The sequence below is a fragment of the Roseivivax sp. CAU 1753 genome (assembly GCF_054482575.1).
Genome location: NZ_JBTLRF010000004.1, coordinates 238560 through 350033, shown reverse-complemented (window position 1 = coordinate 350033; position 111474 = coordinate 238560). Strand labels below are relative to the sequence as shown.

Here is a 111474-nt window from a genome sequence, read left to right as displayed (position 1 = left end):
GCTGAACCAGTTGTTCCGGTTTACCCCGATGCAGACCTATTTCGGCTGCAACATGCTGGCGTTGAACGGCGGCAAGCCGGAACAGCTGACCCTGCGCAAGTTCCTGACATCCTTCATCGATTTCCGCGAGGAAGTGGTGGCGCGGCGCACTGCCTACCTGCTGCGCAAGGCGCGCGAGCGCAGCCACATCCTGTGCGGCCTGGCGGTGGCGGTGTCCAATGTCGACGAGGTGGTGGCGACGATCCGGGCCTCGGCGGATGCGGCGGAGGCACGCGAAAAGCTGATGACGCGGCGCTGGCCCGCGGGCGAGATCGCGCCTTTCATCCGGCTGATCGACGACCCGACGCACACCATGAACGACGACGGCACCTACAACCTGTCCGAAGCGCAGGCCCGCGCCATTCTGGAGCTGCGGTTGCAGCGCCTGACGCAGCTGGGCGTCAAGGAAGTGACCGACGAGCTGGAAGAGCTGGCCGGCAAGATCAAGGAATACCTCGAGATCCTGTCGTCGCGCGATCGGATCATGGGCATCATCTCGGACGAGTTGAAAGAGGTGAGGGACCTGTTCGCGGTGCCGCGCCGCACCGAGATCGTCGACTGGTCGGGCGACATGGAGGACGAGGACCTCATCGAGCGGCAGGACATGGTCGTGACGGTTACCGCGGGCGGCTATATCAAGCGCACGCCGCTGGCGGACTTCCGGTCGCAGAAGCGCGGCGGCAAGGGGCTGGCGGGCGGCACGCTGAAGGATGACGACGCGGTCACCACGCTGTTTGTGGCCAACACCCATACGCAGCTTTTGTTCTTCACCACCGACGGGATGGTCTACAAGCTGAAGACCTGGCGGCTGCCGCTGGGGGGGCGCACCTCGAAGGGCAAGGCCATCGTCAATATCCTGCCGATCCCGACGGGCGTTTCGATCGCGGCGATCATGCCGGTCGACCGCGAGGAAGAAGACTGGGACGACCTGCAGATCGTCTTTGCCACCTCGGCGGGTGATGTGCGGCGCAACGCGCTGTCGGATTTCACCAACGTCAAGCGCAACGGCAAGATCGCGATGGAGCTGTCCGAGGGCGTCAGTCTGGTGAATGCCCGCATCGCGTCCGAGGATGACGACGTCATGCTGATCACCGACAGCGGGCGCGCGATCCGGTTCCGCACGACCGATGTGCGGGTCTTCAAGGGGCGCAAGTCGACCGGCGTGCGCGGCATCCGTCTGACCGGCGACGACCATGTGGTGTCGATGGCGGTGATCCGGCATTCGCGCTACACGCCCGAGGAACGCACCGCCTACCTGAAGATGCGCCGCGCCATGGCGGGCCTGTCGGACGAGGCCGAAGCCGGGGACGACGATGCCGCGGTGGCCGATCCCAACTTCTCGACCGAGCAATATGCCGAGATGTCGGCTGCCGAGAACCTGATCCTGACGATCACGCGGGAAGGGTCCGGCAAGCTCAGCTCGAGCCACGATTACCCGATCCGGGGCCGGGGCGGCATGGGTGTGCAGGCGATGGACAAGGCGATGCGGGGCGGGCCGGTGGTGGCCTGCTTCCCGGTCGAACTGGACGACCAGATCATGCTTGCCACCTCGAAGGGGCAGTCGATTCGGGTGCCTGTGGAGGGCATTTCGTTCCGGTCGAGATCGGCAGGTGGCGTGCGGGTCTTCAACACCGCAAAAGGTGAAGAAGTGGTGTCCGTGGCCTGGATCGCGGAGCAACCGGATGTGGATGGCGGCGAGGATGCCGACATACCGGCCCCCGGGGACGCCGAGGACTGAGAAACAGCGCTGAAACGCGCTGGCTTTGTTGCGCTCGCGCAATGATGGCTTTACGTTTATGGGCGTGCCCACCCCCTCCGCATTCGGATCGGGTGGGCACGCCCTGTTTTGGTCGTGCCCGGGTTTGCGCGGTGGCTTGCGACAGTGACGATGTGGAGATCCCTGCCGGATGGACAATTGGGACGATCTGAGATTCCTCGTGGCGCTGTCACGCACCGGCACGATGACGGCTGCGGCGAAGTTGCTGGGCACTAATACCGCGACGGTTTCGCGCCGGATCGAGCGTTTGTCGGACAGCCTTGGGGAAGCGGCCTTCGTCAAGACCGCAGGCGGGTGGCGGCCGTCGTCGTCGGTGACCAAGCTGATCGACCTGGCGCAGACCTTCGACGGCGAATTGCAAAGCACCCTGAACGCCCGCGACCGCAGCGGCACAGGCGAATGCGTGTCGATCAACATCGGCGCGCCGCCCGTGGTCTCGGCGCAGGTGCTGATGCCAAGCCTGCGCGATCCGGACCTGTACCTGGACGGCATCACCGTCACCTTTACCGACCGGCTTTTGCGCGAAGGGCTGGGCGAACATGACGTCGTGTTGCAGATGGGCGCGCCCGAGGTCGGTCGTATCGTCACCCGCAAGGCCGGGACGATGCATTTCAACCTGTTTGGCCCGGTGACGGATGGTACGAACAGGAAGGGTTGGATCGGCCTGTCGGAAACCTATGAAAGCACGCCGGTGCAACGGATGGGGTACGACTATTTCGATCAACCGCCGCGGCTGCGGGTCGAGAATTTCGCGTCGATGCACAAGCTGATCCACGTCACCCGGCTGCCCGGATCGCTGCCTGACGTCATCGGCATGCAAGATCCCGAACTGACCTATGTGGACAAGACGCGGGCGTCGTATCCGGCGGAGTTCTGGCTGATGTATCACGAAACGCGCCGCTCTGATCCGGTGATGCGGCGGGTGGTCGACTGGATCATGGACTGCTTCGCGCGGCTTGAAACCGAGCAGCGCCCGAAAGCGCGCGAAGCCACCTGACCGGAGCAGACCGCTAAAAATGCAATTGCGCATTATCGCGCAACTTGCTTGTCGAATGACAGACGATGTGACTAACTTATCTCCGTAAGGTTGCATTTTGGTCGCATGATCAATCCTCCTCCAAAGCGAAGGGCCATCCGTCTCTGACTCCCTCAAGCACATTGGGTGGCCTCCCCAGACTTCGCCGGACCCCCTGATCCGGTTCCCGATCCGATGCACGCGCATCAAAACGAGCACACCGTAGACTGCGCGGCCTTCGGGCCGCGCTTTTTTCGTGCGGATCGGGTCATGCGAAACCGTGCGGGGCGCGATCTTGCGGGACCGTCCCTGCCCTAGGCGTAGAGCGACAGGAACTTGTCTTCGAGGTAGCTGAGCAACGCCGCCTCGTCCGGGCTGTGTCCGGTGGCGCGGGTAATCACGTCGCGCGGCTCGTAAAGGCCCCCGTAGCGCTGTACATTCTCGCGCAGCCAGTCGGTGGCACCGGTCAGATCGCCCGCCTCGAGCTCTGCATCGAGGCCGGGACGGGCCGCGCGCAGCGCCTCGTGCAGGCACCCTGCATAGACGTTGCCCAACGTGTAGGTCGGGAAGTAGCCGAACAGCCCGACCGACCAGTGCACATCCTGCAATACGCCGTTCGAGGCCCGGTCGACCGGGTATCCGAAATCCGCCGCGAACCGGTCGTTCCAGGCCGCCTCGAGGTCATCGACCTCGAGATCGCGGGCAATCAGCGCGCGTTCGAGATCGAATCGCAACAGCACGTGGAGGTTGTACTGCACCTCGTCCGCCTCGGTCCGGATGAAGCCGCCATGGACCCGGTTGACGGCGGCATAGAACGCCTCGGCGTCGGGCAGCCCGATATCGCCGAAGGTGTCGCGCATCTGGCCATAGAGATAGCGGCAGAAGGCGCGGCTGCGGCCCAGCTGGTTCTCGTAGATGCGGCTCTGGCTTTCGTGCACGCCCATCGACACGCCCTGCCCCACCGGGGTCAGCAGGTGGTCGGCGTCGATGTTCTGCTCGTAGCTGGCATGGCCGACCTCGTGGATGGTCGAGTAGAGGCAGTTGAACGGATCGCCCAGCGCCGTGCGGGTGGTGATGCGCACATCGTTGCCCGACCCGGACGAGAACGGATGCACCGCCTTGTCGACGCGCCCGCGGCTCATGTCGTAGCCGAAGGTCTTGGCGATGTGACGCGCCAGTTTCATCTGCGCGGCTTCGTCGAAATTGCCCGTCAGCGCCGCGGGCGCGGGGCGGGACAGTACCTGTTCGCGCAGCGCCACCAGACGCGGGCGCAGGGCGCCGAACATGGCCTCGAGGCTTTCGGCGGTGGCCCCCGGTTCGTAATCCTCGAGCAGGGCGTCATAGACGTTGCCGCCATCGGCAAGCGCCGCACCCTCTTCGCGCTTCAGCGACAGGACCTCGCGCAGGGTCGGCGCAAAGGCGGAGAAATCGTCGTCGGCGCGGGCTTCGGCCCAGACGCCCTGCGCCATCGAGGTCAGGCGGGCCAGCGCCGAGGCCAGATTGCCGGGCACCTTCATCGTGCGGCTGTAGCTGCGCCGGATGTGGCGCAGGTTGGCGCGGCCCACGTCGTCGAGGTTGGCATCGTCGATCGCCGCCAGCCAGTCGCCGACGCGCGGGTCGATGCGACGCGCGTGCAGCACCCCCTCGATCGCGGCCATTTCGTCGGAACGCTGGGTCGTGGCCCCGCGCGGCATCACCGTTTCCTGGTCCCAGGACAGCCGCCCCGCGACCTGGCCCAGCGCCTGGGTCTCGCGCTGAAACGCCATCAGGTCGGTATATGCATCGCTCATGTGGTGCCTCGCAGGGATTGCGGTTTGGGAAAGCCCGCACCGAAGCGCGCGCGAAGTGTCAGCACCCAGAGCAGAACGGCGCCCAACTGGTGCACGATGGCGATCTCGAGCGCGGCTGCGTAAAGCACCGTGACGATGCCGAGGATCATCTGGACCGTCATCATGGCCAGCATCGCGTTGAACCGGAAGCGGGTATCGGCATTGCCGGATTTCCGGGCGCGCAGCCAGACGACGATGGCCATGGCAAAAAGCAGGTAGCCCGCGACACGGTGCATGAATTGCACGGTGCCCGCGTTCTCGAAGAAATTTCGCCAGAGCGGCGTGATCTCGAACGGGGTGGGCGGGAAGATGCCGCCGGCCATCAGCGGCCAGTCGGTATAGTTGCGGCCCGCATCGATGCCCGCCACCAGCGCCCCCAGCAGGATCTGCAGGAACAGCAGGCAGACCAGTGCCGTGGACAGCGAAAAGAGTCTGGCTTCCCGCGCGCGGCGGTGCTGCATCAGGTCACGCTCGGCCCGGCCAAGCTGGAACACGTACCACGAGATGATCCCAAGGATGACAAAGGCCAGCCCCAGATGGGTGGCGAGCCGGTAGCTGGCCACGTCGACCCGGTCGCCGGACAGGCCCGAGGCCACCATCCACCAGCCGATCGCGCCCTGAAGCCCGCCCAGCGCGCCCAGCAGCAGCAGACGCCCGGTCCAGCCCGGCGGGATCTGCCGCGCCACCAGGAAGCCGACAAAGCCCAGCGCCCAGACCAGCCCGACAAAGCGCCCGAGCTGGCGATGGCCCCATTCCCACCAGTAGATGAACTTGAACTCGGTCAGCGACATGCCGACATTCTGCAACTGGTATTCCGGAATCGCGCGGTACTTGTCGAACTCCGTGGCCCAGGCGGCGGCGTCCATCGGCGGCAGCGCGCCCGCGACCGGGGCCCATTCGGTGATCGACAGGCCGCTGTCGGTCAGGCGGGTCAGCCCGCCCACCACGATCATCGCCATGACGAGCACGAAGAGGATCATCAGCCAGATGCGGATCGCGCCGCGCGCACCGCGGCGGCCCTTGTCGATCAGGCCGGTTTCACGCGGGGCCCCGGCAGAGGTCCCGGTGCCCACCTCCTCGAAGAGTTTGCGGGGTTTGCTCATGCGTCTCATACGCCTTTATTGGTGTCGGGGCAGACATTAGGGCTGGCATGGGGCGGCTTCAAGTCAGCCTCCCCGGTCTTTCCACCGCACCATTTGACGCAGGATGCCGTGAAAGGTCTGCACGTCCGACCGGGTCAGCGGCATGCGCGACCACAGGTTGCGCAGGTTGCGCTTCATGGTGTCTGCCTTGTGATCGGGAAAGAACAGCCCCGCGGTTTCCATGCGCTCTTCGTAATGGCGCGCGAGGGCGGCGACCTCGGCCTGGTTGGCCCAGTCCGTTCCGGCCATCTCGACGCTGCGCCCGGCGATCTCGGTGCTGGCGCGGCGCCACTCATAGGCCGTCAGCAGCACGCATTGCGCCAGATTGAGCGACGCAAACGCAGGGTTCACCGGTACCGATATGATGCCGTTGGCCATGGCGATGTCGGCGTTTTCCAGACCCGCCCGCTCGGGTCCGAACAGGATCGCGGTCTTCTGGCCCCGGGCGATGCGCGCCGCGATCTCGGCCAGGGCCGCCTCGGGGGCATAGACGGGCTTGGTCAGGCCGCGGTGCCGCGCCGTGGTGGCCAGCACAAAATCGGCATCCGCGATGGCGTCTTCGGTCGTCTGGAACAGCTGCGCATCATCCAGCAGCCGCCCCGCCCCCGAGGCCATCGCGACCGCCTTGGGATTGGGCCAGCCGTCGCGGGGGGCCACGAGCCGCATGCGGTCCAGCCCGAAATTCCACATCGCGCGCGCGGCGGCCCCGATATTCTCTCCCATCTGCGGATTGACGAGGACAAAGGCGGGCTGCGGCGCGGACATGAAGGCTCGTCTCCTGAAGGGTTGCGCGCTCTGGTATTGCCTCGGAGCGGCAGGGGCAAGCCGCGCGCCCCTCCAGACACCTCCTCGCCGCGCCCCGGGTCCGGCCCGGGACACTCCGATTGCGTCCATTTCATCTTTCCAAAAAAACGCAAACGCGACACGGCCACCGGCGCGCCGCACCCGGGCATGCGCGCCGCTGCGCCACACGCCCGGCTGGCGTCTGCCCGGGCACTTCGCTAAGAGGGGCAAAACCCCCGCAAGGAGCGCGCCATGTCCGCCGATGACCGCCCCCAGATCACCCTAGTCACCCCGCCCGAGCTTGACCTCATGGCGTTTCCCGACCAGCTTTCGGCGCTGCTCGATGCGCATGCGGTTGCCTGCCTGCGCCTGAGCCTTGCGACCCGGGACGAGGATACGCTGCTGCGGGGCGCCGATGTCATTCGCGAACTGGCGCATCGGCATGACATCGCGCTGGTGATCGACACGCATGTCGTGCTGGCCCAGCGGCTTGGTCTTGACGGGGTGCATTTCCCCGACGGCGGCCGGGCGGTGCGCGGCGCGCGCAAGGAACTGGGCCCGGATGCCATCATCGGCGCGTTCTGCGGCACCTCGCGCCATGACGGCATCAACGCGGGCGAGGCCGGGGCCGATTACATCAGCTTCGGGCCGGTATCGGGCAGCGCGCTGGGCGATGGCAGCATCGCCGACCGCGCCCTGTTCGAGTGGTGGTCGGACATGATCGAATTGCCGGTGATCGCCGAGGGCGGCCTGACCGAGACCATCGTGCGCGATCTGGCACCGGTGGTGGATTTCTTCTCGATCGGCGAGGAGATCTGGCGCACCGAAGACCCCACGGCGGCCCTCGGTGCGTTGATCGCGGCGATGGATCAGGGGTAGCAGGCCGCCAGCATCAGCCCCGTGGTCTCGTCGAGACCGAGCATCAGGTTGGCGTTCTGAAGCGCCTGACCCGAGGATCCCTTGGTCAGGTTGTCGAGCGCGGCCACGACAATGGCACGGCCGTCGATGCGGTCGCCGACCACCCCGATGTGACAGAAGTTCGAGCCCCGGACGTGGTGCGTCGAGGGCGTCTCGCCCAGCGGCAGGACCACGACGAAGGGCTCGGATACATAGGCCGCCGCAAGTGCGTCATGCACCGCGCCTGCGTCGCCAGAGACATAGCCCGTGGCCAGGATGCCCCGGTTCATCGGCACAAGGTGCGGGGTGAACTGGATTTTCACCGGGCGACCCGCGAGGGCCGAGAATTCCTGGTCGAACTCGCCCAGATGGCGGTGCGTGCCGCCGACCGAATAGGCGTTGCTGCCCTCTGACAACTCGGCGTGCAGCAGGTTTTCCTTCAGCGACCGCCCTGCCCCCGAGACCCCACATTTGAGGTCGAGGATGATGTCGTCGAGGCCGATCACGCCCGCAGCGATCAGGGGCCGCAGCATGTATTGCCCGGTGGCCGCGTTGCAGCCGGTGCCCGCGACCAGCCGCGCGGCGGCGATCTCAAAGCGGTAGAACTCGGTCAGGCCATAGACCGCCTCGGCCTGCATATCGGGGGCGGCATGGGCATTGCCGTACCAGCGTTCGTAAGCGGCGGGATCGCGCAGCCGGAAATCCGCCGACAGGTCGACGATCCTGAGATCGGCGGGCAGCTTGGCGATGACCTCCTGGCTGGTCTTGTGCGGCAGGGCGCAGAAGCACAGGTCGATGCCGGAAAAGTCGATCTCTTCCCAGGTCACGAGGGGCGGCAGATCGAGGTGACGCAGGTGCGGAAACACCTGGGCCATGGTCTGACCGGCCTTGGAATTGGCCGCCAGCGCGGCGATGCGCAGGTCGGGATGGGTGGCGATCAGGCGGACGAGTTCGGCGCCGGTGTATCCGGACGCGCCGATGATGGCGATGTTATGGGGCATATCCTGCCTCTGTATTGATGGGTCAAGGTCTTGAAATCAGGCGCGGAAGGCGCGGCGCTCAGGCCGCCTCGAAGGCGATCTGTCGTCGCAGGAAGGTGGTGGCCTGGGCCGAAACACGGGCGGGATCGCCGGTGGTCAGGAAGCGGGCCCGGGTGCCGGTGCCGGCCATTTCGGGTCGGCGCGACAGGTAATCGGCCAGGCTTTCGGCAACCACCGAGGGCTGCGAATAGACCGAGACGTCCGGACCCAGCGCCGCGCGGAACGCCGCCTCCATCAGCGGGTAATGCGTGCAGCCGAGGATCGCGGCGTCAGGTTCGGGCATCTTGCGTTTCAGCGCGTCCACGTGGCTGCGCACCAGCGCCTCGGCAAGGATCATGTCGCCGTCCTCGATGGCATCGACCAACCCGCCGCAGGCCTGCGCCTCGACATCGACGCCGACGGCACGGAAGCTGAGTTCGCGCTGGAACGCGCGGCTGCGCACCGTGGCGGGGGTCGCGAAAAGGGCCACGGAATTCACCGCGACCTCGCGCGGAGGGGAGTTGTCGCCCCATTGCCGTTCGGTCAGCGCCTCGATCAGCGGCACGAAGACGCCAAGCACGCGCTTGTCGGTGGGCACCCAGGCCTCCTGCATGCGGCGCAGGGCCGCCGCCGAGGCGGTGTTGCAGGCCAGGATCACCAGATCGCAGCCTTCCTGCCACAGCCGTTCGACCCCCCGGGTGGTCAGATTGTAGATATCGTCGGCCTCGCGCACCCCGTAGGGCGTATGCGCATTGTCGCCGTAATAGACCAGCGGCGTGTCGGGCAGACGCTTTACGATCGCGTCGAGAACGGTGAGTCCGCCCAGCCCCGAATCGAAGACGCCAATCGCCATGGAGTATCCCTTTCGCCTTGCGCATCAGGGACTTCGCCCGCGCGCTGTTGTTCACGTCCCGTCACACACGACCCCGCGCGCAAAGACGGCCCACGGTGTTCGAGACTGCTCATAGGTCGGATTGCGCCGGAAATCCATCGCCCTGCGCGGGTCGTCCGCGAGGGGTCCACCCCAGGCCGGAACGGACAAGGCCGTCACGGCCCTGCCCGGCCCTGCCTGCCCCCGACCGGCCCTGCCCGATCCTGCCAGCCCCCGGTCCGGGAATGTGGCGTGATCACTCGGCGGCCTTGCGCATCCCGGCGGGGCCGGATTTCAGCGCCGCGAGGATTTCTTCGCGCCGCTTTTCTGCGCGGGCCAGGTTGGCCAACTTCACCGGGCCGAAGCCCCGCACCGACAGGGGCAGTTCGGCCAGCGCGACAAGGGCGTCCAGCCGGTCGGATGTGGCTTTGGGCAGCCATTCGGCCATGTCGGCCTCGTATTGGCGGATCAGCGCGCGTTCCATGCGCCGCTCCGCGGCGTAGCCGAAGGGGTCGAACGGCGTGCCGCGCAGGGATTTGAGCCGCGCCAGCAGCTTGAAATTGCGCAACATGCCTTCGCCATAGGTCTTTTTCTTCGGACGCCCGTCAGAGCCTTCGCGCGACAGCAGCGGCGGTGCGAGGTGGAACGACATCCTGAAATCGCCGCCGAACTGTTCCGCGGCCTTTTGGCGGGTGTCGAGATGCAGGCGGGCGACCTCGTATTCGTCCTTGTAGGACAGCACCTTGTGATAGCCTTTCGCGACCGCTTCGCGCAGCCGCGGCTCGGTCACGCCATCGACCAGCTTGCGATAGCGCCGGGCCAGCCGTTTGGACTGGTAGGCTTCGAGGTGGGTCGCGCGCACCTCGATCCGCTCTTCGAGCGTCCTCGGTTTGTCGACCACGTTGTCGGGTGTGATCATTGCCGCCGCCTCGACCGGGTGCAACGCGGCCCAGCGCCCGATGGCGAAGGCGCGCAGGTTGCGCTCGACCGCGGCACCGTTGAGGCGGAACGCCGCTTCGATGGCCGAGAGCGGCAGCGGAATCAGCCCGCGCTGCCAGGCCGCCCCGAGGATCATGGTGTTCGAGAAGATCGAATCGCCCATCACCACGCGCGCCAGCTCTGTCGCGTCGAACAGGATCACGTCGTCCTTCATCCGCCGTTCGAGCGCCATGCGCAACCGGTCGGTGGGCAGCGAGAACTCGGTGTTGCGGGTGAAGTCGCCGGTGATGATCTCGTGGCTGTTGACCACCGCCCCGGTGCGGCCCGTCGCGGTCAGGCCCAGCGTCTTGGCCCCGGCAGAGACCACCAGATCGCCGCCGATGAGCGCATCGGCCTCGCCGGTGGCGACGCGGATGGCGCTGATATCGTCCGGCGCGTTGGCCAGACGCAGGTGGATATGCACCGCGCCGCCCTTCTGGGCGAGGCCGGCCATTTCCATCATGCCCGCCCCCTTGCCGTCGATCTGCGCCGCCTGCGCCAGGATCGCGCCGACGGTGACGACGCCGGTGCCGCCCACCCCGGTGATGACGATGTTCCAGGTCTTGTCGATGGCGGGCACGGCCGGTTCGGGCAGATGCGGCAGGTCGATCCCGGTGCCGCTGTCTTTCTTCATCTCCGCGCCCTCGATGGTCACGAAGGACGGGCAGAAGCCCTTGAGGCAGGAATAGTCCTTGTTGCAGGACGACTGGTCGATGGCGCGCTTGCGGCCGAACTCGGTCTCGACCGGCACGATCGAGACGCAGTTCGACTGCACGCCGCAATCGCCGCAGCCCTCGCAGACATCGGTGTTGATGAAGACGCGGGTGTCGGGGTCGGGAAACTGGCCCCGCTTGCGGCGGCGGCGCTTTTCGGCGGCGCAGGTCTGGATGTAGATGATGGCTGTGACGCCCTCGACGTCGCGCAATTCGGTCTGCACGGCCTCCATATCGGCGCGGGGGTGCCAGCCGACGGATTTCGGGAAGTCCTCGCGGCGGGGCTCTTCCTTTTCGTCGTAGACCACCTCGATGCGGCCGACGCCCATGGCGTCCAGCTCGCGGGCGATGCGGTCGGGCGTCAGGCCGCCTTCATTCTTCTGGCCGCCGGTCATGGCGACGGCGTCGTTGTAGAGGATCTTGTAGGTGATGTTGGTGCCCGCGGCGAGCGCCGCGCGGATCGCCTGCACGCCCGAGTGATTGTAGGTGCCGTCGCCAAGGTTCTGGTAGACATGCGGGGTCTTCGAGAAAGGTGCCTCGCCGACCCAGTTGACGCCTTCGCCGCCCATGTGGGTGAAGCCCGTGGTCGCACGGTCCATCCACTGCACCATGTAGTGACAGCCGATCCCGGCATAGGCGCGGGAGCCCTCGGGCACCTTGGTCGAGGTGTTGTGCGGGCAGCCCGAGCAATAATAGGGCAGACGCGCCGCGATTTCCTCGGCGTTGTCGGCGCGGCGGGCATCCGAGAGACGCGACAGCCCCGCCTTGACGCCATCGGTGCCGCGGCCCTCCTCGATGAGGATCTCGCCCAGCTTCTCGGCGATCCAGACCGGATCGAGCGCGCCGCGCGTCGGGAACAGCTCTTCGCGGTGCATGCCGCCTGCCCCGCCCTTGTACCAGCCATAGACGCGGCGGCCCTGGCGGTCGTCGAAGATCGCCTCCTTGACCTGCACCTCGATCAGCTTGCGCTTTTCCTCGACGATGACGATCAGGTCGAGATCCTCGGCCCAGTCGTGGAACCCCTGCATGTCGAGCGGGAAGGTCTGGCCGACCTTGTAGGTGGTGATGCCAAGGCGGTCGGCCTCGGCCTCGTCGATGTTCAAGAGGCTCAGCGCGTGCACGAGGTCGAGCCAGTTCTTGCCCGCCGCGACAAAGCCGATCCTGGCACCGGGCGTGCCCCAGACGCGCTTGTCCATCCGGTTGGCGTGGGAGAACGCTTCGGCGGCGAAGCGCTTGTAGTCGATCATGCGCGCCTCCTGCGCATGCGGCGTGTCGCCGAGCCGGATGTTGAGCCCGCCTTCGGGCATGGCAAAATCGGCGGGTTCGATCAGCTGCATGCGCCCGACGCGGCCATCGACAACCGAGGTGGCCTCGACCGTGTCCTTCATGGTCTTCAAGCCCACCCAGAGGCCGGAATAGCGCGACAGGGCATAGCCGTAGATGCCGTAGTCGAGGATTTCCTGCACACCCGCGGGGGAGACGACGGGCATATAGGCATCGACAAGCGCCCATTCGGACTGGTGCAGCACGGTCGAGCTTTCGCCGGTGTGATCGTCGCCCATGGCCATCAGCACGCCGCCATGGCGCGAGGTGCCGGCCATGTTGGCGTGGCGCATCACGTCGCCGGTGCGGTCGACGCCGGGCCCCTTGCCGTACCAGAGCCCGAAGACGCCGTCATACTTGCCCTCGCCGCGCAGCTCTGCCTGCTGGCTGCCCCAGAGGGCGGTGGCCGCGAGGTCTTCGTTCAGGCCTTCCTTGAACAGCACGTTGGCCGCGGTCAGGTGCTTGGTCGCGCGGGCCATCTGCAGGTCCACCGCACCCAGCGGCGAGCCGCGATAGCCGGTCACGTACCCGGCGGTGTTCAGCCCCGCCGCGCGGTCGCGCGCGGCCTGGGTCAGCATCAGGCGCACCAGCGCCTGGGTGCCGTTCAAGAGCACCTGTTCGGTCGCAAGATCGAACCGGTCATCGAGTGAAATCTGTTGCTTCGACATCTAGCGTCTCCCGTCGCTCAATGTGTGTGGCTATGGTCGAATTTTAGGTCAAAAGATCTGACCTGTATAGGAATTTCGCAGGCAATTGCGCGATTTCGTGAACTCCGCAGTTTAAAATTTGCAAAGTTTTAAGTAAGCACCGCTAGGTAACCCGAAAGAGTATTTCATGGACTGGGATAAACTCAGAATCTTTCATGCGGTGGCAGACGCCGGCAGCCTCACCCATGCGGGTGATGCCCTGCACCTGTCCCAGTCCGCGGTCTCGCGGCAGATCCGGTCGCTGGAAACGGCGCTGGATACAACGCTGTTCCACCGGCATGCGCGGGGGCTGATTCTGACCGAACAGGGCGAATTGCTGTTCGACGCGACCGTCGCCATGAACAAGCGTATCGATGCCGCCACCGCGCGCATCCGCGACAGCGAAGAGGAAGTGTTCGGCGAGTTGCGGGTGACCACGACCACGGGGTTCGGCTCTCTCTGGCTGGCGCCGCGTCTGTCGAAGCTGTACGACAAGTACCCCGAACTGAACATCGACCTGATGCTGGAAGAGCGCGTGCTCGATCTGCCGATGCGCGAGGCGGATGTGGCGATTCGGATGAAGGAACCGTCGCAGGCCGATCTGATCCGCAAGCGGCTGATGCATATCCGGATGCGCCTTTACGCGTCGCCCGACTATCTGGAAAAGAACGGCACGCCGCAGTCGCTTGAGGATATGGCCGCGCATCGGCTGATCTGCCAGAACACCCGCACGCCGCAGGTTTCCGCCGGTCTGAGCCTTGTGCAGGAACTGCTGACCTACGACATCAAGGCGACCCTGACGGTCAACAACTACTTCGGGGTGTTGCAGGCGGTCATCTCGAACCTGGGGATCGGCGTGTTGCCCGATTACATCATCGAGGATTTCCCCTCGGTGGTGCGGGTCCTGCCGGATGTGGAAAGCGTCGAGGTGCCGGTCTTTCTTGCCTATCCGGAAGAGTTGCGACATTCCAAAAGGATAGAAGCGTTCCGCGACTTCGTTCAGGACGAAATCATCGCGCATCGCAAGACCCGGAAGGCGATGGAATCGTCCTGACGGTGGAGCCATGACGCCACAACATGACGGTCATGATGCGCCTGCGGCGTGATCAGGGTTGATCGACTCGGTTCTGCTCATTAGGTCGAATGCATGGCGATGAACGCGCAGCAGCGGTCATCTTCATACCTCCCTGTTGGACTTGGCCGAGCTTTGCGCTCGGCCTTTTTTTTGCGCGGTGCCGCGGGTGTCCTTGCGGACCGGCCGGGTCCGGCGGTCAAGGTACGTCGGGCCATGTCGGGGCACGTCCGGGCATGTCGGGGCATGTCAGGGCATGTCGGGGCGGCTAGGATGCGGCGGGCCGGGGCGGGACGGAATAGGTCAGGTTGGCGCGTGCCACAGGGGCCGGATCGCCTTCGGAGAACAGCAGCACGTCGCAGACCGACAGCACCCTGCCCAGCTTGAGCACCCGGCATTCGGCCAGCACATCCGCCCCGGCGGCAGGCTTGCGCATGAAGTCGATCGAACAGTTCGTGGTCACGGCCAGCGCCTCGCGGCCGATCCGGGCCATGGTCGCCACATAGGCCGCCACATCGGCCAGCCCGAACATCGCGGGCCCCGAAACGGTGCCGCCGGGGCGCAGGTGCTGGTCCTCCACATGCAGGCGCATCACCAGCAGGTCCGCATCCAGCCGGTCGATGCTGAACATGCCTTTGACCTGGGGGAACACCTCGTCGAGGTAGGCTGCCATTTCGTCTGCGGGAACCTTGATGACCATGCGGCTGCTTTCCTTGCGTAATGCGCCCCGCTAGGCTGCATTTGTCGAAAGAGGAGAGCAAGATGGCGCATCTGTTACGTAACGACACCGGCGCCGTGGCGCACCTGACGCTGAACCGGCCAGAGGCGCTGAACCCGCTGTCGGACGCCATGCTGGCGGCGCTCGGCGACGAGATCGCGCGGCTGGCCCGGGACCGCACGATCCGGGTGGTCGTCATCAAGGGTGCCGGGCGGGCGTTCTGTGCCGGGCACGACCTGAAGGAAATGACCGCGGCGCGGGCAACCGACGATGGTGGGCGCGCGGCCTTCCGCGATCTGTTCGACCGCTGCTCGGCGATGATGCAGGGCCTCCAGCACCTGCCCCAGCCGGTGATCGCGCAGGTCCACGGCCTGGCCACCGCAGCCGGATGCCAGCTTGTCGCCAGCTGCGATATGGCCGTCGCCGCCGATACCGCGCGGTTTGGCGTCAACGGCGTGAATATCGGGCTGTTCTGTTCGACGCCAATGGTGGCCTTGTCGCGCAACGTGCCGCGCAAGCAGGCCTTCGAGATGCTGACCACCGGCGCGTTCATCGCGGCGGATCGGGCGCAATCGCTGGGTCTGGTGAACCGGGTCGTGCCCGAGGACCAGCTGTCGGTCGAAACCGACGCGCTGGCGCAGACCGTGGCGGGCAAGCTTGGATCGGCGGTGCGGATCGGCAAGCAGGCCTTCTATGCCCAGCTCGAACTGGGTCTTGCGGATGCCTACGCCCTGACCCGCGACGTGATGGTGGAAAACGCGCTCGATCGCGACACCGAAGAAGGCATCAACGCCTTCCTCGAAAAGCGCGCCCCGACCTGGTCGCAGGCCAAGGACCCGTGACAAGCGCCCCCGGAATGACTATCTGGCCCGCATGACAGAGACATTGCATATCGTCGGCGGCGGCATGGCCGGATCCGAGGCCGCGTGGCAGGCCGCCAACCTTGGCGTGCGCGTGGTGATCCACGAAATGCGCCCCAAGGTCGAGACCTTCGCCCACAAGACCGGCAAGCTGGGCGAGATGGTGTGTTCCAATTCCTTCCGCTCGGACGACCATGAGCAGAACGCCGTGGGGCTTCTGCACTGGGAGATGAAGGCTGCTGGCGGTCTTGTGATTTCAACGGCTTACGAGAACAAACTGCCAGCAGGCGGCGCGCTGGCCGTCGACCGGGAGGCGTTTTCCGAGCAGATCACCGCCGCCATCCGGGCCCACCCGGACATCGAGGTGAGCCACGAGGAAGTGACCGAGCTGCCGGATCGGGGCCAGTGGATCATCGCCACCGGGCCGCTGACATCCGAAGGTCTTGGCGCGGCCATCGCGGCGGCCACCGGGGCCGAAAGCCTGGCGTTTTTCGACGCCATCGCGCCTATCGTCCATGCGGACAGCATCGACATGTCGAAGGCGTGGATGCAGTCACGCTATGACAAGGGCGAGACCGAAGAAGAGCAGCGCGCCTATCTGAACTGCCCCATGGACAAGGCCACCTACGAGGCGTTCATCGACGCGTTGATCGCCGCCGACAAGACCGAGTTTCACGCGGGCGAGGCCGAGTCCTCTCCGAACGCGACGCCCTATTTCGACGGCTGCCTGCCGATCGAGGTGATGGCAGAGCGGGGCCGCGAAACCCTGCGCCACGGCCCGATGAAGCCGGTCGGCCTGACGAACCCGCACATGCCCGAGGTCAAGGCCCATGCGGTGGTGCAGTTGCGGCGCGATAACGCGTTGGGAACGCTGTACAATATCGTCGGCTTCCAGACCAAGATGAAATACGGCGCGCAAAAAGAGGTGCTGCGCATGATCCCCGGGCTGGAATCGGCCCGCTTTGCCCGGCTGGGCGGTATTCACCGCAACACGTTCCTCAATTCGCCGACCTTGCTGGACAACCAGATGCGACTGAAATCGCAGCCGAATATCCGCTTTGCCGGTCAGATCACCGGGGTTGAGGGCTATGTCGAAAGCGCGGCCATGGGACTGCTGGCGGGGCGCATGGCGGCGGCAGAGATGCTTGGCCGCGACCTGGCAGTGGTGCCGCAGGATACGGCCCATGGCGCGCTTGTTCACCACATCACCGGCGGTGCCGATGCCAAGACCTTCCAGCCGATGAACGTCAATTTCGGTCTGTTCCGACCGCTCGAGGGCGTCAAGGGTGGCCGTCGCGGTCGGCGTGACCGCTACAAGGCCTATACCGACCGCGCCAAGGCGGCATGGGACGGTTGGTTGTCTGATCAGGCGGCACGGCACGCCGCCGCTGCGGAGTGACATCATGAACTACGTTCTCGCGCTTTTTCTGCCACCGCTGTCGATCCTGCTGACCGGTCGGATCATCACGTCGCTGGTGGTCTTCATCATCTGGGTGCCCGCGATCGTCTTCAGTGGCGGCCTGACCCATCCGATGTTCATCCTGCTCGCCTGGATCCTGATCTATCAAAGCCGCGAGGATCGCCGCGCCCGTCGCCGCGACGATTGACCCCGGTGCGCACCCGCTTTGCGCCGTCGCCCACCGGCCCGCTGCACCTCGGCCATGCCTATTCCGCGATTCTGGCCCATGACCTTGCGCGCGCTGCGGGCGGCAACTTCGTACTGCGCTTTGAGGACATTGACCGCAGCCGTGCCCGGCCCGAATGGGAAGCCCTGATCCTCGAGGATTTGCGCTGGCTCGGACTGGATTGGGAACCGGATCCGTGGCGCCAGTCCGACCGCTTGCCCGCCTATCGTGAAGCGCTTGAAAGACTTTGGAACCAAGGTCTTATCTACCCGTGTTCATGCAGCAGGCGCGACATCCAGGACGCCGTATCGGCGCCGCAGGAAGGGGCCGCGCCGACCATCGGACCGGATGGCGTTGTCTACCCGGGCACCTGTCGGCCCAGCCATCCGCCGCAGGGCAGGATGCCGCTGGACACACCGCTGCGCCTTGATGTCGCGCGGGCGGTGTCGGTCGTGAAGGCACCCCTGTCCTTCGTTGAAGACGGTCGCGGCCCCGGCGGGGAAACCGGGGCGCTGAAGGTTGCGGGCGACACGCTGATCGGTGGCGTCGGCGACGTGGTTCTGGCGCGCCGGGACATGGGCACATCGTATCATCTGGCGGTGGTGGTGGACGATGCGGCACAACAGATCAGCCATGTGGTGCGCGGCGAGGACCTGTTCGAAGCGACGCCCATTCACGTGCTGTTGCAAGGGCTTTTGGGGCTTGCGACGCCGCGCTATCACCATCACCGGCTGATCCGCGACGAAAACGGGAAACGGTTGGCAAAACGCGACGATGCCCGGGCCCTCAGAACCTATCGCGACGATGGCGTGAGTGCTGCGGATATCCGCCGCAAGATCGGCCTGTAACCTTCTGATTTCAGTCGGATATCGGCGTCATAAGTTCAACCTCGCGACCGCATTCCACGCCGGTGTAGAAACAGCTGCGCCGATTGGTGTGGCAGGCCGGGCCGGTTTGTCGCACCCGAAGCAGCAGGCAATCCCGGTCGCAATCCACCCGCATCTCGACCAGCTCCTGCAGGTGACCAGAGGTCTCGCCCTTGATCCAGAATTGCTTTCTTGATCTTGACCAATAGGTTACGCGACGTGTTTCAAGCGTTTTGGCAACAGCGTCCGCGTTCATCCACGCCAGCATCAAGACCTCGCCGGTTGCCGCATCCTGTGCAATCGCGGGCAACAGCCCGTTCTGATCATAGACCAAAGTCGCGGGATCGAAGCTCATGGCGAGAAACCTTTTTGCACCGGGCGTCAGAGCGCCTATTTATGAAGCCGAGACAGAAAGGGAAAGCCATGTCGGCCGAACAGGACCTGATCAAGTTGTATTCCGACCGCATTCTGGCGCTGGCGGCGGATATTCCGCGCACGGCGCGGCTCGATGCACCGGACGCGACGGTTCGCAAACGCTCGCCTTTGTGTGGCTCGACGGTGACGGTCGACATCGCGGTCAAGGATGGCCGGGTCGCGGATTACGGCCAGGATGTGAAGGCCTGCGCGCTTGGCCAGGCCGCGGCCTCGATTGTCGGGGGCGCCATCGTCGGCTGCGACGGAGCCGAGATTGCCGCCGCGCGCGACGCGCTGCGCGAGATGCTGAAGGCGGACGGGCCGACGCCGCGGGCGCCCTTCGACGGTCTTGAGGTGCTGCGTCCCGCCGCGGCCTACAAGAACCGGCATGCCTCTATCCTCTTGGCGCTTGATGCAGCCGTCGAGGCGATGGAAATCGCGCGGGCCCAGCAGACCGCTTAACCGAATCTTTCCACATCGCGCGCAAGATCGTCCGGCAGAGGTTGGCCGGAGGATCGAATGCGTCACGAAATCTTGCAATCCGACAGCGCGGATGTGGCAGCGCGCCTGGCCCGGATTGTGGAAGATGCCACCGAACTGGGGCGCCGCAATGTGGAGGTCGAGGGCTTTCTGCAAGCGTTGACCGATGAATGTGTCGCACAAGGGTCGGCGCTGAACGATCTCAAGCGCGGCAGCGACCGGATGAACAGCGCCGTGCGCGCGGCCATCGAAACGACCACGCAAACCCGCGAGATGGCCGACACGGCGCTTGGCAGGGTGCAGGGCTCGATCAAGATGGTGACGGATTCCGGGCAGTTGTCACATGGCTTGGCGACCTGGGTCCGCGACGTTCATTCCGGCAGCGAAGATGTGGACGGCATGCTGATCGCGGTTCGCAAATCCAACGGCGAGATCGCCTCCATCGCATCGCAGGTCAACATCCTTGCGATGAACGCCAAGATCGAAGCCGCACGGGCGGGCGATGCCGGGAAAGGCTTTGCCATCGTGGCCGAAGCGATCAACGATCTCAGCCACAAGACCCGCGCGGCTGCCCAACAGATATCGACGACCATCCAGCAGATGTCGGACTGGATCGCGCACTTGCAGGACGGCGCGCGCGCAACCGCGTCAAAGGCCGAAATGCTGCTCGATCAGGTCGAGGACAGCGATGCCGCCCTGACCGAAATCGGGGATCGCGTAAGACAGTTGCGCGATGAGACGCACAAGACCCAAGGTGAAGTCGCATCCGCGAAATCCACCACCGAGGATCTGCTGCCGGCCATCTCGAACGTGGCACGCTTCATGCAAAACGTCAGCGGCGGCGTGCTGGAGGCGCGCAATCGTACGGAGTGTCTGATCGATACTTCCGAAACCATCCTTCAGGATGTCGTGTGCCTTGGCGGCAGTGGCGCGGATTCCCCGATGATCCTCATGGTTCAGGATCTTGCCGGCCGCATCTCGCAAGTGTTCGATGCCGCGGTGACGGACGGGCAGATTGCGCTGGGCGATCTGTTCGATGAAACCTACGAACCGATTGCCGGGTCATCGCCGGTGCAGGTGATGACCCGGTTCACAGCCTTCACCGACAGGGTCCTGCCGCCGTTGCAGGAACCCGTGCTGGAAAACGATTCCCGCATCGTTTTCTGCGCCGCCGTCGATCGCAACGGATATTTGCCGACCCACAACCACAAGTTTGCCAAACCGCAAGGCGCAGACCCGGTCTGGAATGCGGCACATTGCCGAAACCGGCGGGTGTTCGACGACCGCGTCGGCCTGAAAGCGGGGCAAAGCACGGAACCGTTCCTTCTGCAGATCTATCGCCGGGACATGGGCGGTGGCGACTTCCGGATGATGAAAGACCTGTCGGCGCCGATCTTTGTCCAGGGACGCCATTGGGGTGGTGTTCGTCTGGCCTATGAACTCACAACATGATGCTTGCAGACCCCGTTTTCCCTGATTCTGTCATCGCGGAAAAACAGCGCTGGCCCTTGTCGCGCGGTCAGCGTTGGAAACGCTCTTGGCGGACCGCACGCATTCGCGCACCGGGTCGAAAAAAAACCGCCATGCCTTGGGGAGGCATGGCGGCAAGTGGCGTGTCTTGTGCATGTCCGGGCGCGCCAATCTCGCTCACAATGGGGACAGGCAGTGTCAGTCGCGATGCATCAAAGGGAACAGGCGATGCAGATCGAGCGGCGTCCGGCACAAGCTACGCAGGCAGAAACAGAAATCAGGATCCCAGGTGAAGCCCGGCCACGAGCAATACGATCAAACCCATCGCGCCAAGCGCATCCGCCCACAAGGTTTCCTGCGAGCGGTGTATCGTGGTCTTGATCTGGTTGAACATGATGCGTTTTCTCCTGAGTGTTGTCCTTTTGTTCTCATATCTGGAGGGGTGTGTAAAGAACTTTTTAAGAACATTCGTGAACACGTCGGAACGAAAGGCCTTATCCGACCTGGATCAGCCTGATTGCCTGATCCTGTCGCATGAGCCAAAGCAAGATCCGGGCGGCATTTCCGCGCGCGGATTTCAGCCCCGGATCATCCTGCAACAGCCGCCGGGCATCACTCTGGGCGATCTTCATCAGACCGGCTTGGGTTTCGACATTCGCAATGCGGAACCGTGGCAACCCGGACTGCGCCGTCCCGATCAGATCGCCGGCACCGCGCATTTCGAGGTCAACTTCGGCAATCCGAAACCCGTCTTCGGTTTCCCGCAGGGTTGTCAGACGTCGTTCGGCCCCTTCGTTCAACGGCGGGCGATACAACAACAGGCAGGTCGATTGCGCATCTCCGCGACCGACACGCCCGCGAAGCTGATGCAACTGCGCCAGTCCGAACCATTCGGCGCGCTCGATGACGATGATGGTCGCATTCGGAACGTTGACGCCAACTTCAATCACCGTGGTTGCGACCAGTACTTTCGTCTGTCCGGAAACGAACCGCGCCATCGCCGCGTCTTTCTCGACCGCGGGCATCTGGCCGTGCACAAGGCCGACAACTCCGTCACCCAACGCAGCCCGCAGATGTTGAAATCGATCTTCGGCAGCGGTCAGGTCGATGACCTCGCTTTCATCGACGAGCGGACAGACCCAATAGGCCTGGCGGCCTTCGGAAATGGCGTGAGCCAAGTGCTGCACCACCTCGTCCATGCGTTCGGTCGATACCAGCGCGGTGCGAATGGGTTTCCGTCCGGGCGGCTTTTCATCAAGGATCGAGACGTCCATATCGCCATATTGCGCCAGAGACAGCGACCGCGGGATCGGCGTCGCTGTCATCACCAGCACATCCGCGGCGGGTCCCTTTTCGCCCAGTTCGAGGCGTTGGTTCACGCCAAATCGATGCTGCTCATCGACCACGGCGATGCGAAGGTCATGAAAGACAATGTCTTTCTGGAATACCGCGTGGGTGCCGACCAGAATATCGATGTCGCCCCCGGCGAGCGCCGCGAGCTTGGTCGCGCGTTCGCGCCCCTTGTCCCGGCCTGTCAGGATTTCGAGCACGACACCCGCAGTTTCGGCCAGAGGCTGCAGGCCATCGAGGTGCTGCCGCGCCAGGATTTCCGTCGGCGCCATCATCACCCCCTGGCCGCCCGATTCGACCGCGATCAGCAGGGCCATGAATGCAACCAGCGTCTTGCCGGACCCCACATCGCCCTGCAGGAGCCGGTTCATCCGTTCCGGCGCGGCCATGTCGGCTGCGATCTCGGCGATCGCGCGGGTTTGCGCGCCGGTCGAGGCGTAAGGCAATGCGTGCAGGACCCGGTCGCGCAGCTGCCCCGTCCCGCGCGTCTCGATACCTCGCCGCTTGCGGCGCTCGGCGCGGGCAATGGCCAGGGTCAATTGATGCGCCATGAACTCATCATAAGCCAGCCGCTCGCGAATGGGTGAATTCGCGGCAAGATCGCTGGCCGCCGCTGGCCTATGGGCGGCCATCAAGGCGGCGCGCCAGTCGGGCCAAGCTGCCCGGGACTTTTGCGCCGCATCGATCCATTCGGGCAGATCGGGCGCACGGGCAAGCGCGGATGCTGCCGCCTTGGCCATGGTTTTCTGCGTAATCCCCGCCGTCAGCGGATAGACCGGCTCGAACGTCGGCAGGGACGCCGCCTCATCCGGCAGCAGAATGTGGTCGGGGTGGACCATCTGGGCGCGATTGTCGAAAAGTTCCACCCTCCCCGACACCAGTCGGCGCTGACCGGTGGGCAAGACCGAATGCAGGTAGTCGGACCGACCGCGAAAGAAAACCAACTCGAAGCTGGTGGCACTGTCCTCGACCTGGATGCGATACGCCCCGGAGCGATTGCGCGGCGCGCGATGTTGTCCGATATCGACCTCGACAGTCAGCGTCGCGGGCAAGTCGGCCCCCTTTATGGTCGCGCGCAATTGCCTGTCGATCCCTGAATGAGGCAGCAAAAACAACAGGTCACGCGGCGTCTCAACATCGAGGGCAGTGAGCGCCTGCGCCGTTTTCGGGCCGACGCCATCCAGCGCGGTGATGTCCCCGAAGATCGGAAAAAGCGCCTCGGGACGGCCGGTCATGCGGCGCCGATCAGCGCAAGCCAGCCATCTTCATCCAGAATTTCGACCCCGAGATCGCGGGCTTTTTTCTCTTTCGAACCCGACCCCGGCCCGGCGACGACGATGTCGGTCTTTGCCGAAACCGAGCCTGATACCTTGGCCCCCAGCGATTCGGCGCGTGCCTTTGCCTCGGCGCGGGTCATCTTTTCCAGTGTCCCGGTGAACACGACCGTCTTGCCCGCGACCGGGCTGCCTTCGGTGCGTGGGCGAGTGGCGGCCTGGACGTCGAGATGGGCGACGAGACGGTCGATCGACGCACGCTCCGCGTCCTGGTTCATGGTGGTCACAAGGGAATCGGCGAGCACCTTGCCGACACCGTCGATCGCCAAGAGGTCGTCCCAGGCGGGTCCGTCACCGGATGCGGCATCGCGCATTGCCGTCGAGAACGCGTCCCATGTGCCGTAGTGATGCGCGAGCAGATTTGATGCGGACTCGCCGACGTGGCGAATTCCGAGACCGAAGATCAGGCGACCAAGCGGGATCCGCCTGCGTTGATCGATTGCCGCGAACAGCTTTTCCGCGGATTTTTCGCCCCAGCCTTCGCGGTTCTTGAGCTGTTGCATCCCGGTGCCATAGCGCGATTTCAGCTCGAAGATATCGGCGGGTTCCCCGATCCAGCCATCGGCATGGAACTGTTCGACCTGCTTCGCGCCAAGCCCCTCGATGTCGAACGCGGCGCGACCGACAAAGTGCTTGAGCTTTTCGACGGCCTGCGCGGGGCAGACAAGGCCGCCCGTGCAGCGGCGGACCGCATCGCCTTCCTCGCGAATGGCAGCCGACCCACACCTTGGGCAAATCTTTGGAAACGTGTACTTTTTCGCGTCTTCCGGGCGTTTCGCCAAGTCGACATCCGCCACTTTCGGAATCACGTCTCCGGCCCGGTAGACCTGAACCCAATCGCCTTCGCGGATGTCCTTGCCGCCACGGATGGGCGCACCGTCCGCATCGCGTCCGGCGATGTAATCCTCGTTGTGAAGCGTGGCGTTCGAGACCACAACGCCACCGACCGTCACCGGCGTGAGCCGCGCAACCGGCGAAAGGGCCCCGGTGCGGCCCACCTGAATATCGATGGCCTCAAGACGCGTCCAGGCCAGCTCCGCGGGAAACTTGTGCGCCAGGGCCCATCGCGGCGTGGTCGAGCGGAACCCGAGCCGCGCCTGCAGCGCAAGATCGTCGACCTTGTAGACAACGCCATCGATGTCATACCCAAGCGTTGCGCGGGCTTCTTCGATACGGTCGTAATGCGCGATCATCTCGTCCGGGCCGTCGCAGGTTACTGTCAGCGGATTGACCTGAAACCCGAGCCTGGCCAGCCGGGCAATCGCAGAACTTTGCGAATTCGCCAATGGCTCGGATATCTCGCCCCAGGCATAGGCAAAAAAACGCAAGGGTCGGTCTCGCGTGACGGCGGCATCAAGCTGTCGCAAGGACCCCGCCGCCGCGTTGCGCGGGTTGGCGAAATGCTTGGCACCGCGCGCGGCCTGGCGTTCGTTGAGGGCCGCGAAGTCGTCGTGGCTCATGTAGACCTCGCCGCGCACCTCGAGCACGTCGGGCGCATCGGACAGTTCCGTGGGAATGTCGGCAATTGTCCGGGCATTGGCGGTCACGTTCTCGCCCTCGGTGCCGTCGCCGCGAGTGGCTGCCTGAATCAATGCGCCATTCTCATAGCGCAGGCTGAGCGAAAGACCGTCGATCTTGGGTTCCGCGGTGTAGCGCACCCCCGTTTCGGACCCGATACCCAGATAGCGCCGCACGCCCTTGTCGAACTCCGCGATATCGTCGTCATCAAAGGCGTTCGACAGCGACAGCATGGGAACCCGGTGCCGGACCTTCTCGAAACCGTCGGCGGGCGCGGCCCCGACCTGTTCGGTGGGACTGTCGGCGCGTTTGAGCTCCGGAAACCGTTCCTCGATGTCGGTATTGCGGCGCTTGAGCCGGTCATATTCCGCATCGGTCAGGGTGGGCGCGTCATGCAGGTAATAGTCGTCGTTGGCGGTGGCCAGTCGCTGCGCAAGACGCGCGAGTTCCGCGGCTGCCGCTGCTTGCGTCAACGCATCGACTGCAACTTCTTCGGTGCCGGTTTCCCCGCTCATCACAGCGCCTCACTTCATGCCCGATGGGCCAAGTGATAGGTCGCAACGATAGCCGGGTCCAGTGCCGGAGGGCGGGGCGACCGTTGGCCCCGACGGGGCAGCCTTGCTCAGGCGCCGATGGCGATCGGACCTGCTTCGCTGACTTCAGGTTCGGGATCGCGCAATACGTACCCGCGGCCCCAGACCGTTTCTATATAGCTGGGCTCGCCGGTGGCTTCGGTCAGCTTCTTGCGCAGCTTGCAGATGAAGACATCGATGATCTTCAGTTCGGGCTCGTCCATGCCACCATAAAGATGGTTCAGGAACATTTCCTTGGTGAGGGTCGTGCCCTTGCGCAGGCTCAGCAGTTCAAGCATCTGGTATTCCTTGCCGGTCAAATGCACCTGCCCATCGCCCACTTCGACGGTCTTGGCGTCCAGGTTGACCGATATCTTGCCGGTCCGGATGATCGACTGCGAATGCCCCTTGGACCGCCGGATGATCGCATGGATCCGCGCCACAAGTTCATCGCGATGAAACGGTTTCGTCAGGTAGTCATCCGCACCGAAGCCAAAGCTTTTCAACTTGCTTTCGGTGTCATCATCCCCCGACAGGATCAGGATCGGCGTGTTGATCCGCGCGGTGCGCAGTTGTCGCAGCACGTCATGCCCGGTGATATCCGGCAGATTGATATCAAGCAGGATGAGATCGTAGTCATACAATTTCGCGAGATCGACGCCTTCTTCACCCATATCCGTCGCATAGACGTTCAGGTTGGCATGAGTGAGCATCATTTCGATACTCTTTGACGTCGTCAGGTCGTCTTCGACGAGTAGAACACGCATGGAGGTGTCTCCGATTGAGCAGCCCAGGTCATGCCCAATCTGAAAGGAAAAGAGTTAATCACTCCTAAAGATACCCGCATATTCACCACTTACAACCTAAAGTTGTCTAAATTTCTGCAGTGTTGTCGTCTTGAGCGCTTCTGGCCCATGCATGCGCGCCGCCCCGATCCATTCCTGCAACTCCTCCGCGGACAGCGCGTAGAGGTCCTGCGCCTGTGCCTCGGTGATCAGACCGAAGACAACCGCCTTGACCACGGCCATCTTGCGCGAGGCAACCCAGCGCTTGGTATCCCCCGACGGAAGGTCCGCGCGCGTCATTTTGCTGCCGTCGGGCAACCGGACCGCGCGCGGTCCGTCGATCTTCTTGAGGTACATCAGCCTGGTCCCTTGTTCTTCCGGCCCGGACCGTGGCCCTCGCGCGCTTAACACCCCATGAACCGCGCCCTTGAGAATAGTTTGGATTTTCATATATTCCGCCATTCCATGACACAGATTCCCTTTGCGCGACGGAACCCCGATGCCCCTTGATGCGGCCCGACCAAATTCGCTTGGCTTTGCCAAACCACCCTCGGAAACGCGGGTGGTCGTCGCCATGTCCGGCGGCGTCGACAGCTCGGTCGTGGCAGCCCAGCTGGCCGAGGAAGGTTATGATGTGATCGGCGTCACATTGCAGCTCTACGACCATGGGGCGGCCCTGGCCAAGAAGGGGGCCTGCTGCGCCGGGGTCGACATCCACGATGCCCGCCGCGTCGCCGAAGAGATGGGCTTTCCGCATTACGTGCTGGATTACGAAAACATCTTCCGCGACGCGGTGATCGACGAGTTCGCCGAAAGCTACCTTGGCGGGGCCACGCCAGTGCCCTGCATCCGCTGCAACGAGCGGGTGAAATTCAAGGACCTGCTCGAGACGGCGAAGGACCTCGATGCCGATTGCATGGCCACGGGGCACTACATTCAACGCAAGATAGGCCCCCGGGGACCGGAGTTGCACAGCGCCGCGGATGCCAATCGCGACCAAAGCTATTTCCTGTTCTCGACCACGCCCGAACAGCTTGACTACCTGCGCTTCCCGCTGGGGCACCTGCCGTCAAAAGACGCGACCCGCGCCCTAGCGACGCGATACGGGCTGACCGTGGCCGACAAGCCCGACAGTCAGGACATCTGCTTCGTGCCCGACGGCAATTACGCCAGCGTCATCGAAAAGCTGCGCCCGGGCGCTGCCGAGCCGGGCGAGATCGTGCATGCGGATGGCCGCGTGCTCGGCACCCATCGCGGCGTGATCCACTACACGATCGGCCAACGCAGGGGCCTCGGCATCGGCGGCCTCGACGAGCCGCTTTACGTCGTCAAGCTCGATGTCGATGCCAGGCGCGTGGTGGTCGGCCCCAAGGACATGCTCGCCACCCGCACCGTTCCGGTGCGCGAAATCAACTGGCTGGGGGATGCGCCCTTCGACAGCCAGCCGGAATGGCATGTGCAGGTGAAGGTGCGCTCCACCCGCCCGCCGCGCGACGCGGTCCTGCGCCCGATATCGGCCACCGAAGCCAAGGTCGAACTTCTGACCGCCGAAGAAGGTGTCTCGCCCGGGCAGGCCTGCGTCTTCTACCAGACCGAAGGCTCCCGCATCCTCGGCGGCGGCTGGATCTGGCGCGGATACTGACCGCTCTCCGGCACCGGATCTTTCCATTTTCCAAATACCGCCGGGGGTGAATTGGTCCGCTTGCGGACCAAGAGGGGGCAGCGCCCCCTTGTCGTGGGCAAACGCCGCCCGATCACGGTGCGCGTCCGCGCCGCAGCGGTTGCGTGATCAGACCCCGGCGAGGGCCAGCACCGCGTTCAGCCCGCCAAAAGCGAAGGCGTTCGACAGCGCCGCATCGACCCGGGCCTCCCGGGCGACATTGGGCACCACATCGAGCGCGCATTCGGGATCGGGTTCCTGATAATTGATCGTCGGCGCGATCACCCCGTCCCGCAGCGCCATGATGCAGGCCAGAAGCTCGATCGCGCCGGTGCCGCCGATGACGTGACCGTGCATCGACTTGGTGGACGAGATCATCAACCGGTCCGCATGCGCCCCGAAGACATCGGCCACGGCGGCGCATTCGGTCTTGTCGTTGGCCGCGGTGCCGGTGCCGTGGGCGTTGATGTAACCCACCGCCTCGGGCGCCAGTCCGGCATCGCCCAGGGCCCCGCGCATCGCCCTTGCCGCGCCCTGCTTGGACGGCATGACGATGTCCGCCGCGTCCGAGGTCATCGCAGCCCCCACCACCTCGGCGAGGATCTCGGCACCGCGGGCGCGCGCATGGTCATAATCCTCGAACACGAAGATCCCCGCGCCCTCGCCCTGAACCATGCCGTTGCGATTGGCCGAGAAGGGCCTGCAGCCGTCTTTCGACATCACGCGCAGCCCCTCCCACGCCTTGATGCCGCCAAAGCACAACATCGATTCAGACCCGCCGGTGACCATCACCGGGGCGATGCCCGCGCGCACGAACCAGAACGCCTGCCCCATCGCGTGATTGGACGAGGCGCAGGCCGAGGCGACGGTAAAGCTGGGGCCCTTGATGTTGTATTGCATCGACACGTGGCTGCAGGCGGCGTTGTTCATCAGCTTGGGCACGATGAAGGGATGCACCCGGTTCTTGCCCTCTTCGTAGACCGCGCGGTAATTGTCGTCCTGGGTCGTCAATCCGCCGCCCGAGGTGCCCAGCACGACGCCCGACCGCGCCGCAAGTTCGCCCTCGAAGGTCAGCCCGGATTGCCCGATGGCCTCGGCGGCGGCCAGCAGGGTGAATTGCGTATAGCGATCGTACAACGCGATCTGCTGGCGGTTGAAACTGTCCTCGGCGGCATAGCCGGTGACCTGCCCGCCGATCCGGATCGACAGGCGGTCCTTGTCGCGGATATCGAGCAGACCGATGCCCGAGCGTCCCTCGCGCATCGCCTCGAGCGTCGCGGGCACGTCATGACCCAGCGCATTGATCGTGCCTGCACCGGTGATGACGACGCGTCTCACGCGTGCTGCTCGGCCACCAGCCGCTCCACCCCGGCCACGATCCGCGCCACGGAGGAGATGTCGAAGCCCCCCTCGCCCGGATCGTTGGCGTTGAATGGCACCGAGATGTCGAACGCCTCCTCGATGGTGAAGATCGATTCCACCAGCGCCATGGAATCGATGCCCAGATCGGCGAGCGTCATGTCCATCCCGACATCCGATGGCTCGAGCACGGCCTGCTCGGCAAGGATCTCGATCACCCTGGTTTTCACATCCATCTGTGCCTTCTCCGTGCCTGATGCACCCTGCCCGCGATCTAGTCGCTCCGGGTGAGCTTTGAAACCGCTTTCCTGAGTTCCGCAACCTCTCGGAAGAGCCGCGGCAGCCGCCGCAGGCCCTTGTAGGCCTCGATGTTGCTGTCCATCTTCATCGCCGGATAGCCCATCATCACCCGCCCCTCGGGCACGTTCGACAGCGCCAGCGTTCCGGCACCGAGGATCACCCGCGCCCCGATCCTGAGGTTGTCGCCCACCCCCGATTGCCCGCCGAGGACGCTGTGATCGCCGATCACGGTCGACCCGCCAATCCCCACCATTCCGCATAACAGACAGTGCCGACCGATCACCACGTTGTGACCCACCTGCACGTTGTTGTCGATCTTGGTGCCGTCGCCTACGACCGTGTCGCGCACGGTCCCCCGGTCGACAGAGCTGTTGGCCCCGACCTCCACATCGTCGCCCAGCGTGACCGCGCCCAGCGAATGGATCCGTGCCCAGGGCTGCGCCTCGGCCGCGCCCTGATCGCCGAGGCTTTCGCGCGCGCGTTCGACGCCGGACACCTCGGGCGTGACGAAGGAAAACCCGTCCGACCCGATCGCAGCGTTGAACTGCAGGATCAGGTTGCGACCGGCGCGCACGCCGGCGCCGATCCGCACCCCGGCATGGACCAGCGCGCCCGCCCCGATGCGCGCGCCGCGCCCGATGAAGACCTGCGGGCCGATCACCGCGCCCGCGCCGATCTCGACATCCGCGCCGATGACGCTGAACGGGCCGACCGCCACATCAGGCGCCAGCCGGGCCGAGGGATCGATCGCCGCGCTGGCATGGATGCCTTCCCCGTAGCCCTGCCCCGGATCGAAGGCCGCCGAGACGCCCGCCAGCGCAAAGCGCGGCCGCTTGGCGAGGATCGCGGCCTTCAGCCCCATGCCCTGCCAGTCCGCCCCGTCCCACAGCAGCGCCGCCTGCGCCTGCCCCTGCCCCAGCATCCCGGCGTAATCGGGCCTGAGCGCGATGGCCAGCCGGTCGGGCGGGCAATCGCCGGGCTCGGCCACGCCGGTCACGGTAATCGCGCCATCGCCCATGGCGACAAGGCCAAGGGCGCGGGCGATATCGTCGATGGTGTGGCGCATGGGCTCCTCCGGGCAGGCTCGCCCGGAGTGTTAGCTTTGAAGTCCGCCCAGCGAAACCCCTGCCGCCGAAAGCGCGCGCCAGATCTGCGCGTCCCGCCCGTAGATATCGGCGCGGTACTGGGTGTTGCCCTTAACGGTGGTGAAGGCGGTGCGGTAGATCAGATGCACCGGCACGTGCGACTCGAGCTTGACCCGTTGGGTCACCCCGGTGCGCAGCTTGGCGTTGAAGTAGCCGACCGGATCGTCGACCTGCACCGCCAACAGCGCATGGGCAAATTCCTGCGGATCGTTGAGCCGGACGCAGCCATGCGAAAATGCCCGGACGTCACGGCCAAACAGATCCTTGGCCGGGGTATCGTGCAAATAGATGTTGTACTTGTTCGGAAACATGAACTTCACTAAGCCCAAGGCGTTGCGCGGCCCCGGCGGCTGGCGCATCGAGAACGGAAAGCTCGACGCGGAATACTGCGAAAAACCGTTGCCGCGACTGACCGTCCGGCCCCGGCTGTCGGTGATCTGAAGATGCCCTGCGGCCCCGGGGTTGCGCCGCAGCGCGGGCAGATACTCGTTCACGATGATCGAGCGCGGCACATACCAGCTCGGATTGATCTCCATATGCTCCATCACATCCGAAAATTCGGGCGTCTGATGGGTCGAGAGGTTCTTGCCGATGACCGTCTTTGTCTCGAAGGTGACCTTGTCGTCGTCATAGATCCGCGCCACGAATTCGGTCAGGTTGACCTTGATATGCCGCTTGCCAAGACCCTCGGGCACGTTCAGCCAGCGCTCGCGCTCCATCGCGACGATGATCGACTTCAGCCGTTCGTCGATGTCGACATTGAGCGCCGTGAGCGTTGACGGCCCGGCGATGCCGTCGACCTCCATGCCGTGATCGAGCTGAAACTCCCGCACCGCCGCTTCCATCGCCTTGTCATAAAGCGCGGTCGAGGTATGGCCCAGGTAGCCCATAGCGATCAGCCGGTTGCGCAGGTCCACCACCGCCTGCCCGGTCTGGCCCGGTTCGATCTTGGAGGCGTTGACAGGCTTGCCCCAGCCGCCGCTTGCCCGGCGCTTTTCCAGCGCCACGCGGGTCGCCATCAGGCGGATGTATTCGGGGCTTTGCGGGGCCAGCGACCGAAACAGCGCGCGCGGTTCTTCGGTCATCAGCCGCGCCAGCAGGTCCTCGGGACTGCGCATCACCGGATCGCGCTTGATGCCGCTGGAGACCCGGCGCGGATCGAGGATGCCGCTCTGCAGGTCATGGGCGAGGCGCAGGTAGGCCTTCGACATCGCGATCTCGGCCTCGCCGCGTTCGCGGGGCGTATCGGCCGCGCGCAGCCGGGCCAGAAGCGCGTCGGCATCGTGGCGACCGGCGGGAATGCCATGCCCGACGACGCGGCGCATCGCATCGAGCAGGAAGGCGCGGCGCTGTCGGTCGACATCCCCCGCGCCGGTCCAGACCGGCTCGAACATGCGGGCGCGGTAGAAGTCGTTGAGCCCGGGATGCTCGGCGACGTTCTCGGCCACCGCCTGCTTGAAGGCGGTCACCTGGGCTGTGGCGGGGGTCGACGCGGTGCCCATGACAAGAGCCAACGCCGTGGCCGCGGCGCAGGATTTCAGCAGGCTGGGAAGGCTGGCGGACATCGAAAACCTCAAATTAAATGCACTCAAAAGGGTTTAGCCTATCTGAGCGGTGATTTTCCACGCTGTCTATTCACTTTTAAGTATCGCGACACTTCCTAACCCTGCCTGCGCATTGACGGAAACACATCTCGTTACACCTGCGGCAATCCGGACACATTTGGTCATCTTGAGCAGGATTTCGCCGAAATTTGTTGTCCGAGGGAACTTCTGGCGAGGACCGGGTTTCGGATGGATTCGGTTTGTGCAATAAATTTTAAGGCATCTGGGGATAGATGGCAGAGCGGGCCCAACGAGGCCCTGATTACAGGACAGAAAACGGGACAGGTTTTCCGATGAACGAAGCACGCTTTGGCGGCATGTCGCGCCGTGGGCTTTTGCAAGCCTTCGCCGCGACGACGATCACAGCCGCACCAACCTTCGCAAACGCTGCGGGGTTCCTTCGGGGCGGTGGTGATATTCGCCGCATCAAGATGTACTCCGGGCGGACCGGGGAACGGATCGAGATGATCTACTGGGTGGACGGCGACTACATCGCCGACGCCGTCAAGGAAATCAATTACTTCATGCGGGACTGGCGCAACAACAAGGTCAAGGGAATCGATCTGCGCACGATCGATATCATGGCCGCGTCGCACAACCTGCTGGATGTCAGCGATCCCTACATGCTGATCTCGGGCTATCGCAGCCCCGAAACCAACGCGATGCTCCGGCGGCGGTCGTCGGGCGTGGCGAAGAACTCGCGCCACCTGCGCGGCGAAGCGGCGGATCTTCGGCTCAACTCGCGTTCGGTCAGCCAGATGGCCAAGGCGGCGGCAGCCTGCCGGGCCGGCGGCGTCGGTCGCTATTCGGGGTCGAACTTCGTGCACATGGATTGCGGTCCGGTCCGCAGCTGGGGTCGGTAAGACCGACACCCCGCTGCCGCGACATGAACAAAGCGCCCTCACGGGGCGCTTTTTCAGTTTGTGGGCCGCGGAAACCGTTCCGAGGCGGTGCAACGTCGACCCGCGCGCGAGCAGACGCCCGCGTTGGAGGCTCTGCCTCCAAACCTCCGGAGTATTTTTGGTCCGATCGTGAGAGGTAGAGCACCCGATCTGCGACGCTGTCGATTTCAGCGTCGTCCGTGCACGCGGCTGGCCGATACGGCACCGCGACTTTCCCGCCAATTCGAGGAGCATTGGAAAAAGAGCGGCCAATTCCGCTTGACGGGACCACGGCTCAGCCATAGAACGCGCGTCACGCCCGGGATGCCGGGCGGGCAGTGAGCGGTTGTAGCTCAGTTGGTTAGAGTACCGGCCTGTCACGCCGGGGGTCGCGGGTTCGAGTCCCGTCAACCGCGCCACCACTGTCCCGCCCCCAGGTTCCATGCGTCTATGCGCGGTTGTAGCTCAGTTGGTTAGAGTACCGGCCTGTCACGCCGGGGGTCGCGGGTTCGAGTCCCGTCAACCGCGCCATTTTCCCACCAGACATGACTGGCTTCACGCGGTCCCCCTCACGATCGGACGCTAAATACTCCGGAGGTTTGGAGGCAGAGCCTCCAACGCGGGCGTCTGCCCGCATCCGATGCGGCACCTGCAGCAACAGCGCTCGCCATCCGGACACAGTTGCCCCTTTGCCTTGCCCCCGCTTGCCCCTACTTCGAGATCACAACCGAGGTGCGCCGATGCTGATTGCCCGAGACATTCGCAAGAGCTTTTCCGCCGCTAACCGCCGGGTCGCCGTACTGCGCGGCGTGTCACTGGAGGTGGCAGGGAGCGAAAGCGTGGCGCTGACCGGCGAATCGGGGTCGGGCAAAAGCACGCTTCTGCACTGCCTGGGCTGCCTCGACACCCCCGATGGCGGCGAGATCCTGCTGGGTGGCACGCCCCTGCACGGCCTTGGCGAGGCTGACCGCGCGGGCATGCGCCGCGACCGGATCGGGGTGGTGTTCCAGAGCCTGAACCTGATTCCATCGCTGGACGTGCGCGCGAATCTGGCCTTTCAGGCGCGGCTTTCGGGGCGCTGGGACATGGAGTGGCAGGCGGCACTGTCCGAACGACTGGGTCTTTCGGCCTTTCTCGACCGCTATCCCGAAGAGCTGTCGGGCGGGCAGCAGCAGCGCGTCGCCATCGGGCGGGCCATTGCGAACCGGCCCGACCTGCTGCTTGCGGACGAGCCGACCGGAAATCTCGATGAGGAGACGGCGGGTCGCGTTCTCGATCTGCTGCTGAAGCTCGCGCGCGAAACCGGTGCGGCCTTCCTGATGGTCACCCATTCCGAGAGGCACGCGGCGCGGATGGACCGGCGGCTGCATCTGGAACAGGGCCGCATCGCATGATGCGCGCCGGCCTTTCGGCGCTTCTGGCGCATTGGCGGCGGCATCCGATCCAGCTTGCCACCCTGTTGATCGGGCTGGCGCTGGCGACCGCGCTTTGGTCCGGGGTTCAGGCCATCAACGCCGAGGCGCGCGCGAGCTACGACCGCGCGGCGGGTGCCTTGGGCCAGTCCACCCTGGACCGGCTGGTATCGCCCGAGGGCGTCGGCATGGCCGATTTTGTCGCCCTGCGCCGCGCGGGCTACAAGGTGACGCCGTTGATCGAGGGCCGGATCGAGCCGGGCGGCACGCGGCTGCGTCTGCGCGGGATCGACCCGCTGACCTCGCCGCCCGGGCTGGGCGCACTGGCCATCGCCGGGGACGCAACGGCGCTGGATGCGGTTCTGTCCGATGCGGGGCTGTTGCTGGTCGCGCCCGAGACGGCCCGCGAGCTCGGCGATAGCGCCCTGCCCCCGAGGCGCGCCAGCGGCCAGGTGGAACAGGGGCTTGCGATCACCGATATCGCCACGGCGCAGCGGCTCTTGGGGATCGACACGCTGACGGCGCTGGTGATCGCCCCCGATCAGCCGTTCGGCCTGCCGCCGATCGAAACCGCCACCACGCTGACCCGGGTCAACGGCCAGTCGCAGGGGGATCTGTCGCGGCTGACCGACAGTTTTCACCTCAATCTGACGGCCTTTGGCCTGCTGTCCTTCGCGGTCGGGCTGTTCATCGTGCAATCGGCGATCGGCCTGGCCTTCGAGCAGCGCCGTGCCACCTTTCGCACGCTGCGTGCATTGGGCATGCCCCTGTCGCGGCTGATGCTGCTGCTGGCGGCGGAATTGTCGCTGATCGCCACCTTGGCCGGGATTGCCGGGATCGTGCTGGGCTATGCCATTGCCGCCGCACTGTTGCCCGGCGTCGCGGGGACCCTGCGCGGGCTATACGGGGCGGATGTGTCGGGGCAGTTGAGCTTCGATCCGCTCTGGGCGGCATCGGCGCTGGCGATCGCGTTGATCGGGGCCGGGCTGGCCGGGGCGCAGGCGCTTTGGCGCGTGGCGCGGATGCCGCTTCTGGCGCCGGCCCGTCCGCGCGCCTGGGCCATGGCCAACGCGGCGACCCTGCGGGGTCAGGCGGGGGTCGCGGTCCTGTTGCTCGCGGCGAGCGCGGTGCTGGCGGTGGCCGGTCAGGGGCTGGTGCTGGCCTTTGCCGGTCTTGCGGCGCTGCTGATCGGTGCGGCGCTGGCCTTGCCGCCCCTGCTGATCGCGGCCCTGCGCGCATTGACGCCGCTGGCGAAAGGTCCGGTCGCGGAGTGGCTTCTGGCCGATGCGCGCCAGCAGGTCCCGGCCCTGTCGCTGGCGCTGATGGCGCTGTTGCTGGCGCTGTCGGCCAATATCGGGGTCGGCACCATGGTCGGCTCGTTCCGCACGACCTTCACGGGCTGGCTCGACCAACGGCTGGCCGCCGAGCTTTACGTGACCGCGCGGACCCCCACCGAAGCGCAGCAGATACGCGCCTTCGTCGCCCCGCGCGTCGATGCGGTGCTGCCGATCTGGTCGGTCAACGCGACCGTGGCCGGACAACCGGCAGAGGTCTTCGGGGTGGTCGATCACGCCACCTACCGCGACAACTGGCCGTTGCTGCGCGCGACCCCCGATGTCTGGGACCGGCTGGCACAGGGGCAAGCGGTGCTGGTCAACGAACAGCTTTTCCGGCGCGAAGACCTGCGTCTTGAAGATGTGATCGCGATCACCCCGGACTGGTCGCTGCCGATCGCCGGGGTCTATTCCGACTACGGCAATCCGTCGGGGCAGGTGATCGCCGGGATCGACGCGCTCGATGCGGCGTTTCCCGGGCGCCCGCGCCTGCGCTTCGCCCTGCGCCTGACCGAGGACGCCGCGCCCGCGATGGTCGAGACGCTGCGCGCGCGCTTTGACCTGCCGCCTGGAAATGTCGTCGATCAGGCGCAGATCAAGGCGCTGTCGCTGCGCATCTTCGAACAGACCTTCCTGGTGTCGGGCGCGCTCAATGTGCTGACGCTGGGGGTGGCGGGGTTTGCCATGCTGACAAGCCTGCTGACGCTGTCCGGCCTGCGCCTGCCGCAGCTCGCCCCGATCTGGGCGCTGGGTCTGACGCCCGCCCGGCTCGGGGCGCTGGAGGTGGCGCGCACAGCACTTCTGGCGCTGCTTACGTGGGCGCTGGCGGTGCCGGTGGGGCTGTGCCTTGCCTGGGTGCTGCTGGCGGTGGTCAATGTCGAGGCCTTCGGATGGCGGCTGCCTATGCAGCTGTTTCCGGCGCAGTGGGTCTGGCTGGCACTGGCGGCATTGGTGGCGGCAACGCTGGCCTGCGTCTGGCCGGTGATCCGCCTCACGCGGCTGCCGCCCGCGCAGCTTCTCAGGGTGTTTGCCAATGATCGCTAGAGCCATCCTGTGCCTTCTGTGCCTCGCCGGTCCCGCGTGTGGCCAGGGCTTTGCCGGACTCGGCGTCGCGGCGGATGGCTATGCGGTGCCTGCCCCGGGCATCGGCCTGACCTTCCCCGAGGATCACTTCGCGCATCCGGACTTCCGCATCGAGTGGTGGTATCTGACGGCCAATCTCGAAGACGCGGACGGCACGGAATACGGCGTGCAATGGACGCTGTTTCGCTCTGCCCGGCGGCCCGGGGCCCCCACCGGGGCGGGCTGGCAGGCCGAGCAGCTGTGGATGGGGCATGCCGCGCTGACCTCGGCGGATGGGCATCGAGTGGCCGAACGGCTGGGGCGCGGCGGCACCGGGCAGGCCGGGCTCGACACCCCGTTCGAGGCCTATATCGACGACTGGTCGCTGCTGTCACGCGCCGTGGACGGGGCCGATCCGCTGTCGTCGGTGCGACTTCGGGCGCGGGGCGACGATTTTGCCTATGATCTGGCACTTACGGCAACCGGACCGCTGGTCCTGCAGGGCGACCGGGGCTATTCGGTGAAGTCACCGGAAGACCAGGCGAGTTACTATTATTCGCAGCCGTTCTATGAGGTTGCGGGGCAATTGTCGCTGCCCGACGGCGATGTGGCGGTGACCGGCAACGCATGGCTGGACCGGGAATGGTCGTCGCAACCGCTGGCCGACACGCAGACCGGATGGGACTGGTTCTCGCTCAATTTTGACGATGGCGCGAAACTGATGGGGTTCGGGCTGCGCTCTGCCGATGGCGGTCATTTCACCTCTGCCACCTGGATCGCCGCCGACGGTACGACGCGGCCCTACGGCGACGGCGCGCTGATCCTCGAACCATTGGAGCGGGCCCGGGTGGCAGGGCGGGACATTCCGGTGCGCTGGCGCGTCCAACTGCCCGCCGAGGGGCTTTCGGTGACCACCGAGCCGCTGAATGCGCAGGCCTGGATGGACACGCTGTTTCCCTATTGGGAGGGCCCGGTGCGGATCGCGGGCAGCCATCCCGGACGCGGCTATCTGGAAATGACCGGGTATCCAGAGACCGGAGAGTGACGCGCACAGTTGGGGGAGTGGTGGGTGATGAGAGGCTCGAACTCCCGACATCTTCGGTGTAAACGAAGCGCTCTACCAACTGAGCTAATCACCCGTCGAATGGGCTTTTAATGCGGGCCCGGTCCGCGATCAAGCGGCTTTCGCGCGCTTTTGGCCCGCATCTGCGCCGGATCGGACAGCGCCCCGGCCCCGAGGCGCCAGCGCCCTCCCGACACCCCCCGAAGACCACATTGGCCAAAACGACAAGGCGCGCCTCGATCCGGGCGCGCCTTGCGGGAATTCTGGTGGGTGATAAGAGATTCGAACTCCTGACATCTTCGATGTGAACGAAGCGCTCTACCACTGAGCTAATCACCCGGTGGCGGGTCTTTAGCCCTACTCTGCTGCCTGTGCAAGGGGGTCGGGCGCGGCCTTCTCGGTCTCGTTCGGCTGGCGCACCTTGGTGACCAGAACCAGCCCGTTGCCGGTGTCGCGGACGCGCTGGACCTTCATCTTGCCGAAGGGTTTCACGTTCAGTTCGCGGCCTTCCGCCAGCGCGGCCCCGAGAATTTCGAGTGCCGCCTCGATGGCGGGTTTTACGTCGCGCTTCTTGACGCCGCTGACACGGACAACCTTGTCGATCAATTCGCGCTTTTTCAGCTCGGGCTGCATCGACGGCGGCAGGATCTTCGGGTCGAGCGTCGCGGCGACGGCTGTGTCAAGCGCGCTGCCGACCGGCTGCGGCGCTGCCACGGGCGCGGAAGTCGGCGCGGGTGCGGGCGCGGAATGCTTCGGCGCGGAAGCGGTCTTCGCGCCGGTCTTCGTGGCCGCATGCCGGGTGGGCTTTTTCGCTGTGGTCATGGCCTGTGTCCTGTCTGCTCTGGGCCGTATCGGCCTCTTTCTTGGTGTCGGGACGGTATCAGACCAACGGCAAATCCCAAAACGAAAACCCCTGCCCCCGCCAGGATCGCCGCCGAATTTCCGGATTCATTGGAATTATGTTAAATTGTCGTCATCCGGAGAGTCGATCCGGACGTGGAGTCGCCCCCGTGGTTTCCGCAGGGGCCGTGTTTTTCGATTTTAGGGGGGCGTTATTATGAAGAAACTCTTGATGACAACCGCGCTGTCTCTGACGCTGGCGGCGACGTCGGTGTTGCAGGCATCCGCGGCACCGGTCATGTCGCGCGACACCGTGCGACAGGCGACAATCTCGACCCAAAGCAATCAGGAATCCTCGGCGACTTGGGGGGTTATCGCGTTGATGACGATTTTGATCATCATTGCCGTGGCGGCCTCGGGTAGCGGGGGCGATCACTATTACCATGGCGTGACCATGAGCGACGAACGCCTGAAGACCGATATCAAGCGCGTCGGCACCTCGCCCTCGGGTATAGGGATCTTCCAGTACCGGTATATCGGGCATCCGCAGGTCGTCCAAGGGGCCATTGCGCAAGACGTGGCACGGGTACGCCCCGCCGCGGTCGGTCGCGGTGACATGAACCTTCTGACGGTCAATTACGACATGATTGACGTGCGCCTGCGTCTGGTGAACTGACCCAGGAAGACGCGCGACGCAAGACCGCCGGACAAAAAGCGCCGCGGGCATCACCCGCGGCGCTTCTGAAAGGTCGGACCGGTGCGATCGGTCGGTGATCAGCCGGCGATCAATGCGCGATCGGACTGGAGTCGTTCGACTTTTGCCTCGCCAGCGCCTGGGCGGCGGCCTCTTCGGCTTCCTCGTCCCATTCGATCGGCTCCGGCTTGCGCACCAGCGCCTGTTCGAGCACTTCCGAGACGTGGCTGACAGGAATGATCTTGAGCCCGGAGGTCACGTTCTCGGGCATGTCGATCAGGTCCTTTTCGTTGTCCTTGGGGATGAACACCGTGGTGATCCCGCCGCGCAGGGCGGCAAGCAGCTTCTCCTTCAGGCCGCCGATGGGCAGCGCGTTGCCGCGCAGCGTCACTTCGCCGGTCATGGCGATATCGCGGCGCACCGGAATGCCGGTCAGCACCGACACGATCGAGGTCACCATCGCCAGACCCGCCGAGGGGCCGTCCTTGGGCGTGGCGCCTTCGGGGACGTGGACGTGGATATCCATCCGCTCGAAGCGCGGCGGCTTGACCCCGATCTGCGGCGAGATCGAGCGCACGTAGCTTGACGCCGCGTCGATGGATTCCTTCATCACGTCGCCCAGCGTGCCGGTGGTCTTCATCCGGCCCTTGCCCGGCAGGCGCAGCGCCTCGATCTGCAGCAGATCGCCGCCGACCGACGTATAGGCAAGACCGGTGACCACGCCGACGGCGTTCTCTTCCTCGGCCAGACCGTACTTGTGCCGCCGCACGCCCAGGTAATCCGCCAGGTTGTCCGACGTCACCACGACCTTGTCCGCCTTCTTGCGCACGATGGTGGTGACCGCCTTGCGCGCGAGCTTGGCCAGTTCGCGCTCAAGGTTCCGCACGCCCGCTTCGCGGGTGTAGTAGCGGATGATGTCGGTCAGCGCCTCGTCGGTGATCTCGAACTCGCCCTTTTTCAGGCCGTGGTTCTTGACCTGCTTGGCGATCAGGTGGCGCTTGGCGATCTCGGCCTTCTCGTCTTCGGTGTAGCCCGCCAGCGGAATGATTTCCATCCGGTCCAGCAGCGGGCTGGGCATGTTGTAGGAGTTCGCCGTGGTCAGGAACATCACGTTGGACAGATCGTATTCCACCTCGAGGTAGTGGTCCACGAAGGTCGCGTTCTGTTCCGGATCGAGCACTTCCAGCATCGCCGAGGCCGGATCGCCACGGAAGTCCTGCCCCATCTTGTCGATCTCGTCGAGCAGGATGAGCGGGTTCGTGGTCTTGGCCTTTTTCAACGCCTGGATGATCTTGCCGGGCATGGAGCCGATATAGGTCCGGCGGTGGCCGCGGATCTCGCTCTCGTCGCGCACGCCGCCCAGCGAGATGCGGATGAATTCGCGCCCCGTGGCCTTGGCGACCGATTTGCCGAGAGATGTCTTGCCGACGCCCGGAGGCCCGACAAGGCACATGATCGGCCCCTTGAGCTTTTTCGAGCGCTGCTGCACCGCGAGGTATTCGACGATGCGTTCCTTGACCTTTTCGAGGCTGTAGTGGTCGTCGTCGAGCACCTTCTGGGCGCGGCCCAGGTCCTTCTTGACGCGCGACTTCACGCCCCACGGGATCGACAGCATCCAGTCGAGGTAGTTGCGCACCACGGTGGCTTCCGCCGACATCGGGCTCATGTTCTTGAGCTTCTTGATCTCGCCTTCGGCCTTTTCGCGGGCCTCTTTCGACAGCTTCGTCTCCGCGACGCGCTTTTCCAGCTCGGCCACTTCGTTCTGGCCGTCCTCGCCGTCGCCCAGTTCCTTCTGAATGGCCTTCATCTGCTCATTCAGATAGTATTCGCGCTGGGTCCGCTCCATCTGGGATTTCACGCGCGTCTTGATCTTCTTCTCGACCTGCAGGACCGACATTTCGCCCTGCATGTGGCCATAGACCTTTTCAAGCCGCTCCGAGATCGACAGCGTTTCCAGCAGTTCCTGCTTCTGGTGCACCTCGATGCCCAGGTGACCGGCCACCAGATCGGCAAGCTTGGCGGGCTCGTCGGTTTCCGACACCGCCGACAGCGCCTCTTCGGGGATGTTTTTCTTGATCTTGGCGTAGCGTTCGAATTCGTCCGCGACGGTGCGCACCAGCGCCTCGATCGCGGTCTCGTCGCCCGGCATTTCGGTCAGGTACTCCGCCGATGCCTCGAAGAAATCCGCGTTGTCGGTGAAATGGTCGATCCGCACCCGCGCCTGCCCCTCGACCAACACCTTGACGGTGCCGTCGGGAAGTTTCAGCAGTTGCAGGACATTGGCCAGCACGCCTGCCTTGAAGATGCGATCCGCTTCGGGGTCGTCATCGGCGGCGTCCATCTGGCTGACAAGCAGGATCTGCTTGTCGTCGTTCATCACCTCTTCCAGCGCGCGCACCGATTTTTCGCGGCCCACGAAAAGCGGCACGATCATGTGCGGGAAGACCACGATGTCACGCAGCGGCAGCACCGGGTACGATGTGTTGAGAGGCTGTTGCATGCTCATTCCTTGATTCTGGCAGAACGGTCGCGGCCCCGATCTTCGGCAGCCATGTCCGTCCCCGTTTGGAGTATGTAAGTGGGGCAGCAGTGGCCCCGTTTCAAGCCATGATCGCCCGTTGGCGGCAGCATGGCCCGCGGGGCGGACAGGTGCAAGGTGCCCGGACCGGAGCATGGGATTTTCCGCGCGGCGCGGTCAAACGGGCGTGATGCCAGGCGGTCGGATGGGGAACGGGCAGTGCAACGCGCGCATCGCAAGGCCCGGCATCGCGGCCGGGCCCCGCATGTGGTGAGGTCTGACCGCCGGTTCAGGCGATCTTCTTGTCGATCACCGCTTCCTCGAGGAAGGGATAGTCGGTGTAGCCCGCTTCGCCACCGCCATAGAAGGTGTCGGGATCGGCCTCGGCCAGGTCCGCCCCAAGCTCCAGGCGCTTGGCCAGGTCCGGGTTCGAAATATAGGGCTTGCCGAAGGCCACGAGGTCGGCGTCGCCCGCGCCGACCCGGGCGATGGCCAGGTCGCGGTCATAGCCGTTATTGGCCATCCAGACCCCGCCATAGCGCCGCTTGAGCGCGGTCATGTCGACCGCGTCGGGCCAGTCGCGCGGACCGCCGGTCTGGCCCTCGATCATGTGCAGATAGGCCAGGCCACGCGGGGCGAGCCGGTCGACCAGATAGGCCGCCAGGGCTGCGGGGTCGCTGTCTGTGGCGTCGTTCGCGCCCGAGAACGGCGACAGGCGCACCCCGACCCTGTCCGCGCCCCAGACCTGTTCGACCGCGTCGAGCACCTCGAACAGCAGCCGCGCGCGGTTTTCCCGCGATCCGCCATAGGCGTCGTCGCGATGGTTCGGACCATCCTTCAGGAACTGGTCCAGCAGATAGCCGTTGGCCGCGTGCACCTCGACGCCGTCGAAACCGGCCGCCCTGGCGTTCTCGGCACCCCGGCGGAAGTCGGCGACGATGCGCGGCAACTCATCTGTCCGAAGCGCGCGGGGTTCGGAGACGTCGACCATCTGCGTGCCGTCGAAGGTCGGCGCATCTGCGCGGATCGCCGAGGGGGCGACGGGCTTCTGGCCATCCGGTTGCAGCGACGTGTGCGAGATGCGCCCGACGTGCCACAGCTGGATGACGATCTTGCCGCCCGCATCGTGCACCGCGTCGGTCACCCGCTTCCAGGCCGCGACCTGAGCGTCGGAATGGATACCGGGCGTCCAGGCATAGCCCTTGCCCTCGGGGCTGATCTGCGACGCCTCGGTGATGAGCAGACCGGCGTCGGCGGCCCGCTGGGTATAGTACTTGACGTGCATGTCCATCGGCGCGTCATCGTCGTTTCTGGCGCGATTGCGGGTCAACGGCGCAAGCACGACGCGGTTCCTGAGCGCGATGGCCCCGGCGTCGAGCGGCGTGAAAAGCGTTTCCTGTGGCATGTAGCCTCCGGTGTCGTGGTGATCTGTTGCACACCCAAGCGCCCGGAACGCCAGATGTTCCCTGAGACCATCTGTGCATTTGCGCACCGTTATGCGGCTTGCGTCGGTCCCCGGCACGAAAAAGGCACCGCGCGGTGACGCGGTGCCTTGGCCTGAACGATGGTCGGTAGGACCCCGCTTAGGCTCAGTAGCTCGGCGGGCAAGGTGCCGGTCTGCCATCGGGATAGACGCAGCTGACCGTGCGCGGCTGCTGCTGCGCGTTTCCGGTGTTGGCTGCGATGGTCGCACCGGCGGCAGCACCGGCCAGTGTCGCCACGGCGCGTGCCGTGCCGCTTTTGTCGCTGGCATCCGCAGCGGCGAGGCCCGCGGCACCACCCACCAGCGCGCCGGTGGCATAACGCTGGTCCTGGCTCATGTTGCCGCAACCCGCAAGCACTGCACTGCCCACGACCAACGTGGCGATAATCGACTTTCTCATGACAGACATCCTTTTGTCATTCGTTTGAACCTACAGATACCAATTCTAACGCATGACAAGCCATGTCAGTTGCGTGATATCAGATAACGACCGGAAAATTCGGGGCAAACCGGCAAAAAATTGCCTGTTCCCGCCAATATTCCGTGTGCGCCGGTCGGCAAGGCGCGCGATTCCCCGGGCGGCCCGCCAACGGTCGGCACCGACATTCACAGGCGGGGCCGGGTCGGACGACCCCGGATCAGAGCGGCGCGATGTCGCCCTCGGCACGGGCGGCGTGGAACCGGGCCTCGAAGGCCGCGAATGCATCCGCTGCGATGGCGTCGCGCATGTCCTGCATCAGGGCCTGGTAATAGTGCAGGTTGTGCCAGGTCAGCAGCATGCCCGCGATCATCTCGCCCGACCGGTAGACGTGGTGCAGATAGGCGCGGCTGTAGCCACGGCAGGCAGGACAGCCGCAGTCTTCATCCAGCGGGCGCGGATCGTCCTGATGGCGCGCGTTCTTGATGTTGACCTGCCCGCGCCGGGTCCAGGCCTGCCCGGTCCGGCCCGACCGCGATGGCAGCACGCAGTCCATCATGTCGATGCCGCGCTTGACCGCGCCGACGATGTCATCGGGCTTGCCGACCCCCATGAGATAGCGCGGCTTGTCCACCGGCAGCATGTCGGGCGCATAGTCGAGGCAGCCGAACATCGCTTCCTGCCCCTCGCCCACCGCCAGTCCGCCAATGGCGTAGCCGTCAAAGCCGATGCCGGTCAGGGCCTTGGCGCTTTCTTCGCGCAGGTCGCGTTCCAACCCGCCCTGCTGGATGCCGAACAGCGCGTGCCCCGGCCTGTCGCCGAAGGCGTCGCGGGACCGCTGGGCCCAGCGCATCGACAGCGCCATGCTGTCAGCGATGCGGTCGCGGTCAGCGGGCAATGCCGGGCATTCGTCAAACGCCATCACGATGTCAGAGCCCAGAAGCCGCTGGATTTCCATCGAGCGTTCGGGGCTAAGTTCGTGCCGGGAGCCGTCGATATGGCTCTGGAAGGTGACGCCCTGTTCGGTCAGCTTGCGCAGCCCCGCCAGCGACATCACCTGAAAGCCGCCCGAATCGGTGAGGATCGGCCCCGCCCAGTTCATGAAGCGGTGCAGCCCGCCCAGTCGCGCGACCCGCTCTGCGCCGGGGCGCAGCATCAGATGATAGGTATTGCCCAGCAGGATGTCCGCGCCGGTCGCCGCCACGCTTTCGGGCAGCATCGCCTTGACCGTCGCCGCCGTGCCCACCGGCATGAAGGCAGGCGTGCGGATGGTCCCGCGCGGTGTGTCGATACGACCGGTTCGGGCACCGCCCGAGGTGGCGTCGAGGGTAAAGGAAAAGACTGTCATGCCCGCCGGAATGCCCCGGAACGCCTGCACTCGCAAGGTGTCATGCCGCGCCTGCCGTAGGGGCCGCCCGGCACCATGTGCTCTGGTCGCGGAGTTTCGGGACTGATAGGGCTGCCGACGCTGCCATCTCAGCGAATGCACAAGGACACCCGCATGACCGACGAGACCGACGTTGCCGCCGACCTCATCCGCTTTGGCTGGGAAGAATGGGTGGCGCTGCCAGATCTCGGGCTGCCGGCGATGCGCGCCAAGGTCGATACCGGTGCGCGGACCTCGGCGCTGCATGCATCCGATATCGAGACCTTCGGAACGGCCACCAAGCCGCGCGTGCGCTTCATGGTGCACCCCGTGCCCGAGCGCGACGATCTGGTGATCCCCTGCTCGGCCGAGATCGTCGACCGCCGCGTCGTCACCTCGTCCAATGGCGAGGGCGAAAGCCGCTATGTCATCGGCACCTCGATCGAGGTCGGCGGCGAACGCTGGCCGATCGAGATGACGCTGACCAACAGGGGCGGCATGGCCAGCCGGATGCTGCTGGGGCGCGAGGCGTTGAAGGATCATATCGCCATCGTCGCCACCGACCGCTTCTTGCAGCCGGAACTGTCCTACGACATCTACGCCTCGACCAAGGTGCGCAGCGCGGCCCCCAAGCGGGCCCTGCGCATCGCGGTGCTGAGCCGCGAAAACAACTATTCGACCCGGCGGCTGGTCGAGGAAGGCGAGGCGCGCGGCCACACGGTCGAGGTCATCGACACCACGCGCTGTTACATGGCCATCAACGCCATGGCGCCGGAAGTGCATTGCGACGGCAAGCGGCTGCCGCGCTACGACGCGATCATTCCCCGCATCGGGGCCTCGATCACGGCCTATGGCACCGCTGTCATCCGGCAGTTCGAGACCATCGGTACCTTCTGCGTCAACGGCTCGGAAGGCATCACCGCGTCGCGCGACAAACTGTATGCGCATCAGTTGATGGCGCGCCACAAGATCGGCATGCCCAACACCGCCTTCGCCGCCAGCCCCAAGGATACCGACAGCCTGATGCGGCTGGTGGGCACCGCGCCGCTGATCGTGAAGCTGCTGGAATCGACGCAAGGCAAGGGCGTGGTGCTGGCCGAGACCAAGAAGGCGGCATCCTCGGTGATCGACGCCTTCCGCGGTCTGCGGGCGAATTTTCTGGTGCAGGATTTCGTCAAGGAGGCGGCGGGCGAGGATATCCGCTGTCTGGTGGTCGGCGGCAAGGTTATCGCCGCCATGAAGCGCACCGGGGCGGAGGGCGATTTCCGGTCGAACCTGCACCGGGGCGGATCGGCGCAGGTGGTGCGGATCACCAAGGAAGAGCGCGAGACCGCCTTGCGGGCCGCCAAGGCGTTCCGGCTGAACCTTGCGGGCGTCGATCTGTTGCGATCCGAAAGCGGCCCGAAGGTGCTGGAAGTCAATTCCTCGCCGGGGCTCGAGGGGATCGAGGCTGCGACCAAGAAGAACATCGCGGGGCGGCTTTACGATCATATCGAGGAACGGGTGCGCCCGGCCCCGGTGCGCAAGCGCAAGTTTCTGGGATAGCGCGGACGCAGGTGCCGCCCGCTGGCAAGACATCCTTCACCGGACGCGGTGTCTCAGATGGCAAACCGCCGCATCGGGCGGGCCGCCCGAGCGATGTGCGGGACGGCGAGAGGACAGGCCGCAACGCTCATGCCGGTTTCTGCGCATACCCCATGTATTGCACGGTCTTCACCGGCAGCGGCCCGAAGGTCATGTCGCCGCGACGGTTGATGCCGCGCGGACCAAGCCCGGTCATGCCGCAATCGGTCAGCCCCGCCTTGCCCAGCCCGGTGCGCAGTTCCTTGGGTGTGATGAACATCTCGGGGTCGTGCGCGCCCTTGGGCAGGATCCCCACGAGGTCTTCGGCCACGGTGATCGCCATCAGCCGCGCCATCCAGGTGCGATTGATGGTGTCGTAAAAGAACAGCCCCCCCGGGGCCAGAATCCGCGCCACCTGGTTCAGCGATGCCTGCAGGTCGGCCACGTGTTCCAGCACATCGACGCAGACCACCGCGTCGAATGCCGCGGTCTCGTAGGGCAGATCCTCGGCGGTGCCGGTGTCGTAACGGATGTCGAGCCCGGATGACTGTGCATGGGTGCGGGCCGCCTCGATCGCCTGCCGCGCGGGGTCGATCCCGGTCACCAAGGCCCCGCGCCGGGCCAGCGCTTCGGCCATGAAACCGCCCGCGCAGCCAAGATCAAGCACGCGCTTGCCGGTCCAGTCGATGTGCCGGTCGAAATATCTGAAGCGCCCCGGCACCAGGTTTTTCAGGGTCCGGATCCAGCGGACATCGTCGGACCACCAGTCGGCGGCGACCGCATCGTAAAGCGCCAGGTCGTTGCGTTTTCCGTCAGCCATGCGGTCCTCGTGTGATCGGCGGGCCGCCCGGCGCGGTGCCGCGGCGGTCGCACGCCTGCCTCGGTTCAGTAAAACCCGATCTCGCGCACATCGACCTGCGCGCGGTGGTCCCGCCCGTAGGCCACCACCGCGATCGAGGTCAGCGCCGTCGGCAAGGGCGTCGCGTGCAGCAGATTGCCCGACGGCTTGAACGCCGTGAAGGGCAGTCGCACCTCGACCCAGTCGCCCGTCGCCGCGAATTCCGCCTGATAGTATTGCCACGGCAGCATCGTGCCATTGGTGCGCAGATGCACGAAATAAGGGGCCTCGTTGCCGCGCACCACCAGCCGCACGCCCCGGGTGTCGCCCGGGGGCGGCGCGGGCAGATCCATGCGCATCTGGATGAAACCGCCGTTGTTGGCGGTGCTCACATCGCCGGTCATGCGCGCGATGCGGGTGCCCGCCTCGGTCAGGAAACTGACCTGACCCGAGGAGACCCCGCCCATCACGCCGTCGGTGAAAAAGCGCCAGCGGCTTTCGGGGCTGGTCTCGAAATCTTCGGTCATCGGCTCTCCGGCCATGGCAGGAGCCATCGTCAGCAGCAGCGCCGCGATCAATGGCGTAAGGATGCGTTTCTGTGTCATCGACGTAAGATAGGGCGGCGGACGCGTTCGCAAAGGTCGCAGGTATCCCGCGCGCGGTGCCCCTTTACCGTGCCCGCGCCATTCCTTATATGTTTACTCGGAATTGCCGCAAAGGATGCTCCATGAACGATCAAGGTTCGCAACTCGAAGGTGCCCCGCTGATCCGCCCGTCAAGCACCGATCATCCGCTTTACGATCAGATCGTGGAGGCGTGCAGAAGCGTTTATGACCCTGAAATTCCGGTGAACATCTACGATCTGGGCCTGGTCTACACGATCGATATCTCGCCCGAAAACGAGGTCGGGATCATCATGACCCTGACCGCGCCGGGCTGTCCGGTGGCCGGCGAGATGCCCGGATGGCTGGCGGATGCGGTCGAGCCGGTGGACGGCGTCAAGCAGGTGGATGTCGAACTGACCTGGGATCCGCCCTGGGGCATGGACATGATGTCCGACGAGGCGCGGCTTGAACTGGGCTTCATGTAGCGCGCAGGTCGTTGCGGGCATGACGGCAACTGCCGCGTTGGCGTGGGTCCGATGCCACATCACAAGGCCGCGGGAAAAGGACGCACACGATGACCAGCGAAAAGGACAAGATGATCGCCGGTCTGCCCTATTACCCGGGCGATCCGGAGCTTTCCGAAGGTCGCAAGCGCGCGCAACGGCTGATGCAGGCCTACAACCAGACCACCTATGGTGACGACGGGCGCGGGCAGATCCTTGCCGATCTTCTGGGCGGCATTGGCGACAACTGCGCCCTGCGCGCGCCGCTTTACGTGGATTACGGCTACAACATCACCATCGGGTCGGGCGTCTTCATGAATTACAGCTGCTATCTGCTGGACGCAGCCCCGATCCATATCGGCGATGGCTGCGACATCGGCCCCTTCGTGCAGCTTCTGACCGCCGACCACCCGCGCGACCCGGTGGCGCGCAAGGCCGAACTGGAAAGCGCCTATCCGATCGTCATCGGGCGCGATGTCTGGCTCGGAGCGAGCGCGATCATCCTGCCGGGCATCACCGTGGGCGACAATGCCATCGTCGGCGCGGGGGCCGTGGTGACCCGCGATGTGCCCGCCGGTGTCACCGTGGCCGGCAACCCCGCGCGCCCCCTGACAAGCCGCGCGTGACGCGGCCCCATTGGAATTTGCCGCCGTAGCGCATAGATTATGGCCTCACACAACGGAGATATCCCATGTTCGGCATTCCCGGAAAATCGCCGCTGACCATGACCCCCGCGGCGGTCGGCCAGATCACCCGGCTGATGGCGCGCGATGGCCGTCACGGCCTCAGGATCGGCGTCAAGAAGGGCGGCTGCGCGGGCATGGAATACACCATGGACTATGTCGACGACGCCGACCCCAATGACGAAGTGGTCGAGCAGGACGGCGCGCGGGTGATGATCGCACCGATGGCGCAGATGTTCCTCTTCGGAACCGAGATCGACTACGAGACCTCGCTGCTGGAATCGGGCTTCAAGTTCCGCAATCCCAACGTGGTGGATGCCTGCGGTTGTGGGGAATCGATCAAGTTCAAGGACGTGGAAACGTTGCAGTCCGAGCGTACCGGGTCCTGATCGCTGCCCCGACCGTCCCCGCCGGTGTCTTCTGCCGCGCGCGGCTATGGGCGGCCCTGACCGGGCTTTGATCGATGCACCCTGCCCGGGCGTGCTGCGTCGGCGGCAAGCGCCTTGACCTTGCCCGGCGGGACGCGATGATGCGCGCGATCAATCATAGGAAAGGTGACGCGATGCCCCGGAAGGTCGCAGCAGGCAATTGGAAGATGAACGGCACCGGCTCGGCGCTGGCCGAGCTTGAGGCGCTGGCCGCGCGCGACGGCGACCGCGCGGATGTGGTGATCTGCCCGCCTGCCACGCTGCTGTCCCGCGCGGCGGCGGTCGCGGGATCGGTCGGCATCGGCGGGCAGGATTGCCACGCTTCGGCATCCGGCGCACATACCGGCGACATCTCGGCGGACATGCTGCGCGACGCGGGCGCCGCTTTTGTCATCCTTGGCCATTCCGAACGCCGGGCCGATCACGGTGAAAGCGACGCCGACGTACGCGCCAAGACCGAGGCCGCCTGGGCCGCGGGCCTGACCGTGATCCTGTGCGTCGGCGAAAGCCTTGGCCAGCGCGAAGACGGCCAGACGCTCGGCGTGATCGGCGGCCAGCTTGCGGGCTCGGTGCCCGAGGCCGCGACCGCGGACAGCCTGATCATCGCCTATGAGCCGATCTGGGCGATCGGCACAGGCAAGGTGCCGTCGCTGGACGAGATCGCCGAGGTCCACGCCTTCATGCGCCAGACCCTGTCGGAGCGGTTCGCGACCGGCGCGGAGATGGCGCTGCTTTATGGCGGCAGCGTGAAGCCGTCGAACGCGTCCGAGATCTTCGGTGTTGCACATGTGGACGGGGCGCTGGTGGGCGGTGCCAGCCTCAAGGCCAACGACTTCGGCGGCATCATCGACGCGCTCAACGCCGCCGCTGGTTAAACCCGCGTCGCAAAAAAACAGGCGGCGCGTCATCTCTGACGCCCCGCCCGCGGCACTCGTTACGAACCCTCCGATGCGGCGCGCAAGCGCCAAAGAGGTGCTTTCCCGGCTCAGTAGGTGATGATCTCGGGTCCCATCAGCATCGTCGGCAGCCAGGTCGACAGGATCGGGATGTAGGTCACCATGATCAGGAAGATGAACAGCACGCCGAGGAACGGCAGCGCCGCCTTCACGACCCGTGTCATCGACATACCTGCCACACCGGACGTCACGAACAGGTTAAGACCCACCGGCGGCGTGATCATCCCGATTTCCATGTTCACCACCATGATGATGCCGAGATGGATGGGATCGATGCCAAGCTGGATGGCGATCGGGAACACCAGCGGTGCCACGATCACCAGAAGCCCCGACGGCTCCATGAACTGACCGCCGATCAGCAGGATCACGTTCACGATCACCAGGAACATCACCGGCCCGAAACCCGCGTCCAGCATCACGCCCGCGATATGCTGCGGGATCTGTTCGTCGGTCAGCACGTGCTTGAGGATCAGCGCATTGGCGATGATGAACATCAGCGTGATGGTCAGCTTGCCCGCGTCGAACAGCGTGTCCTTGGTGTCCTTGTGGACAAAGGCCGACAGCAGCGCGATAGGCTTGTGCAGCAGCGTCTTGTTGGGCTCGCCCTCCCGTGTCGCCAGCGGTCCCATGTCGGCATAGATGAAGTTGGCGATCAGGAAGGCGTAGATCGCCGCCACCGCCGCGGCTTCGGTCGGGGTGAAGATGCCGCCATAGATGCCGCCCAGGATGATGACGATCAGGAACAGCCCCCAGGACGCTTCGCGCGCCGAGGCCCAGACCTCGCCCCAGCCCTGCCAGTCGCCCTTGGGCAGGTTCTTGACCTTGGCGATCAGATAGATGGTGAGCATCAGCATGGTGCCCGCCATCAGGCCCGGAATGACCCCCGCAAGGAACATCCGCCCCACCGAGACATCCGTCGCCGAGGCATAGACCACCATCACGATGGACGGCGGAATGAGGATGCCCAAGGTGCCCGCGTTGGCGATGACGCCGGCGGCGAAATCCTTGGAATAGCCGACCTGCCGCATCCCCGCGATCACGATCGAGCCGATGGCGACGACCGTGGCCGGGGAGGACCCCGACAGCGCCGCGAACATCATGCAGGCGAAGACCCCCGCAATCGCAAGGCCCCCCGGAAAGTGCCCGACCACGGCGATCGAGAAGCGGATGATCCGCCGCGCCACGCCGCCCGTCGACATGAAGCTCGAGGCCAGGATGAAGAACGGGATGGCCAGCAGCGTGTAATGCCCCGCCATGGCCTGAAAGAAGCTTTGCGCGATCGAGGCCAGCGAGGTGTCCGACAGCACAAGCAGAAAGATGGTCGACGAAAAGCCGAGGCTGACGGCGATCGGAACGCCGATCAGCATCAGTCCGATGACCATGCCAAAAAGAATGACGACTTCCATCGGCTCAGTCCCCCTTGTTCATGTGGGCGACGTCATCGACGGCGTCTTCGGCTTCGTGGCTGACGATCAGCGCGCCGACATCACCGTGCCAGATCCGGATCGTCGCCTGCACAAAGCGGAACAGCAGAAGCGCGGCACCGATGGGCAGGATGGCATAGGGGATGAAGCGGGGCAGTTTTTCGTAATCCATGCCTTCGTTCATGATCGGCTGGATCCAGCGCAACCATTCGGGGAACGGAATGTCGATGGTTTCGTACCAGCCACGATAGGACGTGCGGCCCATCTCCTCGAAACCCAGGGGGAACCAGCGACCGGTGGTCTGCGGCAGGTTGGCGAAGTTCGCCCAGTAGTCCCACGATCCCTTGAGCAGCAGCGCCGCGTAGGCGATGCAGACCGCCGCGGCGATCAGCGCCAGCGGGCGGCGGATGCCGTCGGGCATCACGTTGGTGACCGCGTCGACGCCAAGATGCGCGGTCTTCTTGACGGCATAGCTGATGCCGAACAGGACCAGCCAGGCAAACAGCAGCGACGTGGCTTCAAGCCCCCAGATCAACCCGGTGTTGAAACCGTAGCGCAAGACCACGTTGATGAAGGTGATGATGGTCATCGCACCGAGGATCAGCGCAATGGCCGTCTCCTCCAGCTCGTCGACAAAGCGTCCGAAAGCAGACTCGGGCTCTCGATGGACAGACATGTGGAAATCCCCCGCCCGGTCCGGCGATCCGCCATCCGGTTCTGTTTTGATTTGTGTGCCCCGCCCACGGAGGGTGCGGACGGGACCCGTGTCAGACCGATCGGTTCAGGATCAGTTCATCTCGTTGATGGACTGCGCCGCCGCGACGTTCTCTTCGCCGACATCGTCCATGAACTGGTCCCAGACCGGCTTCATGGTCTCGACCCAGGCTGCACGCTGCTCTGCGGTCAGTTCGCGCACTTCGCCACCGGCATCGAGGACCGCCTGCTTGGCCTGCTGGTTGACGTTGAAGCTTTCCGCGTTCCGGGTTTCGGTCACTTCGGAGATGATGGTCGCAAGCTGGTCGCGCACGTCCGCATCCAGGCTGTCCCACCAGTCGGTGCCGGTCACGACGAGGTAGTCGATCACGCCGTGGTTGGTTTCGGTCGTGCCATCCTGCACCTCGAAGAACTTCTGGCCGTAGATGTTGGACCAGGTGTTTTCCTGCCCGTCGACAACGCCGGTCTGCAGCGCACCGTACACTTCCGAGAAGGCCATCGGCTGCGGCGACGCGCCCATCGCGGCCATCTGCGCCTTGAGCACTTCGGAGTTCTGCACGCGGAACTTCAGGCCGTTGGCATCGCTGGGCAACTCGAGCGGCACGTTCGCCGACATCTGCTTCATGCCGTTGTGCCAGTAGGCCAGCCCGAGAATGCCGCGGCGGGTCATGGACTCAAGCATCGCCTGACCGGCTTCCGAGGCCTGGAAGGCGTCGACGGCGTCGATGTTCTTGAACATGAAGGGCAGGTCGTAGATCCGGAACACCTTGGTGAACTGCTCGAACTTCGACAGCGACGGCGCGGCCAGCTGCACGTCGCCCTGCAGCATCGCCTCGAGAACCTGATCGTCGTTGTAAAGCGTGGAGTTCGGATAGACCTCCATGCAGGCGACGCCGTTCATCTCGGTGTTGACGCGCTCCATCAGCAGGCTTGCGGCGATGCCCTTGGGGTGGCGGTCGTTGTTGGTAACGTGGCTGAACTTGATGACCATCTCGCCATCGTCGCAACCGGCCTCATGCTCGGCGGCGAATGCGGTGGATGCGGTCACGGACAGCGCCGCCACGGCGGCGGCGGTCTTCAGGAAAGTCTTCATGTGGTCCTCCCAGACAACAATCTGTGTTGAGACGGCGGGCGCTTGACGGCCCGGCGCTGACCGCGAGAGAACGCTGTTCCCGGGCACCTGACAAGAAATTTGATTCGGACGTGATTCCCGGTAGAATTTTCCATGTATTTCAGCGCATTATCTGTGCCGGATAACGCAGCTTCCGGATCGGCGTGCGGATTTCCACACACGCAAGTCCGCGCGCAGTGCGATTATCCGCACAGGCCTGACGCCGCGATTCCCGTGTTGATGGTCAGTCCCGTGCAGGCTGTTCCGGCGCAACCGGCGTGTCCTGCGCGGGCTGTTCCGGCGCGACAAGGGTGCTTTGGGTGACACCGGAGAGTGCCTCTTCGATCCGTTCGGCTTCACCGGCACCGAAGTAGAACCCCAGGATCGTGCCGAGGATCGCCACCAGCGACGTGAACACCTCTTTCGCGCGGTCGAAGGAATGATCGGGCAGAGCGGTCGAGACGAACCCGGCGCTCACGATGATCAGGGCCAGCGACATCACGCCCAGCGCGAAGATGAAGGTGATCAGCCCGCGCGCGGTTTCGATGTCGGACAACTGTTCGAGCAGGCGTGGCTCCGACTTCGAGAAGATGCCGAAGGCGATCACGCCAAGCACGACAATCATCAGGACAAACACGCTGGGCCCGAAGGACAGGATGTTGCCGCCCGACCGTCCTTGCTGCTTTTCGAAGGCCAGAAAGGCCCGCGCGAGGTCCATCTGACGGGCCCGTCGGGTGGCATCGTCAAGCCCCGCCAGCGCTTCGATCCGGGCCTGCGCCTGCGGCAGCGTGGTGATCTGGTCCCAGTCTTCGGGTGCTGCATTGACGTGGCCGCGCAGGGCGTGGAAATCGGCGTTGCTTGTTGCGGCAAGCCAGGAAGAAAATGTGGATTTCATGGCAAGAACCTTGGTGACAATGGCCCCATCCTAGCACGAAACCCGCGATCAACCTATCGGTGTGCGGTGCAATCGCCGGACAAACCGCCCGAAAATCGGCGCGCCCTGTTATTTTCGCAAAGCCCCTAGCGGAAATCCTCGGGCTTGAGCCCATATTTCGCCAGCTTGTCGTAGAAGGTCTTGCGCGGCAGTTTCAGCGCTTCGGCAGCGCGGCTGGCCTGCCCCTGCGCCCGGCTCAGCGCCTCGGACAGGAGCGAGCGTTCGACCTGCGCCATCCGGTCGCTTAGCCCGCCGCCGGTTTCCTGCCGCGCGACGGACCGGAGGCCGAGCGCAAAGCGCATCGCCTCGGACATCAGCGCGCGGGCATTGCCGGGCCATTCGCGCGCGATCAGGTCGGCGACGATCTCTTCGGTCACGTCGGGCGGGTCGAGGCCCGCCTGCTCGGACGCCTGCGCGACATAGTGCCGGAACAGCACGGGGATGTCCTCGGGCCGCTCGGCCAGCGTCGGAATGTAGACCCGGCAGACCTGCACCCGGTAGAACAGATCGGCCGAGAAATGCCCCTTGTCGACGGCCTCTTCCAGCGGGCCGCTGTTGCCCGCCACCAGCGTCGGCCCGCGCGTTTCCAGCGCATCGGCCAGCGCCATCTGCATGTCGGGACCAAGCTGGCCGATCTCGTCGAGAAACAGCGTGCCGCCGTCGGTCTGGGTCCAAAGCGCCGCCAGCTCGCCGCGATCCAGGGTGCGGGCGGCGCGCTTGTGGAACGGCCGGTTGACCCGGGGCGAGGCCAGGTGCAGCACCTCGGCCACTTTCGAGATACCGGTGCCGGGCGCGCCGGTGACCAGCGTCGGCGCGCCGGACCGGGCGGCCACGCGCACCTCACGCCGCAGCGCGTCCGACTGTGCCGACCGCCCGAAAATCAGCCGCGCCGCCGGGTCGCCCGCTTCCAGTTCGGCCTTGAGGCGGCGGTTTTCAAGCACCAGCGCCCGGGTCTTGAGCGCCCGGTCGATCACCGTCACCAGGTCCTTCGGGGCGCAGGGTTTTTCCAGAAAGTCGAACGCCCCCGCCCCCATGGCGCGCACCGCCATCGGAATGTCGCCCTCACCGGTCAGCAGGATCACCGGCAGCTCCGGATCGACCTCCTGCGCGTAGCCCAGAAGGTGAAACCCGTCGCGCCCGGGCATCCGGATGTCGGACAGGATGACGCCGTCGAAATCGCGCAGGATGCGGTGCTTGGCCTCGACGAAGGACGCCGCCGCGATCGGCTCCAGTCCCTCGAGGTCGAGGGTCTGCGCCAGTGCCTCGCGCACCGCGCTGTCGTCGTCCACCAAGAGCACCGAGCGGGTCATGCGGCCACCTTCGCACGGTCGAGTTCCAGCGTGAAGATCGCCCCGCCCGCATCGGTGTTGGCGCCGCTGAGCTTACCGCCGAAACTCTGGATCATGCCGTAGCTGATCGACAGGCCCAGCCCCATGCCCTCGCCGGAGCCGACCGCCTTGGTGGAATAGAACGGATCGAAGATGCGGGCAGGCTCCTCGATGCCCGGGCCGCTGTCCTGCACCGTCAGAAGCGCGTGGCCGTGGCCGTCATCCTCGATGCGGATACGCAGGGTGCGCACCGGGCTTGCGGCCATGGCATCGAGCGCGTTGGTGATCAGGTTGAGCACGACCTGCCCCAGCCGGACCTCGCCGCCGACGACAATGGCGGGCCGCGCGGGCGGCACCCAGTCGACGGTCACGCCCTCGGCGCGGATCCGTTCGGCGACCAGATCGAGCGTCGCATCGACGATCTGGGACAGCCCCACATCGGTGGCGGGCGCGGCCTCTTGGCGGGCAAAGGCGCGCAGGTTCTGGATGATGCGGCCCATGCGCTGCGCCATCTGCGAGATCCGGTTGAAATTCTCGGCCGCCGCTTCGGGACGGGCCCGGTCGAGAAAGGCAGCCCCGTTTTCGGCATAGGACCGGATCGCCATCAGCGGCTGATTCAACTCGTGACTGATCCCCGCCGACATCTGCCCCAGCGCCGACAGCTTGCCCGCCTGCACAAGCTCGGCCTGCGCGCGGGTCAGCCGGCGTTCGGCCTGCTGGCGCTCGACCACCTCGCGGCGCAGCGCCGCGTTGGCATCCGACAGCATGCGCGTGCGATCGGCCACGCGTCCCTCGAGACGCTGATTGGCCAGCGCCAGGGTGCGCCTGCGTTCGGTCGCCAGAAACAGCAGCGCCCCGAAAAAGAGGCAGATCGCAACCGCCGCGGCGGCCTGCAGGGTGGCCAGCCGCTTGGCGCCGGTCACGTCGATCAGCGCATGGCCGGTCAAGCCGATCACCGGCAGCGCATCGGTCAGGTACAGCGCTTCGTGGGGTATGTAGGGCGACACCGACAGGCTGCGGATGGCGTGACCGCCCGATTGCCAGGCCGCCATGACATGTCGGGTGCCATCCGGGGCGATCAGCGTGGCATCGTCGGCTTGCTGCCAGAACATCAGCTCGGACCGGTTGGTCACGAAGATGCGCCCGTCGGCGTCGGTGAAATAGACCGTCGGCAACGAGCCGCGCCAGTCCCGCTCGAGCGCGGCCAGATCGACCGCGACCACCAGTGTGCCCTCGACCAGGCCACCCCTGCCAAACTGCGGGGCGGCGAAGACAAAGACCCGCGCCCCGTCCAGTTGCCCGAGCCCGGCCCCCAACGCCCCCTGCCGGGCCCGCAGGATCACCTCGGGGTCGGTCAGATCGTCAGGGAACCCACCGCCCGAACTGGCCAAGAGATCGCCCTGAAGCGACAGGAAGAACGCCGCCCGCGTGCCGGTGCGGTCGGTCGCCTTGAGCAGGGCCGCGTCCGCGGCGGCCCGGTCGCCACCATCGCTGCGCGCGGCAAGCGCCGGATGATCCGACATCAGCACGGCGAACTCCCGGTAGCGCGACAATTGCGTGACCAGCCGGTCCGCGGCCAGCGCCAGGTCGGAGGCGCCCGATTGCCACAGCGGGGCCAAGGCCTGGACGTAGCCGGTGCGCCAGACCAGCCCGCCAAGGCCCGCCACGGCGGCAAGAAACAGGACCACGAGCCCGGCGCGGATATCGAGACGCGATGTCATGGCACCTGTCTATCCCAGGCGGGCTTGCCTGCGCCAGCGGTCTGCGCACGCGTCCGATGCGGCGCGCACGCGCCAAAGAGGTGCGCCCCCTACAGCGGCAGCGCCGTCGTCGACTTGATCTCCTCCATCGACAAGAGCGCCGTGACGTTGTGCACCTTCACCTCCGAGATCAGGGCCTGGTAGAACGCATCATAGGCCCGCGCGTTCTTCACACGCACCTTCAGGATGTAGTCGATATCGCCCGCCAGCCGGTGCGCTTCCTGCACTTCGGGCCGCTCTTTCAGCGCTTTCAGAAATCGCCGCTGCCAGTCCGCCTCGTGCTCGGAGGTGCGGATGAGCACGAAGAAACACGCCTCGAATCCCAGCGCCTCGGCATCGAGCTGCACGGTCTGCGCGCCGATGATACCGGCCTCGCGCATCTTGCGGATTCGGTTCCAGACCGGCGTCTTCGATGAGCCCACGGCTTTCGCGATCTCGTCCAGCGACTGGCTGGCATCGCGCTGCAACGCCGCGAGGATTTTCCGATCCACCTCGTCGAGCCGGGTCGGCGTTCCGTCTTTGCTGTCCATGCGAAATAGCCTCGCTACTTTTTCCACTCTGATAGAACAAACATCCTTGTTTCCGCAAGCATCTAGCCAATGCGCAGAACAAAATTCTATATCAGGGGCAGATCCTTCCCGGCGACCAGAGGCGCGCACATGCAGCATTTCCCGATCTTCGTGGCACTCGCCGGACGGCGCGTGGTGCTTTCCGGCGGTGGCGACGCCGCCCTTGCCAAACTGCGTCTGCTGATGAAGACCGAGGCGCATCTGACCGTCTTCGCCGCGGATCCCGCACCCGAGATCGCGGCCTGGGCTGCCGCCGGACGGCTGACCCTGAACCGCCGCGCCATGGCGCCGGGCGATGCGCTCTGCGCGGTGCTGTTCTACGCCGCCGACGAAGACGCGGTCGAGGATGCACGCACCGCCGCCATCGCCCATGCCGACGGGGCGCTGACCAATATCGTCGACAACCTCGAGGACAGCCAGTTCATCACCCCCGCCATGGTCGACCGCGACCCGGTCACCGTGGCGATCGGCACCGAGGGCGCGGCCCCGGTGCTCGCCCGGGCCATCAAGCGCGACCTCGAGGCCCGTCTGCCCGCCGAACTGGGCCCCCTCGCCCGGCTTGGCAAGGCGTTCCGGAAGGTGGCCGATGCCCTGCCTATGGGGCGCAGGCGGCGCGACTTCTGGTCCGACTATTACGGCGGCGTGGGTGCCAAGGCGCTGCGCCAGGGCGGCGAGGATGCGGTGCGGATCGCCCTCGACGACCTGTTGACGTCCCACCTTGAAGCCCGCGACCGCCCCGGGCACGTGGCCTTCGTCGGCGCGGGCCCCGGCGATCCGGATCTGTTGACGCTGAAGGCGCGCCGCCTGCTCGATACCGCCGACGTGGTGATCCACGACCGGCTGATCTCGCCCGCGATCCTCGAGTTGGCGCGCCGCGAGGCGCTGATGATCGACGCGGGCAAGGAAGGCTTCGGCCCCTCCATGACCCAGGCCGAGATCAATGCCCTGATCGTTACCCATGCGCAGGCGGGCCTGCAGGTGGTTCGGCTCAAATCCGGCGATCCGACGGTGTTCGGACGCCTGGACGAGGAATGCGATGCGGTCACCGAAGCCGGCATCGACTGGCATGTGGTGCCTGGCATCACCGCCGCCTCGGCCGCTGTCGCCGCCATCGGGCAATCCCTGACCCGGCGCGACCGCAATGCCAGTGTGCGGTTCCTGACCGGGCACGACATGAAGGGCTTCGCCGATCACGACTGGACGGCGTTGGCCCGCCCCGGCGCGGTCGCCGCGATCTACATGGGCAAAAAGGCGGCGCGCTTCATCCAGGGCCGCCTGCTGATGCACGGCGCGGCACCGGACACACCGGTGACGCTCGTCGAGAATGCCTCCCGACCGGATCAGCGCATCGTCGCCACCACCCTGGCCGACCTCGCCTCGGATCTTGCGGCAGCCGGCCTGTCCGGGCCCGCGCTGACGCTGTTCGGGCTGGCCCCGCGCACCGTTGAGGCCCAACGCGCGGGCGTGCCTGGCTTGCGTGCCTTGCCGACGCTCACCGCCATCAAGGAGGCGCTCTGATGCCCCGTGCATTCACCCCGAAGGTCATCACCGCGAACGCGCTGCTGATCGGCGATGTGGTCTACCTGACCGAGACCGACACCTGGACCCGGTCGCTGACCGAGGCCGAGGTACTGATCGACGAAGCCCATGCCCAGATCCGCCTGATCGATGCGCAATCGCGCGCGAGCGAGATTGTCGGGGCCTACCTCGCCGAGGTGACGCCCGGACCGGAAGGGCCCGAGCCCGCGCATTTCCGCGAGGATTTTCGCCGCAGGGGGCCGTCGAACTACCGCCATGGCAAACAGGAACACCGTTCGGGCGCTGAATTTTAACTAAAATTCAGATTACGTTTTTAGATAAAAACGTGGATCCGACCCGATGGCAGGAGATATCCCATGTATCGCTATACCGATTTCGACGCGGATTTCGTCGCGACCCGCAACCGCCAGTTCCGCGCCCAGGTTGCGCGCCGGATCGACGGCAGCCTTACTGAGGACGAGTTCAAGCCCTTGCGGCTGATGAACGGTCTCTACCTGCAACTGCATGCCTACATGCTGCGCGTGGCGGTCCCCTACGGCACCATGAACGCCCGGCAGATGCGGCAGCTTGCCTATATCGCGCAGCGCTGGGACAAGGGCTACGGCCACTTCACCACCCGGCAGAACATCCAGTTCAACTGGCCTGACCTGCGCGACGTGCCTGACATTCTCGATGCGCTGGCCGAGGTCGAAATGCACGCCATCCAGACCTCGGGCAACACCATCCGCAACGTCACCGCCGACCACTTTGCCGGTGCCGCGGCGGACGAGATCGCGGACCCGCGCCCGGTGGCCGAGCTGATCCGGCAATGGTCGACCGATCACCCGGAGTTCCAGTTCTTGCCGCGCAAGTTCAAGGTCGCGGTGACCGGCAGCCCGAACGATCGCGCGGTGACCGCGGCGCATGACGTGGGGCTGCGCATCCTGCGCGCCGCGGATGGCGGCATCGCCTACCAGGTGATTGTCGGAGGCGGGCTTGGCCGGACGCCGATGATCGGCAAGACCCTGCGCGACGACCTGCCCGAACGCGACCTCTTGCCCTATCTCGAGGCGGTGGTGTCGGTCTGGAACCTGCTGGGACGGCGCGACAACAAGTTCAAGTCGCGCATCAAGATCACCGTGCACGAACACGGCATCGCGGAAATCTCGCGTCTGGTCGAGGCGCGGTTTCAGGAAACCCGGCAGGCATTCACCGGCATCGACCAGACGATGCTGGCAGAGATCCGCGCCCAGTTCGCGCCGCCGGTCTGGCGCAGCGCGCCGCTGGATGCCTTCGATGCGGCCTATGAGGCCGATCCGCTGTTCCGGTCCTGGGCCGACACCAACCTGAGCGACCACCGCGCGCCGGGCCATGCCATCGCGCAGATCTCGCTCAAGGCGCATGGCGCGACACCGGGCGATGCCACCGCCCAACAGATGCGGGTGATGGCCGACCTTGCCGAACGCTACAGCCACGACGAATTGCGCGTCAGCCATGAGCAGAACATTGTGCTGCCGCATGTGCACAAGTCGGATTTACCCGCAATCTTTGCAGAATTGCAAAGGCACGGGCTGGCCACCGCGAATATCGGCAAGATTTCCGACATCATCGCCTGCCCGGGCATGGATTACTGCGCGCTTGCCACCGCCCGGTCGATCCCCATCGCGCAACAGATCGCGCAGCGCTTCGAGGCGCTGAAGAACGAACACGAGATCGGCGATCTGAAGATCAAGATTTCGGGCTGCATCAATGCCTGCGGTCATCACCACGTGGGCCATATCGGTATCCTGGGCCTCGATCGCGCCGGCGTCGAGAACTACCAGATCACGCTTGGCGGCGATCACGGGGCGGATGCGCAGCTGGGCCAGCGCACCGGTCCGGGCTTTGCGGCGGATCAGATCCTGCCCGCCATCGAGCGGTTGGTGACGGCCTATCTTGCGCTGCGCCACGGGCGGGACGAAACCTTCATCGACACCTATCGCAGGCTGGGGATGGCACCGTTCAAGGCCGCGCTATACGACGCCCCCGAAGAGGCGCGCGCCGATGCGGCCTGATCGTCCGTTGGCTTACGACGAGGACGCCCGCCCGGGCGGACCGAGTGCTGCACGCCGTGCGGAATTGTCCGACCGGGTGGCCGCGCTCAATGCCCGCTACCGGCACCACGGCGCCACGGCGGTCCTGCGCGGCGCGCTGTCCGACCCAGAATCGGGCCGCATCGCCATGGTTTCGAGCTTCGGCGCCGAATCGGTGGCGCTGTTGCACCTGGTCGCCATGACCGACCGGTCAACGTCGGTTTTGTTCATCGACACCCGGCTGCTCTTTACCGAAACGCTGGTCTACCAGCAGGAGGTGGCCGAGCGTCTTGGCCTCAGGGATGTGCGCATCGTGCAGACAGAGGCCGCCACCCTTGCGGCCCGCGATCCCCACGGCGCGCTGCGCCATGCCGACCCCAATGCCTGCTGCGCGCTGCGCAAGACCCAGCCTCTCGAGGCCGCGCTCGACGGCTTCGACGGCTGGATCACCGGGCGCAAGCGCTACCAGACCGGCGACCGGGCGGATCTCGATTTCTTCGAACTCGAGCTTGCGACCGGCCGCATCAAGGTCAATCCGCTGGCCCATTGGGCACCGCAGGACGTGGCCGCCTACATGGACGAAAACCGCCTGCCCCGGCATCCGCTGGTACGGCAGGGCTATCCATCGATCGGCTGCGCACCCTGCACCTCGCGGGTAAGCGCCGAGGAAGACCCGCGCGCCGGGCGCTGGCGCGGACAGAACAAGGATGAATGCGGCATCCATTTCGTCAACGGCCGTGCTGTGCGGCAAGGAGAGACCACATGAGCGTGATCGTGACAGACCAGGGCTTCGGCACCGACGATTGGCGGGGCCCGGTGGTGGCATTGGCCCCCGACACCCCGCCCGAGTCCCTCGGCGGTGCCGTCGCGGATGCGGCGATGGTGATCGTCGACTTCCCCGGCTTCGCCGATGGCCGCGGCTTTACCCTGGCGCGGCTGTTACGGCTGCGGGGCTACCGGGGCCGGTTGCGCGCGCGCGGCCACGTGCTGGCCGATCAATACGCCATGGCGCGGCGCGCGGGCTTCGACGAGGTCGAGATCGACGACAGCCTTGCCAGCCGTCAGCCGCAGGACCAGTGGCGTTTCCGCGCCGACTGGCGGGCGGGCGATTACCAGGCCCGGTTGCGCGGCTGAGCCAGGCGCGGGAACCGAGACGTTTCGCCCCCTTTCGCCCAGCACCCATACGGAATATTGAAGGAAAGGCGGGCCGCGCGGCCTGCGAGGATGCCATGACAGAGCACAGACCCTTGAAAGACACCGACGCAACGCCCGTAAAGACGGAGCCAGTGAAGAAACTGGCCATCCCCGACGCCCAGACAGTGACCGAGGTCACCCATTGGACCGACCGGCTGTTCTCGTTCCGGGTGGCGCGCCCCGCCAGCCTGCGGTTCCGCTCGGGCGAGTTCGTGATGATCGGCCTGATGGGCGATCCGGACCCCAAGACGGGCAAGCAGAAGCCGCTGCTGCGCGCCTATTCCATCGCGTCGCCGTCCTGGGACGACGCGCTCGAGTTCTACTCGATCAAGGTGCCCGACGGCCCGCTCACGTCACGGCTTCAGCATATCAAGGTCGGTGACGAGATCATCCTGCGGCCCAAACCCGTGGGAACGCTGGTGCATGACGCGCTGCTGCCTGGCAAGCGGATCTGGTTCTTCGCCACCGGCACAGGCTTTGCGCCCTTTGCCTCGCTGCTGCGCGATCCGCAGACATATGAGGATTACGACGAGGTCATCATCACCCACACCTGCCGCGAGGTGGGTGAGCTGGAATACGGCCGCCAGCTCATCGAGTCGATCCGCAAGGACGAATTGCTGAACGAGTTGATCGGCGCCGAGAACCTCGCGAAACTGCGCTACTATCCGACCACGACGCGCGAAGAGAGCCCCAAGATGGGCCGGATCACCGACCTGATGCGGTCGGGCGATGTGTTTCGCGATCTCGGCGTCGCGCCGATGCAGCCCGAGACCGACCGCGCGATGGTCTGCGGCAACCTGGCGTTCAATCTCGAGATCAAGGAATTGCTGGAAAGCTACGGTCTGGAAGAGGGCGCAAATTCCGCGCCCAAGCACTACGTCGTCGAGAAGGCGTTCCTCGACTGAGGGATGCCCGACGCGCGGTCTGGGTGATCAGGCTGGTCGATCTGGAAGCGGGGAATTCAAGGCGTGACGGTGCCGGTTCAGACCGGAGCCGACAACTCGCCTTCGCCATTCGGCAGCGCGATCGTCACGAAGAACAGCGCGAACAGGCCCGCGGTATATTGCGACATGCCCGACAGGAACGGCAGCGCGTAGATCGATTGCGGATCGAAGGAATGGCCCAGCAGGATCGCCACCGAGGTCGAAACACCGAAGATCGATGCCGCAAGGGCAAACGTGCTGTCTTCGTTCTGCCGAAGCCGAAACAGCACCAGCCCGCCAAGCAGCAGGCCAAGACTGGTGATCCCCGCCATCGCATCCGTGCTCTGGGGTGTGTGGCGCGCGACGCCCACCGAGGATGGCATCGCATGCAGACCGGGATAGAGACGCTCTGCGATGACAAGTCCGATCACGGCCAGCACCAGCACCGCCTGTATCTGGCGCGTCCGACCGCCATCATGGAAATACAGGGCAAGAAACAGCAACACGAAGCCGATAGCGGTGGTGGTGACAATCGCCGCGTGGCCTTGATCGACACGCACCAGCCACCCGATGCCACCGAGCCAGCCGACCAGAGGCAGGCTTGAGGCCATCATGCCGAGAAGTGCCAGGCGCTGTCGCCAATCGGATTTGTCGTCTCGCATGTCGCGCATCTTGTCCAACGGTCGTCGCTCCGGCCCCAGGCTCCGGCCTGATGCGCGGGCGAATCCCGCACGTCCAAAGTCCAGACATCGGTGAATTAGCACAATTCCGCCGTTGCAGAAAGTTAAAGAACATTTTTTAGTAATCTTTGATCGTGCCCCGGCGACGATCCGCCCATCCTGCCGTACCCGCAGACGAGATCGGGGGGCGGACGCCGCAACAGCGCCGCCGTCCGGCCCGCCGATCCGGCGCGGTCGACGGGCACATGCCGCCGGGTCCGAGGTTTGTGTGCCGCGCCCCGTTTTGGCGCTTGAATCAAAGGCGCGACAGGCTTATTTTCCGCGCCTGTTACTGAACGACGAAAAGGATTGTTCCCATAGCCCGCAGACCTCACAACGCGCCGCCGACCCGCGACACCGGACCCCGCGTCAATGACCGTATCCGCGTACCTGAAATTCGGCTGATCGGAGCCGAAGGAGAGAATGTCGGGGTCGTCACCCCGGAACGCGGTCGCGAGCTTGCCGAACAGGTCGGACTCGATCTGGTGGAGATCTCTCCGAACGCATCGCCGCCGGTCTGCAAGATCATGGACTTCGGCAAGTTCAAGTACGAGCAGCAAAAGCGCGAAGCCGAAGCCCGCAAGAAGCAGAAGACCATCGAGGTCAAGGAAGTGAAGTTCCGTCCCAATACGGACGTTCACGACTACGATGTGAAGATGCGGAACGTCTTCAAGTTTCTTGAGAACGGCGACAAGGTGAAGGTCACGCTGCGGTTCCGTGGGCGCGAAATGGCGCACCAGAACCTTGGGCGCGAATTGCTCGAACGGGTGGCCGAGGACGTCAAGGAAATCGGCAAGATCGAGAACATGCCGAAGATGGAAGGCCGTCAGATGATCATGATGGTCGGCCCGGTCAAGTAACCCCGCCGTCCGAACCGTGAAACCGGGCGCCCGTCGTGGCGCCCTTTTTCGTTGGGCGTCACCGATGGTCGTGCGGCGTCGCCGTTGCCTGTGCGGACCCGCCCGGGGTCCGAGCCTCAGGCCTCGCGCGGATGGCCGCGCTGCGGGATCTCCTTGAGCAACCCGCCCACCCCCATGGCGGCGATATCCGCAGGGCTGACATTCACCCCGCAGAGCAGACGCTCCATCACCCAATCGGCCCCGTTCAGCGCTGGCGAGCGGGCACAGCCGGGCAGGCCCAGCACGGGCTTGTCCCCCAGATGGCCCAGAAACAGCAGGTTCCCCGGATCAACGGGCATTCCGAAATGCGTGACCTCGCCGCCCGCGGCGCGCAGGGCTTCGGGGGCGGTATCGTGAAGGTCGGACGTGGCCGAGCCGGTCAGGATGAACAGCGCATCGGCGTTCGAGCCGCGCAGCGCATCGGCCAGCGGGTCGATCTCATGCGGCACCACATGTTCCGGCAGCAAGTCGATCGACAGCCGCGCGAGCCGGTCGCCGATGGCGCGCTGCCCCTTGGCGGATGACAGCGCGGTCCCGGTCTGCGTCTGGATCAATTCGACCCGGCGGATGACCGGCGTGAAAAAGCCCAAGGCCGCCGCCCCAGCCTCTGCCGCGCGGTCCAGCGCGACGGCGGGCACCGCGTAGGCGATGATCTTGACCGTCGCGACCATGCCGCGCGCCGCCATCCGCTGAAACGGCGGCACGGTGGCAACGGTGATCATCGGGTGCACCGCGTTGAGCGCATCGATCTTGGCTGCGTCGATCCGCGCGATGCCGGGGGCCTTTGCGAAGATGTTGACACGCCCGGTCCCGGCCTTGCCGATCCGCAAGCCGTGTTCGCCGTCGGCCACCAGCGCCGCGGCAAGACGCGCGGCGGCCGCATCCTCGCCCAGATCGCCCGGTTCGAGCCGCGCCACCACCACCGTCGCATGGCCAGCGTCGCGCAGGCTGGTCAGGTCGTCCGGCCCCAGCGTCGTTCCCTTCTTCAGTCGGGCCCCGGGCAGGGTCACGGAATGCGCAAGGATCGCGCCCTCTGCCTCTGACACGGGGACCGGGCCGAACTTCATGCCCGCTGTCTCAGCACGCGGGTCATCTCGGCGATGATCGACACGGCGATCTCGGCCGGGCTTGCCGCGCCGATATCAAGTCCGATCGGGCCGTGGATGCGGGCGATCTGGGCGTCGGTAAAGCCGTCGGCCCGCAACCGGTCGACCCGCTTGGCATGCGTCCGCGTCGAGCCCAGAGCGCCGATATAGAAACACGTCGACCCAAGCGCGCGGACCAGCGCCGGGTCGTCGAGCTTCGGATCGTGGGTCAGCAGCACAAGCGCCGTGCGGGTATCGAGCCCGACCGCATCCACCGCCTCGTCGGGCCAGTCATTGAGGATGCGTTCGCCGGGAAAGCGCGTGGCCGAGCCGAAGGTTTCGCGCGGGTCGATTACCACCGGATCATAGCCCGCGATCCGCGCCATCGGCACCAGCGCCTGGGCAATGTGCACCGCCCCCACAACCACAAGTCGCAGCGGCGGGTTGTGGATGGTGACGAAGACGCGCGTGTCCTCCTCGAAGCCCGAGCGGTCCATGCGAAAGCGGTCGGGGTAGCCATCGGCGGTCAGCCCGCGCGCGCCGGTCGCCAGATCGACCACATAGGCCACCGGGCGGCGGGCCGTGCGGGCGGCGACCAGTTCGGCCAGCAGCGCCTCGGGCAGGACCTTGCCCACAGGTTCGATCAGCACGCGAATGGTGCCGCCGCAGGCCAGGCCCACGGCAAAGGCATCCTGGTCCGAGACGCCGAATTCCAGTTCGCGCGCCTCCCCGGACTCGAGCGCCTCGATCGCCTCGACGATGACCGCGCCCTCGACGCAGCCCCCCGACACCGAGCCCGCGATCTCGCCGCTGCCCGAGATCGCAAGCTGCGACCCGGTGCGACGCGGGGCCGAACCCCAGGTCTGGATCACGGTGGCAAGGCACGCGCCCTTTCCGGCCCGGTGCCAGTCAAGCGCGGTTTCGGGGATGGTGTCGAAACGGTCCATGGGCTTCTCCTTGACCCGATCTATAGCGCGCCTGGGCCGCGCTGTCGCGTTGGCAAAAGGTGGGTCTCAGCGCGCGGTGGCGTCATAGCGGTAAAGCCAGTCGAACTGACGCAACATCCGGTCCGGCGCCAGACGCCCCCCCAAGGCCAGCGCCAGATGCGCCGCATCGCGCAGGCCCGGTAGCGCCAGATGGTATTTCCAGGCATTGCCATTGGCCGCGGCGATGACGCGCGCGGCGCGGTTGCGGCGGCGCGACTGATAGGCGGCCAGCCCCTCGGGCAGACTGTCGGCGCGATCCACCGCAGCCCGCAGTTCCCATGCGTCCTCGAGGGCGAGGTTCGCGCCTTGCGCCAGGAACGGCAATGTCGGATGCGCGGCATCGCCCAGCAGCGCCGTGCCCGCGCCATGCCAGCGTGCCGCGACCGGGTGCCGGAACAGGCCCCAGAGGCCGGGTCGCTCGACCGCCGCCAGCAGCCGCGCGCTGTCCCCGCCGAAATCGGCGAACGCCGCGCGCAGATTTGCAGGATCGTCTGTATGGGACCAGCCCTCGGCGGCCCAATCCTTGCGTTCCTGCACGGCCACGAGGTTGACCGACGCGCCGTCGCGCAAGGGATAGCTGACCAGATGCCGGTGCGGGCCCATGTGAACGCGCGCTTCCGCCGGATGGCCGGTCACGTTCGGCACCACCGCGCGCCAGGCGACCTGGCCGGTGAACCGGGCCGGGGCCGCGGCGTTCAGCACCGGGCGCAGCACCGAATTCAACCCGTCCGCGCCGATAACCAGATCGGCGCTCAGGCTGTCGCCGGTGGCGGTCTCAACCCGGGCGGGGGTGCCGGGATGGATCTGCACGACCCGTTGCAACAGGCGCACCCGTGCCCCGGCATCGCGTGCCGCCGTGGCCAGAACGTCGATCAGGTCGGCGCGGTGGACCAGGCGGTAGTCCATCCCCGGCCCCATCCGCGCGAGATCGAGGCGCAGCACCTCGCGCCCCTGCCTGTAGTCGCGCAACGACACGGCGGTGGCGCGCGGCGCGGCCCCCAGCGCATCGCGCAGCCCCAGGGCGGCGATGACCCGCAGCCCGTTGGGCGACAATTGCAGCCCCGCGCCAACCTCGCGGATCGCCTCGGCCTGTTCCAGCACGGTGACATCGGCCCCCGCCCGGGCGAAGGCCGCGGCCACAGCAAGGCCGCCGATACCGGCGCCGATCACGGCGATGCGCAGGCGTTCCAGATCCATCCGACCGGTCCTTCAGGACGAAAAAGGCGCCCAACCTTGCGGTCCGGCGCCCTTGTTGCGTGGCCACAGCGACAATCAGTCGTCGCGATGCACCTTTTCGCGGCGCTCGTGCCGTTCCTGCGCTTCGAGGGTCATGATGGCGATGGGTCGCGCATCCAGACGCTTGAGCGAAATCGGCTCGCCGGTCTTTTCACAATACCCGTACTCGCCCTGCTCGATCCGCCGCAGCGCGGCCTCGATCTTGGCGACGAGCTTGCGCTGACGATCGCGCGTGCGCAGTTCGATGGCGCGGTCGGTTTCCTCGCTGGCCCGATCGCTCACGTCGGGGATGTTGCGGGTCGAGTCCTGCAATCCCTCCAGCGTGTCGCGCGTATCGGCCATGAGATCCTGTTTCCAGGTAATCAGCTTGCGACGAAAATACTCAAGCTGCCGCTCGTTCATGAACTCTTCGTCGTCTGACGGCCTGTAGTCGTCCGGAAGAAAGGATTCAGGCTTCATATTTGCTCCCTCTTTAACACCGATATCAGACATGGCATTTGACCCGGATATCTGGCACCCCTGCGCGGAGCCGCATAGCCCAAGGTTGGCGCGGTGTCACTAATCAAGTTACCTGCGGGACAGGAAAATTGCCTGTTTCCCCGCACCGAGCCCGAAGAAGGAGCACCCGCGAGATGAAGTTCGAAGGGACCGATGCCTATGTCGCCACCGCCGACCTGACCATGGCCGTGAACGCCTCGGTCACGCTTGAACGGCCGCTTCTCGTGAAGGGCGAACCGGGCACCGGCAAGACCGAGCTGGCCCGCCAGGTGGCCCAGGCGCTGGGCACCGAGATGATCGAATGGTCGATCAAGTCGACCACGAAGGCGCAGCAGGGGCTCTACGAATACGACGCCGTCAGCCGCCTGCGCGACAGCCAGCTGGGCGACGCACGGGTCAACGACGTGCGCAACTACATCCGCAAGGGCAAGCTCTGGGAGGCGTTCGAGACCGACCGCCGCGTGGTTCTTCTGATCGACGAGGTCGACAAGGCCGACATCGAGTTTCCCAACGACCTGCTGCAGGAACTCGACCGGATGGACTTCTACGTCTACGAAACCGGCGAGACGATCCGCGCCCGGCACCGGCCCATCGTCATCATCACCTCGAACAACGAAAAAGAGCTGCCCGATGCGTTCCTGCGGCGCTGTTTCTTCCATTACATCCGCTTTCCCGACGCCGACGTGCTGCGGCGCATCGTCGATGTGCACCACCCCGGCATCAAGCCCGCGCTGCTGACCGAGGCGCTGACCCAGTTCTACGAGATTCGCGAACAGCCCGGCCTGAAGAAGAAGCCGTCGACATCCGAAGTGCTGGACTGGCTCAAGCTGTTGCTGGCCGAGGATCTGACCGCCGAGGACCTCAAGCGGGACGGTGCCGACGCGCTGCCGAAGCTGCATGGCGCATTGCTGAAGAACGAGCAGGACGTGCACCTGTTCGAGAGGCTGGCCTTCATGGCGCGCAGACAGGCGCGGTAGCGACCCGCCGGTCGGGCACCTGTGGCCAACCCGTCCCGACCCTGTCGCGGAAAGCGAGTTCTTCGCAAATCCTGCCCGTCGTTGATCCGGCAGGCCCGGTCAGCATTTATGCCGGGTCGGTTGTCATGCCAGGCGATGGCCACGCATTTGCCAGGCTCATGCTGCATTGCGGCAAAAATCGGGACGAATTCCGCGTGGTCGGAACCGGCATCTGGCACCGATCCGGCGCGGGGTCCGAATCTGTCGTGCGGGACGCCATGGTCGGCGCCGCTTTTCCGCCGTCTTCCGCATCTGGCGCGCTTGAAATCGCTGTCCCTGGACCCCTTTTCCCTTCGCGCTGTTGCTTAACTGCACGCTATAAAGCGATGATTTCCTTAATTACTGATTAATGTCAGGCCGCCCCCTGAAAATCCCGATCCATCGTTCACGTAACGGCTCTGATAATCGCGAATTCGCCGTATAGTGTCCCCACAACAGACAAAAAAGACCCGGATGAATAGGTCATCTGGAACGATCAGGCAGAACTCGACCCATGTCCCAACCCTCGGCTTTGACCGTGCGCCCCCTGGCGCCCGAAGATCGTGCTGACTGGCAGGCGCTGTGGACCGCGTATCTCGACTTCTACGAGACGGCGGTTCCGGCTTCGGTCCAGGACACGACCTTCATGCGCCTTCTGGGCGACGATCCGCGCGACTTCAGCGCGCTGGTGGCCGAAATGGATGGCAGGCTGGTGGGCTTGACCCACTTCCTGTTTCACCGCCACGCCTGGCGCATCGAAGAGGTCTGTTACCTGCAGGACCTCTTTGCCGCGCCCGACATGCGCGGACAGGGCGTCGGCAGAAGCCTGATCGAGGCGGTCTATGCCGCCGCTGATACCCATGGCGCATGCGCGGTCTACTGGCTTACCCAAAGCTTCAACGACCAGGCCCGCAAGCTTTACGACCGTATCGGTGTCCAGACCCCCTTCATCAAATATCAGAGGTCCTGATGCGCCGGTTCATCCTTCCGCTCTATCTTCTGCTCGGGGCCTGTGTGCCCGTGTCCGAGGTCGATACCACGACCCGCGCCGCGACAATCACCGAAAGCACGCTGCCCCCGATGAAGCGTTTTCAGGTGCCGCGTCCGGTGCCCGCGCAGGCCTCGAACCGCGAGATCGCGCGGGACTTCACGGCGCTGACCTTCTCGCTCGAATCCGGCCGCGAGCTTGAACGGTTCACCCGCTTCGAGGGACCGATCAACGTGCGCGTCACCGGCACGCCGCCGGCCTCGCTGTATTCCGATCTCGACCAGGTGCTCTACCGGTTGCGGACCGAGGCCCGGATCGACGTCGCCCGCGACCAGAACGGCCCGCCCAACGTCACCATCGAGGCGGTGCCGCGCGCGCAGATCCGCCGCTACCTGCCGCAGGCCGCCTGTTTCGTGGTGCCGAACGTGTCGTCGCTGTCGGAATACGGCCGGGTGCGGCGAACCACCCAGGTCAACTGGTCGGCGATGACCGAACGCACCCGCGTGGCCGTGTTCCTGCCAAGCGATGCCAGCCCGCAAGAGGTGCGCGATTGCCTGCACGAGGAACTGGCGCAGGCGCTGGGTCCGCTCAACGATCTCTATCGCCTGCCGGATTCGGTCTTCAACGACGACAACGTGCACACGGTGCTGACCGGGTTCGACATGCTTGTGCTGCGGACCTACTACGATCCCGCGCTGCGTACGGGGATGTCGCAGGGTGCCGTGGCCAGCCGCCTGCCCGCGATCCTCGCACGGCTCAATCCCGGCGGAAACCAGCGCCCGACCTCTGTGCTGGATGCCACCCCGCGAGCCTGGGTCCAGGCGATCCAGTCCGCGCTCGGGCCGGGCACCTCTGACCGCAAGTCCGCGGCGCGCCAGGCGCTGCAGATCGCCTCGGCGATGAACTGGCAAGATCACCGCCGCGGCTTTTCGCACTATGCCATGGGCCGGATCACCCAGAGCGAGGATATCAACGCCGCGCTCAACCACTTCGAGGCCGCCGACCGCTATTTCGCGGCCTCCCCCCGCACCAGCCTGCACCGCGCCTATGTCGCATCGCAGCTGGCCGCCCACGCGATCGCGCGCAACAGTCCGGAACGGGCCCTGTCCATTCTGACACCGCAGATCGACGTGGCCGCGCGGCATGAGAATGCGGCCTTGCTCGCCACGCTTCTCATGCTGCGCGCCGAGGCGCTGGAACTGGCCGGACGGGTGTCGGAGGGCCGCCAGGTCCGGGTGGACAGCCTTGGTTGGGCGCGATACGGCTTCGGCTCGGATTACGCGGTCCGCGCCAAGCTGCGCGAGATCGAGGCACTGAACCCGCTGAAGGGAAGGATCGGACGTCTATGATCGTCATTATCGCGGCGCTTGTCGGAGGCATCTGGGGCGGTTGGACAGCAAAGAAACGCCGCGGCAACGGCCTGGACATCGCGCAATATGCCGCCGTCTATGCCATCGGTTTCGCGCTTCTGGGCCTGTTCGCCACCATCGCCATCGAGAAAGTCTTCGTGTAAGGCGGGGTCCATGTTCGTCCCCTTCTTTCAAAAGCTCCGCGATGCGGGCGTGCCGGTGTCCCTGCGCGAATACCTGACCTTTCTCGAGGCCATGCGCGCAGGCCTTGCCACCTATGACCCGGAGGCGTTCTACTACCTCGCGCGGTCGGCGATGGTGAAGGACGAACGCCACATCGACCGCTTCGACCGCGCCTTTGCCGCGGCGTTTTCCGGCCTTGACCAGATCAGCTTCGAGCAGGTTCTCGAAGCGGTCGATCTGCCCGCCGACTGGCTGGAAAAGATGGCCGAAAAGCACCTGTCTGCCGAGGATAAGGCCGAGATCGAGGCGCTCGGCGGATTTGACAAGCTGATGGAGACGCTGCGCGAGCGGCTGAAAGAGCAAGAGGGGCGGCACCAGGGCGGCAACAAGTGGATCGGCACGGCCGGCACCTCGCCCTTCGGCGCCTATGGCTACAACCCCGAGGGCGTGCGCATCGGTCAGAAGGAAAGCCGCCACCGCCGCGCGGTCAAGGTCTGGGACAAGCGCGAGTTCCGCGAATATGACGACAGCGTCGAGATCGGCACCCGCAACATCAAGGTGGCGCTGAAACGGCTGCGCAAATGGGCCCGCGACGGGGCCGCCGAAGAGTTGGACCTGCCCGGCACGATCCGCTCCACCGCCGAGCAGGGCTGGCTGGACGTCAAGACCCGGCCCGAACGGCGCAACGCGGTGAAGGTGCTGCTGTTTCTCGATGTCGGCGGGTCGATGGACGACCATGTGAAGGTTGTCGAAGAGCTTTTCTCGGCGGCGCGCGCGGAGTTCAAGCACCTCGAGCATTACTACTTTCACAACTGCCTCTACGAAGGCGTCTGGCGCGACAATCATCGGCGCTGGGACCAGCAGACCCCGACCCACGAGGTGCTGCGCACCTACGGCTCCGATTACAAATGCATCTTCGTCGGCGATGCGTCGATGAGCCCCTACGAGGTGGCGATGCCGGGCGGGGCGAACGAGCACTGGAACCAGGAGTCCGGCGAGACCTGGCTGACGCGCGCCCGACACCAGTGGCCCGACCATCTCTGGATCAATCCGGTGCCCGAAAAATACTGGGACTACACCCAATCCATCGGCATGATCCGCGCCTTGTTCGAGGATCGCATGGTGCCGATGACCCTGAGCGGCATCGATCGCGGCATGCGCAGCCTCGCCCGCTGAGCGCAGGCGGCGCAAACCGTGGCCGGACAGAGCTGCCAAAGTCGCCTCGGCGTATTTCCGCAGGCATGGCGGGCTGGGGCGGCACACACCCGGAGCGACGGTTGACCTGCCGGGTGAAAGCGGATTGAACTCTAGGCAGAAAACCGGTGCGTGCCGAAAAACACCGGCGAGAATCTGTCTTTTCCGGGGGAAAACAAATGCTTCGCACGGCTTCATGCGGCGTTCTGGGGGTTGTCCTGGCCGCGGCGACAGCGACCTCCGCCCTGGCCAAGGACACCACGATCCGGATCGGCACCGGAGGGGAAACGGGCGTCTACTACCCCACCGGAAGCGCCATCTGCCGTCTTGTGAACCGCAACACCGAAGATCATGGCGTGACCTGCCTCGTGGAAGCGACGGGCGGGTCGGTCTATAACCTCAAGGCGATCCGTGACGGCAGGCTCGACTTCGGCATCGCCCAGTCGGACTGGCAGTTCCACAGCCTGAACGGAACCTCGCGCTTTGAGGACGACATGCCGTTCGACGATCTGCGGGCGGTTTTTTCGCTGCACCCCGAGGCCTTCACCGTGGTCGCCCGCGCCGATTCCGACATCGCGACCTTCGAGGATCTGGCCGGCAAGCGCGTGAACATCGGCAATGCCGGGTCGGGATCGCGCGGCACCATGGAAACCCTGATGAGTGCCAAGGGCATGACGCTTGAGGATTTCGCGCTGGCCACCGAACTCAAGCCATCGCAACAGGTTCGCGCCGTGTGCGACAACGAGATCGATGCGATGGTCTTTGCGGTGGGACATCCCAGCGCCGCGATCCGGGCAGCGACGACCGAATGCGACACGCGGCTGGTCGATGTCTCGGGCCCCGAGGTCGCGGCGCTGATCTCGGACAATCCGTATTACCGGACGGCGACAATTCCGGGCGGCATGTATGACGGCAACCCGGACGATACCGCGACCTTCGGCGTCGGCGCGGCGCTGGTGACTTCGGCGGACGTTTCGCAGGACGTGGTCTACGTCGTGGTGAAAGCCGTGTTCGACAGCCTCGACAAGTTCCGCGAAATGCATCCTGCGCTGGAGATCCTGAAGGAAGACGAGATGAAATCCCAGGGGATGTCCGCCCCGGTCCACAAGGGGGCTCAGAAGTTCTACGCCGAGGACGAGCAAAGCTGAGCCGCGACGGTTGGAGCACGGATCGCCAGTGACCGGTTCTGCGACGGCCCGGGGCGGAAAGCGAACCGATTTTGGCGTGATTCGGGCGCGATCCCGGTGCCATCCCGGCGCCATCCCGGTGCGATGCGGACGATCGGACGGAACCCCGAAGCACCCGGAAGGGTTTGCTTACGAATCAATCTGCAAAACGAGGAACACATCATGACAATCCGCAAGTTCGGCACCGCGCATTGGGCCGGTGATCTGAAATCGGGCAAGGGCCAGGTTTCCACCGAGTCCGGCGTGCTCGACAACACACCTTACGGCTTCAACACCCGGTTCGAGGACAAGCCCGGCTCCAACCCCGAAGAACTGGTCGGCGCGGCGCATGCGGCGTGTTTCTCGATGGCGCTGTCGCTGATCCTGGGCGAGCACGACGCCACGGCCGATGCGATCGACACCAAGGCGACCGTCAGCCTCGAGCAGGATGGCGACGGGTTTTCGGTAACCCGGGTGCATCTGGACGTCACCGCCACCGTGCCCGGCATGGACGCGGATGCCTTCATGGAGGCGGCCAATGCGGCCAAGGAGGGCTGCCCGATCTCCAAGCTTTACAAGGGCGGCACCGCCGAGATCACCATGGACGCCAAACTCGCCTGATCCAGATCCTGAGTTGCGACACCGCAGCGCCCGGCCGTTTGGTCCGGGCGCTTTTCCTTTCGGCCCGGCCACCCCATATTCCAGAGATGATCAAGTTTACCCCGATCCTTCTGGCGCTGCTTTACGGCCTCGCGATGTACCACTTTTCGGCCTGGCGCACGGCGAAAGAGCTGAATGCGCGCTCGACCGAACTGGCGGACCCCCGGTTGCGCGGCATCCTGTCGCGTCTGGCAAAGGCGCTGGACGTGCCGCGGATTCGTGTCGACATCTACGAGATCGACCCGGTGAACGGGCTCGCGGCCCCGGATGGGCGCATTTTCATCACGCGGGGCTTTTACCGAAAATACCAGCAGGGCGAGGTTACCGGCGAGGAACTGGCCTCGGTCATCGCGCATGAGCTGGGCCATGTGGCGCTGGGCCATTCGCGCCGCCGGATGATCGACTTTTCCGGGCAGAACGCCCTGCGCACCGCCTTGGCCATGGTGCTGGGGCGGATCGTGCCCGGGGTCGGCGTCTGGATCGCGAACATGCTGGCAACGCTGCTTGCGGCGCGGCTGTCACGCTCGGACGAGTTCGAGGCGGATGCCTACGCCGCCGCGCTTCTGGCCAAATCCGGCATCGGGATCGGCCCGCAGAAATCGCTGTTCCACAAGCTCGAAGGGCTGACCGGTGCCCGCGGCGCCGCGATGCCCGCCTGGCTACTGAGCCATCCCAAGACCGAAGAACGGGTGGCCGCGCTTGAGGTGCTGGAAGCGCGCTGGTCAGGCGGCGGCGCCGGGTGAGCGACGGTGCGGGGGGGCCAGCCCCCCCTTCGCGCCGGTGGCGCGAATTCCCCCCCGGCGGTATTTGGGAAATGGAAAGGCGGCAGGGCACGCGTGGCCCCGCCCGTCGCCGGTCGGGCGTCTCTCAGGGGGCAGGCGCGGTCACGGTGAAAGCGGCCTCGGCCACGTCACGGCCGTTGACCTGAAGGATCACGCTGTGCGGTCCGGGATGCCATGTAAAGGTGGAGGCCGCCGGTTTCAGCGGGTGGTTTCTGGCGAGGGTGAGCGGTGCGCCGGGCTGCGCCGCCCCCTGCCCCAGTTTGAAAACCTTTTCGCCCGCGCGACCTGACGGGCGGTGAAAGCGGATGCGGTAGTCGACCAGCAGTTTGCCGGGGCGATCGGGCGCGATTTCGGCCGCGATCCGCAGCGCCGCGCCGATCGGCACCGGTTCGGGTGACAGGTCGAGCCGCGCGGTCAACGGCAGATCGGGATCGAAGCCCAGGTGTTCGAGGGCCAGGGGGTCCCCCCGCTTGACGGCTGATCGCAGCGCGTGGCGGGTCATCCAGTCAAGCTCGTCCGGGGTCTGGCGCCTTGCCGCGGCCCATGCATCGAGATGTGCGATGACACGGCGCAGGTCGGTTTTTGTCAGATCGTTCAGGTGGTTGGCCACAGAGCGCGTCACGTAGCGGGTCGGATCGGCGTGCAGCCTGTCGAGCAGCGGCAGGGTGCGGTCCGCGGGAAGGTCGATATGCGCGGCCCAGGGCAGCCGGGGCCGCGTGCCTTCGGAGACGAGGCGGCGGACGTGGTAATTCGCGTCCCCCGCCCAGATCGCAAGGCGGGCCAGGGTGGCGTCGGGCCACCGGTTCAGGAAGGGGCGGATGTAGAACTCCATCGAGAAGCGCTGCGTCGCAAGATAGAGCAGGTCGAGCGCACGGTCGCGATGCGTCTCGAGCCCGTGCCGCACCGCGAGAATGCCGGGCACGGCGTGAATGAACTGGCCGAAATCGTCATCGGCCTTCGCCGGGTCGAGCAGGGGCGGCATGGCGGCTTCCAGGGCCTCGGCCATGGCGGGAAAGTCGCGCGGCAACTGCGCCTCGAGACAGGTTGCGATCCATTCAAGCCGGGCCAGCAGCGTGCGCGTGCCGAACCCGGCCAGCGCCTCGGTCTCGAAGCGGTCCGCGTCGAAGCCCGGCAGGACGCTGTATTCGCGCCCCAGCTGCGCCAGGGTCCGCGCGTTGAACAGCTGATCGGCCAGCGAGAACCCCGCCCCGCCGCCGCGACCGTCCGGCCCGCGCGCCATCAGAGCGTGGCGTTCGTCGCGCCGCCATCGAGCAGCACGTTCTGGCCCACGATGAACCCCGCATGCTGCGAACAGAGAAAGGCGCAGGTCTGGCCGAACTCGGCCGCGGTGCCGTAGCGCCGCGCGGGGATGGTGGCGGCGCGGCGGGCACGGGCCTGGTCCATGGTCAGACCCTCGGCCTGCATGACCGCCCCGTCAAGCGCCGCGGCGCGGTCCGTGTCATGGATGCCCGGCAGCAGGTTGTTGATCGTCACGCCGTCCGGCGCCACCTGACGCGCGGTTCCCGCGACGAACCCCGTCAGGCCGGTGCGCGCGGCATTGGACAGGCCCAGCACGGCAATCGGTGCCTTGACCGATTGCGAGGTGATATTGACCACCCTGCCCCAGCCCCTGTCGATCATTCCGGGCAACGTGGCCTGCATGAGGGCGATGGGCGTCAGCATGTTGGCGTCGAGGGCCGCGATGAACGCGTCCCGGCTCCAGTCCGACCAGAGGCCCGGCGGCGGCCCGCCCGCATTGGTCACGAGGATGTCGACGAAGCCCGCCGCCTCCAGCACCGCGGCGCGCCCGTCGGGGTCGACGATATCGGCCGCGACGGTAGTGACCGACACCCCGTAGGCCGCCCGGATGGCGTCGGCGGTGGCGTCCAGCGCGTCGGCCCCGCGAGCGTTCAGTACCAGATCGACCCCCGCCTCGGCAAGGGCTTCGGCGCAACCGCGGCCCAGACCCTTCGATGACGCCGTGACCAGCGCGCGCTTGCCGCGAATACCCAGATCCATGTCTGACCGTCCTTTCCTGAGGCTGTCGAGAAATGACCTGTTCGACGGCCTTGTGATGCCATAATCGCCGTGCAGAGCGTATAGAGGCGGCACGGCCCTTCTGACCTCGAATACGAGAATGGAACGATGAACACCAGCGGCAGCCCCCGCTCGACCCAGTCCCTGACCGTCTACCGGGCAGAGCATTTTCGCGTGGCGAACGGGGCCAACCTGGGAGACGCGGTCAGTTTCGCCGAAGATCTCGCGCTGGACGACATCTATCGTCTGTCGCCCATTGCGGGCGAGGCGCAGCTGCGCGTGGTGGCGCGCCCGGGCGGGCCGTTTTCCATCGTCGCGGGCTCTGATGTGGGCCGCGACGGGGCCGACCTGCACCTCGATTGCGCGCTGACGCTGATGTCGGGCGATGGCCAGACCACGCAGGCAATCGTGCTGGTCGAGACCGATCGGGACGGCGATGTGCGCAGCCTTTACCTGTTGCCGCTGGCCCCGCTGGAACCGCGTCTCGACTATGCGCTGGTGGGCATCGACACCGAGGGGGCGCTGGCGACCTTCGCCCAGCTGGCCTGCGTGTCTTTCACCCGCGGCACGCTGATCACGCTGGCATCCGGCGAACAATGCCCGGTCGAAGCGTTGAAGGTGGGGGACCGGGTGCTGACGCGCGACGATGGTCCGCAGGCTATTCGCTGGATCGGTCAACGCACGACGCGGGCCGTGGGCGGCTTTGCTCCGGTTGTGATCCGGGCCGGAGCGTTGAACAATATCAATGACTTGATCGTCAGCCCGGATCACCGGCTGTTCATCTACCAGCGCCGCGACGAACTTGGCGCCGGGCGTGCCGAGATCCTGGTGAGGGCGCGGCATCTGGTCAATGGCGATTCGATCCGGATGTTGTCGGGTGGCTTCGTCGATTATTTCCAGATGCTGTTCGACCACCACCAGATCATCTTCGCCGAAGGGATCGCCGCCGAGTCGATGCTGGTCGACGACCGGACCCGGGCGATCCTGCCCAGCGAGTTTGACGGCGCGCTGGAGGCCATGCTGCCGGGTCATCGTGAAAGCGCGCATGGCGACCTTGAGGTTCACAAGGATCTGCTGACGCGCGGCGATGCCGCGGCGGTCCTGCGCAAGTCATCGGGCGGATAGTGAACCGGATGTTTGGTCGCGTTCGCACAAATCGTCGATCAACATGGGATATTTTCGCAAGGTGAAGCGGCCTTGCGATCCGTCATGACCGCAAAGCCGCAAAGCGCACCCTGACAGGTCACCCTTCGGTCAGTCCATGGTATAGTAGAACTCTTCGCGCACGATCTTGCCGTCCGCGACGTGGTAAATGCCCACTTCCTCCAACTGCATGCGATTGCCGCTGTCCTTGTCGGTGGCGTCGACGCGGAACATCACCGCAAAGCGATCGTCGCCGTGCAGGAAGGGCCCGGAGACGTCGTTGGAATGCACCTCCATCGCGTTGTCCCACCAGGCATGTTTGCCGCGAATACCGTCAAGGCCCGCGGTTTCGCGGCTGTCGGTGCCCGGCATGCACATCGCCTCGACCGAGACAGCGTCATCTGCGTAAAGCTTGCCGAGGTTTTCGCTCTCGCGCCCCTCGCGGCAACCCGCCACCAGTTCATTGCCGATGTCCTGCAATGTCATCTCGATCTTCCTTTTGCGTGTTCATGGAATGTTCACGTTACACGATGCAATGTGATTCGAGAATGAATAACGCAGTTCGATGACGACAGTGCAGGCGGAGGGGCGGGATCAGTGGTCGCGCAACGCAGCGATCAGGTCGTCTTTTGTCATGTCGGATCGGCCATCGATGCCGATTTCCCGCGCACGGGAGTAGAGATCATCCTTGGTCCATTCCTCATACGGCGGTTGCTTGCCGCCCTTCTCGGATGGCGACATCCCGTCGTTGGCCTTCGCATTGGCAATGCGGGCGGCCTTTTCCTTCGACATGCCGTCATCGCGCAGATCGTCATACAGCTTTTCGTTCTTGATGCTTGGGCGGGACATATTCTTCCTCCTGGTGTGGCGGTTCAACCCGGGGCCCTGCCGATGGGTTCCTTGCCAAGGGCGCCCCCCGCTTCTATGACGCGATCCATGTTGGACATCCCCAAAAACCGCCCCGCCCTGCCCGCCGAAATCGCGCGGCGGCGCACGTTCGCCATCATCTCGCATCCCGATGCGGGCAAGACGACGCTGACCGAAAAATTTCTGCTGTTCGGCGGCGCGATCCAGATGGCCGGACAGGTGCGCGCCAAGGGCGAAGCGCGGCGCACACGGTCGGACTTCATGCAGATGGAGAAGGATCGCGGCATCTCGGTGTCGGCCTCGGCGATGTCGTTCGACTACAAGAACTTCCGCTACAACCTCGTGGATACACCGGGCCATTCCGACTTTTCGGAAGACACCTATCGCACGCTGACGGCGGTCGATTCCGCGATCATGGTTATCGATGGTGCGAAGGGCGTCGAAAGCCAGACGCAAAAGCTGTTCGAGGTCTGTCGCATGCGCGACCTTCCGATCCTGACGTTCTGCAACAAGATGGACCGTGAAAGCCGGGATACCTTCGAGATAATCGACGAGATCCAGGAAAACCTGGCCATTGATGTGACACCCGCCTCCTGGCCCATCGGCTCGGGCCGCGATTTTGTCGGTGCCTACGACATGCTGCGGGACCGGCTGGAAATCATGGATCGCGCCGACCGGAACAAGGTCGCGGCCTCCATTCAAATCAGCGGACTGGACGATCCGAAACTGGCCGAGCATGTGCCCGGGCCCCTGCTGGAACAGCTGCGCGAAGAGGTCGAGATGGCCCGCGCCTTGCTGCCAGCGCTTGATCCACAGGCCGTCGCGGAAGGGCATATGACGCCGATCTGGTTCGGTTCGGCGATCAATTCGTTTGGCGTGAAAGAGCTGATGGATGGCATCGGCGCGCTGGCACCCGAACCGCAACCGACGGCGGCCGAACCCCGTCAGATCGCCCCCGAAGAGCCGAAGGTCGCGGGCTTCGTCTTCAAGGTGCAAGCCAACATGGACCCCAAGCACCGCGACCGGGTGGCCTTCGTGCGCCTGTCGTCGGGCCATTTCGAACGTGGTATGAAACTGACGCACGTGCGCACCAAGAAACCCATGGCGATCTCGAACCCGGTGCTGTTTCTGGCCTCGGACCGCGAGCTTGCCGAAGAGGCCTGGGCCGGCGACATCATAGGTATCCCGAACCATGGCCAGTTGCGGATCGGCGATACCCTGACCGAAGGCGAGGCGATCAAGGTCACCGGCATCCCGTCCTTTGCGCCCGAGTTGCTGCAAACCGCCCGCGCGGGCGATCCGCTCAAGGCAAAGCACCTTGAGAAGGCCCTGATGCAATTCGCCGAAGAAGGGGCGGCCAAGGTGTTCAAACCCAATATCGGCTCCGGCTTCATCGTGGGCGTCGTGGGACCGTTGCAATTCGAAGTGCTTGGCAGCCGCATCGAGCTGGAATACGGGCTGCCGGTTCGGTTCGAGGCGTCGCAATTCACATCCGCGCGCTGGGTTCATGGCGACCGGCAGGCGGTCGACGCGTTCGTCGCGGCCAACCCCCAGCACATCGCGCGCGACAATGATGGTGACATCGTCTATCTGACCCGATTGCAATGGGATATCGACCGCGTCGTGCGGGACTACCCCGACATCACCCTGTCGGCGACGAAGGAAATGATGGTCTGAGCCGACCGGACGGCAGGGCCTGCCGCCGGTTTTACGCGTTGCAGCCTTGTTCTGGCCGCGAAGGTGCGCCACGTTTTCGTCATGGCCAATTCGTCGCGCAACAGTTCCAGCTATCCCGGCGGTATGGAAGCCGTGCTGACCCAGATGGAGGGGCGGCGCGACCCGATCGGCTATGCCGAGGGCGAGGCGCTGCCACCGCTCGACCTCGACCTTGCCCGCCTGAAAACCGCCATGGTGACCGACCCCGCGGACGACCCCGATGAAGCGCCGCCCTTCCGGTCGACCTACCACCGCAAGCGCTTTGCGTTGCGTCAGGAATTCGCGGGGCGCAGCGAACTGGCCTTCCTGCATGGTCTGCTGATCGCGCATCTGCGCAAACGTACCTTTCCCGACCACACGCCCGCGCTGTTCCGCAGGCTCTGGACCGAAGAGGCAACGTTCCTGATGGACGCGCTCGATCCGCGGTGGCAGGTCTCGGCAATCACGACCTTTGGCGACCATGGCGCAACCGCAGGCGAGCGGGCGGTGGGACTGGCCATGTCGACCTTGTTCGGGGCCATGAAACTCTATGAAAGCGAACGGCTTTTTTCCGGAATCCCGCCGGAGAAGCCCTTTGCGCTGGACAACAGGATCAGGGCAGATCTGCCGCTCGAGATGGATCCCTACGCGCTGGGGTCGGGCGGTCTGGATGTGAACATGCTGGGCCGTCTCTGGCAGGAGGCGGAGGACGAGCCGGTGATCCGCCCGCTCGCCCATGGCTTGATCGAAGCAATCATAGACGACCCGGCCACCATCTTCCGCAGGCTGCACCGGATGAAGATCCGCAAGGCCCGGCGCGCCAAATCGCCGGAAAAGCCGCGTCCGGCGCAAAACCCCGCACCGGTTCCGCCCGGCAGGTCCGCGCGCAAGGCGGTCGCGTTGCGGTGGGGCGTGGTGGCGACGATCCGTGCAGAGACCGAGGACATCTTGCGATTTGCCGCGCACCATCTGGATCTGGGCGCGCACGCCTTGCACATTTACCTTGATGAGCCGCAGGAAGAGGCGTGCGCAATCCTGTCCCGGGATCCGCGCGTGTCCGTCATGACCTGCGACGCGGCATATTGGGCCGCATCCGGCAAGCCGCGCATGGCCGCCCACCAACTGCGTCAGGTCTTCAACGCGACCCGAAGCCTGCGCCAGACCGCTGGCGACCTCGACTGGCTTGCGCATATCGACGTCGACGAATTTCTATTGCCCGACCGACCCGTCGCAGACCTGTTGGCGGGCGTTGCCCCGGACGCCGCGCTTGCGCATCTGGCCCCGGTCGAGGCGTTGGCGGTCCCGCACGGGCAGATGCCGCGGGCCTTCAAGAAGACCCACTCGACCGCCGGTGTGAAAAAAGCCCGGGTTCAGGACATCTACCCGACCTTCGGAATGCACCTGTACGGCGGATTTCTGAGCCACTCCTCGGGCAAGATCTTTGCGCGAACGGGCATTCCTGACACACGGCTGGGCATCCATACATTGAAATACAAAGGTGCGGATGTGTCCAACAAGGCCAAGCTCGACGGCTGCCTTCTGGCGCATTTGCACGCGCCGACCTGGGAAACCTTCGTCAGGGACCTGCCGTTTCGCAAAAGCGTCGGATCCTACGCCAAGCAAAGCGAACGGCCTGACCGATTGGGCGTGGCCGACATCCTGGGCTATCTCGAGGCCGAGGAAGGCGAGGCCGGGATCCGGGCGTTTTTCGACGAGGTCTGTCGCGACACCCCGGATCTGCGGCGCAGGCTGGAGGCGCATGGCATGCTGGTCGAACATGACCTCGATCTCGACGCGTCCGTGGCGCGGGTATTCCGGGGGCGCGCGGCATGAGCAGGTGGGGGATCGTTTCGACGATCAAGGCCCCGCTGCCCCGCATCCTCGAATTCGCCGCCTGGCATCTGGAGGAGGGCGCAGAGAGGATCTTCGTTTATCTTGACGACGGGGACGCCGCGGCGATGCGCGCCCTGTCACGGCACCCCAAACTGCGGGTGGTCGAAACCGATGCCGCCTATTGGGACGGCAAGGGCGGGCGACCGGACAAGCACCAGAACCGCCAGTGCCGCAATGCAAGGCACGCGAATAATCGCAAGACGGAAGTGGACTGGCTTGCCCATATCGATGTCGATGAATTTCTGCTGTGCAGGGGTGGGATCGCGGCGTCGCTCGACAGGCTGCCGCCTGAATGCCTGTGTGCGCGGGTGCGCCCGATCGAGGCGCTGGCACCGGTCGAAACCCCTGGAATATCAAAGCTGTTCAAGGCATTTCATCTTGATCAGGCAAAGCGGAACGCCGCCGCCGAAAGGGTCTTCGGGCCCTGGGCGCAACATCTTTCCGGCGGATTTCTGAGCCATGTGGCGGGCAAGCTGTTCTTCAGGCCAGGGACGAAGGGTTTGCAGATTCGCATCCATAATGTGATTCTGGACGGTCAGCAGAATCCCGGCGAAAGGGCCTTGACCGATATCGAGCTTGGGCATTTCCACGCCGCATCCTGGGAGTCGTTCCGCGCGGCCTACAGGTTCCGGCTGGACCGCGGGTCGTATCGGGACGCCTTGAACCCGCAGGCCCGATCCCAGGGTGCGCTCAAGCTGTTCGACCTGTTCCGCCAGATCGAATCGGCACAGGGCGAGGATGGGTTGCGCGCCTTTTACGATGCCGTGGCAACGGCTTCGCCGACGCTGGTGGCCGATCTGGAGGCCGAGGGATTGCTGCGCCGCTATCCGATGGACCTGCCGAGGCTCGTGCAGCGGCATTTCCCCGCCTGCTGAGACCGTTACGGGACAGGGTCAGGCGGGCTTTATTGACGCGGCAACGGCTTTCGGCTAAGAGGCAAACGTCGCGCGAAGAGGTTTTCGCGCCCCGGCCCAGCGTTCGGTCGGACAGAAGCAGACGCACGGGCCTGAACGTGTCCGTGAATATCGGATACACATGACCAAATTTACCGATCTAAATCTCGGCCCCAAGGTGCTGAAAGCTGTCACGGAAGCGGGCTACGAGACGCCCACCCCCATCCAGGCCGGTGCGATCCCGCCCGCGCTGGAGGGCCGCGATGTTCTGGGCATTGCCCAGACCGGCACCGGCAAGACGGCGTCCTTCACGCTGCCCATGATCACCAAGCTGGCCCGTGGGCGTGCTCGTGCACGTATGCCGCGCAGCCTCGTGCTTTGCCCCACCCGCGAACTTGCGGCACAGGTGGCCGAGAACTTCGAAACCTATTCCAAGCACGTCAAGCTGACCAAGGCGCTGCTGATCGGCGGCGTCTCGTTCAAGGAACAGGACCAGCTGATCGACAAGGGCGTGGACGTCCTGATCGCGACACCCGGACGCCTGCTTGACCATTTCGAGCGCGGCAAGCTGTTGCTGACCGGCATCGAGATTATGGTCGTCGATGAGGCCGACCGGATGCTCGACATGGGCTTCATTCCGGATATCGAGCGGATCTTCTCGCTCACGCCCTTTACCCGGCAGACGCTGTTCTTCTCGGCCACCATGGCCCCCGAGATCGAGCGGATCACCAACACCTTCCTGTCGAACCCCGCACGGATCGAGGTGTCGCGTCAGGCCACCGCCTCGGAGACGATCGAACAGGGCGTGCTGATGCTTCACCCGACGCGCCGCGACCGCACCGACAGCGAAAAACGCAGCGCGATGCGCGCGGTCATCGACGCGGAAGGCGACAAGCTGACCAACGCGATCATCTTCTGCAATCGCAAGGTCGATGTGGATATCGTTTCGAAATCGTTGAAGAAATACGGCTACGACGCCGCGCCGATCCACGGCGATCTGGAACAGTCGCAGCGCACGCGCACCCTAGACGGTTTCCGCGCGGGCGAGCTGAAGATCCTCGTGGCGTCCGACGTGGCGGCGCGCGGTCTTGACGTGCCGTCGGTCAGCCATGTGTTCAACTACGACGTGCCCAGCCATGCGGAGGACTACGTCCACCGTATCGGGCGGACGGGCCGCGCGGGCCGCGACGGCAAGGCGATCACGCTGTGCACCCCGCGCGACGAAAAGAACCTGGAGGCGGTCGAGCGTCTGCTCGGCAAGACGATCCCGAAGCTGGCGAACCCCGCGGGCGAGGCTCCTGAAAAGGCCGCCGACGCCGCGCCCGAGACCAAATCCGCGACAAGCGACGACAAGCCCAAGCGCGCGCGCCGCAGCCGCAGCAAGAAGGACGACGTCGCGCCCGAGGCCAAGGCGGATGCACCCGCGACCGGCACGTCTGTTGCCGAGGCGGTCGAGGTGTTGCCGGTAGCCCGGGATGCGGCAGAAACGGGTGCCGCCCCGGCGGCCCCGGTCGCAGATGCGGCCACCCCGCGCGACCCGGCACCGGGCGCGGACAAATCGCAGGCCAACGCGTCGCAAGATGCCAAGGCCACGCGCGGCGGGCGCGACAACGACAAGTCGCGCGGTCGGCGTGGCGGCGGCAACGCGGGCCGGGGCGGGCGCGACGACAACAACAAGGTTGTCGGCATGGGCGACCACATGCCCACCTTCATCGCCATGAGCCTGGAAGAGCGGATGGCGGGCTGAGCAACTGCCGCCGGCTCCACCGCAAGGATACAATCGGAAAAGGCCGCCCCCGGGGGCGGCCTTTGTCGTTGCCGGGGTCCAGCCCGGGTCAGCTCAGGCGGCTGATCACCACCGTCACTTCCGGCTTCTTGCCGATTTCGTTCTGCGCGGCACTGCGAACCGTGCGACGCAACCCATCTTCAAGGGCCTTGTCATCGGACAGCACCTTCGCCTTGGCTCGCTCGACGAACTGGCCAAGCTCTTCCTCCAGCGCGGCATCCAGCGACTGGCGGCTGCGACCGGTTTCGGACAGGCCCATGATGTCGCACCATGGCTCGCCCAGCGGCTTGTCGTCTTCGTCCAGAACCAGCGTCACGGTGACATGCCCGTTCAGCGCCATGCGGATGCGGTCGCGCACCACGCCGTCCATGGCGCCGACCTTGACCGAGCCATCCAGATAGACGCGGCCGGTCTCGACGAAGTCGCACGGCTTGCCGGTCGACAGGTCGATCATCGTGCCATTCGGCGCAAGCGCGCCCTTGCGACCCATGCTTTCGGCAAGTTTCACATGGGTGCGCAGGTGCCGGTGCTCACCGTGCATCGGGATGACGAGGTCGGCGTTGGTGATCCGGTGCATCGCCACCAGATCGGGGCGGTTGGCGTGACCCGAGACGTGATAGCGCCCGGAGCTGTCATCGACCACGTCCACGCCCTTTTCCGAGAGCTGGTTCATGATGCGGATGACGCCCTTCTCGTTGCCCGGAATGGTCTTGGACGAGAACAGGAACAGATCGCCGTCCTTCAGCTCGATGCCGAAATGCTTGCCCCGCGCCAGCTGCGCCGATGCCGCCCGGCGTTCGCCCTGGCTGCCGGTGACGATCAGCATCAGGCTGTCGCGCGGCACATCGCCCGCGTTCTCGATCGGCACCGTGGTGGGAAACCCTGTCAGCACACCGGTCTCGACGCCCGCCTCGACCATGCGCCGCATGGCCCGCCCCATCAGCACGATGGATCGCCCTGCCCGTTCGCCGGCCTCGGCCAGCGTCTTGAGACGCGCCACGTTGGAGGCGAAGGTGGTGGCGACGACCATGCTTTTCGCATCGAGCAGCAACTTCTCGATCTCGGGGCCGACGGTGGCTTCGGAGCGGCCTTCATGCTCGGAGAAGACATTGGTCGAATCGCAGACCAGGGCGATGACGCCATCGGCGCTGATCTTTTCCCACATGGCGCGGTCGAACGGCTCGCCGACCACCGGGGTCACGTCGATCTTGAAGTCGCCGGAATGCACGACCCGGCCCAGCGGCGTGTCGATCACCATGGACGAGCTTTCCGGGATCGAGTGCGAGATCGGCGCGAAGCCAACGTTGAACGGGCCCGCCGCCTGTTGCACCGGCCAGGGTGCCTGGGTCTTGACGATCTCGGGGTTGAGGCCGCGTTCGTCGAACTTGCGCCGCGCGATATTCGCGGTGAAAGCACGGGCATAGACCGGCGCGCCCAGATCTTCCCAGAAATGCGAGATCGCGCCCACATGGTCTTCGTGGGCATGGGTAATGAAGATCGCCTCGATCCGGTCGCGACGGGCCTTCAGCCAGCTCACGTCCGGAAAGATCAGATCGACACCGGGCGAGGTGTCCATATCCGGAAAGGTGACGCCCAGATCGACGACGATCAGTCGCTCCTGATCCGGCTCACCATAGCCATAGACATAACAATTCATGCCAATTTCACCCGCGCCGCCAAGCGCGAGGTAGATCAAGCGTTTACCGCTCATGAGAGGGTTCCCTCGGTTTTGTTGTAATTGTGGATCACGGTCAGCCCGTGCATCGTAAGATCGTCTTTCCAGTCGTCAAATAGCGCTTCGGATTGTTGAAACAACGAGGCAAGCCCGCCGGTGGCGATAATCTTCATGTCGCGGTCGCGTTCTTCCTTGATGCGGGCACAGACCTCGCGGATGACGCCGACATATCCAAAGAAGATGCCCGATTGCATGCAGGCAACGGTGTTGGTGCCCACAACCGTCTGCGGGCGCGTGATGTCGACATGCGGCAAGGCGGCGGCGGCCTCGTGCAGGGCCTGCAGTGACAGGTTCACCCCCGGCGCGATCACACCACCGACATAGGCACCGTCGGTATCGACCACGTCGAAGGTGGTCGCGGTGCCGAAATCGACGACGATCAGGTCGCCGCCGTAAAGATCGAAGCCCGCGACCGAGTTGACCAGCCGGTCCGGCCCGACGGCGGTGCCGGCATCCACCCGCACGTCGATGGGCAGCATGCAATCGGGCTTGCCCACCACGAGGGGCCGCGTATTGAAATAGCGATCCGCAAGCACCCGCAGGTTGAACACCACGCGCGGCACCGTGGTCGAGACGATCATGTCGGTGATCCGGGCCTCGATACCACGCAGTTTCATCAGCGTCGACAGCCAGACGTAATACTGGTCGGCGGTGCGCTGGTGTTCGGTCGCGGTGCGCCAGGTGGCGATGAACTCTGCCCCGTCCCAGATCGAGAAGACGGTGTTGGTGTTGCCGCAATCGACTGCAAGTAGCATGGCGGCGCCTCCTTTCAGAAAAACACGTCAGCGGCGGCGATGGATGTCCGGCCTTCCTGTGTCACTAGGACAAGTCGACCGGTGGCGTCTACCGTCTCGAAGGTGCCGGTGGTCTCGGCCTGGCCGGTTCGGGCGGTGATCACCGCACCGAGGCGGGCGGCCCGGTCCAGCCAGGCGGCGCGGATCGGCGCAAAACCGTAGGTGGTCAGAGTCGTCTCATGGCGCGCATATGCGGTGGCGAGCGCATCGAGAAAGGCATCGGGGGTGATGTCGGCGCCGGTCTCGGACAGCAGCGACACCGGCGCGAGCGCCCGCTGCTCGACCGCATCCGCATCCGGGGCCGCGCGCAGGTTGACGCCGACGCCGATGGCAAGGTGCCGGATCGACGTGCCCTGCCCCGCCGTCTCGAGCAGGATGCCCGCGACCTTGCCGCCATTGAGCAGAACGTCGTTCGGCCACTTCAGCGCAAAGGGCGCGGCCCGACCGGTCAGGGCGACGCAGGCATCGAACAGCGCCAACGCAACCGCGAACGACCGCAGCGCGACGTCGGCGGCGGGCTCGGTCGGGTGCAGCAGCAGCGTGGCCGCGAAATTGCCTGGCGGGTTGGCCCAGGCGCGGCCCCGGCGGCCACGTGCAGCGGTCTGGTGGCGCGCCAAGATCCAGGTCGCGCCCGCAAGCGCGTCGGCCTGACGCAGCGCCTCGGCATTGGTGCTGTCAACGGTATCGAGGATGATGCGGCCATAGCCGTCGGGCCAGCTCATGAGCGCGACCCGAACCGGCGCTGGACCACACGCGTCCGTGGTCCGCGACCGGGCCGGAGGGGGACGGCACCGTCCCGCCCAAAAGACAAGCGACGCGGCCCATGGGGCCGCGTCACCGCTGGATCAGGTATCCGGGCCAGGATCACGGCACGAGTGTCGCCGCTGCCGCCGCCGCCGCGCCTTCGATGCCGAAGAGGTTGACCACCCCGACCACCATCGCCAGCGCCGACATCGTCAGGAAACCGTAGAGGATGGGCGATGTGCCCTGGTCGAGGCCGTCATCCCGCTCTTCGCCGAAATACATGTAATAGACGATGCGCAGATAGTAGAACGCGCCGATCACCGACGCGACGACCCCGGCGATGGCCAGCCAGGCCAGACCGCCCTCATAGGCCGCGCGCAGCACGTAGAACTTGCCGAAAAAGCCCACCAGCGGCGGCACGCCTGCCAGCGAGAAGAGCAGCACCAGCATGGCCAGCGCCCGCCCCGGCTCCACCTTGGCGAAGCTGTTGAGCGACGCGATGTCGGTCACCGGATGTCCGTCCCGCTCCATCGACAGGATGAAGGCGAAGGTGCCGACATTCATCGTCACGTAGATCGCCATGTAGATCAGCAGCGCCTGCACACCGAACTGCGTGCCCGCCGCGAGCCCCATCAGCGCGTAACCCATATGGGCAATCGAGGAATAGGCCATCAGGCGCTTGATGTTGGTCTGCCCGATGGCGGCGATCGCCCCGAGGAACATCGACAGCACCGACAGGAAGGCGATGATCTGCTGCCAGTCGCCGACGACGCCGCCGAATGCCTCGAACATCAGCCGCGCGAACAGCGCCATGGCCGCGACCTTGGGGGCGGTGGCGAAGAACGCAGTAACCGGCGTGGGAGAGCCCTCGTAGACATCGGGCGTCCACATGTGAAACGGCACCGCCGACACCTTGAACGCAAGGCCCGAGGCCATGAAGACCAGACCGAACAGCAGGCCCAGCGATGCCTGCCCCTCGCCCGCGGCCTCGATGATGCCCGAGAACAGCGTGGTGCCCGCGAAGCCGTAGGTCAGCGACGCACCGTAAAGCAGCAGCCCCGAAGACAACGCGCCAAGCACGAAATACTTCAGGCCCGCCTCGGTCGAGACCACGGAATCGCGGCGCAGCGACGCGACGACGTAAAGCGCCAGCGATTGCAGCTCGAGCCCCATGTAGAGCGACATGAGATCCCCGGCGGAGACCATCATCATCATGCCGACGGCGGCCAGTGCGATCAGAAGCGGATATTCGAAGCGCAGGATACCCCGGCGCGCCATGTAATCCTGACTCATCATCAGGACCGCGGCGGCGGAGACAAGGATCGTCACCTTGGCGAACCGTGCGAAGCTGTCGTCGATGAACATGCCGCCGAAGGCGACCTCGGTGCCGCTGCCGCTGGTCGCGATCCAGAGCGCGACAATGGCAAAGAGACCCGCGGTCACCCAGACCAGCATCGAGGACAGCGTGTCCTTGCCGGTATAGACCGCGCCGATCAGGGCGAGCATGGCAAAGACCGCGATGACGATCTCGGGAAGGATGATGGCGAGGTCTGACTGGATCATGGTTCAGTGGTCCTCAGAAGACTTGGTGGCCACCTGGGTCGCGGATTTCATCTCTGCGACGGCGGTGTCGTAATCGGAAACGAGGGCGGCGACCGACGGGCCGATCCGGTCGAGGATCGGGGCCGGATAGACACCCATCCAGATCGTCATGATGATCAGCGGTGCAAAGATCACCTTCTCGCGACGGGTCATGTCCTTGATGGTCTTGAGGCTTTCCTTGATCAGGTCCCCCATCACCACCCGGCGATAAAGCCAGAGCGCGTAGCAGGCCGACAGGATCACCCCCGTGGTGGCGAACATCGCGACCCAGGTGTTTTTCTGGAAGATGCCTACCAGGGTCAGGAATTCCCCGATGAAGCCCGAGGTGCCCGGCAGCCCGACATTGGCCATGGTGAACAGCATGAAGATCAGCGCGAAGGCCGGCATCCGGTTCACGAGGCCGCCATAGGCGTCGATCTCACGCGTGTGCATGCGGTCGTAGATCACCCCGACGCAGAGAAAGAGAGCGCCCGAGATGAAGCCGTGGCTCAGCATCTGGAAGATCGCGCCGTCGATGCCCTGCTGGTTCGCCGCGAAGATGCCCATGGTGACATAACCCATGTGGGCGACGGACGAATAGGCAATAAGCTTCTTCATGTCTTCCTGCACCAGCGCCACAAGCGAGGTGTAGATGATCGCGATTACCGACAGCCACAGCACCAGCGGGCCGATGACCTCGGTGCCGACGGGGAACATCGGCAGGTTGAAGCGCAAAAAGCCGTAACCGCCAAGCTTGAGCAGGATCGAGGCCAGCACCACCGAACCGGCGGTCGGGGCCTGAACGTGCGCGTCCGGCAGCCAGGTGTGGACCGGCCACATCGGCATCTTCACCGCGAAACTGGCGAAGAAGGCGAGGAACAGGATTGTCTGCATGCCGCCGACCACATGGATGCCCAGAATGTCGAACCCGGCAGCCGAGAAGTGGTGGTTGAGCAGCATCGGAATGTCGGTGGTGCCCGCATCGGCGAACATCGCCACCATCGCGACCAGCATCAGCACCGAGCCGAAGAAGGTATAGAGGAAGAACTTGAACGCCGCGTAGATCCGGTTCTTGCCGCCCCAGATGCCGATGATCAGGAACATCGGGATCAGGCCACCTTCGAAGAACAGGTAGAACAGCACCAGATCGAGCGCCATGAACACGCCCAGCATCAGCGTTTCGAGCAGCAGGAAGGCGATCATGTATTCCTTGACGCGCACTTTCACGTCCCAGCTGGCGGCGATCACCAGCGGCATGATGAAGGTCGTCAGCAGCACGAACAGCACCGAGATGCCGTCGACACCCAGCTTGTAGGTCAGCCCGAGCAGCCAGTCGCCCTCTTCCACCATCTGGAAGCCGGTATCGCTGGGATCGAACTGCGCCAGGATCACCAGCGAGATGAGGAAGGTCGCGATGGTCGCGTAGAGCGCGACCCGCTTGGCGTTGAGGACTGCCGCTTCGCTGTCGCCGCGCAGGAAGACACCGAGGATGGCGGCCGCAAGCGCCGGCAGGAAGGTGACGATGGAAAGGAGGTTATCCATTAGTGCGCTCCTCCGGCCAGCGTCATCCAGGTGATCAGAAGCGCGATCCCGATCACCATCGCGAAGGCATAGGTGAAGATGTAGCCCGACTGCGCCCGGCCCGCGAGGCGGGTGAAGAACGGAATGATCCCCATCGACAGACCGTTGAGCGCGCCGTCGATCGTCGATCCGTCACCGGTTTTCCAGAGGAAGCGACCGATAGCCTTGGCGGGACGCACGAAAAGGAAGTCGTAGATCTCGTCGAAGTACCACTTGTTCAGCAGGAAGAGATACAGCGGGCGCTGATTCTCGGCGAGGCGTTTGGGCAGTGCCGGGTTGACCATGTAGAACAGATAGGCCGTGCCCAGGCCGATCAGCATGGCGATGAAGGGGCTGACCTTGACCCATTTGGGCACTTCGTGCGCCGCGTTCATCACGTTGTTGTCCACGCCGGTGTAGATCGCGCCCTCGCCGGGCTTGCCGGTCAGGACGTAGTGATGTGCGTCTTCGGCTGCGTGATCGTCGGTGGCGTGATCGTCGGCGGCAGCAGCTTCTTCGCCGTGTCCGGCGTCGTCGCCTTCTGCTGCTGCGCCATGCTCTCCGGCTTCGGCATAGGGTACACCGAAGAACTTGCCGACGGTGTCCGTGTGGCCGAAGAAGCTGTTGTACCAGATCATGCCCGAAAAGACCGCGCCAAGAGCCAGCACGCCCAGCGGAACCAGCATGACGGTCGGGCTTTCATGGGCGTGTTCGTGAGTGTGCTTGTCGCCGCGCGGCTTGCCGAAGAAGGTCATGAAGATCAGCCGCCACGAGTAGAAGCTGGTGAACAGCGCCGCGACCACGAGCATCCAGAAGGCATAGCCGCCCTGGGTTCCGGCATAGGCGCTTTCGATCACGGCGTCCTTCGACAGGAAGCCCGCGAAGCCGATATGGGTCAGCGGAATGCCGACGCCGGTGATCGCCAGCGTGCCGATCATCATGGCCCAGAACGTGTAGGGCAGTTTCTTGCGCAGCCCGCCGTAGTTCCGCATGTCCTGTTCGTGGTGCATGCCGTGGATCACCGATCCCGCGCCCAGAAACAGCATCGCCTTGAAGAACGCATGCGTGAAGAGGTGGAACATCGCGACCGAATAGACACCGACGCCGGCGGCGACGAACATGTAGCCAAGCTGCGAACAGGTCGAATAGGCGATCACGCGCTTGATATCGTTCTGCACCAGTCCGACGGTGGCCGCGAAGAACGCGGTGGACGCGCCGATGAAGGTCACGAAGGTCATTGCCTCAGGCGCGAACTCCATGATCGGCGACATCCGGCAGACCAGAAAGACGCCCGCGGTGACCATGGTGGCGGCGTGGATCAGCGCCGACACCGGCGTCGGGCCTTCCATCGCGTCGGGCAGCCAGGTGTGCAGGAACAGCTGCGCCGATTTGCCCATCGCGCCGACGAAGAGCAGGAAGGCGATCAGGTTGGCGGCATTCCATTCGGTCCACAGGAAGGTCAGCTGCGTTTCGGCCAGGTCGGGGGCGGCGGCGAAGACATCGTCGAAGCGCACCGAATCGGTCAGGAAATAAAGCGCCATGATCCCCAGCGCAAAACCGAAGTCGCCGACGCGGTTGACGATGAACGCCTTCATCGCGGCGGCGTTGGCCGAGGGTTTCTTGTAGTAGAACCCGATCAGCAGGTAGGACGCGACGCCGACCCCTTCCCAGCCGAAGAACATTTGCACCAGGTTGTCCGAGGTCACCAGCGCCAGCATCGCGAAGGTGAAGAACGAAAGGTAGGCGAAGAAGCGCGGCTTGTAGGTCTCGCCGTCCTTGAAGTTCGCGTCATGCGCCATGTAGCCCATGGAATAGAGGTGCACGAGCGCCGACACCGTGGTCACCACGATCAGCATGATCGCCGTCAGCCGGTCAAGGCGGATCGACCAGTCCGTGGACAGCGTGCCGCTCTCGATCCAGCGCAGGATCTGGATCTGGTCGGTGACGCCGTCATGCCCCAGAAACACGATCCAGGAAAAGAAGCAGGCCAGGAACAGCAGCCCGGTGGTGATCCACATGGCACCGCGTTCGCCCGTCACGCGCCAGCCGAAACCGGCGATCAGGGCACCGACGAGCGGGGCAAAGAGGATGATGCTTTCCATCGCTTCAGCCTTTCATCACGTTGACATCTTCGACCGCGATGGTGCCGCGGTTCCGGAAGAAGCAGACAAGGATCGCAAGGCCGATGGCGGCCTCGGCGGCGGCGACGGTCAGCACGAAAAGGGTGAAGACCTGCCCCACCAGATCGCCGAGGAAGGACGAGAAGGCCACGAGGTTGATATTGACCGCGAGCAGCATCAACTCGATCGACATCAACAGGATGATGACGTTCTTGCGGTTCAGAAAGAGCCCGAAGATGCCGATGACGAACAGCGTCGCCGCCACCGTCAGGTAGTGTTCAAGTCCGATCATTCTCGGTCCCTCGTCCGTCGTGGCGCGGAAAATTTCACATTTTCCGCTTCGTTTTTCCCAACGGAGAAGCATCAAGACGCTTTTCCGCCCCTCCGGCACATGGCCGGAAAAATCTCATTTTTCCGCACGTTTTTCGCTTTGAAAAACGTGCCCCCGTCACAGTCCCTGACCGGGTTTCACGTCGCGCAGCTCCATCGCGGTGTTCGGATCGCGCAGGATCTGTGCCATCACGTCCTGCCGCTTGACGTCGGTGCGGTGGCGCAGCGTCAGCACGATCGCCCCGATCATCGCCACCAGCAGGATCAGCCCCGCCAACTGGAACAGCAGGAAATACTGGTCATAGAGGATCAGCCCCAGCGCCTCGGTATTGTGCCGGTCCACCGGGATCGCCTGCGCCAGGTTGCCCGCGGCAGACGGCGCCGCTTCCCAGGCCCCGAAAGCCAGCACGAACTGCATCAGGATGACGATCCCGATCAGCAGCGCCAGCGGCATGTACCTGGCCATCTCGGCCTTCAGCTCGGCGAAGTCGACATCGAGCATCATCACCACGAACAGGAACAGCACCGCGACCGCGCCGACATAGACAATGATCAGCAACATCGCCACGAACTCCGCGCCCAGCAGCACGAAAAGCCCCGCCGCGGACAGGAACGCCAGGATCAGCCAGAGCACCGAGTGCACCGGGTTCCGGCTGACCACCGTGAACAGACCACCCGCGAGGGTCGAAATGGCAAAGAGGTAAAAGGCGAAGACGCTCATGTCTCATTGTCCTTGCTGTCGTCCGTGTCTTCCATGACCGAGCGCGCCAGTTCCATCGCGCGCGTCATCGCGGGGATGCCCGCGAACATCGACATCTGCGCGATCGTCTCGGCGATCTCGTCCTTCGTGGCGCCCGCGGCAATCGCATGGCGCACGTTCATCCGGAACGGCACCTCGGCCTGCGCGCCTTGCATCGTCAGCCCCGCCAGGGTCAGCAGCAGCCGCGTCTTGGCATCCAGCCCGTCCTTCGACAGCCCCTTGCCAAAGGACATCTCCATGAAATCCTTGGGCATGGTCGGCCAGAACTTCTCGATTTCACGCGTGTTGAAGGTCTCCAGCGCGGGGTTCAGGGCTTTCGCCATCTGCTGCGCCTGCTGCATGAACATCTCGAAAGGGTTCTGGCTGTCGGTCATCGGTACGGTGCATCCAATTCGAGGTTGCGCGCGATCTCGGCTTCCCAGCGGTCCCCGTTCTCAAGCAGCTTTTGCTTGTCGTAATACAGCTCTTCGCGGGTCTCGGTGGTGAACTCGAAATTCGGGCCCTCGACAATGGCATCGACCGGGCAGGCTTCCTGGCAGAAACCGCAATAGATGCACTTGGTCATGTCGATGTCGTAACGCGTGGTGCGCCGCGAGCCGTCGTTGCGCGGCTCTGCGTCGATGGTGATGGCCTGTGCCGGGCAGATCGCCTCGCACAGCTTGCAGGCGATGCAGCGTTCCTCGCCGTTGGGGTAGCGACGCAGCGCGTGTTCGCCCCGGAAACGAGGGCTGAGCGGGCCCTTTTCGTGCGGGTAGTTCACCGTCGCCTTGGGGCCGAAGAAGTATTTCAGCCCAAGCCCCATGCCCTTCCAGAAATCAGCCAGAAGAAAATAGCTGGCGCGGCGGGAGAAGTCCGTTTGGGTCATGTCACGTCCCTAGACTGTTTGTTTCAATGTTCAAAGGCTCAGCTGCCCACGCTCCAGCGTGCGAAGAGCCCCCAGAACCATCCGAATTTCGCGGCGAAGGCAACGAACACCACCCAGACCAGGCTGAACGGCAGGAATACTTTCCAACCCAGACGCATCAGCTGGTCATAGCGGTAACGCGGGGTGATCGCCTTCACCATCGCAAAGAGGAAGAAGAAGAACGCCATCTTGCCAACCATCCAGAGCGGCCCGTCGGGCAGGAACGGGATGGGAGAAAGCCAGCCGCCGAAGAACAGCAGCGACGTCAGCGCGCACATCAGGAAGATGGCGATGTATTCGCCGGCCATGAACAAAAGGAACGGCGTCGAGGAATATTCGACCTGGTAGCCCGCCACCAGTTCCGACTCGGCCTCGGGCAGATCGAACGGCGGGCGGTTGGTTTCGGCCAGCGCCGAGATGAAGAACAGGAACACCATCGGCAGGTGCGGCAGCCAGTACCAGTTGAAAAACCCGAGATTGCCGTCCTGCGCCCGCACGATGTCGCCGAAGTTGAGCGACCCTGTCGAGATGATCACGCCGATGATGACGAGGCCGATGGACACCTCGTAGGAGATCATCTGCGCCGCCGACCGAAGCGAGCCGAGGAAGGGGTATTTCGAGTTCGACGCCCAGCCGCCCATGATCACGCCGTAGACCTCGAGCGAGGAGATCGCGAAGACGTAAAGCACGGCGACGTTGATGTCGGACAGCACCCAGGTGTCGTTGAACGGGATCACCGCCCAGGCCACCATCGCCAGAACGAAGGACGTCAGCGGCGCGAGGATGAAGACCGCGCGGTCCGACCCGGCCGGGATCACCACTTCCTTGACGACATATTTCAGCGCGTCGGCAACCGATTGCAGCAGGCCGAAGACGCCGACAACATTGGGGCCGCGGCGCATCTGGACGGCGGCCCAGATCTTGCGGTCGCCATAAACCAGGAACAGCAGGCTGATCATCACGAAGCCCAGAACCGCAAGGCACTGTGCAACAATGATCAAGGCTGTACCGCCGGGGGACATCATGAAGTCAGACATCGGGTCCTCACACCATCGGTATTCCGTTTTCCGCACAGGCCGAAGCGACGACTTCCGCGTCGATCGTCTTCAACCCGCGGGGTAATGCTGGCGATATGGTGTAAACCGCATCTGCGCGCCAGAGACCACCCTCTTCGTCGACATTTGTGCGCAAATGACGTGCGAATCCGTATCCTCGAATCAAAGCATACTGTGCCGCGGCGCATTCGACATAGTTTTCAACATCAACCGAATCGCGCGCACCCTCCATTTCGACGACGAACTGCACCAGGTCGCCATCGAGAAGACGGGTGTCGATTCCCCGATAGCGGGGCTGGAATGCGCCGTCGTCCCGTCCCGTCGGTCCGCAGGCCAGAAGGCCTGCGGTCACGATCAGCGGCGCGAGACGGACCCACCCCATCGGCTTCACTCTGCAGCGATCTTGATCTTCTTGCGCGCCGCGGCATTGGCGCTGAGTTCGGCCATGAGCTGGCTTGCCCGCGCCACCGGGTTGGTCAGATAGAAATCGCCGAACGCCTGCCCGAAGGCGGCGTCGGACATCCCGGCGTCGGTCTCGACCGGCTGCCAGTCGTTTTCGGCGACCATGTCGATTTCGGCCAGGTGCGGCGCGCCCTTGACCATGTCCGAGCGCAATTCGGCCAGGCTGTCGAACGGCAGCTGCTTGCCAGCCTCGGCGGAAAGCGCCCGCAGGATCGCCCAGTTCTCCTTGGCCTCGCCGGGTGCGAAATTCGCCCGGAGCGCGAGCTGCGGTCGGCCCTCGGTGTTGACGAACAGGCCCTGCTCCTCGGTGTAGGCGGCGGCGGGCAGGATCACGTCGGCCCGGTGCGCGCCACGGTCGCCATGGCTGCCCTGGTAGATGACGAAGGGGCCGTCCGGGACGTCGATTTCGTCCGCGCCGAGGTTGTAGACCACGTCTGCCCCGTCAAGCGCGGCGTCGAGGCCGCCTTCGGTCACCGCGCCCACGTCCATCGCGCCGACGCGGCTGGCGGCGGTGTGCAGCACCAGGAAGCTGGACTTCGTCGATGCCGCAAGCGCCATGGCCGAGGCCAGAACCGCCGCGCCATCGTCACGCGACAGCGCCGCCTGGCCGATCACGATAACCGACGCCTTCTCACCCACGTCCGAATGATCGCGGCCCAGAAGGTCGGTCATGGTCGACGGGCCGGTGCCCAGATGGGCGTATTCATACGTCAGATCAACGGCTTCACCGATCAGGCCAACCTGCGCCCCGGCCGCCCAGGCCTTGCGGATGCGGGCGTTCAGAACCGGTGCCTCGATCGCGGGGTTGGTGCCGATCAGCATGATCGCCTCGGCGGTGTCGAGGTCTTCGACCGCCGCCGTCCCGACATAGCCAGACCGGTTGCCCGCGGGCAGTTTCGCGCCATCGGTGCGGCATTCGACCTGCCCGTCAAAGCTTTCGACCAGTTGTTTCAGCGCATAGGCGGCCTCGGTCGGAACCAGATCGCCGACCAGACCCGCGACCTTGCTGGCGCCCTTGAGGGCCGATGCCGCCGCATCCAGCGCCTCGGTCCATGACGCGGGGCGCAGCTTGCCGCCTTCGCGCAGATAGGGTTTGTCGAGCCGCTGACGCCGCAGCCCGTCCCAGACAAAGCGCGTCTTGTCGGAAATCCATTCCTCGTTGGTGCCGTCATGGTTGCGCGGCAAGAAGCGCATCACTTCGCGGCCCTTGGTGTCGACGCGGATCGAGGAGCCGAGCGCATCCATCACGTCGATGCTTTCGGTCTTGGTCAACTCCCACGGGCGGGCGGTGAAGGCATAGGGCTTGGAGACCAGCGCGCCGACGGGGCACAGATCGATGATGTTGCCCTGCAGGTTCGAATCGAGCGTCTGGCCCAGATAGGAGGTGATCTCGGCATCCTCGCCGCGCCCGGTCTGGCCCATCTGGCTGATGCCAGCGACCTCGGTGGTAAAGCGGACGCAGCGGGTGCACGAGATGCAGCGCGTCATGTGGGTCTCGACCAGCGGGCCAAGATCGAGGTCCTCGGTCGCGCGCTTGGGTTCGCGGAAGCGCGAGAAGTCGACGCCATAGGCCATCGCCTGATCCTGCAGGTCGCATTCGCCGCCCTGATCGCAGATCGGGCAATCGAGCGGGTGGTTGATGAGCAGGAACTCCATCACCCCTTCGCGGGCCTTCTTGACCATCGGCGAATTGGTCCGCACGACCGGCGGCTGGCCTTCGGGGCCGGGGCGCAGGTCGCGGACCTGCATCGCGCAGGACGCGGCGGGCTTGGGCGGGCCACCCACGACCTCGACAAGACACATCCGGCAATTGCCGGCGATCGACAGCCTTTCGTGGTAACAGAAGCGTGGAATTTCACGGCCGGCTTCCTCGCAGGCCTGAAGCAGCGTCATCGCGCCGTCCACTTCGATTTCCTTGCCGTCGATGTTGATCTTGCGGAGGTCTGACATCGGTCTGTCTCACCTTTCCTTGAGAAGGACGCCAATCTGGCTGCCCTTGGCTATTTCTTCACGGCCAAAGGTGCAATAGGCGGCATCGTTGTCCAATGCCACGCCACGCGCCTTCAGATAGGCTTCACCACGCTCGCGCATGCGCTTCTTCTCGGCTTTCGAGGTCACATAATCCTCGATTTCCTCGGCACTGTATCCCATTCTTTTCGCGCGCGATTCCAGCGCGTTGACGGTGGTCCACGCGGTAAACATGCGGGCTTCGATGGCGTCGCACCTGTTGCGCACCTCGTCGGCGATGCCGATCATCAGAAGCGCATCGTCGATTTCCCGAACCTGGCTGAGCGGCGGCTTCGCCTGGGCGGCGGCGGGCATGGCGGTCAGGCCGAGTGCGACGGCAAGGATGGTGGATCGGATGGGGCTGGGCATTTCTGCGCTCTCCTCTTGGATGCTGGTGCCGGTTCGATCCGGCTGTATCGTCCAGAGATGGGGCCTTGACGGCCGGCTATCCAATATCACGGGCGGAGAGTTGCCGAAATTCAGCGCCCTTCGATGCATGTCCCGCGCAGGACGACGCGGTCGCCGTCGCGCGGCAGCGATGTGGGGGGCGTGCCCGCGGGCACGGCGTAATCGATGACCGAGGTGCCAAGATAGCGCACGCAATGGCGCACGGCCTCGTAGCGCGCCGCCGCCGCCGCCCCCTCGAAACCCTTGTCGACGGGCCCCGCCGTGGCGATGAAGTTGGCGCGATCCTTGGCCGGGGCCGAAGCCTTGGCGCGGTAATACTCACCGTCAAAGGCGATCCGCTCGGGGCCGATCCCGCAGGCGGCCAGCCCCAGCGTCGCCGCCATCAGCATCACAAAAGATCGCATGTCGTCACTCCGCCCCCCGGTCTGCCGTCCTTGTCGCGTCTCTTGGCGCGCGTTTCAAGCCGACACCGCCCGGGCGGCGCGTCCGGCCCGTGCGACCCCCCGCTTGCCGGGCGCGTCGCAAACGCCCGCGGACCCCGCCGCGATCATTCCGCCGCGATCGGCGCCTTGCGCTTATGCTTGATCCTGTCCTCGATCTCGTCGCGGAAGTTGCGGATCAGGCCCTGGATCGGCCAGGCCGCCGCATCCCCCAGCGCGCAGATCGTGTGTCCCTCGACCTGCTTGGTGACGTCGAGCAGCATGTCGATCTCCTCGACATCGGCATCGCCGCGCACCAGCCGCTCCATCACGCGCATCATCCAGCCGGTGCCTTCGCGGCAGGGCGTGCACTGGCCACAGCTTTCGTGCTTGTAGAACTTCGCCAGACGCCAGATCGCCTTGATGATGTCGGTATCCTTGTCCATCACGATCACCGCGGCGGTGCCAAGACCCGACCGCTGCTCGCGCAGGTAGTCGAAATCCATGATCGCCTCGCGCATGTGTTCGCCACGAATGCAGGGCACCGAGGAGCCGCCGGGGATCACCGCCTTGAGGTTGTCCCAGCCGCCACGGATACCGCCGCAATGCTTTTCGATCAGCTCTTCAAAGGTGATCGACATCGCCTCTTCAACGACGCAGGGGTTGTTGACGTGGCCCGAGATCGCGAACAGCTTGGTGCCCGCGTTGTTTGGACGCCCGAACCCCGAGAACCAGTCGGCCCCGCGGCGCAGGATCGTCGGCACCACCGCGATGGATTCCACATTGTTCACCGTGGTCGGGCAGCCGTAAAGGCCGGACCCCGCCGGGAACGGCGGCTTCATGCGGGGCATGCCCTTCTTGCCTTCGAGGCTTTCGAGCAGCGCCGTCTCTTCGCCGCAGATATAGGCCCCTGCCCCGTGGGTCAGGTAGATGTCGAAATCCCAGCCCGATCCGGCGGCGTTCTTGCCCACGAGACCGGCATCATAAGCCTCGTTGATGGCGCGCTGCAGCGCCTCTTTCTCGCGGATATATTCGCCTCGGATGTAGATGTAGCAGGCATGGGCCTGCATCGCGAAGGACGCGATCAGGCAGCCCTCGACCAGCGTGTGCGGATCGTGCCGCATGATCTCGCGGTCCTTGCAGGTGCCGGGCTCGGATTCGTCGGCATTGACCACCAGATAGGCCGGACGGCCATCGGATTCCTTGGGCATGAAGGACCACTTGAGGCCGGTCGGGAAGCCCGCGCCGCCGCGACCGCGCAGGCCGGAGTTCTTCATCTCGGAAATGATCCAGTCGCGGCCCTTTCCGATCAGACCCGCCGTGCCGTCCCAATGGCCGCGCGATTGCGCCCCCTGCAGGGATCGGTCGTGCATCCCGTAGATATTGGTGAATATCCGGTCCTGATCCTGAAGCATCGTTTAGTCCTTGTCCTTCTGGCGGTCCCGCCAGAGTTGGTAGATCATCCATATCGCCAGCCCGAACCCGGCAAGTGCCGCCAGATCGAACAGGGCGCGGGTGCGTTGCGGCCAGCCCTGTTGCGCCCCCAAAGCGGTCGCGGCGATCCATAACACGCCGGTCCCGGCGATGATGAGGGCGATTCGACGCCCCCGCCGTGCCAGATCGTCGCTGTTCATGCCTCGGGACCGCCCTTCGCTTCAGGAGACGTCGCCCTTGTCGGCACGCCGGGAGAACTCTGTCTCGCCGCCCGCCGCAAGGATCTTCGCCTGCTCGACCCAGTCGTCGCGGGTCACCCGGCCCTTGAAGCCGGTGAGGTTGTTGTTCACCCAGTTGATTTCGCTGTCGCTCCAGCGGGCAATCTGGTCGTAGTGGTAAAACCCCATGTCGTTCAACATGATCTCGAGCTTCGGCCCGACGCCCTTGATGACCTTGAGGTCATCGGCCTTGCCGTCGCGCGCTGCGTCCAGAGTCGCGGGCTTGTCCTGCGGCGCGCCGGGGGCCATGCTCGCGGCAGTGGCCGCGTCGGTGTCGGCGGCGGTGTCTGGTGCGGTGGCTGCCTGCGGGTCGGGGCTGGCCTGATAGGTCCAGCTGCCCTTGCGCGTGGCCAGTTCCGCCTGACCGGCCAGCGATTTAGACGGTTTGACCTTTGCCCCCGCCTCGGCATCGGCGGTTGCCGAAGCGGACGCCGGAGCGGGCGCACCGGTGACGGCGGGCGATGCCGGGGTCGGCTCTGCCGGCGCCGTTGCGGGCGACGCTGTTGCCGTGTCGGTTGCCGGTTTGGTTTCCGGTTTGGTTTCCGGTTTGGTTGCCGCGGGTGTCTTTGCCGGTGTGCCGGGCGCGGACGAGCTGCGGGCCGTCATCGCCCCTGCCGACCGGGGCGACCCGCTGCAGTATTTCCGGTTGAAGTACATGCCCAGTCCGACGATCACGATGGCGGTCAAAACGATGGCCAAGAAGCCGCTCGCATCGCCGATGGTCAGCAGCAACACAAAGAAGACCAGTCCGATGCCGCCAGCCATCAGCCAGCATCCCTTTCGGCAACTCATCCCGTTTGTCGGTGCAGCCATGTCGTCACTCCCCATCCGCGTGTGTTGCGTCCAAGTTCTTTATACGATGCCCATTTTTACGCATGAAGCAAACTCGGACTTGCCGGATCAGGACAGCTCTTTGGCCTGGGCCACCCAGTCGTCGCGCTCGACGCGGCCCTTGAAACCCTCGAGATGCTCGTCGACCCAGGCGATTTCTGCCTCGGACCAGGCCGCCACCTGATCGAAGTGATAGAAGCCGAGATCGTTCAGCAACGCCTCGAGCTTGGGGCCCACACCCTTGATCCTCTTGAGGTCATCGGCCTTGCCATCGCGCGGCGCATCGAGTTGCTGCGGCTTTTCGCCGACCGTCGCCGGAGCACCGCCCTCGGGCACGTCGGATCCGGTGGCCTCGGCGGGTGCCCTGGACGCGGACTCGGCGGCTTTCGCGGGGGCAGAGGTTTCCGGCCGGGCCGTGCTTTCCGCCGTGGCTTCGCGCTTGTCGATGCCGGTGGAATCGACGGGCTGACCCTCGGCCTTCTTCGTGCCGCGATCGGGTTTGGCGCTGCCGTCCTCGTCGCTGAAGTCGTGCCACGGTGCCTCGAGCGGCACCTCGGTGCCGTCGATGCGCTTGATGGTGTCGCCGATAGTCACCGCCAGATCGACCGACGCGTTGTATTCGTGCCGTCCGTCCTCGGGGTCCTTGAGCGAGGTCAGCCCCGATTTCGGCTCGGACGCGAAGCGCCCGTTCTGCGGGCCGGGTGTCGGCACGCCGCCGGATACCAGCTCATCCAGGATCTCTCCGAAGCGCTTGGCGGTCAGATCCTCGTAATAGTCCTTGCCGATCTGGGCCATGGGCGCGTTCGAGCAGGCCCCCAGGCATTCAACCTCTTCCCAGCTGAGCTTGCCGTCCGCCGATACCTCATGCGCCTTTGCCGCGATCTTTTCCTTGCAGACCGCGATCAGGTCTTCCGCGCCGCAGATCATGCAGGACGTCGTGCCGCAGACCTGGATGTGGGCGACCGACCCGACCGGCTGCAACTGGAACATGAAGTAGAAGGTCGCCACTTCGAGCGCGCGCATATAGGCAAGATCGAGCATCTCGGCGATATGCTCCATCGCGGGCCGCGACAGCCAGCCTTCCTGTTCCTGGGCCCGCCACAGAAGCGGAATGATCGCCGATGCCTGACGCCCCGCCGGGAACTTGGTGATCTGGGTCTCGGCCCAGGCCTGGTTCTCGGGGGTGAAAGCGAAGCTATCGGGTTGCGCGTGGTACAGTCGTCTCAGCATGTCGATCTTTCCGTTGCATCGCCCCGGGCATCACCCGGGATCAGCCAGAGTGGGTCAGCCAGCCGCTTCAGGCAAGGCCGCGGCGGTCTGCACGGGGGCGCAGCTGCCAGTGATCAGGCGAATGCCGCCATTCGACAGCCGCGCGGCGGCCCCGGCATCGACGCGAAACTGGGCCATTTCCTGCGCCTGAAGCCGGTTGAGTCCGGTCTGGATCTCGACGGCCTGATAGTCGCCTTCATCGGTGAGGTCGCACCCGATCGAGGCGATGGCCAGGTCGAAATTCGACACATCGACCTCGTCGGTGCCCTCGGGCGGCGTCTCGCACCCGGCCAGCGCAGTCACCGCCGCCAGAAATGTCAGGCTTTTCAATCGCATTCAGGCTGTCCCCTCAAAACTCATCCCGCACCGCAACCTAGCGGTCCACTTCCCCGAACACGATGTCCATCGATCCCAGGATCGCCGCGACGTCGGCCAGCTGATGGCCCTTGGCCATGTAGTCCATCGCTTGCAGATGGGCGTAGCCCGGCGCGCGGATCTTGGCGCGGTAGGGTTTGTTGGATCCGTCCGACACCAGGTAGACGCCAAACTCGCCCTTCGGGGCCTCGACCGCGGCGTAGATGTCGCCTTCGGGCACGTGGAAACCTTCGGTGTAAAGCTTGAAGTGATGGATGAGCGCCTCCATCGAGGTCTTCATCTCGCTCCGCTTCGGCGGCGACACCTTGCCACGGGTCAGCACGTCGCCCTGATTTTCCGGCATCCGCAGCTTTTCGATGGCTTGAAGCATGATGTGGATCGACTGGCGCATCTCTTCCATGCGGACGAGGTAGCGGTCGTAGCAATCGCCGTTCTTGCCCACCGGGATCTGGAACTCGAATTCGTCGTAGCATTCATAGGGCTGCGCGCGGCGCAGGTCCCACGCCATGCCAGAGCCGCGCACCATGACGCCCGAAAACGCCCAGTCCTGCGCCTCTTCTTCCGAGATCACGCCGATATCGACGTTGCGCTGCTTGAAGATGCGGTTCTCGGTCAGCAGACCGTCGATGTCGGCGAGCACGGGCATGAAGGTGCCGCACCATTCCTCCATGTCGTCAAGCAGATCCGGCGGCAGGTCCTGGTGCACGCCACCGGGGCGGAAATAGGCCGCGTGCAGGCGCGCCCCCGAGGCGCGCTCGTAGAATTGCATCAGCTTTTCGCGTTCCTCGAAGCCCCAGAGCGGCGGCGTCAGCGCGCCGACGTCCATGGCCTGCGTGGTCACGTTCAGCAGGTGGTTCAGGATGCGCCCCACTTCGCAGAACAGAACCCGGATCAACTGCGCGCGGCGCGGCACCACGGTGCCGGTCAACTTTTCGATGACAAGGCACCAACCGTGTTCCTGGTTCATCGTGCCGACATAGTCGAGCCGGTCGAAATAGGGCAGGTTCTGCAGGTAGGTGCGGCTTTCCATCAGCTTTTCCGTGCCGCGATGCAGCAGGCCGATATGCGGATCGCACCGCTCGACCACCTCGCCGTCAAGTTCGAGCACGAGGCGCAGAACGCCGTGGGCCGCCGGGTGCTGGGGGCCGAAGTTGATGTTGAAGTTGCGGATCCGCTGTTCCTGCGTCTGCGCGTCTTCGAAACCCTTGGAGCCGTCCATCACGTCTGCCTTCCGTTACTGTCGTCCTTGAAGGCCATCATCCAAAGCAGGATGACCGCCACCACCGGGAAAATCGCAAAGATCGCCACCCAGTTCGGGATGCCGAACTTCGGTAAAAGTCGCCAGAACGGCACCACGACCAGCACGCCCACGAAAATCATCCAGAGGAAGCCGCCGCCGCCCATCATGCCGTCTCGCCGTCTTTGGCGTCGGACTTTTCATCTCCCGGCAGGACGTATTCCGCGCCCTCCCAGGGCGACATGAAATCGAACTGACGATATTCCTGCACCAGGCTGACCGGCTCGTAGACGACGCGCTTCTTCTCTTCGTCGTAGCGCACCTCGACATAGCCGGTGGTCGGGAAATCCTTGCGCAGGGGATACCCGCGGAACCCATAGTCGGTGAGGATGCGGCGCAGATCCGGGTGGCCGGAAAACAGGATGCCGAACATGTCGAAGACTTCGCGCTCGTACCAGTCGGCCGAAGGATGCACCGAGGTGATCGACTGCACGATGTCCTCTTCGCGCACCGACACCTTGAGCCGGATGCGATGGTTCTGATGCATCGACAGGAAGTGATAGACCACGTCGAACCGCTTGGCCCGGTCGGGGTAATCGACCGCCGTGATGTCGATCAGCGTCGTAAAGCGGCAGGTCGGCTCAAGCTTCAGCCACTCGATCAGGTCGCGGATGTTGGTCGGGGCGACCTGGACGTTCAACTCGTCGCGCACAACCTCCCACGAGACCACGCAATCCGGGCGCTTGGCCTCGATATAGCCGCCGAGTTCTTGCATTGCAGTGCTCATCGCGAGCCTCCTTGACGGGTCAGCGGGTCAACGTGCCTGTGCGGCGGATTTTGCGCTGAAGCGCGAGCAGCCCGTACAGCAGCGCCTCTGCCGTCGGCGGGCAGCCCGGCACGTAGACATCCACGGGCACGATACGGTCGCAGCCGCGCACGACGCTGTAGCTGTAGTGGTAATAGCCGCCGCCATTGGCGCAGGATCCCATCGAGATCACGTAGCGTGGTTCCGGCATCTGGTCGTAGACCTTGCGCAGCGCCGGGGCCATCTTGTTGGTCAGGGTGCCCGCCACGATCATCAGGTCCGACTGGCGCGGGCTGGCGCGCGGGGCGATGCCGAAGCGTTCGGCGTCGTAACGCGGCATCGAGGTCTGCATCATCTCGACCGCGCAACAGGCCAGGCCGAAGGTCATCCAGTGCAGCGATCCGGTGCGCGCCCAGTTGATGATGTCCTCGGTCGAGGTCAGCAGAAACCCCTTGTCGGTCAGGGTGCGGTTCAGGTCCTGAACGGCGACTTCGCGGTCCGCCCCGGCGGTATTCGCGCCTGTCATCACTGCCATTCGAGGGCCCCCTTCTTCCATTCATAGGCAAAGCCGATGGTCAACACCCCGAGGAAGACCATCATCGACCAGAACCCCGTCATCGAGATGTCCTTGAAGGCAACCGCCCAGGGAAACAGGAACGCGATCTCGAGGTCGAAGATGATGAACAGGATCGCGACGAGGTAGAACCGCACATCGAATTTCATCCGCGCGTCGTCGAACGCGTTAAAGCCGCATTCGTAGGCCGACACTTTCTCGGGATCGGGATTGCGCACGGCGATAATCAGCGCGGCGAGAATCAGCACCAGACCAAGGCCAATGGCGATGGCCAGGAACACGAGAATGGGGAGATATTCCCTCAGCAACTCATCCACGGGGATGTTTCCTTTCCCTTGTCTTGCCAACGGTCCGGCGTCAGACCGCGCGGCGCATGCCCTTCCGGACACGTAGTGTTACACTTTCATCTATCCCCGCACTATCCGGGGGTCAACGGGCGCGGCCCGCTTTGCTGCCCCGGAACCCCGGGTTTTCCCCGTAACCGCGACCAAGGGGCGCCCCCGAGATCACCCGGTCGGCACATCGCCAGCCCCGGGATCCCGGCGGAGCCTTATGTGGCTGTGTGTGGCGGTGGTCCTGGAATCTGGCACGGGCAGCGCATGACCGGCCCCGGTCCACGGCGTCAATCGCCCGGCTCAAGGTGGCATCCTGGCGCCGGCGGTCCGCGGGCCTGCGTGGCGACAGACCGATTTTGGCGGGCTCCGGACCAGAGCGGGCTCTGGACCAGAAAAAAGGCGTCTGCCGAAACAGACGCCTTTCACACCGTAGACCCATTAACCGATTATGCACCCGGCTGGGCCGTTTTCACATCACCCGCTTGCTGCAGGCAAATTATGGTCCGCGCGCTGATCCGTTCCCGATCTATTGCGCTGTCGGTGACGCGACTTGCGGTTCGGGGGCGACACGTCGAGAACCCCAAAATTCTGCGAACGGCGACCCGCCGCACCATCACGTCCGACACCGTCATGTATACGAATTTCAGCGAGGCTGGCGATAAAGGCGGGTGGATAGGCGCGCCGCGCCGATGGAGCGGCGGCCTATTCGATTGGATAGGATGCGACCGGATAGCCGGTCATTTCCGCCATTTGGGCGGCCTTTTTTCGAAGAATGCGCTCAGTCCCTCTTCTGCCTCGGCGGTTTGCCAGCGGCTGGCCAGTGCGTCGATGGCCAGGTCGACCTGCGCCCCGGTGACGCGGCCCGCCAGATCACCAAGCAGCGCCTTGGCCTCGGACACGGCGCCGGGCGCGCAGTCAAGATAGGGGGCGACCTCGGCCTCGACCGCGGCGTCAAGCATGTCGGGCGACACCGCCCGGGTCAGCAGATTGAGCCGCACAGCCTCCTGCGCATCGAAGACACGCCCGTTCATGAACACCTCGCGTGCCCGGGCCTCGCCCATGCGCGCGATCACGTAGGGGCCGATATTGGCCGGAAGAAGCCCCAGCTTCACCTCGGTCAGCGCCATCTTCAGCCCCAGCGCTCCGATGGCCACGTCGCAGACCGCCGCAAGCCCGACACCGCCGCCGAAGGCATTGGCGTGGATGCGCCCGATCAGCGGCTGCGGCAGATCGGCCAACGCGCCCAGCGCCGTCGCGATTCGGCGGCTTTCACGGGTGCGCGTGGCGGCGTCCATCTCGCGCTGGGCGCGCATCCAGGCAAGATCGCCACCGGCGCAGAAGGTCGCGCCCTCAGCCGCGAGGATCACCACCCGGACCGACGCATCGGCGGCCAAGTCCCCCGCCGCGGCCTCAAGCGCGATCATCATCTCGGCAGAGAGGGCGTTGTGCTTGTCCGCCCGCGCCAGCCAGAGCGTCGCCACCCCGCGCGCATCGGTCTCAACCCTGATCAGCCTGGTCATCCTGTCCCTCCCCTTTCCTGATCTCGCGGGCAATGGCCGCGGCCTCTGCCAGCACCGCGCGGTCAAGCCCGGTGGCATAGCCCAGCGCCTTGAGCCTGTCATGCACCCGTTCCGTGGCGACGTTGCCCCTGGCGCCGGGCGCATAGGGGCAGCCGCCAAGCCCCCCCACAGCCGCATCGAACACCCGCAGACCGCGCGCCAGCGAGGCCTCGATATTGTCGAGCGCGCGACCGGACGTATCATGGAAATGACCCGCCAACTGGCGCGCAGGGGCGACCTCGAGCACCGCCGTCAGCATCGCATCCACCGCCTCGGGGCGGGCCTGCCCGATGGTGTCTCCCAGGCTGATCTCGTAGACGCCCATGTCGCGCAGGGCGGTCACGACCCGCGCCACGGCATCCGGCGCCACCGGCCCGTCATACGGGCATTCGACCACGCAGGACACGTAGCCCCGCACCGGCAGCCCGGCGGCGCGCGCCGCCTCG

General features: G+C 65.1%; 107 protein-coding genes and 4 tRNA genes (1 of these 111 cut by a window edge). 43 read left to right on the top strand and 68 right to left on the bottom strand.

Annotation, left to right across the window (positions count from 1 at the left end):
- Together gyrA and ACXYMN_RS11465 are read left to right on the top strand one after the other, a co-directional pair.
- Positions 1-1777: the 3' portion of a DNA gyrase subunit A gene (gene gyrA, locus ACXYMN_RS11470; protein WP_459013773.1), read on the top strand. Its footprint begins 989 nt before the window's first position; 1777 of the gene's 2766 nt are visible here — the last part of the coding sequence; the start codon falls outside the window, past its left edge; the stop codon is at positions 1775-1777.
- A gap of 169 nt (positions 1778-1946) precedes the next feature.
- Entirely contained in the window at positions 1947-2813 is an 867-nt protein-coding gene (locus tag ACXYMN_RS11465; protein WP_459013772.1) for a LysR family transcriptional regulator, read from the top strand.
- 332 nt (positions 2814-3145) lie between these two features.
- Here the strand turns inward: ACXYMN_RS11465 and ACXYMN_RS11460 are convergent, their stop codons facing one another.
- The 3 genes from ACXYMN_RS11460 to ACXYMN_RS11450 form a co-directional block, all read right to left on the bottom strand.
- The gene (locus ACXYMN_RS11460) at positions 3146-4621 is read right to left on the bottom strand and encodes a carboxypeptidase M32 (RefSeq protein ID WP_459013770.1); all 1476 of its coding nucleotides are present in this window, start codon (positions 4619-4621) and stop codon (positions 3146-3148) included.
- A complete protein-coding gene (gene ctaA / locus ACXYMN_RS11455) occupies positions 4618-5763 on the bottom strand; it encodes a heme A synthase (protein WP_459013769.1) in 1146 nt (381 codons plus the stop codon). The genes ACXYMN_RS11460 and ctaA overlap by 4 nt, the downstream gene beginning before the upstream one ends.
- A gap of 63 nt (positions 5764-5826) precedes the next feature.
- Positions 5827-6567, bottom strand: a complete 741-nt coding sequence (locus tag ACXYMN_RS11450) for an RNA methyltransferase (protein ID WP_459013768.1) — start codon at positions 6565-6567, stop codon at positions 5827-5829.
- Between the two features lie 270 nt (positions 6568-6837).
- Here ACXYMN_RS11450 and ACXYMN_RS11445 point away from each other — a divergent pair, with 270 nt between their 5' ends.
- The gene (locus ACXYMN_RS11445; protein ID WP_459013767.1) at positions 6838-7464 is read left to right on the top strand and encodes a thiamine phosphate synthase; all 627 of its coding nucleotides are present in this window, start codon (positions 6838-6840) and stop codon (positions 7462-7464) included.
- On the opposite strand, the gene argC is transcribed toward ACXYMN_RS11445, so the two are convergent.
- From argC to ACXYMN_RS11430, 3 genes are all read right to left on the bottom strand, one after another.
- Positions 7455-8483 carry an N-acetyl-gamma-glutamyl-phosphate reductase gene (argC, locus tag ACXYMN_RS11440; protein WP_459013766.1) on the bottom strand — a complete coding sequence of 343 codons (1029 nt, stop codon included), beginning with the start codon at positions 8481-8483 and terminating at the stop codon, positions 7455-7457. The genes ACXYMN_RS11445 and argC overlap by 10 nt on opposite strands.
- Positions 8484-8541: 58 nt before the next feature.
- Positions 8542-9354, bottom strand: a complete 813-nt coding sequence (locus ACXYMN_RS11435; RefSeq protein ID WP_459013765.1) for a glutamate racemase — start codon at positions 9352-9354, stop codon at positions 8542-8544.
- Between the two features lie 274 nt (positions 9355-9628).
- Entirely contained in the window at positions 9629-13054 is a 3426-nt protein-coding gene (locus tag ACXYMN_RS11430) for an indolepyruvate ferredoxin oxidoreductase family protein (protein WP_459013764.1), read from the bottom strand.
- 166 nt (positions 13055-13220) lie between these two features.
- Between ACXYMN_RS11430 and ACXYMN_RS11425 the strand changes: the two genes are divergently transcribed.
- Positions 13221-14126, top strand: a complete 906-nt coding sequence (locus ACXYMN_RS11425) for a LysR family transcriptional regulator (RefSeq protein WP_459013763.1) — start codon at positions 13221-13223, stop codon at positions 14124-14126.
- 286 nt (positions 14127-14412) lie between these two features.
- Here the strand turns inward: ACXYMN_RS11425 and ACXYMN_RS11420 are convergent, their stop codons facing one another.
- Complete coding sequence (locus ACXYMN_RS11420) at positions 14413-14844, bottom strand: PaaI family thioesterase (protein ID WP_459013762.1); 432 nt, start codon at positions 14842-14844, stop codon at positions 14413-14415.
- Between the two features lie 62 nt (positions 14845-14906).
- Here ACXYMN_RS11420 and ACXYMN_RS11415 point away from each other — a divergent pair, with 62 nt between their 5' ends.
- Genes ACXYMN_RS11415 through gluQRS form a run of 4 tightly spaced genes read left to right on the top strand, consistent with a single transcriptional unit; the run spans position 14907 to position 18195 of the window.
- Positions 14907-15704, top strand: a complete 798-nt coding sequence (locus tag ACXYMN_RS11415; protein ID WP_459013761.1) for an enoyl-CoA hydratase — start codon at positions 14907-14909, stop codon at positions 15702-15704.
- A gap of 31 nt (positions 15705-15735) precedes the next feature.
- Positions 15736-17121 carry a methylenetetrahydrofolate--tRNA-(uracil(54)-C(5))-methyltransferase (FADH(2)-oxidizing) TrmFO gene (trmFO, locus tag ACXYMN_RS11410; RefSeq protein WP_459013759.1) on the top strand — a complete coding sequence of 462 codons (1386 nt, stop codon included), beginning with the start codon at positions 15736-15738 and terminating at the stop codon, positions 17119-17121.
- A gap of 4 nt (positions 17122-17125) precedes the next feature.
- Positions 17126-17329, top strand: coding sequence for a hypothetical protein (locus ACXYMN_RS11405; protein WP_459013758.1), 204 nt, complete (start codon positions 17126-17128; stop codon positions 17327-17329).
- Positions 17330-17334: 5 nt separating this feature from the next.
- On the top strand, positions 17335-18195 hold the full coding sequence (gene gluQRS, locus ACXYMN_RS11400) for a tRNA glutamyl-Q(34) synthetase GluQRS (protein ID WP_459013757.1): 861 nt from the start codon (positions 17335-17337) through the stop codon (positions 18193-18195).
- Positions 18196-18205: 10 nt separating this feature from the next.
- On the opposite strand, the gene hisI is transcribed toward gluQRS, so the two are convergent.
- The gene (gene hisI, locus ACXYMN_RS11395; protein WP_459013756.1) at positions 18206-18568 is read right to left on the bottom strand and encodes a phosphoribosyl-AMP cyclohydrolase; all 363 of its coding nucleotides are present in this window, start codon (positions 18566-18568) and stop codon (positions 18206-18208) included.
- Between the two features lie 68 nt (positions 18569-18636).
- Between hisI and ACXYMN_RS11390 the strand changes: the two genes are divergently transcribed.
- Together ACXYMN_RS11390 and ACXYMN_RS11385 are read left to right on the top strand one after the other, a co-directional pair.
- Positions 18637-19089, top strand: coding sequence for an iron-sulfur cluster assembly scaffold protein (locus ACXYMN_RS11390; RefSeq protein ID WP_459013754.1), 453 nt, complete (start codon positions 18637-18639; stop codon positions 19087-19089).
- Between the two features lie 57 nt (positions 19090-19146).
- Complete coding sequence (locus tag ACXYMN_RS11385; RefSeq protein WP_459013753.1) at positions 19147-20559, top strand: methyl-accepting chemotaxis protein; 1413 nt, start codon at positions 19147-19149, stop codon at positions 20557-20559.
- A gap of 512 nt (positions 20560-21071) precedes the next feature.
- Here the strand turns inward: ACXYMN_RS11385 and recG are convergent.
- The 4 genes from recG to sciP all read right to left on the bottom strand — a co-directional run bounded on the left by recG (position 21072) and on the right by sciP (position 26493).
- Positions 21072-23162, bottom strand: a complete 2091-nt coding sequence (gene recG / locus ACXYMN_RS11380) for an ATP-dependent DNA helicase RecG (RefSeq protein WP_459013752.1) — start codon at positions 23160-23162, stop codon at positions 21072-21074.
- The gene (ligA, locus tag ACXYMN_RS11375) at positions 23159-25294 is read right to left on the bottom strand and encodes an NAD-dependent DNA ligase LigA (protein ID WP_459013751.1); all 2136 of its coding nucleotides are present in this window, start codon (positions 25292-25294) and stop codon (positions 23159-23161) included. Before ligA ends, recG begins: the two co-directional genes overlap by 4 nt.
- Positions 25295-25401: 107 nt before the next feature.
- Complete coding sequence (gene ctrA, locus ACXYMN_RS11370; RefSeq protein ID WP_459013750.1) at positions 25402-26118, bottom strand: response regulator transcription factor CtrA; 717 nt, start codon at positions 26116-26118, stop codon at positions 25402-25404.
- Positions 26119-26214: 96 nt separating this feature from the next.
- Complete coding sequence (gene sciP, locus ACXYMN_RS11365) at positions 26215-26493, bottom strand: CtrA inhibitor SciP (protein ID WP_459013749.1); 279 nt, start codon at positions 26491-26493, stop codon at positions 26215-26217.
- A 142-nt stretch (positions 26494-26635) separates the two neighbouring features.
- Between sciP and mnmA the strand changes: the two genes are divergently transcribed.
- Positions 26636-27778, top strand: a complete 1143-nt coding sequence (gene mnmA, locus ACXYMN_RS11360) for a tRNA 2-thiouridine(34) synthase MnmA (protein WP_459013748.1) — start codon at positions 26636-26638, stop codon at positions 27776-27778.
- A gap of 147 nt (positions 27779-27925) precedes the next feature.
- On the opposite strand, the gene ACXYMN_RS11355 is transcribed toward mnmA, so the two are convergent.
- From ACXYMN_RS11355 to ACXYMN_RS11340, 4 genes are read right to left on the bottom strand one after another with little or no spacing between them, the layout of a single operon-like run.
- Complete coding sequence (locus ACXYMN_RS11355) at positions 27926-29134, bottom strand: beta-ketoacyl-[acyl-carrier-protein] synthase family protein (RefSeq protein ID WP_459013747.1); 1209 nt, start codon at positions 29132-29134, stop codon at positions 27926-27928.
- Positions 29131-29391 carry an acyl carrier protein gene (locus ACXYMN_RS11350; protein WP_459013746.1) on the bottom strand — a complete coding sequence of 87 codons (261 nt, stop codon included), beginning with the start codon at positions 29389-29391 and terminating at the stop codon, positions 29131-29133. Before ACXYMN_RS11350 ends, ACXYMN_RS11355 begins: the two co-directional genes overlap by 4 nt.
- Positions 29392-29429: 38 nt before the next feature.
- Positions 29430-30521, bottom strand: a complete 1092-nt coding sequence (lpxD, locus tag ACXYMN_RS11345) for a UDP-3-O-(3-hydroxymyristoyl)glucosamine N-acyltransferase (RefSeq protein ID WP_459013745.1) — start codon at positions 30519-30521, stop codon at positions 29430-29432.
- Positions 30522-30551: 30 nt separating this feature from the next.
- On the bottom strand, positions 30552-32165 hold the full coding sequence (locus tag ACXYMN_RS11340; RefSeq protein ID WP_459013744.1) for a L,D-transpeptidase family protein: 1614 nt from the start codon (positions 32163-32165) through the stop codon (positions 30552-30554).
- A 332-nt stretch (positions 32166-32497) separates the two neighbouring features.
- On the opposite strand from ACXYMN_RS11340, the gene ACXYMN_RS11335 reads away from it, so the two are divergent.
- The 6 genes from ACXYMN_RS11335 (at position 32498) to ACXYMN_RS11310 (ending at position 37938) form a co-directional block, all read left to right on the top strand.
- A complete protein-coding gene (locus tag ACXYMN_RS11335) occupies positions 32498-33067 on the top strand; it encodes a YcbK family protein (protein ID WP_459013743.1) in 570 nt (189 codons plus the stop codon).
- A 360-nt stretch (positions 33068-33427) separates the two neighbouring features.
- Positions 33428-33504: transfer RNA gene (locus tag ACXYMN_RS11330), tRNA-Asp, on the top strand.
- 35 nt (positions 33505-33539) lie between these two features.
- A tRNA-Asp gene (locus ACXYMN_RS11325) sits at positions 33540-33616 on the top strand.
- Between the two features lie 209 nt (positions 33617-33825).
- Complete coding sequence (locus ACXYMN_RS11320) at positions 33826-34479, top strand: ABC transporter ATP-binding protein (RefSeq protein ID WP_459013742.1); 654 nt, start codon at positions 33826-33828, stop codon at positions 34477-34479.
- Complete coding sequence (locus ACXYMN_RS11315) at positions 34479-36875, top strand: ABC transporter permease (protein WP_459013819.1); 2397 nt, start codon at positions 34479-34481, stop codon at positions 36873-36875. Before ACXYMN_RS11320 ends, ACXYMN_RS11315 begins: the two co-directional genes overlap by 1 nt.
- Positions 36865-37938 (top strand): lipocalin-like domain-containing protein, encoded by a 1074-nt coding sequence (locus ACXYMN_RS11310; RefSeq protein ID WP_459013741.1) that lies wholly within the window; start codon positions 36865-36867, stop codon positions 37936-37938. The genes ACXYMN_RS11315 and ACXYMN_RS11310 overlap by 11 nt, the downstream gene beginning before the upstream one ends.
- 18 nt (positions 37939-37956) lie before the next feature.
- Here the strand turns inward: ACXYMN_RS11310 and ACXYMN_RS11305 are convergent.
- The 3 genes from ACXYMN_RS11305 to ACXYMN_RS11295 all read right to left on the bottom strand — a co-directional run bounded on the left by ACXYMN_RS11305 (position 37957) and on the right by ACXYMN_RS11295 (position 38778).
- Positions 37957-38032: transfer RNA gene (locus ACXYMN_RS11305), tRNA-Val, on the bottom strand.
- Positions 38033-38220: 188 nt separating this feature from the next.
- Positions 38221-38295 (bottom strand) — tRNA-Val (locus ACXYMN_RS11300).
- Positions 38296-38313: 18 nt separating this feature from the next.
- Positions 38314-38778 carry an HU family DNA-binding protein gene (locus ACXYMN_RS11295; protein WP_459013740.1) on the bottom strand — a complete coding sequence of 155 codons (465 nt, stop codon included), beginning with the start codon at positions 38776-38778 and terminating at the stop codon, positions 38314-38316.
- A gap of 235 nt (positions 38779-39013) precedes the next feature.
- Between ACXYMN_RS11295 and ACXYMN_RS11290 the strand changes: the two genes are divergently transcribed.
- Positions 39014-39472 (top strand): tail fiber domain-containing protein, encoded by a 459-nt coding sequence (locus ACXYMN_RS11290; RefSeq protein ID WP_459013739.1) that lies wholly within the window; start codon positions 39014-39016, stop codon positions 39470-39472.
- Between the two features lie 109 nt (positions 39473-39581).
- On the opposite strand, the gene lon is transcribed toward ACXYMN_RS11290, so the two are convergent.
- The 4 genes from lon to tgt form a co-directional block, all read right to left on the bottom strand.
- Complete coding sequence (gene lon / locus ACXYMN_RS11285; RefSeq protein ID WP_459013738.1) at positions 39582-41990, bottom strand: endopeptidase La; 2409 nt, start codon at positions 41988-41990, stop codon at positions 39582-39584.
- Positions 41991-42297: 307 nt separating this feature from the next.
- Positions 42298-43413 (bottom strand): alkene reductase, encoded by a 1116-nt coding sequence (locus ACXYMN_RS11280; RefSeq protein ID WP_459013737.1) that lies wholly within the window; start codon positions 43411-43413, stop codon positions 42298-42300.
- A gap of 184 nt (positions 43414-43597) precedes the next feature.
- Positions 43598-43891 (bottom strand): glucose-6-phosphate isomerase, encoded by a 294-nt coding sequence (locus ACXYMN_RS11275; protein ID WP_459013736.1) that lies wholly within the window; start codon positions 43889-43891, stop codon positions 43598-43600.
- Between the two features lie 238 nt (positions 43892-44129).
- Entirely contained in the window at positions 44130-45257 is a 1128-nt protein-coding gene (tgt, locus tag ACXYMN_RS11270; RefSeq protein WP_459013735.1) for a tRNA guanosine(34) transglycosylase Tgt, read from the bottom strand.
- A gap of 153 nt (positions 45258-45410) precedes the next feature.
- On the opposite strand from tgt, the gene rimK reads away from it, so the two are divergent.
- Positions 45411-46820 (top strand): 30S ribosomal protein S6--L-glutamate ligase, encoded by a 1410-nt coding sequence (rimK, locus tag ACXYMN_RS11265; RefSeq protein WP_459013734.1) that lies wholly within the window; start codon positions 45411-45413, stop codon positions 46818-46820.
- A 127-nt stretch (positions 46821-46947) separates the two neighbouring features.
- Here the strand turns inward: rimK and ubiG are convergent, their stop codons facing one another.
- Together ubiG and ACXYMN_RS11255 are read right to left on the bottom strand one after the other, a co-directional pair.
- Positions 46948-47658 (bottom strand): bifunctional 2-polyprenyl-6-hydroxyphenol methylase/3-demethylubiquinol 3-O-methyltransferase UbiG, encoded by a 711-nt coding sequence (gene ubiG, locus ACXYMN_RS11260; RefSeq protein ID WP_459013733.1) that lies wholly within the window; start codon positions 47656-47658, stop codon positions 46948-46950.
- Positions 47659-47723: 65 nt separating this feature from the next.
- The gene (locus ACXYMN_RS11255; RefSeq protein WP_459013732.1) at positions 47724-48281 is read right to left on the bottom strand and encodes a CIA30 family protein; all 558 of its coding nucleotides are present in this window, start codon (positions 48279-48281) and stop codon (positions 47724-47726) included.
- A gap of 122 nt (positions 48282-48403) precedes the next feature.
- On the opposite strand from ACXYMN_RS11255, the gene ACXYMN_RS11250 reads away from it, so the two are divergent.
- The 4 genes from ACXYMN_RS11250 to tpiA all read left to right on the top strand — a co-directional run bounded on the left by ACXYMN_RS11250 (position 48404) and on the right by tpiA (position 50770).
- On the top strand, positions 48404-48766 hold the full coding sequence (locus ACXYMN_RS11250) for an SUF system Fe-S cluster assembly protein (protein WP_459013731.1): 363 nt from the start codon (positions 48404-48406) through the stop codon (positions 48764-48766).
- Between the two features lie 89 nt (positions 48767-48855).
- A complete protein-coding gene (locus ACXYMN_RS11245; RefSeq protein ID WP_459013730.1) occupies positions 48856-49410 on the top strand; it encodes a sugar O-acetyltransferase in 555 nt (184 codons plus the stop codon).
- A 65-nt stretch (positions 49411-49475) separates the two neighbouring features.
- Positions 49476-49856 carry a HesB/IscA family protein gene (locus ACXYMN_RS11240; RefSeq protein ID WP_459013729.1) on the top strand — a complete coding sequence of 127 codons (381 nt, stop codon included), beginning with the start codon at positions 49476-49478 and terminating at the stop codon, positions 49854-49856.
- A 173-nt stretch (positions 49857-50029) separates the two neighbouring features.
- On the top strand, positions 50030-50770 hold the full coding sequence (gene tpiA / locus ACXYMN_RS11235; RefSeq protein ID WP_459013728.1) for a triose-phosphate isomerase: 741 nt from the start codon (positions 50030-50032) through the stop codon (positions 50768-50770).
- A gap of 110 nt (positions 50771-50880) precedes the next feature.
- Here the strand turns inward: tpiA and ACXYMN_RS11230 are convergent, their stop codons facing one another.
- The 7 genes from ACXYMN_RS11230 to ACXYMN_RS11200 form a co-directional block, all read right to left on the bottom strand.
- The gene (locus ACXYMN_RS11230; RefSeq protein WP_459013727.1) at positions 50881-52257 is read right to left on the bottom strand and encodes a TRAP transporter large permease; all 1377 of its coding nucleotides are present in this window, start codon (positions 52255-52257) and stop codon (positions 50881-50883) included.
- A gap of 4 nt (positions 52258-52261) precedes the next feature.
- Complete coding sequence (locus ACXYMN_RS11225) at positions 52262-52951, bottom strand: TRAP transporter small permease (protein ID WP_459013726.1); 690 nt, start codon at positions 52949-52951, stop codon at positions 52262-52264.
- A gap of 111 nt (positions 52952-53062) precedes the next feature.
- Positions 53063-54082, bottom strand: coding sequence for a DctP family TRAP transporter solute-binding subunit (locus ACXYMN_RS11220; RefSeq protein ID WP_459013725.1), 1020 nt, complete (start codon positions 54080-54082; stop codon positions 53063-53065).
- Between the two features lie 262 nt (positions 54083-54344).
- Positions 54345-54995, bottom strand: a complete 651-nt coding sequence (locus tag ACXYMN_RS11215; protein WP_459013724.1) for a hypothetical protein — start codon at positions 54993-54995, stop codon at positions 54345-54347.
- A gap of 125 nt (positions 54996-55120) precedes the next feature.
- Positions 55121-56344 (bottom strand): sigma-54-dependent transcriptional regulator, encoded by a 1224-nt coding sequence (locus ACXYMN_RS11210; RefSeq protein ID WP_459013723.1) that lies wholly within the window; start codon positions 56342-56344, stop codon positions 55121-55123.
- The gene (locus ACXYMN_RS11205) at positions 56341-58083 is read right to left on the bottom strand and encodes a sensor histidine kinase (RefSeq protein ID WP_459013722.1); all 1743 of its coding nucleotides are present in this window, start codon (positions 58081-58083) and stop codon (positions 56341-56343) included. The genes ACXYMN_RS11210 and ACXYMN_RS11205 overlap by 4 nt, the downstream gene beginning before the upstream one ends.
- An 89-nt stretch (positions 58084-58172) precedes the next feature.
- Entirely contained in the window at positions 58173-58652 is a 480-nt protein-coding gene (locus ACXYMN_RS11200) for an Lrp/AsnC family transcriptional regulator (protein WP_459013721.1), read from the bottom strand.
- Between the two features lie 129 nt (positions 58653-58781).
- Here ACXYMN_RS11200 and cysG point away from each other — a divergent pair, with 129 nt between their 5' ends.
- From cysG to ACXYMN_RS11170, 6 genes are all read left to right on the top strand, one after another.
- On the top strand, positions 58782-60209 hold the full coding sequence (gene cysG, locus ACXYMN_RS11195) for a siroheme synthase CysG (RefSeq protein ID WP_459013720.1): 1428 nt from the start codon (positions 58782-58784) through the stop codon (positions 60207-60209).
- Complete coding sequence (locus tag ACXYMN_RS11190) at positions 60209-60523, top strand: DUF2849 domain-containing protein (RefSeq protein ID WP_459013719.1); 315 nt, start codon at positions 60209-60211, stop codon at positions 60521-60523. The genes cysG and ACXYMN_RS11190 overlap by 1 nt, the downstream gene beginning before the upstream one ends.
- Positions 60524-60586: 63 nt before the next feature.
- The gene (locus ACXYMN_RS11185; RefSeq protein WP_459013718.1) at positions 60587-62263 is read left to right on the top strand and encodes a nitrite/sulfite reductase; all 1677 of its coding nucleotides are present in this window, start codon (positions 60587-60589) and stop codon (positions 62261-62263) included.
- Positions 62253-63047 (top strand): phosphoadenylyl-sulfate reductase, encoded by a 795-nt coding sequence (locus tag ACXYMN_RS11180; protein WP_459013717.1) that lies wholly within the window; start codon positions 62253-62255, stop codon positions 63045-63047. The genes ACXYMN_RS11185 and ACXYMN_RS11180 overlap by 11 nt, the downstream gene beginning before the upstream one ends.
- On the top strand, positions 63044-63415 hold the full coding sequence (locus ACXYMN_RS11175) for a DUF934 domain-containing protein (protein ID WP_459013716.1): 372 nt from the start codon (positions 63044-63046) through the stop codon (positions 63413-63415). The genes ACXYMN_RS11180 and ACXYMN_RS11175 overlap by 4 nt, the downstream gene beginning before the upstream one ends.
- A 95-nt stretch (positions 63416-63510) precedes the next feature.
- The gene (locus ACXYMN_RS11170; protein WP_459013715.1) at positions 63511-64380 is read left to right on the top strand and encodes a ferredoxin--NADP reductase; all 870 of its coding nucleotides are present in this window, start codon (positions 63511-63513) and stop codon (positions 64378-64380) included.
- Positions 64381-64457: 77 nt separating this feature from the next.
- On the opposite strand, the gene ACXYMN_RS11165 is transcribed toward ACXYMN_RS11170, so the two are convergent.
- On the bottom strand, positions 64458-65060 hold the full coding sequence (locus tag ACXYMN_RS11165) for a hypothetical protein (RefSeq protein ID WP_459013713.1): 603 nt from the start codon (positions 65058-65060) through the stop codon (positions 64458-64460).
- Between the two features lie 365 nt (positions 65061-65425).
- On the opposite strand from ACXYMN_RS11165, the gene infC reads away from it, so the two are divergent.
- On the top strand, positions 65426-65977 hold the full coding sequence (gene infC, locus ACXYMN_RS11160) for a translation initiation factor IF-3 (protein ID WP_459013818.1): 552 nt from the start codon (positions 65426-65428) through the stop codon (positions 65975-65977).
- A 116-nt stretch (positions 65978-66093) separates the two neighbouring features.
- Here infC and ACXYMN_RS11155 read toward each other — a convergent pair whose 3' ends face one another.
- The 4 genes from ACXYMN_RS11155 to dksA form a co-directional block, all read right to left on the bottom strand.
- Positions 66094-67083, bottom strand: a complete 990-nt coding sequence (locus ACXYMN_RS11155; RefSeq protein WP_459013712.1) for a molybdopterin-binding protein — start codon at positions 67081-67083, stop codon at positions 66094-66096.
- Positions 67080-68048, bottom strand: coding sequence for an XdhC family protein (locus tag ACXYMN_RS11150; protein ID WP_459013711.1), 969 nt, complete (start codon positions 68046-68048; stop codon positions 67080-67082). The genes ACXYMN_RS11155 and ACXYMN_RS11150 overlap by 4 nt, the downstream gene beginning before the upstream one ends.
- 66 nt (positions 68049-68114) lie before the next feature.
- The gene (locus ACXYMN_RS11145; RefSeq protein WP_459013710.1) at positions 68115-69284 is read right to left on the bottom strand and encodes an FAD-dependent monooxygenase; all 1170 of its coding nucleotides are present in this window, start codon (positions 69282-69284) and stop codon (positions 68115-68117) included.
- Positions 69285-69359: 75 nt separating this feature from the next.
- Positions 69360-69782 (bottom strand): RNA polymerase-binding protein DksA, encoded by a 423-nt coding sequence (gene dksA, locus ACXYMN_RS11140; RefSeq protein ID WP_459013709.1) that lies wholly within the window; start codon positions 69780-69782, stop codon positions 69360-69362.
- 173 nt (positions 69783-69955) lie between these two features.
- On the opposite strand from dksA, the gene ACXYMN_RS11135 reads away from it, so the two are divergent.
- The 8 genes from ACXYMN_RS11135 (at position 69956) to ACXYMN_RS11100 (ending at position 77099) form a co-directional block, all read left to right on the top strand.
- Positions 69956-70798, top strand: a complete 843-nt coding sequence (locus ACXYMN_RS11135; protein ID WP_459013708.1) for an AAA family ATPase — start codon at positions 69956-69958, stop codon at positions 70796-70798.
- Positions 70799-71330: 532 nt separating this feature from the next.
- Positions 71331-71786, top strand: coding sequence for a GNAT family N-acetyltransferase (locus ACXYMN_RS11130; RefSeq protein ID WP_459013707.1), 456 nt, complete (start codon positions 71331-71333; stop codon positions 71784-71786).
- A complete protein-coding gene (locus tag ACXYMN_RS11125) occupies positions 71786-73153 on the top strand; it encodes a DUF2927 domain-containing protein (RefSeq protein WP_459013706.1) in 1368 nt (455 codons plus the stop codon). Before ACXYMN_RS11130 ends, ACXYMN_RS11125 begins: the two co-directional genes overlap by 1 nt.
- Positions 73150-73317 (top strand): apolipoprotein acyltransferase, encoded by a 168-nt coding sequence (locus tag ACXYMN_RS11120; RefSeq protein WP_459013705.1) that lies wholly within the window; start codon positions 73150-73152, stop codon positions 73315-73317. The genes ACXYMN_RS11125 and ACXYMN_RS11120 overlap by 4 nt, the downstream gene beginning before the upstream one ends.
- A 10-nt stretch (positions 73318-73327) precedes the next feature.
- Complete coding sequence (locus ACXYMN_RS11115; RefSeq protein WP_459013704.1) at positions 73328-74512, top strand: vWA domain-containing protein; 1185 nt, start codon at positions 73328-73330, stop codon at positions 74510-74512.
- Positions 74513-74709: 197 nt separating this feature from the next.
- On the top strand, positions 74710-75678 hold the full coding sequence (locus ACXYMN_RS11110) for a TAXI family TRAP transporter solute-binding subunit (protein ID WP_459013703.1): 969 nt from the start codon (positions 74710-74712) through the stop codon (positions 75676-75678).
- Positions 75679-75879: 201 nt separating this feature from the next.
- Positions 75880-76317, top strand: coding sequence for an OsmC family protein (locus ACXYMN_RS11105; RefSeq protein WP_459013702.1), 438 nt, complete (start codon positions 75880-75882; stop codon positions 76315-76317).
- An 86-nt stretch (positions 76318-76403) separates the two neighbouring features.
- Positions 76404-77099, top strand: a complete 696-nt coding sequence (locus tag ACXYMN_RS11100) for a M48 family metalloprotease (RefSeq protein ID WP_459013701.1) — start codon at positions 76404-76406, stop codon at positions 77097-77099.
- A gap of 124 nt (positions 77100-77223) precedes the next feature.
- Here ACXYMN_RS11100 and ACXYMN_RS11095 read toward each other — a convergent pair whose 3' ends face one another.
- Positions 77224-78378: a hypothetical protein gene (locus ACXYMN_RS11095; protein ID WP_459013700.1), complete on the bottom strand. Its 1155-nt coding sequence runs from the start codon at positions 78376-78378 to the stop codon at positions 77224-77226.
- Positions 78378-79157, bottom strand: a complete 780-nt coding sequence (locus tag ACXYMN_RS11090) for an SDR family oxidoreductase (RefSeq protein WP_459013699.1) — start codon at positions 79155-79157, stop codon at positions 78378-78380. The genes ACXYMN_RS11095 and ACXYMN_RS11090 overlap by 1 nt, the downstream gene beginning before the upstream one ends.
- A 126-nt stretch (positions 79158-79283) precedes the next feature.
- Between ACXYMN_RS11090 and ACXYMN_RS11085 the strand changes: the two genes are divergently transcribed.
- Positions 79284-80300, top strand: coding sequence for a Hint domain-containing protein (locus ACXYMN_RS11085; RefSeq protein ID WP_459013698.1), 1017 nt, complete (start codon positions 79284-79286; stop codon positions 80298-80300).
- A 129-nt stretch (positions 80301-80429) separates the two neighbouring features.
- Here ACXYMN_RS11085 and ACXYMN_RS11080 read toward each other — a convergent pair whose 3' ends face one another.
- Both ACXYMN_RS11080 and ACXYMN_RS11075 read right to left on the bottom strand, forming a co-directional pair.
- Positions 80430-80804, bottom strand: a complete 375-nt coding sequence (locus ACXYMN_RS11080; RefSeq protein ID WP_459013697.1) for a SnoaL-like domain-containing protein — start codon at positions 80802-80804, stop codon at positions 80430-80432.
- A 108-nt stretch (positions 80805-80912) separates the two neighbouring features.
- Positions 80913-81167, bottom strand: coding sequence for a DUF7218 family protein (locus tag ACXYMN_RS11075; protein WP_459013696.1), 255 nt, complete (start codon positions 81165-81167; stop codon positions 80913-80915).
- A gap of 87 nt (positions 81168-81254) precedes the next feature.
- On the opposite strand from ACXYMN_RS11075, the gene ACXYMN_RS11070 reads away from it, so the two are divergent.
- From ACXYMN_RS11070 to ACXYMN_RS11055, 4 genes are all read left to right on the top strand, one after another.
- On the top strand, positions 81255-82862 hold the full coding sequence (locus ACXYMN_RS11070; RefSeq protein WP_459013695.1) for a peptide chain release factor 3: 1608 nt from the start codon (positions 81255-81257) through the stop codon (positions 82860-82862).
- 63 nt (positions 82863-82925) lie between these two features.
- Positions 82926-84713: a glycosyltransferase family 2 protein gene (locus ACXYMN_RS11065; protein WP_459013693.1), complete on the top strand. Its 1788-nt coding sequence runs from the start codon at positions 82926-82928 to the stop codon at positions 84711-84713.
- Positions 84710-85648 (top strand): glycosyltransferase family 2 protein, encoded by a 939-nt coding sequence (locus ACXYMN_RS11060; RefSeq protein ID WP_459013692.1) that lies wholly within the window; start codon positions 84710-84712, stop codon positions 85646-85648. Before ACXYMN_RS11065 ends, ACXYMN_RS11060 begins: the two co-directional genes overlap by 4 nt.
- A gap of 160 nt (positions 85649-85808) precedes the next feature.
- Entirely contained in the window at positions 85809-87413 is a 1605-nt protein-coding gene (locus ACXYMN_RS11055) for a DEAD/DEAH box helicase (protein ID WP_459013691.1), read from the top strand.
- A gap of 88 nt (positions 87414-87501) precedes the next feature.
- On the opposite strand, the gene ACXYMN_RS11050 is transcribed toward ACXYMN_RS11055, so the two are convergent.
- From ACXYMN_RS11050 to ACXYMN_RS10920, 27 genes are all read right to left on the bottom strand, one after another.
- Complete coding sequence (locus ACXYMN_RS11050; RefSeq protein WP_459013690.1) at positions 87502-89163, bottom strand: ribonuclease J; 1662 nt, start codon at positions 89161-89163, stop codon at positions 87502-87504.
- The gene (locus ACXYMN_RS11045; RefSeq protein WP_459013689.1) at positions 89160-89942 is read right to left on the bottom strand and encodes a type III pantothenate kinase; all 783 of its coding nucleotides are present in this window, start codon (positions 89940-89942) and stop codon (positions 89160-89162) included. The genes ACXYMN_RS11050 and ACXYMN_RS11045 overlap by 4 nt, the downstream gene beginning before the upstream one ends.
- A 14-nt stretch (positions 89943-89956) precedes the next feature.
- On the bottom strand, positions 89957-90703 hold the full coding sequence (locus ACXYMN_RS11040; protein ID WP_459013688.1) for a biotin--[acetyl-CoA-carboxylase] ligase: 747 nt from the start codon (positions 90701-90703) through the stop codon (positions 89957-89959).
- Between the two features lie 142 nt (positions 90704-90845).
- Positions 90846-92288 carry an NADH-quinone oxidoreductase subunit NuoN gene (gene nuoN, locus ACXYMN_RS11035; RefSeq protein ID WP_459013687.1) on the bottom strand — a complete coding sequence of 481 codons (1443 nt, stop codon included), beginning with the start codon at positions 92286-92288 and terminating at the stop codon, positions 90846-90848.
- 3 nt (positions 92289-92291) lie between these two features.
- Positions 92292-93848, bottom strand: coding sequence for an NADH-quinone oxidoreductase subunit M (locus ACXYMN_RS11030; RefSeq protein WP_459013686.1), 1557 nt, complete (start codon positions 93846-93848; stop codon positions 92292-92294).
- On the bottom strand, positions 93848-95968 hold the full coding sequence (nuoL, locus tag ACXYMN_RS11025) for an NADH-quinone oxidoreductase subunit L (protein ID WP_459013684.1): 2121 nt from the start codon (positions 95966-95968) through the stop codon (positions 93848-93850). Before nuoL ends, ACXYMN_RS11030 begins: the two co-directional genes overlap by 1 nt.
- A gap of 4 nt (positions 95969-95972) precedes the next feature.
- Complete coding sequence (gene nuoK / locus ACXYMN_RS11020) at positions 95973-96278, bottom strand: NADH-quinone oxidoreductase subunit NuoK (protein ID WP_008553673.1); 306 nt, start codon at positions 96276-96278, stop codon at positions 95973-95975.
- Between the two features lie 156 nt (positions 96279-96434).
- Positions 96435-97037, bottom strand: a complete 603-nt coding sequence (locus ACXYMN_RS11015) for an NADH-quinone oxidoreductase subunit J (protein ID WP_459013683.1) — start codon at positions 97035-97037, stop codon at positions 96435-96437.
- Complete coding sequence (locus tag ACXYMN_RS11010) at positions 97034-97450, bottom strand: carboxymuconolactone decarboxylase family protein (protein WP_459013682.1); 417 nt, start codon at positions 97448-97450, stop codon at positions 97034-97036. Before ACXYMN_RS11010 ends, ACXYMN_RS11015 begins: the two co-directional genes overlap by 4 nt.
- A complete protein-coding gene (gene nuoI / locus ACXYMN_RS11005; RefSeq protein ID WP_459013681.1) occupies positions 97447-97941 on the bottom strand; it encodes an NADH-quinone oxidoreductase subunit NuoI in 495 nt (164 codons plus the stop codon). The genes ACXYMN_RS11010 and nuoI overlap by 4 nt, the downstream gene beginning before the upstream one ends.
- Positions 97942-97979: 38 nt before the next feature.
- Positions 97980-99017 carry an NADH-quinone oxidoreductase subunit NuoH gene (gene nuoH / locus ACXYMN_RS11000; RefSeq protein WP_459013680.1) on the bottom strand — a complete coding sequence of 346 codons (1038 nt, stop codon included), beginning with the start codon at positions 99015-99017 and terminating at the stop codon, positions 97980-97982.
- 7 nt (positions 99018-99024) lie between these two features.
- Positions 99025-99417: a hypothetical protein gene (locus ACXYMN_RS10995; protein WP_459013817.1), complete on the bottom strand. Its 393-nt coding sequence runs from the start codon at positions 99415-99417 to the stop codon at positions 99025-99027.
- Between the two features lie 5 nt (positions 99418-99422).
- Positions 99423-101447, bottom strand: a complete 2025-nt coding sequence (gene nuoG, locus ACXYMN_RS10990; RefSeq protein WP_459013679.1) for an NADH-quinone oxidoreductase subunit NuoG — start codon at positions 101445-101447, stop codon at positions 99423-99425.
- A 9-nt stretch (positions 101448-101456) separates the two neighbouring features.
- Positions 101457-101873, bottom strand: coding sequence for a DUF5333 domain-containing protein (locus ACXYMN_RS10985; protein WP_459013677.1), 417 nt, complete (start codon positions 101871-101873; stop codon positions 101457-101459).
- A 110-nt stretch (positions 101874-101983) separates the two neighbouring features.
- Positions 101984-102316: a hypothetical protein gene (locus ACXYMN_RS10980; RefSeq protein WP_459013676.1), complete on the bottom strand. Its 333-nt coding sequence runs from the start codon at positions 102314-102316 to the stop codon at positions 101984-101986.
- A 143-nt stretch (positions 102317-102459) separates the two neighbouring features.
- The gene (gene nuoF, locus ACXYMN_RS10975; RefSeq protein WP_459013675.1) at positions 102460-103746 is read right to left on the bottom strand and encodes an NADH-quinone oxidoreductase subunit NuoF; all 1287 of its coding nucleotides are present in this window, start codon (positions 103744-103746) and stop codon (positions 102460-102462) included.
- A gap of 3 nt (positions 103747-103749) precedes the next feature.
- On the bottom strand, positions 103750-103965 hold the full coding sequence (locus ACXYMN_RS10970; protein WP_459013673.1) for a DUF5337 domain-containing protein: 216 nt from the start codon (positions 103963-103965) through the stop codon (positions 103750-103752).
- Between the two features lie 21 nt (positions 103966-103986).
- Entirely contained in the window at positions 103987-104808 is an 822-nt protein-coding gene (locus ACXYMN_RS10965) for an endonuclease (RefSeq protein WP_459013672.1), read from the bottom strand.
- Positions 104809-104943: 135 nt separating this feature from the next.
- Complete coding sequence (locus tag ACXYMN_RS10960; protein WP_459013671.1) at positions 104944-106104, bottom strand: NADH-quinone oxidoreductase subunit E; 1161 nt, start codon at positions 106102-106104, stop codon at positions 104944-104946.
- A gap of 54 nt (positions 106105-106158) precedes the next feature.
- On the bottom strand, positions 106159-106479 hold the full coding sequence (locus ACXYMN_RS10955) for a hypothetical protein (RefSeq protein ID WP_459013670.1): 321 nt from the start codon (positions 106477-106479) through the stop codon (positions 106159-106161).
- Between the two features lie 37 nt (positions 106480-106516).
- The gene (locus ACXYMN_RS10950) at positions 106517-107737 is read right to left on the bottom strand and encodes an NADH-quinone oxidoreductase subunit D (RefSeq protein WP_459013669.1); all 1221 of its coding nucleotides are present in this window, start codon (positions 107735-107737) and stop codon (positions 106517-106519) included.
- Positions 107737-107925, bottom strand: a complete 189-nt coding sequence (locus ACXYMN_RS10945; RefSeq protein ID WP_459013667.1) for a hypothetical protein — start codon at positions 107923-107925, stop codon at positions 107737-107739. The genes ACXYMN_RS10950 and ACXYMN_RS10945 overlap by 1 nt, the downstream gene beginning before the upstream one ends.
- The gene (locus tag ACXYMN_RS10940; RefSeq protein WP_459013666.1) at positions 107922-108542 is read right to left on the bottom strand and encodes an NADH-quinone oxidoreductase subunit C; all 621 of its coding nucleotides are present in this window, start codon (positions 108540-108542) and stop codon (positions 107922-107924) included. The genes ACXYMN_RS10945 and ACXYMN_RS10940 overlap by 4 nt, the downstream gene beginning before the upstream one ends.
- 19 nt (positions 108543-108561) lie before the next feature.
- Entirely contained in the window at positions 108562-109086 is a 525-nt protein-coding gene (locus ACXYMN_RS10935; protein WP_459013816.1) for a NuoB/complex I 20 kDa subunit family protein, read from the bottom strand.
- On the bottom strand, positions 109086-109451 hold the full coding sequence (locus ACXYMN_RS10930; RefSeq protein ID WP_459013665.1) for an NADH-quinone oxidoreductase subunit A: 366 nt from the start codon (positions 109449-109451) through the stop codon (positions 109086-109088). Before ACXYMN_RS10930 ends, ACXYMN_RS10935 begins: the two co-directional genes overlap by 1 nt.
- 755 nt (positions 109452-110206) lie before the next feature.
- The gene (locus ACXYMN_RS10925) at positions 110207-110989 is read right to left on the bottom strand and encodes a crotonase/enoyl-CoA hydratase family protein (RefSeq protein WP_459013664.1); all 783 of its coding nucleotides are present in this window, start codon (positions 110987-110989) and stop codon (positions 110207-110209) included.
- On the bottom strand, positions 110967-111474 hold a 508-nt coding region (locus ACXYMN_RS10920; RefSeq protein WP_459013663.1), incomplete at its 5' end, for a beta/alpha barrel domain-containing protein. The genes ACXYMN_RS10920 and ACXYMN_RS10925, both read right to left, overlap by 23 nt.

What these genes read in the sequence shown, in the direction of transcription:
- ACXYMN_RS11465 (WP_459013772.1), top strand. Translation starts at nt 1,947, where the DNA reads ATGGACAATTGGGACGATCTGAGATTCCTCGTGGCGCTGTCACGCACC.
- ACXYMN_RS11460 (WP_459013770.1), bottom strand. Translation starts at nt 4,621, where the DNA reads ATGAGCGATGCATATACCGACCTGATGGCGTTTCAGCGCGAGACCCAG.
- ctaA (WP_459013769.1), bottom strand. Translation starts at nt 5,763, where the DNA reads ATGAGCAAACCCCGCAAACTCTTCGAGGAGGTGGGCACCGGGACCTCT.
- ACXYMN_RS11450 (WP_459013768.1), bottom strand. Translation starts at nt 6,567, where the DNA reads ATGTCCGCGCCGCAGCCCGCCTTTGTCCTCGTCAATCCGCAGATGGGA.
- ACXYMN_RS11445 (WP_459013767.1), top strand. Translation starts at nt 6,838, where the DNA reads ATGTCCGCCGATGACCGCCCCCAGATCACCCTAGTCACCCCGCCCGAG.
- argC (WP_459013766.1), bottom strand. Translation starts at nt 8,483, where the DNA reads ATGCCCCATAACATCGCCATCATCGGCGCGTCCGGATACACCGGCGCC.
- ACXYMN_RS11435 (WP_459013765.1), bottom strand. Translation starts at nt 9,354, where the DNA reads ATGGCGATTGGCGTCTTCGATTCGGGGCTGGGCGGACTCACCGTTCTC.
- ACXYMN_RS11430 (WP_459013764.1), bottom strand. Translation starts at nt 13,054, where the DNA reads ATGTCGAAGCAACAGATTTCACTCGATGACCGGTTCGATCTTGCGACC.
- ACXYMN_RS11425 (WP_459013763.1), top strand. Translation starts at nt 13,221, where the DNA reads ATGGACTGGGATAAACTCAGAATCTTTCATGCGGTGGCAGACGCCGGC.
- ACXYMN_RS11420 (WP_459013762.1), bottom strand. Translation starts at nt 14,844, where the DNA reads ATGGTCATCAAGGTTCCCGCAGACGAAATGGCAGCCTACCTCGACGAG.
- ACXYMN_RS11415 (WP_459013761.1), top strand. Translation starts at nt 14,907, where the DNA reads ATGGCGCATCTGTTACGTAACGACACCGGCGCCGTGGCGCACCTGACG.
- trmFO (WP_459013759.1), top strand. Translation starts at nt 15,736, where the DNA reads ATGACAGAGACATTGCATATCGTCGGCGGCGGCATGGCCGGATCCGAG.
- ACXYMN_RS11405 (WP_459013758.1), top strand. Translation starts at nt 17,126, where the DNA reads ATGAACTACGTTCTCGCGCTTTTTCTGCCACCGCTGTCGATCCTGCTG.
- hisI (WP_459013756.1), bottom strand. Translation starts at nt 18,568, where the DNA reads ATGAGCTTCGATCCCGCGACTTTGGTCTATGATCAGAACGGGCTGTTG.
- ACXYMN_RS11390 (WP_459013754.1), top strand. Translation starts at nt 18,637, where the DNA reads ATGTCGGCCGAACAGGACCTGATCAAGTTGTATTCCGACCGCATTCTG.
- ACXYMN_RS11385 (WP_459013753.1), top strand. Translation starts at nt 19,147, where the DNA reads ATGCGTCACGAAATCTTGCAATCCGACAGCGCGGATGTGGCAGCGCGC.
- recG (WP_459013752.1), bottom strand. Translation starts at nt 23,162, where the DNA reads ATGACCGGCCGTCCCGAGGCGCTTTTTCCGATCTTCGGGGACATCACC.
- ligA (WP_459013751.1), bottom strand. Translation starts at nt 25,294, where the DNA reads ATGAGCGGGGAAACCGGCACCGAAGAAGTTGCAGTCGATGCGTTGACG.
- ctrA (WP_459013750.1), bottom strand. Translation starts at nt 26,118, where the DNA reads ATGCGTGTTCTACTCGTCGAAGACGACCTGACGACGTCAAAGAGTATC.
- sciP (WP_459013749.1), bottom strand. Translation starts at nt 26,493, where the DNA reads ATGTACCTCAAGAAGATCGACGGACCGCGCGCGGTCCGGTTGCCCGAC.
- mnmA (WP_459013748.1), top strand. Translation starts at nt 26,636, where the DNA reads ATGCCCCTTGATGCGGCCCGACCAAATTCGCTTGGCTTTGCCAAACCA.
- ACXYMN_RS11350 (WP_459013746.1), bottom strand. Translation starts at nt 29,391, where the DNA reads ATGGATGTGAAAACCAGGGTGATCGAGATCCTTGCCGAGCAGGCCGTG.
- lpxD (WP_459013745.1), bottom strand. Translation starts at nt 30,521, where the DNA reads ATGCGCCACACCATCGACGATATCGCCCGCGCCCTTGGCCTTGTCGCC.
- ACXYMN_RS11340 (WP_459013744.1), bottom strand. Translation starts at nt 32,165, where the DNA reads ATGTCCGCCAGCCTTCCCAGCCTGCTGAAATCCTGCGCCGCGGCCACG.
- ACXYMN_RS11335 (WP_459013743.1), top strand. Translation starts at nt 32,498, where the DNA reads ATGAACGAAGCACGCTTTGGCGGCATGTCGCGCCGTGGGCTTTTGCAA.
- ACXYMN_RS11320 (WP_459013742.1), top strand. Translation starts at nt 33,826, where the DNA reads ATGCTGATTGCCCGAGACATTCGCAAGAGCTTTTCCGCCGCTAACCGC.
- ACXYMN_RS11315 (WP_459013819.1), top strand. Translation starts at nt 34,479, where the DNA reads ATGCGCGCCGGCCTTTCGGCGCTTCTGGCGCATTGGCGGCGGCATCCG.
- ACXYMN_RS11310 (WP_459013741.1), top strand. Translation starts at nt 36,865, where the DNA reads ATGATCGCTAGAGCCATCCTGTGCCTTCTGTGCCTCGCCGGTCCCGCG.
- ACXYMN_RS11295 (WP_459013740.1), bottom strand. Translation starts at nt 38,778, where the DNA reads ATGACCACAGCGAAAAAGCCCACCCGGCATGCGGCCACGAAGACCGGC.
- ACXYMN_RS11290 (WP_459013739.1), top strand. Translation starts at nt 39,014, where the DNA reads ATGAAGAAACTCTTGATGACAACCGCGCTGTCTCTGACGCTGGCGGCG.
- lon (WP_459013738.1), bottom strand. Translation starts at nt 41,990, where the DNA reads ATGCAACAGCCTCTCAACACATCGTACCCGGTGCTGCCGCTGCGTGAC.
- ACXYMN_RS11280 (WP_459013737.1), bottom strand. Translation starts at nt 43,413, where the DNA reads ATGCCACAGGAAACGCTTTTCACGCCGCTCGACGCCGGGGCCATCGCG.
- ACXYMN_RS11275 (WP_459013736.1), bottom strand. Translation starts at nt 43,891, where the DNA reads ATGAGAAAGTCGATTATCGCCACGTTGGTCGTGGGCAGTGCAGTGCTT.
- tgt (WP_459013735.1), bottom strand. Translation starts at nt 45,257, where the DNA reads ATGACAGTCTTTTCCTTTACCCTCGACGCCACCTCGGGCGGTGCCCGA.
- rimK (WP_459013734.1), top strand. Translation starts at nt 45,411, where the DNA reads ATGACCGACGAGACCGACGTTGCCGCCGACCTCATCCGCTTTGGCTGG.
- ubiG (WP_459013733.1), bottom strand. Translation starts at nt 47,658, where the DNA reads ATGGCTGACGGAAAACGCAACGACCTGGCGCTTTACGATGCGGTCGCC.
- ACXYMN_RS11255 (WP_459013732.1), bottom strand. Translation starts at nt 48,281, where the DNA reads ATGACACAGAAACGCATCCTTACGCCATTGATCGCGGCGCTGCTGCTG.
- ACXYMN_RS11250 (WP_459013731.1), top strand. Translation starts at nt 48,404, where the DNA reads ATGAACGATCAAGGTTCGCAACTCGAAGGTGCCCCGCTGATCCGCCCG.
- ACXYMN_RS11245 (WP_459013730.1), top strand. Translation starts at nt 48,856, where the DNA reads ATGACCAGCGAAAAGGACAAGATGATCGCCGGTCTGCCCTATTACCCG.
- ACXYMN_RS11240 (WP_459013729.1), top strand. Translation starts at nt 49,476, where the DNA reads ATGTTCGGCATTCCCGGAAAATCGCCGCTGACCATGACCCCCGCGGCG.
- tpiA (WP_459013728.1), top strand. Translation starts at nt 50,030, where the DNA reads ATGCCCCGGAAGGTCGCAGCAGGCAATTGGAAGATGAACGGCACCGGC.
- ACXYMN_RS11230 (WP_459013727.1), bottom strand. Translation starts at nt 52,257, where the DNA reads ATGGAAGTCGTCATTCTTTTTGGCATGGTCATCGGACTGATGCTGATC.
- ACXYMN_RS11225 (WP_459013726.1), bottom strand. Translation starts at nt 52,951, where the DNA reads ATGTCTGTCCATCGAGAGCCCGAGTCTGCTTTCGGACGCTTTGTCGAC.
- ACXYMN_RS11220 (WP_459013725.1), bottom strand. Translation starts at nt 54,082, where the DNA reads ATGAAGACTTTCCTGAAGACCGCCGCCGCCGTGGCGGCGCTGTCCGTG.
- ACXYMN_RS11215 (WP_459013724.1), bottom strand. Translation starts at nt 54,995, where the DNA reads ATGAAATCCACATTTTCTTCCTGGCTTGCCGCAACAAGCAACGCCGAT.
- ACXYMN_RS11210 (WP_459013723.1), bottom strand. Translation starts at nt 56,344, where the DNA reads ATGACCCGCTCGGTGCTCTTGGTGGACGACGACAGCGCGGTGCGCGAG.
- ACXYMN_RS11205 (WP_459013722.1), bottom strand. Translation starts at nt 58,083, where the DNA reads ATGACATCGCGTCTCGATATCCGCGCCGGGCTCGTGGTCCTGTTTCTT.
- ACXYMN_RS11200 (WP_459013721.1), bottom strand. Translation starts at nt 58,652, where the DNA reads ATGGACAGCAAAGACGGAACGCCGACCCGGCTCGACGAGGTGGATCGG.
- cysG (WP_459013720.1), top strand. Translation starts at nt 58,782, where the DNA reads ATGCAGCATTTCCCGATCTTCGTGGCACTCGCCGGACGGCGCGTGGTG.
- ACXYMN_RS11190 (WP_459013719.1), top strand. Translation starts at nt 60,209, where the DNA reads ATGCCCCGTGCATTCACCCCGAAGGTCATCACCGCGAACGCGCTGCTG.
- ACXYMN_RS11185 (WP_459013718.1), top strand. Translation starts at nt 60,587, where the DNA reads ATGTATCGCTATACCGATTTCGACGCGGATTTCGTCGCGACCCGCAAC.
- ACXYMN_RS11180 (WP_459013717.1), top strand. Translation starts at nt 62,253, where the DNA reads ATGCGGCCTGATCGTCCGTTGGCTTACGACGAGGACGCCCGCCCGGGC.
- ACXYMN_RS11175 (WP_459013716.1), top strand. Translation starts at nt 63,044, where the DNA reads ATGAGCGTGATCGTGACAGACCAGGGCTTCGGCACCGACGATTGGCGG.
- ACXYMN_RS11170 (WP_459013715.1), top strand. Translation starts at nt 63,511, where the DNA reads ATGACAGAGCACAGACCCTTGAAAGACACCGACGCAACGCCCGTAAAG.
- ACXYMN_RS11165 (WP_459013713.1), bottom strand. Translation starts at nt 65,060, where the DNA reads ATGCGAGACGACAAATCCGATTGGCGACAGCGCCTGGCACTTCTCGGC.
- ACXYMN_RS11155 (WP_459013712.1), bottom strand. Translation starts at nt 67,083, where the DNA reads ATGAAGTTCGGCCCGGTCCCCGTGTCAGAGGCAGAGGGCGCGATCCTT.
- ACXYMN_RS11150 (WP_459013711.1), bottom strand. Translation starts at nt 68,048, where the DNA reads ATGGACCGTTTCGACACCATCCCCGAAACCGCGCTTGACTGGCACCGG.
- ACXYMN_RS11145 (WP_459013710.1), bottom strand. Translation starts at nt 69,284, where the DNA reads ATGGATCTGGAACGCCTGCGCATCGCCGTGATCGGCGCCGGTATCGGC.
- dksA (WP_459013709.1), bottom strand. Translation starts at nt 69,782, where the DNA reads ATGAAGCCTGAATCCTTTCTTCCGGACGACTACAGGCCGTCAGACGAC.
- ACXYMN_RS11135 (WP_459013708.1), top strand. Translation starts at nt 69,956, where the DNA reads ATGAAGTTCGAAGGGACCGATGCCTATGTCGCCACCGCCGACCTGACC.
- ACXYMN_RS11130 (WP_459013707.1), top strand. Translation starts at nt 71,331, where the DNA reads ATGTCCCAACCCTCGGCTTTGACCGTGCGCCCCCTGGCGCCCGAAGAT.
- ACXYMN_RS11125 (WP_459013706.1), top strand. Translation starts at nt 71,786, where the DNA reads ATGCGCCGGTTCATCCTTCCGCTCTATCTTCTGCTCGGGGCCTGTGTG.
- ACXYMN_RS11120 (WP_459013705.1), top strand. Translation starts at nt 73,150, where the DNA reads ATGATCGTCATTATCGCGGCGCTTGTCGGAGGCATCTGGGGCGGTTGG.
- ACXYMN_RS11115 (WP_459013704.1), top strand. Translation starts at nt 73,328, where the DNA reads ATGTTCGTCCCCTTCTTTCAAAAGCTCCGCGATGCGGGCGTGCCGGTG.
- ACXYMN_RS11110 (WP_459013703.1), top strand. Translation starts at nt 74,710, where the DNA reads ATGCTTCGCACGGCTTCATGCGGCGTTCTGGGGGTTGTCCTGGCCGCG.
- ACXYMN_RS11105 (WP_459013702.1), top strand. Translation starts at nt 75,880, where the DNA reads ATGACAATCCGCAAGTTCGGCACCGCGCATTGGGCCGGTGATCTGAAA.
- ACXYMN_RS11100 (WP_459013701.1), top strand. Translation starts at nt 76,404, where the DNA reads ATGATCAAGTTTACCCCGATCCTTCTGGCGCTGCTTTACGGCCTCGCG.
- ACXYMN_RS11095 (WP_459013700.1), bottom strand. Translation starts at nt 78,378, where the DNA reads ATGGCGCGCGGGCCGGACGGTCGCGGCGGCGGGGCGGGGTTCTCGCTG.
- ACXYMN_RS11090 (WP_459013699.1), bottom strand. Translation starts at nt 79,157, where the DNA reads ATGGATCTGGGTATTCGCGGCAAGCGCGCGCTGGTCACGGCGTCATCG.
- ACXYMN_RS11085 (WP_459013698.1), top strand. Translation starts at nt 79,284, where the DNA reads ATGAACACCAGCGGCAGCCCCCGCTCGACCCAGTCCCTGACCGTCTAC.
- ACXYMN_RS11080 (WP_459013697.1), bottom strand. Translation starts at nt 80,804, where the DNA reads ATGACATTGCAGGACATCGGCAATGAACTGGTGGCGGGTTGCCGCGAG.
- ACXYMN_RS11075 (WP_459013696.1), bottom strand. Translation starts at nt 81,167, where the DNA reads ATGTCCCGCCCAAGCATCAAGAACGAAAAGCTGTATGACGATCTGCGC.
- ACXYMN_RS11070 (WP_459013695.1), top strand. Translation starts at nt 81,255, where the DNA reads ATGTTGGACATCCCCAAAAACCGCCCCGCCCTGCCCGCCGAAATCGCG.
- ACXYMN_RS11060 (WP_459013692.1), top strand. Translation starts at nt 84,710, where the DNA reads ATGAGCAGGTGGGGGATCGTTTCGACGATCAAGGCCCCGCTGCCCCGC.
- ACXYMN_RS11055 (WP_459013691.1), top strand. Translation starts at nt 85,809, where the DNA reads ATGACCAAATTTACCGATCTAAATCTCGGCCCCAAGGTGCTGAAAGCT.
- ACXYMN_RS11050 (WP_459013690.1), bottom strand. Translation starts at nt 89,163, where the DNA reads ATGAGCGGTAAACGCTTGATCTACCTCGCGCTTGGCGGCGCGGGTGAA.
- ACXYMN_RS11045 (WP_459013689.1), bottom strand. Translation starts at nt 89,942, where the DNA reads ATGCTACTTGCAGTCGATTGCGGCAACACCAACACCGTCTTCTCGATC.
- ACXYMN_RS11040 (WP_459013688.1), bottom strand. Translation starts at nt 90,703, where the DNA reads ATGAGCTGGCCCGACGGCTATGGCCGCATCATCCTCGATACCGTTGAC.
- nuoN (WP_459013687.1), bottom strand. Translation starts at nt 92,288, where the DNA reads ATGATCCAGTCAGACCTCGCCATCATCCTTCCCGAGATCGTCATCGCG.
- ACXYMN_RS11030 (WP_459013686.1), bottom strand. Translation starts at nt 93,848, where the DNA reads ATGGATAACCTCCTTTCCATCGTCACCTTCCTGCCGGCGCTTGCGGCC.
- nuoL (WP_459013684.1), bottom strand. Translation starts at nt 95,968, where the DNA reads ATGGAAAGCATCATCCTCTTTGCCCCGCTCGTCGGTGCCCTGATCGCC.
- nuoK (WP_008553673.1), bottom strand. Translation starts at nt 96,278, where the DNA reads ATGATCGGACTTGAACACTACCTGACGGTGGCGGCGACGCTGTTCGTC.
- ACXYMN_RS11015 (WP_459013683.1), bottom strand. Translation starts at nt 97,037, where the DNA reads ATGAGCGTCTTCGCCTTTTACCTCTTTGCCATTTCGACCCTCGCGGGT.
- ACXYMN_RS11010 (WP_459013682.1), bottom strand. Translation starts at nt 97,450, where the DNA reads ATGACCGACAGCCAGAACCCTTTCGAGATGTTCATGCAGCAGGCGCAG.
- nuoI (WP_459013681.1), bottom strand. Translation starts at nt 97,941, where the DNA reads ATGACCCAAACGGACTTCTCCCGCCGCGCCAGCTATTTTCTTCTGGCT.
- nuoH (WP_459013680.1), bottom strand. Translation starts at nt 99,017, where the DNA reads ATGTCTGACTTCATGATGTCCCCCGGCGGTACAGCCTTGATCATTGTT.
- ACXYMN_RS10995 (WP_459013817.1), bottom strand. Translation starts at nt 99,417, where the DNA reads ATGGGGTGGGTCCGTCTCGCGCCGCTGATCGTGACCGCAGGCCTTCTG.
- nuoG (WP_459013679.1), bottom strand. Translation starts at nt 101,447, where the DNA reads ATGTCAGACCTCCGCAAGATCAACATCGACGGCAAGGAAATCGAAGTG.
- ACXYMN_RS10985 (WP_459013677.1), bottom strand. Translation starts at nt 101,873, where the DNA reads ATGCCCAGCCCCATCCGATCCACCATCCTTGCCGTCGCACTCGGCCTG.
- ACXYMN_RS10980 (WP_459013676.1), bottom strand. Translation starts at nt 102,316, where the DNA reads ATGCGATCTTTTGTGATGCTGATGGCGGCGACGCTGGGGCTGGCCGCC.
- nuoF (WP_459013675.1), bottom strand. Translation starts at nt 103,746, where the DNA reads ATGCTTCAGGATCAGGACCGGATATTCACCAATATCTACGGGATGCAC.
- ACXYMN_RS10970 (WP_459013673.1), bottom strand. Translation starts at nt 103,965, where the DNA reads ATGAACAGCGACGATCTGGCACGGCGGGGGCGTCGAATCGCCCTCATC.
- ACXYMN_RS10965 (WP_459013672.1), bottom strand. Translation starts at nt 104,808, where the DNA reads ATGGCTGGCGGCATCGGACTGGTCTTCTTTGTGTTGCTGCTGACCATC.
- ACXYMN_RS10960 (WP_459013671.1), bottom strand. Translation starts at nt 106,104, where the DNA reads ATGCTGAGACGACTGTACCACGCGCAACCCGATAGCTTCGCTTTCACC.
- ACXYMN_RS10955 (WP_459013670.1), bottom strand. Translation starts at nt 106,479, where the DNA reads ATGCGATTGAAAAGCCTGACATTTCTGGCGGCGGTGACTGCGCTGGCC.
- ACXYMN_RS10950 (WP_459013669.1), bottom strand. Translation starts at nt 107,737, where the DNA reads ATGGACGGCTCCAAGGGTTTCGAAGACGCGCAGACGCAGGAACAGCGG.
- ACXYMN_RS10945 (WP_459013667.1), bottom strand. Translation starts at nt 107,925, where the DNA reads ATGATGGGCGGCGGCGGCTTCCTCTGGATGATTTTCGTGGGCGTGCTG.
- ACXYMN_RS10940 (WP_459013666.1), bottom strand. Translation starts at nt 108,542, where the DNA reads ATGAGCACTGCAATGCAAGAACTCGGCGGCTATATCGAGGCCAAGCGC.
- ACXYMN_RS10935 (WP_459013816.1), bottom strand. Translation starts at nt 109,086, where the DNA reads ATGACAGGCGCGAATACCGCCGGGGCGGACCGCGAAGTCGCCGTTCAG.
- ACXYMN_RS10925 (WP_459013664.1), bottom strand. Translation starts at nt 110,989, where the DNA reads ATGACCAGGCTGATCAGGGTTGAGACCGATGCGCGCGGGGTGGCGACG.